Genomic DNA, 115343 nt, shown 5'->3' with positions numbered 1-115343 from the left:
CTCCGCCGCTCACAGAGGATTGTGAGCGGCGGCTTTTTTTGTGCATCATCGTATGAGAAAGTTGCCGATTCCAGCCCACCAGGATGATTGGTGAACGGACGTATACTCTGCGATGATCTGCAAGAAGATCATCGTGGGGAGAGCATAGAGATAAACCTTGTGGATACGGCGCTCCACGATCATGTCGCGAAGCACGCCCAAGAGAATCAAAGCATCTACCCCAGCGGGTGCGAAGACGTTGGGCAGACTAGGGATGCGTCCGAAAGCTGCTTCCGTGAGTGCGCATGTGGCGATCAGCATAAGGCGGCGATGAAAGTCCGGACGCTTGCGCCAGTAAATCGCCAAAGCAAATGGAACTGCAAAGCAGACCAGCTCCATTATTTCAACAAAAAGGAAAGATACGGTTGGGAATGGAAGCCGAAGCTGAACAGCCAATCTCAGCACGGCGGTTGACGTCGTATAGCCGAGGACGACGATGGCGACTGCGAAGCCAGCGCCTACCCAGCCCAGCGTGCGATGCAAGCGCACATTGTGCGAGCGTACAAGAGCAGATTGCAAGATGAAAAAAAGCAGCCACGCAGAGAAGACAAAAGAGTGCACGTAAACGACCTGCGGAGGCTTGATACGAGGATGGAGCAGATTTTGGTCGATGGTAAAGCTAAAGCCGTAGACAACAACGAACGTAATCAACAACGACATGAAGAGATAGAAGTAGCGTTCCAGGATGCTCGTTCGCTTTGTTGTCATACGCTCCTACAGCGCCTGGCTGGTCACCTGCTGTTAGTTGTGGATCCAAGACAATAGGCGGCAGCGACTGTTCGCTGAGAACAGGGATGCATGTATTTCGAAATACCATGGGCTGTTCTTTATTCCCGATGAGCGGATGCCCCGTCCGACAGAAATGCAAGACGTGGCCGCGTTTCACCTGTCGTACCCAAACGCCCCGGAAGCAAGTCCGCAATTCGCGCAACTGGGCCTTCGTCAACTCATACCGCCAGCTCCCCATCCACTCGTACCAACAAATACCATCCCGTTGCGGAAGTGGATATGCCGATACAACCTAAGAGAGTTTCTCACGGCTGAGCTGCTCGTTGCGCGCTTCGATCTCTGCGGAGGCCTCGGGCTTGATGCCGCGAAGGATCTCGAGGAGCTTCGCAGGTTCGAACGATTCGAGCTGATAGTCCGCGTCAGGACAGCCTTGGAATCCCGGAGCCGCAATCACGATGATTGGAATGGCTGGCTGGAGCTTCTTGATCTCACGAGCGACTTTGACACAGGAGACATCGTCCAGACCGCCATCCAGGACGACACCCGTGACTGCCGGAAAGCGGTTAAAGATCTCGAGCGCCTCCTGGCCGCTGTAGGCGGTGATGACGTTGAACTTCGCGGTCTCGATGACGAGTTTGCGAGTGGAGATGCTGCCGGGAAACTCTCGGTCGATTACGAGGAAGCAAGGCCTGATCATGCTCAGCATTAAACACCAAGACGGATGTTCTCCGCATGCAGAAGTACCCAACAGCGCTGAGGCTAGTTGCCGTTGGTGCGTTGGATGCGGTCCTTGTTCTCGCGGACAAGACGCAGGAAGTCCTGCTGGACGGGGCCTTCGTTGTGCGGGTTCCACGCGACCGACAGGCCCACGTGGAGGGTCTGGGGGATAAGCGGGCAGATGACCACGCCGGGGGTACGGAGGTGGCGAACGCCGGAGGGGACCAGGGCGACGCCCTCGCCGGATTCGACCAGCGTCAGCACGCCGGACCAGGTAGACGACGTGTTGACGATCTGTGGAGAGAAGCCTGCGGAGGAGCAGAGCGAGACGATGCTATCAAAGAGGATAGGCGTCATCTTGCGGTCGCAGAGAACGAACCGCTCCGCGATGAGCGAGGCGATGGGAACAGGAGAACCGGCGAGGGGATGGTTGCGAGGCAGCACGACGACGATGGGGTCGCGGTAGAGAAGTTCGGCGCGGAGGGTGCGGTCGAACGGAGACTCCAGCGGGCGGGTGAAGGCAATGTCGATCTTGCCTGAGATCAGGGCCTCCATCTGTTCGGCGGTATGCATCTCGTAGAGCGAGAGTTTGATGTCGGGATGAAGCTTGCGGTACTCGCGGATGATCCGTGCGAAGAAGCCTCCGGTGCCCCAGAGGAAGAAGCCGATGGCGAGGGTGCCGACCTGACCGAGGAGCGAGCGCTGGGTCATCTCGACGGCGCGGTCGGCGGCAAGGAGGGTCTTGCGGGCTTCGCTGAGGAAGAGCTGGCCCTGCGGAGTGAGGCGTGGCCGGCCGGCGGCGCGTTTGAGCAGGGCGCCTCCGATCTCGCGCTCAAGATCGGCGATCTGCTCGCTGATGGCGGACTGGGATACGTGAAGCTGGCGGCCAGCCTCGCTGAAGGTGCCGTGATCGGCGACCGCGCAGAAGTAGCGCAGATGTCTCAACTCCATGGGCGAATCTCCCGATATCAGGATATCGGTTTTTCCGATGGATATTCTCGGAAATAACTGTGAAACACATGCATAGCGAGAAATGTCTTACTCTATACACAGACTCCCACCGAGCGGAAGAGGCTTTATCGCATGTGGATTGTAAAAATAGCGCTGAGCCGGCCGTACACCTTCATCGTGCTGGCCATCCTGATCCTGATTGCGGCTCCTGTGGTGGTTCTCGGCACGCCGACGGATATCTTTCCGAATATCGATATTCCGGTGATCTCGATTGCGTGGTCCTACACGGGGCTGAACCCGGAGGAGCTGGAAGGTCGTCTGACGACGCCGTACGAAAAGTCCTTGACGGTGTTGGTGGACAACATCGAGCACATCGAGTCGACGACGATCTCCGGCCAGGTGGTGGTCAAGCTTTATCTGCAGCAGGGCGCGAGTCTGGACACAGCGAATGCGCAGGTAAGCGCCGCGTCGCAGTTTGAGCTGAGGAGTCTGCCGCCGGGTATTCTGCCGCCGCAGATCATCGACTTCAGCGCTTCGACCGTGCCTATTATTCAGCTTGGGTTGTCGGGCGAAGGCCTTACCGAGCAGCAGCTGAACGACTACGGCCTGAACTTTATCCGGACGCAGCTGATCACAGTTCCGGGCGCCGTGGTGCCCAACGTCTACGGCGGTAAACAGCGCTCGATCATGTTGAACATGGACCCGAAGCTGCTTCAGGCCAAGGGGCTTTCGCCGAACGACGTGCTGAATGCGATGTCCGCGCAGAATGTTGTTCTGCCGGGAGGCACGGCGAAGATCGGCGAGGATGAGTACGACATCCGCATCAACTCGTCGCCGATTACACTGGCCGGAATCAGCGACCTGCCGCTGCGGCAGGTGAACGGCACGACGATCTACATGCACGACGTCGCAACGGTGAGTGACGGCAGCATCCCGCAGACGAACGTGGTGCGGCAGGACGGACGCCGCGGCGTGATGATCACCATCCTCAAGTCCGGCAGAGCCTCGACGCTCTCGGTGGTCAGCGGCATTCGCTCCCTGCTTCCGCGCATTGCGCTGACCCTGCCGCCGCAGTTGAAGATAACGCCGATCGGCGATCAGTCGATCTTCGTGCGGTCGTCGATCACGGGGGTCATTCGCGAGGCGGTGATTGCAGCGATGCTGACCGGTCTGATGATTCTGCTGTTTCTGGGAAGCTGGCGGAGCACGATCATCATCGCGGTGTCGATCCCGCTGGCGATTCTTACCTCGATCATTGTGCTCGGCCTGATCGGCCAGACGATCAACATCATGACGCTGGGCGGACTGGCGCTGGCGGTCGGCATCCTGGTGGACGATGCGACGGTTGAGATTGAGAACGTCAATCGAAATCTCGAAGAGGGCAAGGAGCTGCTGCAGGCCATTCTCGACGGCGCACAACAGATCGCAGTCCCCGCGCTGGTGGCGACGCTCTGCATCTGCATCGTCTTCCTGCCGATGTTCTTTCTCTCCGGCGTCTCGCGCTATCTGTTCGTCCCACTGGCGGAGGCGGTCGTCTTCGCGATGCTTGCGTCGTACCTGCTCTCGCGCACACTGGTGCCAACCATGGCGCGCTATCTGCTGAAGCCGCACGATGCGCATGCAGTGCCTTCGCGCAACATCTTCGCGCGCTTCCAGCGCCGGTTCGAGTACTACTTCGAAAAGCTTCGCAGCGCGTATGAAAATCTGCTGGAGCACCTGGTCTCGGTGCGGACGATCTTCGTTCCAGTCTTCCTTCTGATCTGCCTCAGCGCATTTCTGCTGGTGCCGTTCCTGGGCCAGAACTTCTTCCCGAGCAGCGACACCGGCTCATTCATCCTGCACGTTCGCGCAAAGAGCGGCACACGCATTGAAGAGACGGCGAAGCTGTGCGATCTGGTGGAGCAGAACATTCGCAAGACGGTACCGCCGGATGAGATGGACAACATCCTGGACAACATCGGTCTGCCGTACAGCACGCTGAACCTGCAGCATGCGACCTCGGGCCTGATCGGTACGGGCGATGCGGACATCCTGGTCTCGATGAAGGAGAATCACCATCCGACGCCGGAGTACATTGCGTCGCTGCGCAAGAGCCTGCCGCGCGACTTCCCCGGGGTGATCTTCTACTTTCTGCCGTCGGATATTGTGACGCAGATCCTGAACTTCGGCCTTCCATCGCCGATCGATATTCAGTTTGAAGGCTCGGACATCGCGGGCAACCGCAAGGTCGTCAATACGATACTGGAGCAGCTCCATCATGTGCCCGGCCTGGTTGACCTGCGGGTTCAGCAGCCGGACGACTATCCGGTATTGACGGTAAACGTGGACCGCACCAAGGCAGCGCAGGGCGGATATACGATTCGCGATGTGGGAAGCAGCCTGCAGAACCTTCTCAGCGGAAGCTCGCAGCTGACGCCGATGTTCTTCCTGAACTACAAGAACGGCGTGAACTACAACATGGTCGCGCAGGCTCCGCAGTATGACATCGAGTCGCTGAACGATCTGCAAAATGTTCCGCTCTCTGCGCCGACAAGCAACCAGCCGGAGATTCTTGCCGATGTGGCGGACATCACGCGCAGCACGGAGATGCAGGTGGTGACACACTACAACATCCGCCGCACGCTCGATATCTACGGCGCGGTGCAGGGTACCGATCTGGGCAAGGTGAGCCGTGAGATCAACAAGATTGTCGCGGCGAACGAGAAGTCACTTCCGCGTGGAAGCTTCATCCATGTGCGTGGCCAGATCGATACGATGAATCACTCCTACTTCGGCTTGATCTCGGGCCTGGCTTTTTCCATCGTTCTGGTTTATCTGCTGGTCGTGGTGAACTTCCAATCGTGGCTGGACCCGTTCATCATCATCACGGCGCTGCCCGCGGCGCTGGCCGGTATTGTGCTGTTTTTGTTCGCGACCCGGACTACACTGAGCGTACCCGCACTGATGGGCGCAATTATGTGTATGGGCGTAGCTACGGCGAACAGTATTCTGGTGGTGTCATTTGCCAAAGAGCGGCTGCTGCACCACGGCGACGCGATCAAGGCAGCGGTTGAGGCAGGTGCAACGCGGTTCCGGCCAGTGTGCATGACGGCGCTGGCGATGATCATCGGCATGGTGCCGATGGCGCTGGGCGCGGGCGATGGCGGAGAGCAGAACGCTCCGCTGGGCCGCGCGGTCATCGGCGGATTGTCGGTGGCGACCGTGGCGACGCTGATCTTCGTTCCCGCGGTGTTCAGCCTGCTGCACGCACGGGGTACGAAGCCAAAGACCTCCGCGGAACCGGAAGCGAAGATGACTGCGGGCGCCTGAGGAGATTCGATGAGCACGGAACGGGCAAGACTGAAGGAGCAACTATGACGAGCGCAACGGAGACCACACCCGCGACCCAAGACGACAGGCTCACTCCGTCCGGCGAGTTTCCCGTGGAGGCTGTTCCGCCTCCACCGGAGCGGCCCGGCATCACCAGGGGCACATGGATCGGCATGGCCGTCGTTGCGGTCATCCTGGCTCTGGTCGTCTTCTTCGGCATCATGGCGCGGCACGGATCGGAGAGTACGCTGCAGAAGGACACGGCCATCGCGGCGATTCCGTCGGTGAATGTGATCTACCCGGCGCCTTCGACTCTGTCGTCCGACATCGCGCTGCCTGGCAACACGCAGGCGTTCACCGATACGCCGATCTACTCGCGTACCAGCGGCTACCTGAAGAACTGGTACTTCGATATCGGAGCGCACGTTCGCAAGGGCCAACTGATGGCTGTCATCGAGACGCCGGAGATCGACCAGCAGCTACAGGTGGCGCAGGCAGACCTGAAGAGCGCACAGGCGAATCTCGATCTGGCGAATACGACCTCGGCGCGGTATCAGAATCTGTTGAAGACGAACTCGGTATCGAAGCAGGAGACCGACGTGGCGATGAGCGATGCAGCGGCTAAGCAGGCCGCTGTGGACGCCTCGATGGCAGGCGTGCGCAGGCTGGAGCAGCTGCAGTCGTTCGAGAAGGTCTACGCGCCGTTCGACGGCATCGTGACGGCTCGCAATACCGACATTGGAGCGTTGATCTCTGCCGGACAAAACTCGACCCCGAAGGAGCTCTTTCATCTCGCGGCGATCGGCCAGATCAGGGTCTTCGTCTCGGTTCCAGAGGCGTACTCCGCTGCCGTGAAGATTGGCGGTAAGGCGATGCTCACGCTGGATGAGTATCCGGGCAAGACGTTTGAAGGCACCATCACGCGCAACGCAAACGCAATTGATCAGGCGACACGAACGCTGAACGTTGAAGTCGATATCGCCAATCCGAAGGGCGAGCTTATCCCCGGCGCATATGTCTTCGTACACTTCAAGCTGCCGGAGCAGGCAGTCAGCCTGATGATTCCGTCGAACACGCTGCTGTTCCGCGCGGAGGGTCTGCGGGTCGGCGTGGTCCGCAACGGCCGCGTGCAGCTTGTGCCTGTAAAGATCGGCAGAGACGCCGGCGCCAACGTGGAGATCTCCTCCGGCCTGACGACGAGCGATGCTGTGATCCTGAATCCGTCTGACTCGCTGGCCAGCGGGCAGGAGGTGCAGATCGCAAATCATATCGATGAGTCTGCGCGCCAGATGAAGAAGAAAGAGGGGGCGCAGTGAGGCGTCGTCTTGCAGCTTCGGCTGGTACGGCCGCGCTTCTGCTGAGCGGTTGCATGGTTGGACCGAAGTACGTGAAGCCCACGGCTCCGACGGCTCCCGGCTTCAAGGAGGCGTCTCCGGATGCTGCGAAAGAAGAAGCGAACTGGCATGTAGCCCAGCCTTCCGACGCAACCCAGCGCGGGGCCTGGTGGACGATCTTTGGCGATGCCGAACTGAACGTTCTTGAGCCGCAGATCGCCGCGAACAACCAGGACCTGAAGGCTGCGGATGCACGCTTCCGCGAGGCTCGGTCGTTGATTCGCTTCAACCGCGCTTCGTTGTATCCGACGGTCGGCGTCGCGCCGTTTGTCGGAGGGACTCGTGAGTCCTCCAACCGTCCGTACTTCAGTACATCGGTCACGAATGGAAACGGTGACTCCGATATTCAGTTGCCCGCGGACTTCAACTACGAGATCGATGTGTGGGGACGGGTCCGCCGCACCGTGAGTGCAGCACGCGAAGAGGCACAGGCCAGTGCGGGCGACCGGCAGACGGTTCTGCTGAGCCTGCAGGCGGAGCTTGCCACGGACTACTTCGAAGCACGCAGCGCGGACGCTGAAGAAAAGCTGTTGGACGATACCGTCGGGAGCTACGAAGAGGCCCTGAGGATCACGACCAATCGCTTCGAAGGCGGCGTCGCGAACAAATCGGATGTCGACCAGGCGAAGACGCAGCTTGAGGCAGCGAAGGTACAAGCGCACGACATCAACCTGCAGCGCGCCCAGTTCGAACATGCGATTGCGGTTCTGCTCGGTGTGCCGCCTGCGTCGTTTACGCTGGCGGGCGCACCACTCGCTGCGCAACCACCCAGGGTCCCGACAGGTCTTCCCTCGGAGCTGCTGGAGCGCCGTCCTGACATCGCTGCCGCAGAACGGCGCGTTGCAGAGGCGAACGACCGCATCGGCATTGCACGGGCTGCGTTTTATCCGACGATCTCGCTCAGTGGCGCCGTCGGCTTCGAAGGGTCCACCTTCACGAACCTCTTCAATCCGGCGAGCTTCCTCTGGTCGATTGGGCCTACGCTGTCACAGACCATCTTCGATGCGGGCCGTCGAGCCTCTGTCTCCGAGCAAGCCAACGCCAGCTACGACGAGACGGTTGCGAACTACCGGCAGACGACGCTGAATGCGTTTCAACAGGTAGAGGACAATCTGGTGGCGCTGCGCGTTCTGAACCAGGAGGCCGAGCATCAACATTTGGCCACGCAGGCAGCGGAGTCAGCCGAGCAGATCTTCAACAACCGCTACGTCGGCGGACTCGATAACTATCTGCAGGTCGTGACGGCGCAGACCACCGCGCTGGCTAACGAGCGGAACGATATCGACATCATGCGGCGCCAGATGGATGCGAGTGTTCTTCTGATCAAGGCCCTTGGCGGCGGTTGGAACGTTACGGATCTTCCGAAGCTTTAGTCCTGCCGGACGGGCCTCCTCCGCGGAGAGCGGCCATTCCATGGCTTCTTTTCTCTTTGCAAGAACGCGCGGCAGGTGCCCTCCCGTTGGTCGGGATTGCACCTCTCTTCGAGCTATTGGCCCGATGCCTGTAGCGGCAGGTAGAAGGAAAAGACAGACCCCTGCGAAGGCTGGCTGGTTACGCTGATCGAACCACCGTGCGCCTCGACGATCGCCTTAGCGATGGCCAGCCCCATCCCCGTACCCTGCACACGGTAACGCTGCCCCTGGCCGCGGTAGAACTTGTCGAAGATCATCATGCGCTCGAAGTCATCGACACCCGCTCCGCGATCCGCAACGCTGGTGACCAGTTGTCCGCGAGAGACCTCCGCGCTGATAAAGATCGGGCTTCCCTCCTCCGAATACTTCGCCGCATTCTCGAGCAGATGTTGCAGCACCTTCGCGATGCGTTCCATGTCCATCTGCACTGGCGGCAGCGAGTCGGGCAGTCGAAGCTCCACAGGATGCGCCTTCATCGCGGAGTGAACAGCCTCCAGCGCAATATCGACGGCCTCGCGCATGGAGTGCATGCGGAGATCGAGCTTGATCTCGTGCGCATCGAGCTCCGCCATCTCCATCGCCTGCCCCACGAGCCGGTCCAGCCGTGCAGCCTCCTCCTCGATCACCTCCATCATCTCCTCACGCTGCTCGACGTTCAGCAGCGGATCGGTACGAAGACTGGTGATCGCGGCGGTGATCGAGGTCAACGGCGTCCGCAACTCGTGCGCTACGGAGTCCAGCAGCGCATTGCGCAGACGTTCGCTCTCACGCGAAGCCTCCACCCGCGTCAGCGTCTCCACCGCGCCGGCCCGCTCAATAGCAATCGCAGCCAGTCCGCACACCGCATCGAGCGCTTCAGGCGAAGTCCCGGAGCCGGTGATGCCGACGGCGCCGATCGGGCGCGTTCCCAGCAAAATCGGCACCAGCGTTACGTCCCTGGCCTCGTCGTGGCTATGGTCTCGCGTAAACGCCGCGTCGCGAAGCTCTGTCGCCGTAACGTCCATGTAGTTGGGGCTGGAGCGATAGACGCGGTCCCGTTCGCGCAGGTAGACCGCGGCTCCGGCTAGCCCGAAGGTCGCGGCGATCATCTGCGGCAGCATGTTGAGCAGGTCGATGACGTTGCCCGTAACCAGCATCTGCTGGCTGAACTCGTATAGCTGCTCGGCCTCGCGCTGGCGGCTGTGGGAGATCTTCGCCTCGCGGCGCGCACGCTCTGCAAGCTGGCTGGCGACGATGCCCGTGACAAGGAATGCCAGCAGCGCAACCCAGTTGCGGCCGTCGCCAATGGTGAACGTAAGAACCGGCGGAAGGAAGAAGAAGTTGAACGCCGCCGCGGAGAGAATCGACAGATAGATGGAGTGGCGCAGGCCCCAGTTTGCGGCCACCAGCAGGATGCCGACCAGGAAGGTCAGCGCTACGGTAGTCTCGTTGACGTGCGGCCAACGGAAGTAGACGGCTACAATGACAGCGGCACTCGCCGTGGAGATACTGTAGCGGAAGAGACTATATCTGAGCTTTCGTTGCACGCACCTATCTTATCCTTATGGGCACACGCGACAATCCGATCCCCGCTGCAAAGAGTCCCGACGAGTGGCTTGAGAAAGTCGCGCCGGAGAAGACGCGAGGCACCTTCAAGCTCTTCCTCGGCTACGCGCCCGGCGTAGGCAAAACCTACAACATGCTGAGCGAGGCGATCCGCAGGCATCAGCGTGGAGAAGACATCGTCATCGGCGTGGTGGAGACTCACGGACGCCCGCGCACCGCGGAGCTGGCCGCGCAACTGGAGCAAATTCCCCGCCGCACCATCGACTACAAAGGCGTGCTCTTCGAGGAGATGGATCTCGATGGAATCCTCGCTCGCCGCCCGCAGATTGTGCTGATCGACGAACTCGCCCACACCAACATCGAAGGCAGCATCCATCGCAAACGCTACGAGGACGTGCTGGATGTCCTCGCCGCCAACATCGACGTGCTGGCGACGATGAACGTGCAGCACATCGAGAGCGTCGCCCCCACGGTGCAGAGCGTCACCGGCGTGCAGATTCGCGAGACCGTGCCCGACTGGCTGGTGCAGCGCGCCGACGAGATCGTGATGGCCGACCTGACCCCCGAGGCCCTGCAAACCCGCATGCGCCGCGGAGATATCTATGGAATAGCACGCGCCGAAAAAGCCCTCGCCAACTTCTTCCGCCGCGGAAACCTGATCGCCCTGCGCGAGCTTGCGCTGCAGCACGTGACTAAGGCCGTCGACCGCACGCTGACCGCCTACATGGACGCAAAGCGAATCGAGGCGCACTGGGCCGTGCGGGAGCGCGTCGCCGTCTGCATCAGCGCCAACAGCTCGTCGCAGATGCTGATCGCACGCGGCGCCCGTGTGGCCGAGGGAGTCGGCGGCGAACTCTTCATCGTCCACGTCGACACGGACGAAGACCTCTCGGAAGAAGAGAAAAAAACGCTCGCCGCGAATCTGCAGTTCGCACGCAATCTGGACGCGCAGGTCTTCGTCGTCAAAGGCAAGAGCATCGCCCACGCCGCCGCGAGCTTCGTCCGCGAGAAGCGCATCACCCATGTTGTCTTCGGGCGCACCGCGATCCACGGCATCAAAAAATATCTCTATTACTGGGCAATTCAGCACTTTTTGAAGGAATCCCCCAATGTGGATGTTCACATCGTCACGCAGCATCCGGAGCGCGAATGAAGCAGAATGAACTGGAGCACCACGCAAAGATTCTCATCGTCGACGACGAGGCGCAGATCACCCGCGTCCTTCGCACGGCGCTCTCCACGCAGGGCTACTCGCTGCAGGTCGCGGCCAACGGCGTCCTCGGCATGGAGGCTGTCCACGCGTGGAAGCCGGACCTTGTGATCACGGACGTCTCCATGCCGGAGATGAACGGCGTCGAGCTGTGCCGCGAGATCCGCGCAGTCTCCGACGTTCCCATCATCGTTCTCTCCGTCCGCAATCAGGAGGCGATGAAGATCGAAGCCCTGGACGCGGGTGCGGACGACTACGTCACCAAGCCGTTCAGCATTCAGGAGCTGCAGGCTCGCGTGCGCGCACAACTGCGGCGAAAGTACGCAGCGGCAGAGACGCAGCAGCAGGTCATGAGCCTCGGCGACTTCGTGATCGATATACCGCAGCATCGTGTCGCAGTGCGCGGCCAGGACGTCCACCTGACGCCGAAGCAGTTCGACCTGCTCGTCTGCTTGGCGCAGCATCCAGGTCAGGTCCTCACCCATCGCGCGCTCCTGCACGCCGTCTGGGGAACCAACGCCGATCAGCCCGAGTATCTGCGCGTCAACATCGGCCAGTTGCGCAAGAAGATCGAGTTGTCCGATGAGCCCGCCTACATCGTCACCGAGCCGTGGATCGGCTATCGCTTTCGCCCCACGGGCAACGACGACGCATAGACATCTTTATGTTTTCTTTATGCATTCCACATAGTTTCTTTATGTCGAAGAGCATTTCATAGGAGGATGCCCGCTCGAAGGAGAGCGGCGAACTCCTATTCATGCACAAAGTATCTGCTCTTCTTCTGACTCTGAATGCAGCCACGCTCTTATGGTTTACAACCTCGGCGCATGCGCAGGACCACGCTGCCGCTTCGCCAAGCGCGAACGCATCCGAATCCGCAGCCCACGCGTCTACCCCGGATGCACCGGCACCTGAAGCAGCGAAGCCTTTCTTCATCCGCTTCTCCGACGCCTACAAGGAAGACTGGCATCCAACGCTGCCCGCCGGTCCCGATCCTGTTCGCCGGGGCTTTGCCGCACCGCTCGACTCCCCTCCGTTTCCAAGCGGTGACTACAGCGTCGGCGGAACGCCCGTCATCGGCGCGCCCGATACCCAGACCTACTCCCTGATGCAGGCGATCAACCAGAACCGCAGCCGCATGAAGGTCTACGGGTGGTTGAACGGCGGCTTCGACGTCAGCACCTCCAACAAGGGCGACGGCGCCAACTCACCCGCCGCGTACTACTACAATCCAAACCGCATCATCCCCGACCAGGAGGTGCTCTTCGTCGAGCGCCTGCCCGATACCGTACAGACCGATCACGTCGACTACGGCTTTCGCTTCGCACAACTCTGGGGCCAGGACTATCGCTACACCACGGCCAAGGGCATCTTTTCGCAACAGCTTCTCGCGCGCAATCACGAGTACGGCTATGACCCGGTCATGTTCTACTTCGACCTCTACCTTCCGCACATCGCAAAGGGAATGAACATCCGCATGGGGCGCTACGTCTCGCTTCCCGATATCGAAGCGCAGCTCGCTCCGAACAACTACACCTACTCGCACTCGATTCTTTACACAATCGATCCATTCACGCAGACCGGCATCGTGGCCAGCATCAAGCTCTCCGATCACTGGCTCGTGCAGGCCGGCTTCTCCGGCGGCAACGACGTCGCCCCATGGACGAAAGATGTAAAGCCCACCGGCACCGCCTGCGTCGACTACACGTGGCATAAAGGCGGCGACGCGCTCTATACCTGCGCCAACTCCGTCAACAACGGCGAGTACGCCTACAACAACCTGCAGGGCTACTACGAGACCTGGTATCACAAGATCAACTCAACATGGCACACCGACACCGAGACCTGGTACATGTACGAGCGAGACGTGCCGAACATCGCGGGCAACGTCGCCAACCCGATCAAGCCTGAGATTGGCGCGAACGGAGCCTTCTGCTCCTTCGGCGAGAGGACCTGCTTCGCTCCCGAGGTCGCCGTCGTCAACTATGTGGAGAAGGAGTTCAATCACAAGAACTATCTCTCCATTCGCAACGAGTTCGTGGACGACATCAAGGGCCAGCGTACGGGCTACGCCACCAAATACTCCGAGCACCTCGTAGGCTTCGGCCATTGGATCGGCAGCACCGTTCTGTTTCGGCCGGAGATTCGACTGGAGCATTCGTACGATCTGGCGGCGTACGACCTTGGGACGAAAAAGACGCAGTTCATCGCAGCGGGCGACCTTACTTACCACTTTTAAAAGACATTGTCCTGCCGGACGGGCCGCTTGCTCAGCGGGAGGTCACTTCGTGATTTATATACCCCTTCGGGTGGTCCTCCCGTTGGTCGGCAGAATGATGATTCCGACCAACGGGAGGACCTATGTCGTTTGCTCGGGCGTGACAAGGTATACGAGTCACGAAGTGACCTCCCCGCGAGCAGCGGGCCCGTCCGGCAGGACATATCCTCTCTTGTGCTAAACCAAAGTCCGTGCTTTCATCGGGGTACAGAAAATCTCGTCGCCATTGCAGCGACCCGAGGAGCTTCGCATGAACTATCAGGTCTCACGCAACGGACAGATCTACGGCCCCTACACCCTCGAAGACCTCCGCCGCTACGTCGCCTCCGGAAACGTCCTGCCCACTGACATGGCCAAGAGCGAAGAGATGTCCGAATGGCTCCCCGTCGCACAGATCCTCGGCGCACCCGCAGCCTACGCACCGGCCGAAGCCTACGCAACACCCGCCGCCTATCCAGCGCCCTCAGGCACCACCTATCCCAACCCGCCCAATCTGAACTGGGGACTGGAGCTTCTGCTCGGCTTCTTCACCTGCACACTCTTCGTTGTGGCCTGGAACCTCGTCATTGCCAGCTGGGTGAACCGCGTGCAGCCCAACAGCAAGGCGCTGATCTACTACATCATCGCAACCGTGCTTGTGCTCGCAAACCTTGGCAGCTCCTGGACCGTCCTCATCGCCATAGGCCACCACCACGCCTACCACCGAAACATCCTCGGCACCCTCATCTCCATCGCCGCCTGGGTCATGCGCCTGATCGCCCGCTTCACCCTGCGAGAGAACCTGGAGCAGCACTTCAACGGCCCCGAACCCCTGGGCCTCCGCCTGAGCGCCGTCATGACCTTCTTCTTCGGCGGCATCTACTTTCAGTACAAACTCAACGAGATCAACCAAATCAAGCAGAGCCTGATGTACCGGAACGCAGCCCGTTGATCACCCGCAGCCGCCTCGCAGCAATCACGCGGGCGGCTGCACCCCCTGCTGCCGTAGCGCTCGCCGCCGCCGTTCTGTTGCGATACCCTCCGAACCAAAGCACCTTCTACCCCCGGTGCCCCTTCTACCAGTACCTCCACCTGCAATGCCCCGGCTGCGGAGCCACCCGCGCCATCGCCGCTCTCCTACGCGGACATCTGCGCGAAGCCCTGCACCTGAACGCCCTCATCACCCTCGCACTCCCCGTCGCCATCGTCTACACCCTCGCCCACTACCGCCGACTCCTCCAGCGCAAGCCAATCCAGTGGCCCGATCCGCCACCAGCTCTCCTCTACACCGCGATCACCCTCGCCGCCGTCTTCGCCATCCTTCGCAATCTGCCTCCTCGCTTGTTTTAGCGCACACGCAAACGCAAAACGGCCCCGGAATAACCCGGAGCCGTCATACGCTTGAACAACAAAACCTACGCCGCGTCGAAGTAAAGTCTTACGCTTCGACGGCCACAGGCTCAGTGATCGGGGTTGCAGAGCCGCCCTTCAGATCCGTTCCGCCGGGCTTGCGAATGTCGATGCCGCCCTTGAAGAACGCGCCATCCTCAATCGAGATGCGTGCCGCAATGACGTCGCCCGTAAGCGAGCCTTCGCTGCGAATATCCACGCGGTCGCTCGCCTGGCAGTTGCCCCGGACCTTGCCCAGAACCACAATCTCACGCGCAACGATGTTCGCCGCGACCTGTCCATTGCGGCCTACCGTCACACGATTCCCCGGCAGGTTGATCGCGCCTTCCACTTTGCCGTCGATGTACAACGACTCCGAGCCAGTCAGTTCGCCCTTGACGATCAGGGACTTGCCGATAGTTGCCTGTTCGCCGGTCGGCACCGCAGTCGCGCTGGTGCTTGAGCCGACGGTCGCAGGACGGGTTGGGCTCGCCTCAAAAGTCGTTACAGGCGTCGAAGGACGCACCGGTTCAGGAGTCGAGGGAGAGTTGCTTCCAGTCTGATTCGGTTTCCACATATTCTTTAATATCCTTTCGTGCTGCTTTCAGATGTTCCCGCCCGGGGCTGTCGCACGCGCCACCACAACGGCAGCACGCATTCTTTCCACGATACTACTCTGCAACCCATGCGAATCACCTTGTGTTCACAATCTATTCCACAGTTTTTGCACCTATTTGAATACCTGCGAATATCTTTCCCCCTTCGACGCATTTTCTTCCGCCAATCCTCCGTTTTCTTCCCCCTCAAAAGTGTTACGCCACCACGGACTTTGCCGCATAAAAAACCCTGTGCGTCGGATAGCATGGCATTGACCACAAAAATTCGCACGCGAAAGCTCCCCCATTGAGTTCGAGTCCGCCCCTGCCAAGTCCGCCCCCGCAACACCTGAGCCTGCAACGCCTGCACCTGCCACGCACCCTCCGTGTCCTGCTCCTCTTCTGCGCACTCGCCGCTCCCTCCGCCCTCCTCGCAGCCGTCCCCAAAGTCCACACCGTCACCCTCGGCCCCTTCCGCAAAGTCCCCTACACCCAGCCCGACGCCACCCCCGACACCAAAGCCGACGAGACCTCAACCTTAAAAATCCGCCCCCTCTTCGTCGATGACCGCCAGAAAGAGTGGACCACCGGCGAGATCCACGACATCACCGACCGCACCTTCACCGTCCGCCGCGCCCTCCGCCTCAACGACGCCCTCCCCAACGCCACCGAACCCCACTGGATCTGGCAGCCCGGCCCCTGGCTCTCCGTCGACCGCCTCACCGGCCACATCACCGCCCTCCACCTCCCCGACTTCGACGCCACCGTCTCCGATGTCGTCTGGTTCCGCGACTACGCCGCCTACTGCGGTACCGCCTCCACCGCCAAAGGCGGCCTCTACGCCGTCGTCGCCCAGCTCGGAGCACGCCGCCCCGTCGTCCAGAAACAGATCGGCAAGTGGCCCGACACCGACCACTTCATCCCCGTCTGCCAGCCCGCCCAGTGGCAGCGCCTGCCCATGCGCGTCACCCTCAAACCCACCGGCGGCGACCCCACCACCTACGACGTCGTAGGCTCGGCCTCCATCATCGAAGACGGCGACTCCTCCGACGACAACTAGCCCGCTCTAAAAAAACGCCGCAAACTTTTTGATATAGCATTCAGCATCAATCGGTTTCGCCGGCGCACCTGTTCCTCCACACCGCCGCGAAACCGCGCAGGAGCCTTCATTTGCTGAGTCTGTTCCAGGGCATTCGCCCCATCAAGCGAGCCAGCGCACTCCGCGACACCCTCGCCGGCATCGCCCTCGCCGCGATGAACATCCCCCAGACCCTCGGCTACACCCGCATCGCCGGCATGCCCATCGTCACCGGCCTCTACACCCTTCTATTCCCTCTCCTCGCCTTCGCGGCCTTCGGCTCCTCCCGCTACCTGGTCGTCTCAGCCGACTCCGCCACCGCCGCCATCCTCGCCGGCGGCCTCAACGGAATGGCGCCCGCCGCCAGCGCCCGTTACGTCGCACTCGCCGGACTCGTCGCCCTCCTCACCGCCCTCTTCCTCCTGCTCGCCCGGCTGCTCGAGCTCGGCTTCATCGCCGACTTCCTCTCCCAGACCGTCCTCGCAGGCTTCCTCACCGGCGTAGGCTTTCAGGTCGGCATCGCCGTCCTCGGCCAAACCCTCGGTATCCAGACCCACTCCCGCAAAACCCTCGTCGCACTCGCCGAAGTCTGCCGCGGACTCCGCACCATGCACCTCCCCACCCTGCTGGTCTCCGGCTCCGTCTTCGCCTTCGTACTCCTCCTGCGTAAGTTCGCCCCCCGCATCCCCGGAGGCCTCCTCGCCGTCGTCGGCTCCATCGCCGCCAGCGCCACATGGAACTTCGCCGGCCACGGCATCGTCATCATCGGCCCCGTCGCCGGCGGCCTGCCGCATCTCAGCTTCCCCGACGTCCACTGGGACGACATCCTCCCCCTCGTCTCCGTCGCCGCCTCCTGCGCCGTCATGATCCTCACCCAGAGCGCCGCCACCTCCCGCGTCTACGCCGAACGCCACCAGCAGACGCTCGACGAAGATCAGGACCTGCTCGGCCTCTCAGCCGCCAACGCCGTCGCCGCCCTCAGCGGAGCCTTCGTCGTCAACGGCAGCCCCACCCAGACCGCCATGGTCGAATCCGTAGGCGGCAGCAGCCAGCTCGCCCAGGTCTCCACCGCCGCCGTCGTTGCACTCGTCCTGCTCTTTCTCACCCGGCCCCTGCAGTACCTTCCGCAGTGCGTGCTGGGAGCCCTTGTCCTCCTCGTCGCCGTCCGTCTCATCAATCTGCGCAGCCTGGAAGCGATCCGCCGCGAGAGCCCCGCCGAGTTCGCCCTCGCCGTCATGACCGCCGTCGTCGTCGTCGCCGTAGGGGTAGAGCAGGGCATCGTCGTCGCCATGATCGTCTCGCTCCTCCGCATCGTGCAGCACAGCTACCACCCCCGCACCGGCGTCATGATGCTCGACGCCGACGGCACCTGGAAGCTCATCCCCACCGCTCCCCACACCGTCACCGAGCCCGGACTGGTCATGTACCGCTTCGGTGCCGCACTCTTCTACGCCAACGCCAGCCGCTTCGCCAAGGAGGTCCTCGAACTCACAGGCCAGGCACCCTCCGCTGTCCGCTGGCTCGTCGTCGACGCCGAGGCCATAACCCACCTTGATTACAGCGCCGCCCGCGTCGTTCTGGAGCTTCAGAAAAACCTGAAGTGTGCAGGCGTCGAGCTGGGATTCGCGAGGCTTCCCTGGGATACAAAGGAAGACTTCAACCGCCACCACGTCGCCGAGGTCATCCCGCCCGCGATGATCTTTGCGCGATTACATGACGCTCTTGATGCCTTCTCAAAGCTTCCTAAAGCTAATGTCCTGCCGGACGGGCCGCCTGCTCGGCGCGAGGTCACTTCGTGACGCGTATACCTTGCCGTGGCGCAACGAGCACCCTACTCCTCCCGCTGGTCGGAATCCAAAGCCGACCAACGGGAGGCCCACCCGAAGGCGTACAAAAGTCACGAAGTGACCACCCCACGTGCAGTGGGCCCGTCCGGCAGGACAAGCATCTGCCATGTCAAGCCCCCAAGCAACGAAAACCCGCGCCAGTCGCGGAGATTCACGTTGCGTACTAGTTACCGTCCACCCGCTAGAATAGAACTAGAGACAAAAAAGAAAGGCCCGGCGCACAAGCCGGGCCTTATCTCCTTTAGAAACAAATTTTTAGCCGTAACTCATCTCGAATGAAATATTTACAGACACCAAAATGCGCAAATATTTGCAAATAAACCACTTAGCAAGGGGTACCCCCAAGGGGAGGGGTACCCTGCCATCGCCTAATTCGACACCGAACCGGAGATATACGCCTCAAGGTGCTGAATAATCGACTCCTGCTCCGTGATCACCCAGTTCACCAGGTCGCCGATCGACACCATCCCAATGATCGCGCCGGCCTCCACCACCGGCAGATGCCGTATCCGGCTCCGCGTCATCAGGTGCATGCACTCACCCACCGTCTGGTGCTGTGTCACCGTGATCACAGGGCTGCTCATAATCTCCGAGACCGGCGTCTCCTTCGAGGACCGGCCCTGCAGGATCACCTTGCGGGCGTAGTCGCGTTCGGAGATGATGCCCAGCAACACGCCAGACTCCACCACAGGCAGCGCGCCCACCTGCTTCTCCGCCATCATCTCGATGGCCTGGTAGACGGACGCATCCGGTGCCGTGGACACAACCCGTCCACTCTTCTGCTTCAAAAGCATGCTGATGGTAGTGGCATATTCACTCATCAATCACCTCGGGCCTCGAATAGTACCGCCGGTATCTGGCATGGTCAAATGCAATCGCAGCGCGCCACAACCCGTCAGCAGTATCATCAACTTATGCAGACCTTCGACGCCCTCCTCCGCGAAGCCGAGATCGCCCACGGCCACCTCTGCGCTGGACAGATCCTCGGAGTCCGCATGGCCATGCTCGGCTGCGAACGCCTCGGCGTCCAGGACCCCAAGGGCGCCGACCGCAAGCGCCTCGTCACCTTCATCGAGATCGACCGCTGCGCCACCGACGCCATCGCCGTCGTCACCGGGTGCCGCCTCGGCAAACGCGCCATCAAGTTCCGCGACTGGGGAAAGATGGCCGCCACATTCGTAGATCTCACTGCGCACCTCGCACCGCACGGTGACACCCCGGTCTACAAAGCCCTCCGCATCGCCGCCCTCGAATCATCGAAGCAACGCGCCCGCGACCTCTTCCCCCACATCGAAAACAAGAACGAGCAACAGATGCTCGCCTACCGCGAACTACCGGACGAAGACCTCTTCAGCGAAGAGTGGGTCAGCGTTCCTATCCATCCCCGCGAGATGCCAGGCTACAAGTCCGCACGCATCACCTGCGAACAGTGCGGCGAAGGCATCAACTATGACCGCGAAGTGCGCCGCAACGGACAGATACTCTGCGCCGGTTGCGCCTCACCCGAGAGCCGCTACTACCAGCCGCTCACACCGGAAGAGAGCGGCACAAACAGCAAGGCCGGCGTGGAGACATCTCCGCAACCGGCCTGCGAACACTGCTAACACCGAACCGTGATCGCGTCAGCCGTCCTTACCAACGGCGGCGATAGTCATTGTGATACACCGGGCGATGCCATCCATAGTAGCCAGGCGCATAATAACCGGGCGCGTAGACACGCGGAGCATAGTAGCGAGGAGCGTAGCCATACGCATAGTGCGGATGACCGAATCCCACACCAACGACCACCTGGGCATCTGCCTTCGCCGGAGCGGCCAACGCAAACGCACCCGCCAGTAAGCCAACCGTTGCACCCTTCAGAATCATCGACTTCAAGTTTGCGATCTTCATAACGACCTCCTACCTACATCTCACTGAACCCCCGTTCCTAACCACGGTTGCGCGCAACTTTCTACCGCGACTGTGTTGCAGCCCGAACGTCGATACACGAAATATGCATCTCTTAGAACAAGCACCTGTAAGGATCCGATCTATGCCGCAACCTGTTATCACGCTCCTTCGCCACGCTCTGGATCTCAAGGCCGCAATGGCCGAATGTCTGGACGATCCGAAGCCAAAGCCCGTTCACCACCTTCGCTCCGCAACCCGCCGCATCGAGGCTGTCCTCGAACTCCTCACTGCAACTGCTGATCTGCCTCAAGCGCCGAAGCGGACGAAGCAGCTCAGGCAGGCAATCCGCAAGATCCGACGCGCCGCCGGAACAGTCCGCGACCTCGACGTCCACCGCGACATCCTCGCCCACTACAAGGCAGTCAACGACGCAACACAGCTCGACAAGGATCTCGCCCCCAAGCGAGAACGAGCCGCAACCAAACTGCAGCAGCGCATCCTCGACGACCAGCACGAGATCCGCCGCGCCCTTGAACGCCTCGAAACGACGCTGGCTCCCGCCGCCGATCTCAACCTCAGTGGCGCAGCTCTCGCCGACAACGCGCAGAGTTGGCTCGCTAACACCATCAAAGGCCTCGATCCTCACCACGACGACCAGCTCCACACCATCCGCAAGGCCTGCAAGACCGCCCGCTACATCGCAGAGATCGGCGGCGAGACCTCCAAGTCCGCAGCGAGAGTAGCCAAACGCCTGAACGAGATACAGCAGACCACCGGCGACTGGCACGACTACCTGCTCCTGCTCGACCGCGCAAACCGCCATCTGCCAGCCAACAGCCTGCTCATCGAGAAGATCCACCGGAAGACTGGCAAGCTGCGCCTACAGGCAGAATCGAAGGCCAACCGTCTAGCCACAGCCTGATCCATCCATCCTGCCGCGCCAGCCGCATTGGTGTACACTTATGCTCACCATGACGGTCTCCCGCCAACTTGCGACCTTGCACCTCATGTCCACCCGCTGTTGTTGTAGCTAGCTCTTCCTCCGCACCGCTCTCTTCCCAACCATTCGAGTCATAGCCACGCACTCGTCGTGCGTACCTTCCTCTCTTCCGGAGACCGCTCCATGTCCACTCCTCGCACCCGTCTTTCTACCGATACCTGGGCCGTCCTCCTGTCGCTCGCCCTCGCTCTCCTTGTCCGCGTCGGCCTGGTCAAGTCCGTTCCCTGGTAAGCAGCGCCGCCAGTACCCTAACGTCCGCACCAAGGAGATCTCCATGGCCACCCCAGTCGAACTACCCGACCTCCGCACCGAATATCCGCCCCACGCGCCCGGTCGTAGTCCTGCCGAACGTTCCACCATTCTCGGACTGCTCCCAGGCATCGCGCTGCTGGCCGTCGTCGGCTACGCCGGCAAGTTCGTCGAACACTTCATCAACACCTATGGCAAGACGCATCACCTCGTCTTACCAAATATCGAGTACGTTCTCTGGGCGATTCTCTTCGGCATCCTGATCTCCAATACCGTCGGTCTTCCGCACATCTTTCGCGCCGGCGTCGCGACGTACGAGTTCTGGCTCAAGGCCGGGATTATCCTGCTCGGCGCGCGCTTCATCCTAGGAGATATCCTCAAGCTCGGCGGCATCTCGCTCCTGCTCGTCTTCATCGCATTCGCCTTCTCGCTCACCTTCATGACGTGGCTTGGCCGCACCTTTCACCTAGGCCCACAGCTCACCACGCTTCTTGCGGTAGGTTCCAGCGTCTGCGGCGTCTCCGCCATCATCGCCACGCAAGGCGTTATCGACGCCGACGAAGAGGACTCTTCGACTGCGATTGCTGCGATTCTTGCGCTGGGAGCGATCTCACTCTTTACCTTCCCGCTGATCGGCCATGCCCTGCATATGAGCGACCGCGCCTACGGCCTGTGGGCTGGCCTGGCCGTGGACAACACCGCGGAGGCCACAGCCGCCGGCGCCCTCTACTCCGATGCCGCAGGCAAGTTCGCCGTGCTCGCCAAGACCTGCCGCAACGCCCTCATCGGCTTTGTCGTTCTGGCCTATGCGATTCAGTGGGCGCGCAAGGGCCTGGCCAGCCGCGCCGCTACTGCGCAGCTCGATAATAAGGCGGCGTTCCTATGGAAGAAGTTCCCCAAGTTCGTTCTCGGCTTCCTCTTCATCTCCTTGCTCGCTACGCTCGGCTCTTCGGCGAATCCTTCCCTCGCTGCCATCGGGTTCAACAAATCTCAACTCCTCGCTCTAGGGAATCTAAGCCGTTGGGCCTTCCTGCTCACCTTCGCCGGAGTCGGCCTTCGAACCAACCTGAAAGATCTCTTCAAACAGGGAGCACGGCCTTTCCTCGTCGGAGCCATCGGCGAGATAGCTATCGCTGCCATTACGCTGGCACTGGTGCTCGGAGTCGATCACTTCTACCATCTTTAGCGAACACGCATAGGAACATAGCAATCCATTCTTCACGGCGGGAAACGAAGTTGCGTGCGTATAACACTCCAACACACGTGCATTCATCGTCCGTCCTGCAAGTCAAGGTATCCTATGACTTGCAGGAACATCTGCAACAAAACACATGCGGATACTGATTGCTCATAATCGATATAAGCAGATTGGCGGGGAAGATCTCGTCGTCGCGACAGAGTCCGGGCTGCTCAACTCTCATGGCCACACGGTCGCTCGGCTCGACGTCGACAACGACCACATCCAGGGAGCACTGAGCCGCATCACCGCATCGTTCGGATCGATCTACTCTTCCGACGGTAAGCAGCGCATGCGCGAGGCGATCGAGCGAGCCAAGCCCGATGTCGTTCATGTTCACAACTTCTTTCCCACACTTTCGCCATCCGTCTTCGCCGCATGTGTCGAAGCTGGCGTTCCCGTGGTCCATACCCTGCATAACTTCAGGATTCTCTGCGCACGTGCGACGCTCTTTCGCGACGGCGGCGTGTGCGAAGAGTGCATCTCTAACCGGTCGTTTCTTCCGGGCGTTCGACACGCATGTTATCGATCCAGCCATCTTGGAAGCGCCGTTGCAGGGCTGGGCATGGCAGTTCACGACCGACTGGGTACCTGGTCGGACAAGATTGCGGCCTACATCTCCCTGACCTCATTCGCAGCCGATAAACTTGGCACCTTTCGCATTCCGCGCGAGAAGATCTTCGTCAAGCCGAACTCCACGGAAGACAGAGGTTTGGGAAGCGGAGATGGTGACTACGCTCTGTTCGCCGGCAGGCTCAATCAGGAGAAGGGCTTGCAGACGTTGATCGATGCCGACGCGGCTGGCACCCTGTGTATGGACATTGTGATTCTGGGCGATGGGCCCATGCGCGAGGAGGTACAGCGCGCCGCAGAGCGTCCAGGCAGTCGACTGATCTACAAGGGATTCATGCCGCATGACCAGATACTGGACTTCATGCGCAGTGCGCGGGTTCTGATCATGCCGTCGATCTGGTATGAAGGGGGGCTGCCGCTGGTCGTCATCGAAGCCTTCTCGCTTGGTTTGCCGGTGATTGGAGCGGACCTTGGGAACGTGGCGGCCATCATCAAGCCGGGCGAAACCGGACTACTGTACCCGCCCGCAGACCACCAGGCTCTCGCGTCTGCGCTCGCATGGTTTATGGAGAACCCCGCAGCGGTGCGGCAGATGCGCGAAAATGCACGTGAACACTATCTTGCAACCCATACCCCCGAGAAGAACTACCAGCGACTGGTTGAGATCTATCAGATGGCGATAGACGGCGCAGTTGGAAGCTCGTGATTACATTAATCTCGCTGGTTTAATGAGTCCCAAGATCAATAAGAATCGATTATCAACCACAATTTGATCGGACGAGAAGCGCGTTGAACTATATGAACTCTGACTCCCGCATCTACGTCGCAGGTCACAATGGTCTTGTAGGCTCGGCCATCGTTCGCGCGTTAAAGCGACATGGTTTCAGCAATTTAATATTTCGGTCGCGAGACGAACTCGATCTCCTCGACACACTTGCCGTCCGTCGCTTTTTTGCAGCAGAGCAGCCTGCGTTTGTCATCCTTGCAGCGGCCAAAGTAGGCGGCATCATGGCCAACAATACCTATCCGGCCGACTTCATCCGCGACAATCTCATCATCCAAACCAACGTCATCGAAGCCAGTAAAGACGCATACGTGAAGCGTCTTCTCTTTCTCGGCTCCAGCTGCATCTACCCTAAACTCTGTCCTCAGCCAATCAAAGAGCAGTACCTCCTGACTGGGCCGCTCGAACCCACCAACCGCCCGTACGCCATCGCGAAAATTGCAGGCATCGAGATGTGCTGGAGCTATAACCGCCAGTACGGAACCAAATATTTAGCGGCGATGCCGACGAACCTCTATGGGCCTGGCGACAACTTCGATCCGACGACCTCTCACGTGCTTCCGGCTCTCATTCGCAAGACTGCAGAAGCCATCAGTAATGGCAAAGATGAGATCACAGTCTGGGGCACAGGGACACCGCGCCGCGAGCTTCTCTACTCCGACGATCTTGCAGAAGCCTGCATCTTCCTCTTGAATCTCGACGAAGCCCGATTCGACACGCTTCTACTCGAAGATGCTCCCCCACTGATCAACATAGGGACCGGCGAAGATGTCACCGTTCGCGAACTGGCCGAGACCGTGGCCCGCGTCCTTGGTTTTCAAGGGCGACTTGCCTTTGATGCCAGCAAGCCCGATGGCACTCCACGTAAACTTATGGATGTCACTCGTCTCCACACTCTCGGCTGGAAACATACCACTGGTCTCGAGGACGGAATTCAACGCACCTGGGCAGCCATTCGCGATCAGTTTACGGCCACACGTGCATAGCTACACCGCTCATGAAAGCGCCCGCCTATGATAGCCTCCAGCAAGGGGTTGCAGTCGCCTGTCGCCTCACTTTACCGATGCCTGTGACTCTCCTAAAATTTAGCGCGCTGCTCTCTCTATCATCTTTCCTTCTGACACCAACAGGGAAGTTTTGCTCTGCTCAAAGCATCGCTCCGAATACAGCCAGCAGTGAGTCAACGGCAAGCTCGACCTCGTTACCTGACGCGCCCGTACCTCAGAACGACACAACGCCCACAACTGCAGGTCCGGCCACAAAGCCGGAAGAGATCACTCTCGCTGGCACTCCGCGACGCCTGTTGGCGGATCAAAAGGCGATCTGGACCAGCCCGCTTCACATACGTCCAATGGATGCAGAGTGGCTTCTTCCTCTCTCCGCGGCGACAGGCGTTCTCATCGGCAGCGATCACCATACGATGACGTCGCTAATTAATATCAACGCTGCTGATCAGAAACACTTCAGCACTCTCTCCGATGCTGGCGTCGGTGCTCTAGGTGTGCTTCCCGCAGGCATGTACCTGTGGAGCCTTAGTCACGATGCACCGCAAGCCCATGAGGCCAGCCTGCTAACCGGCGAAGCGTTGGCCGACAGCCTTGCCGTCAACCAGGTCTTCAAGCTCGTCGCGCGCCGTGACCGACCCACAGTCGACGACGCCCAGGGGCACTTCTTTAGTTCGAGTTTCTCAAACTCCTCATTTCCATCCGACCACGCCACCGCAGCCTGGGCCATGGCTTCGGTGCTTGGCGACGAGTATCCGGGCTGGCTCTCCCGAACAGCTGTCTACGGACTGGCCGCCGGCGTAAGTGTCAGCCGCGTGCTCGCCGAGCAGCACTTCCCCTCGGATGTCCTGGTAGGCAGCGCAACAGGCTGGCTTATCGGGCACTTCGTATATCGCGCGCATCACAACTTCAGTCTGAATCCCTTCGATTCCACACCCATGCCCGGAGACTATGGCGCGCCCCGCACTCCTCGCGCACAGCCGCCGAGCGTGCACTATCCTCCCGACCCGATCGCACATCGTCCGCCACGGCTCTTCGATGAGGACACAGATCCGGATTCCATCGGATCGACCAACGTCCCTATGGATAGCTGGATCTACCCAGCGTTGGAGCGACTTGCAGCGATGGGCTTCATTCCAGGCCAGAGCTCCTCGATCCGCCCGTGGACTCGTCAGGAGTGCTTAAGGCAACTCAAGGTGGCGGAGGATCTGGTGAGCATGCCAGAGAACTTCAGCCCAAGTGAGCGCAACGAGGCCAATCGTCTCATCACAGACCTTCACAACGAGTTGGAGACCGAACCAAACTACTACGAATCTTTGAGCCTCGAGTCCGCTTACGCGCGTTACGGAACGATCGCGGGCCCTGCCCTGGCAGACAGTTTTCACTTCGGCCAGACGTGGTGGAACGACTTCGGCCGGCCTCTTGGAAGAGGAAGCAGCGCGATCGCCGGATTTTCTTACCGCGCCCACTATGGGCGGCTATTTCTGTATGACCGCCAGGAAGTCCAACACGGACCAGGCAATCCAGCTGAGTCACCCGAGCAAAATCAACTTATTAATACTTTGGATCAGTTTGCTCCTGATGGCGACGGTGACCCTACCATCGAACCTGTCCCTGCAAGATCTGCCTTTAACCAACAGACCCCCATCGAACTATATGCTGGTGTCGCATTTGAGGGAAACGCACTGTCTATTGGCAAGCAAGAACTTTATTGGGGACCTACTACGATGGGCCCGCTCGCCTTCTCCAGTAATGCAGAACCAACCTACAACTTGCGCTTTGACGCAACACGTCCTCATCCTTTACCCTTTCTACCGTCGCTTGGCACTTATCGTTTCGATATTGTTCTAGGAAAGCTATCGGGTCACTCCTATCCCGCCAGACCTTGGTTTAATGGCCAAAAGATTGACTTCAACTTTGGAGACAATTTAGAAGTTAGTTTCACTCGTTGGTCGATATTTTGGGGCGTAGGACACCCCATCACCTTTCATAGTTTCAGAACTAATATATTTAGTTTCGATTCCACCGGAAGTGGTCTGTACGGAACTCGTAACGATCCAGGCGACAGGAAGAGCAATTTCGACTTCAGCTACCGACTACCATTTCTGAGCCGTCTCGTTACTCTTTACGCAGACGCGTACTCCGATGATGACCCAAGCCCGATCGATGCACCGCGCCGCGCCGCCTGGAACCCAGGGATATACTTTGCACGCCTGCCATTCCTTCCGCATATGGATTTACGTGTGGAAGCCGTTAGCTCTGAAGGTCTTTTTAAAGACTTCGGCGGCCAACATTTTTTCGACAACAACCAATATATCGATGGAAATACCAATAAGGGATTCATGCTCGGCAACGCTATCGGTCGTGACGCCCGGGCCATCGAAGGCAGAACCGGATATTGGGTTTCTGCTCGCACGCGATTTGAAGCAGGCTATCGTCAGAACAAGGGAGGAACCTTGTTCCTGCCCGGAGGCGGCACGATTACAGATGGCTTTGTAAACGGTACCTATGCCATCAATCGTCACTGGCAGGCTCAGATGTTTACGCAATACGAGCGCTTCCTGATTCCCTCGTACATGGCAGGCTCACAACACAACACAAGCGGATGGCTGCAAATTACCTGGAATCCGAAGTTACACCTTCACCGCTGATGCTATAGAGTCGCCTTCGCTTCGAAGTGCCCGAGATCTATTGGCGTCGTCCTAGTTCCAGAAGTGATGATGCATGCTCAACCTGCGTTTCCAGTTCAAGCTCAACCTGCTCTCAATTCTTCCCAGCTTATAACCTGTCAGCTTCAGCGCAGTACGGACAAGTGCTGAAGGGATCAGCCACCAATACTTTGGCCAGAGATAACTCAACTCCGATCGCACAAAGCGACCACCTTCCCCGCCTGCCCCTCCAAACTCCTTAAGCAGCCAACTCTCGCGCGAGTGCAAGACCCCGATATCGAAGTAGCGTTTGAACTCCTGCTTCCAGCTATAGTTATGTGAATGGAAAGCTTGGGCCTCCGCTACGTAAGCAATCTTCCTCCCCGACAGTAGAAGCCTGGCGGCCACAACTGTGTCCTCTCCGAAGATCACATCCTTGGGAAAACCACTAACGGCAGACAAAGCTTCACGGCGATAAGCTGCTAAAGAATTCGAGATGAAGATAGATTTGAACCCTAGATGCGCTCGGCTCTCCAGCGTTCGAATACTTGAATGTTGAGGGTAGTTAAAGAGGCGGGCGTGTGCCTCAATAGGCGTTGCACCGAGGCGGGGAAGTTGACGTCCGAAGGCGGCGGCAACTTCAGGATCAGCAAAGGCTCCCAGTAGGTTGCTAATAGCATTTGGATCAGCCAATATCGCATCCTGAGTCAAGTAGATGAGTATTTCGGCATCTGACACGAAGTCCGCAGCTAGCTGCCGTGTTGCACCATGGTTGAACTCTTTCCTCGCAATTCGAAGTACCTTAAAATCTGCTGCGCTAGCTAGGTTCGCTGTCTCATCTGTCGATTCCGAATCCACGACAAGCACAAACTCCGAGCAGGCATTCGCTAGGAGTGCTGGCTCGAAGAGCGTCCAGTCACTGGCAGCATTAAGCGTGGGAACAATGATCGCATATTTCATAGAGATTGGTAGTCAGATAGATGCCTCACGACAAAGATGATGCAAGCAAGCTATAAATAACTTCGTTTCGTGAAGCAATATAAGTTTCTAGGCGGAAGATGTAAGAGACGAATTTTATTCGGCTAGATCCTCGCGGCTTCCGCACCTCACCTATACTCCTGATGACGGAAGCCGCGCTTCATATTTGCGTAATCGACCTTGATTCTTTCCTCAGCATATGTCGTCCTAGAAGACGACGTTGGCAGCGGCAATCGCGATTCCGAACTGCCCAACGATCTGTGCCAAATCTACGATAAGCCGCAACGATTTACCCTTTTCAAGGTTAAGCGGAACGACGATCGTATCGCCAGGAAAAAGCCGTAGTGACTCGAAGCCATTGCCGCGCAGAGTAGAACTATATTGCTTACTGATAACAGCTCCACTCGCGCGAATGACATAAGCGCGATTCTTATCGGCATCACGATTTACTCCACCCGCAATGCGGAGATAACCACCGAGGCGCCTGGTCGGATCATAGACAAACGAGTTCTGATTGTAGACCGCGCCGTCCACGCTGACCGTAGAAGGAACACGAGGCACAATGAACTGATCCCCATCTTCAAGCGGTAGATCTGGAAGCTGTGAAATATCGTGGCTATCGGCGTCTAACTGGAGCACGATTCGTCCCGTAGCCCGCGTCTGGCGAAGGCTGTTGATCACAGCCTGATCCTGCTGCGATGCCGCCGCAGCTGCGGCACTATCCTGCGCACTGATTGCACTATTTGCATTGTTGATCGCGCTCGTACTCGCCTGCAGCGCAATCTGATCGACATATTGGTTCAGACGCTGCTGTTGGACACGACGGGTCGACTCACGAGTAAACTCTGAACCATAAAGATAGGCGTCGGGAGTAAAACCACCCGCTCGTTGCACCAGCTGTCGCAGGGTCTCACCAGGCTGCACGCTATAAATACCTGCGGAGAGAAACTCTCCTTCCAGCCGGACAAACCGCGTCCGTTGCGCCTGCGGTACACGAATGTCGGCCTTGGAAAAGATCGTGACAACATCGCCTGGCAGCAGCTCAAGATTCTGCGAGGCATCCCCCTCAAGAACAAGCTTTCCAAGATTGAATGGCAGGAGAGAGGTCGTAAGATTTGCCTTGCTCTGGCGTTCAATCACGGCATAGGTCCAGTCGATGTCTGGCTCGCTCAACTTGACGTCATTCCGAGGCTTGAACTGCCCAGCCGATGAGTTTGAGACCGTTGAACCCAAACTCGCGCTCGCCGAACTCATCTGATTCGAGTTAGAGGTATACGCATTTGGTATTGCGCCATTCGGAAGCTGGTTATTATTTAGCGAACTCGTCGCATTCAAGTTGTTGTTGTTGTTTGTATTGCTGTTGTTTGTATTGTTCTGGTTCGACGGATAGCGGCCGTAGAGGTCACCGTAAGGATTGGCAGGCTCCCCAAGCTTTGTACAATCCAGGCCGCCATCCGTCTGGGGTACGCCCTCGTCAGCTGGATTCTGTAGCCCATTATTAGAGATTCCTTCGGTGCTAACGAAAGGATACCCGACGAGATTCCGATCTCTCGTCGAAGAGTAGCGCCAGATCGGGTACATGCCTTCGTCGCCGGCAGCAATACCAAACCGAAGATCAGGAATTCCGTAAGGCGTTACGGGAAGACACGTCGGAATATAGGTCAACATGGGCTGCCCCAGCTGACTCCGCTTCAACCAGTAATCCCGTGTGATCAGCGCATCTTTATCGGGTATCAGGTCGCGAACACGCATACCCGGCTTCCACGTGTAGCGGCCAGGATTAGCCACGTTTCCGCGAAGCGTGATCGCATCCTTGTACTGACTAACGACTGCGACCAACTCCAGCAGGTCGCCATCCTGCAATATGGTGGACCTTCCCTGCGCATCTAGAGGCACTTCGACCATGCTGCGCATACGGCGCTCGTCGACACGCTCGAGTCGAACCCGCTCACCCGAAGCCACGCTCGTCAGCCCCGCAGCAAGCTCCAGCACATCGCCTACACTAGTGCTGTTTGCGGACTTCAACTCATAGATCGCCGGCACATTCACACTTCCCGCCACGGCAACCTGTGGCCCAACGGGAGGAATGTAGATCACATCTCCAGGCAATAGCTGCATGTCATTCGACTTGTCGCCATGCTCGAGAAGCGCATACAGATCGTAGTCGAGGATGACCTTACCTGCGCGCTTCAACTGGATATGCCGCATACTGCCCTGCGGGGTCGGTCCACCCGTCGCGAACAGAGCATTGGTCAGCGTGCTGAGCGAGCTGATCGTAAAGACACCAGGCTGCCTAGCCTGCCCCACCACGAAGACCTGAATCGATCGCAGTTGCCCCATATTTACATTGAGGTCGAAGTTGCGAAAGACCCTACCAACCTGAGACTTCAAATAATCTTGCAACTGCGCGAAGGGAAGTCCAGCGACATGGACCGTTCCCACCTGAGGAATGTGGATTCCCCCGTCGCGATCCACCGTATAGCGACTATTCAACGTCACCTGGCCCCATATCTGGATCAGCAGTTCGTCACCTGGGCCGATCACGTAGTCAGGGGTTACAGGCACCATGTTCAGCGGCGCAAAGGTCGACGGCGGATTTCGAAACAGATTTGCCCCATAGATCGGAAGCAGCTTCCCGGTTGAATTCGCAACCATCTGCTGAAATTCGGTTGGCGAATCCAGCGGCAGGTGAAGCAGCTGATTCACGTTCTGCTGATTCCGCGGGTTGATGCTGTTGCCGTTGTTGTCGTTCTGATTATCAGATTGCCCGGGGATGACCACGCCTTGCGGAATCCCCGATTGCGTCTGGTTCGTCGGCGAGAGGCTACGCATCTGATCGGCGCTCTGATCCGTGGAGGATGACTGGCAGCCTGGGTCGGTTGGACTGCAGGATGACTGTTGGCCCCCAGTATTTCCAAGTGCCTGACCGAATTGCGAGAACTGCGCATGTAACACGCCGGCCCCAAGCACAGTGAACAGAACCACAGATCCAAACCTAAAAAATCTACCGGCGCAACCAAACTGCATCTGCTGTAATCCTCGCAAAACCGTCTTACCTTTCAATCCATCCAACCGCAAGCGCGCCACAATGGACAAAGCTCAAGCGCAATCTTTGCCTGCACAATTGGGATATTTCTGTTGAAATCACTGCCTTCAGCATACCCGAATGTGCCCACGAAACGGGAAAGAAGTAACGCCCAAGCGACCCTGCGGAGCCACCTTCACACGAGGAACATGCACCTCCACGAACGAGGCTGAGGTCTCCTATTGCTCTCTCTGCGAGGTCTCAACAGCCTGCGCCACGCGCAACATGGTCCCTTCATCGAAGTGCCTTCCCATCACCTGTACACCGATCGGCAGCCCATCCCTGGTCTCACCGCAAGGCACCGACACGCCGCAGATTCCGGCAAGGCTGGCAGCGACCGAATAGATGTCTTCCAGGTACATCTTCACCGGATCGTCCGTCTTCTCACCCAGCTTGAACGCAGGCGTAGGAGTCACCGGCGCTACCAAAACATCCACCTCGGAAAACGCAGCCAGAAAATCCCTCGTCAGCAGCGTTCTCACCTGCTGCGCCTTGCGATAGTACGCATCGTAGTAGCCCGCGCTCAGGGCATATGTGCCCAACAGAATCCGCCGCTTTACCTCAGCGCCAAATCCGACGTCTCGCGTCTTCCGGAACATCTCTGAGAGTGTCTTCGCCTCCTCCGCTCTCAATCCAAATCTCACGCCGTCGAACCGTGACAGGTTCGAAGAGGCCTCGGCTGTGGCCAGCACGTAGTAGGTCGGAATAGCGTACTTCGTATGCGGTAAACTAACCGGCTTTACCACGCAACCAGCCGTCTTCAGACCAGCAAGCGCACCATCGATCGCAGCACGAATCTCCGGGTCCAGCCCCTCGCCAAAGTACTCCTCCGGAACCCCAACTCTGAGCCCCTCAACCGGCTTCGACAGCGCACCCACATAGTCATCGACTGGCCGGTCCGAGGAGGTAGCATCCATAACATCCTTGCCTGCTATCACCTGCAATACAGTCGCAGCATCCTTCACATTCTTTGTGAACGGCCCCACGCGATCCAGCGACGACGCAAATGCGATCAATCCATAACGGCTAACACGCCCATAGGTCGGAAGTACGCCAACCACCCCACAAAAAGCCGCAGGCTGACGAATCGATCCACCCGTATCCGTTCCCAGCGTCGCCACGGCAAAGTCTGCTGCCACCGCAGCCGCTGATCCACCACTGGATCCGCCCGGCACCCGATCCAAAGCCTTTGGATTCAGCACAGGGCCATAAGCCGAGTTCTCGTTCGACGAACCCATCGCAAACTCGTCACAGTTCAGCTTTCCCAACAGGACCGCCCCGGCCGTCTCCAGCTTCGTCACCACGGTAGCGTCGTACGGAGGCCGATAGCCCTTTAGAATCAGTGAGCCGGCTGTAGCTGGAGCGCCTCGCATCGCAAGAACGTCCTTGATCCCTACCGGAACACCCGCCAGAGCCGGTAGCGTCTCGCCCCTGACAGCCATCTCGTCAATCTGCGTCGCCCGTGCCATAGCGCGGTCACGACTCAGCGCCAGATAGCTGTTGATCTTCCCGTCCTCGCGGGCGATACGATCATAGTGCAGCTCCGCGAGTACAGTAGCTTTTGTCTCGCCCGAAGCTACCGCCTGACGCACGGCATCGATGCTCAAACTCTCTATCTCCAAATCCTTTAAACTCACCGTTCAATCACCTTTGGGACCTTGAAGAATCGTCCATCCGTATCGGGAGCAGAGGCCATCACCTGCACCCGATCCAGCGAGGGACGCACTTCGTCCAGACGCAGCATCTCGCCACGGTCATGCGCCACACCACCCAGCATCTCGCCGACCTGCGCCATTGCCGGTACGCCCTCGGTATCAAGCTCATTCAACTGGGCGATATGGCCAAGAATGGCATTCAGATCCCGCTGCATACGCGGCTCTTCCTCGGCAGTCAGCTCCAGATTCGCCAACTCCGCGACACGCCGCACATCCTCCAGGCTTACGCCGGTCTCTTCCCTCATTGCCTACTATTCCTCTTCAACTCAAAGTGTATCTCGGTTACCTTTACCTTTGCGATTCGCGCCATCTCGCCCGCGAGTTGCCCCCGCATACTCATAAGCTGACGCAGCCACGCTTCGTCCGCTACCTGGATCCGCACCACCCCATTCTCATATCCGACTACGGCCCCGCGCTCTGCCATCGATCTGCCACAGGCGACGGGCCATGCCGCAGCCAACCTATCCAGGTCCTGAAGCGTATGAAGGCTGCTCCCAAGCGACTCTCTCAATAAATCCCGCATTCCCTGCAAAACCATCAGCGGGTCTCCGTCTAGGTCGTCACGATGTATTTGATCCGGTGTGCCAGACGATTCTACCGCCCGATCTACCAGCTCTGTCGGGTGTTCCTCACGAACGTTCCCATCATTGCTAGAATGCGCCGTCCTGATTCAATACTGTGGAAAATGTCTTTAGAAGGATCACAATGTCCCGCATCAGCGACCATCGCTTCACGTATTCGCAGTCCATGGCCACACGCGCCTCGTAAGTCACCGTGCTTCGTCCGGAGACCTGCCACAGGCCGGTCAATCCAGGCTTTACCCTGCAGTAGCAATCGAAACAGTCGCCGTACTTTTCTACCTCTGCTGCCACAATAGGCCGCGGCCCTACCAGGCTCATCTGACCGACGAGCACATTCCAAAGCTGAGGCAGCTCGTCCAGGCTGTAACGCCGCAGAAAAAGACCAAGCGGGGTGATTCTCGGATCCTGGCGAAGTTTATGACTCTTATTCCATTCGGCGCGCGCATCCGGATGCCTAGCCAGATACTCTTCCAGCACCTCAGCCGAGTCCACACACATCGTCCGGAACTTCCACATCGAAAAAAACGCTCCACCCTTACGAATACGCCGATGCGAGTAGAGCACCGGACCAGGCGAATTCAGCTTGATGATCGCCGCAATCAAACCAAGTACAAGCAGAATCACAGGCATTGAAATCAATACAAGCAGGACGTCACAGCACCGTTTGACCACCCTGTACCGAAGATACTCTGACGGAATATCGGTTGATCGTCTCGCTCCCTCGAGCGATCGGACTGCTGATTCCTGGTACGAATAAGAACCTTCAATAGCCGCTGACCGCGACTGGGGAGATTGATATTCAGCCTGCATTCGAATCCTGTATCTGTCCGACCCGCTTGTGAGCATCTTCTGCAGCACACCAGTCGTACGGGTTACTCCTGCATTCCTAAGTGTTGCGGCAACAAATTAGATCCGCCTCCCACAGCTTGTTCAGCTGGGTATACGTCCGCGCTTCCAGTTCCATTCGCCACTTCAGACCATCGGATGATCTCTTTTTGACCTGATTTGTACCAAGCCGACAACTGGAAAACGTGGAGCTTTCGTGCGACATCATCATTCTACCCGACTGCGTTTCAAAAGTTGAAGTTACGGGATACCTATTCGCCTTTCCTTCGTCCCACATCGGAACTTGCAACAACCGAAGGTCGTAACCAGTTAAACTCGTGAGATGCAGATTCTGGATACCTCCCTACGTGATGTTAAGCTTATTCAACCCAAACGCTATGGAGATAGTCGCGGTTGGTTCGCAGAAGTATTCAGTAAGTCAATCTTTTCTGCCGCGGGGCTTCCAACACAGTTTGTCCAGGACAACCAGTCCTTCTCCGTAAAAGGAGTGCTGCGCGGCCTCCACTACCAGCTTGGCCAGCCCCAAGGTAAACTCGTCCGCGTCCTCTCTGGCCATATCTGGGACGTCGCCGTTGACCTTCGTCGTAACTCACCAGACTTCGGCAGATGGGCCGGATTCGATCTTAGAGCGCAATCCCTAGAGGACGATCTTCAACTCCTCTGGATACCCGAAGGATTTGCGCACGGTTTCCTTGTCCTCTCGGACACCGCCGAAGTCCTGTATAAAACGACCAACCCCTACTATCCACAGGGCGAGCGCTCTATCATCTGGAACGATCCCACCCTCAATATCGCTTGGCCCCTGGAAGCACTCAGCGGAGCGTCTCCGTCCATCAGCGCCAAAGACGCCGTAGGCAAAGCCTTCTCCGACGCCGACCTTCCGCCGGTCGAATAGTCCGGGGCTCAAAAGATTAGTTCGTAGCGATCAGACACCGCATACGGAGGACGCCTAGCGACCGTCCTCCGTATGCGGTGCGATCTATCGCGTCGCGCCTAACGGATAGACGAACTACCCGCGCTCAACCAGCCACTGCTCCACCTCGGCCAAGGATTGAACTGGAAGGTACTCTCCGCTACACCCAGCGGTCTCGGTGCCGCTGATCAGAAAAGCCTGCCGCAGGCCCGCAGAGTTCGCCGCCGCAACGTCCGAACAGCGGTCACCTACCATCACACTCGCAGTCAGTTCCACCCCGAACTCCCGGGCGCCGCGCCTCAACATTCCAGTCCCCGGCTTCCTGTCCTCGTGCTCGCGCCTGTACTCCCCAACACCATGCTCCGGGTGGAACGGACAAAAATATACCGCGTCCAGGAGCACTCCTTCGGCCAGCAACTGCTGTCGCATGAACTCCGTAAGCAGGTGAAAATCCGACTCGGTGTAGTACCCTCGAGCGATTCCCGCCTGATTGGTCACCACAATCAGCCGATAACCAAGGCGAGCCGCCGTCCTGCAGAGCGAGAAGATTCCAGCGACAAACCTCACCTCCTCGGCCCGATGCAGATACCCTACCTCTTCATTCACCACGCCGTCGCGATCGAGAAACAGGGCTCTTCCGCTCATAGCTCCGTCAAGACCTCTCGCAGTGAGTCCTTCCAGGGCATCATCGTCCACCCAAACCGCTCTCTCAACTTGCCGCAGTTCAATCGCGAGTTCGCCGGTCTCTTCGCCGGCGTAGGATACTCGGCTGTCGTTATGCCTTCGATCTCTGCGAATCGCACTCCCGGCTCTTTCGTCCCCTGCAGTCGCACGGCCTCTTCCGCAAATCCACACCAGGTTGTCTCGCCGCTGCCAGTAGCGTGATAAACCCCACCCAGACTGGAGACAACCTCACTCAGTTCAGCCGTCTGTGCCGCGAGCTCAGACTGTCCAATCACTCGTGCAGTCATCCTGGCAAGGTCCCTGCTCCACGTCGGAGCGCCATGCTGATCGGCTACGATCCGCACCGTCTCGCGCTCCCTCGCAAGCTTCAAAATCGTCAGCAAAAAATTCTTCCCTCGCGCGCCATACACCCAGCTCGTCCGGAAGATCATGTGCGCGGCCCCGGATTCACCCAGCGCTCTCTCGCCCGCGAGCTTACTCGCCCCATAAACACCCATCGGCCCAGTAGAGTCCGACTCCGTGTATGGAGTCGCCCCCGATCCGTCGAAGACATAGTCCGTGGAAAAGTGAATAACTCCCGCACCAAGCAGTCGCGCTTCTTCCCCAATCACCTTCACGGCCTCGGCGTTGATCGCATACGCAATATCCTGCTCGCTCTCTGCCTTATCCACCGCCGTGTACGCTCCGGGATTCACAATCCACCGCGGCCTCACCGCACGAATCGTCTCACGTACCGAAGCCGCGTCGGCAAGGTTCATCGTCGTTCTCGCCGGAGCGACGACCTCACCGAGCGGCTCCAGGATCCGCAACAACTCACCGCCCACTTGGCCCGTGCCCCCGGTCAGAAGTATCCGCGCAGCCTCAGGCAGCCTGCCCTGCTCCATCAATACACCTTCTCTTCCAGTAGACGCAGCAGATACTGTCCATACGTGCTCTTCGCGATCTTCGCCGCCAGCGTCTTCAGTTGGTCGGCATTGATGTATCCCAAACGAAACACAATCTCCTCCGGACACGCAACCTTCAAGCCCTGCCTCTTCTCAAGCGTATGGATGAAGGTCGACGCCTCCAGCAGCGAGTCATGGGTCCCGGTATCGAGCCACGCGATGCCGCGCCCAAGAACCTTCGTCCGCAACTGTCCCCGCTCCAGATACCAGCGGTTCACATCGGTAATCTCCAGCTCGCCGCGCGGCGAAGGCTTCAGCCCCTCGGCCACACTTACTACCTGCGCGTCGTAGAAATAAATCCCCGTCACCGCATAGCGCGACTTCGGCTTCACCGGCTTCTCTTCGATCGAGATCGCCCGCCGTTCCGCATCGAACTCGACCACTCCGTAACGCTCCGGATCGAGCACCGGATAGGCGAATACAGTCGCGCCCGGCCCACCCTCAGCCGCCTCCCGCAGCGTCTTCGCAAAGTCATGTCCATAGAAGATGTTGTCGCCCAGCACCAGGCAGCATCCCTCGCCTGCCAAAAATTCCTTGCCAATCAAAAACGCCTGCGCAAGTCCATCTGGCTTTGGCTGCACCGCGTACTGCAGCGAGATACCCCACTGTTTCCCGTCGCCCAGCAGCTGCTCGAAGCGTGGAGTATCCTCCGGCGTCGAGATCACCAGGACCTCACGTACTCCCGCAAGCAAAAGCGCCGAGAGTGGGTAGTAGATCATCGGCTTGTCGTACACCGGCAATAACTGTTTCGATACAGACTGAGTAACCGGGTGCAGCCTTGTTCCCGATCCTCCCGCAAGAATAATTCCCTTCACCGCGAACCCTCCCCTGCAGCGATCGTTGTCCGTTCCTCAGCCGCATCTTCGCCGCCGCGGCCGCCATAGTTCTGTTTAACCCACTGCTGATACGCGCCGCTCGTCACGCTCTCCACCCACGCCGCATTCGCGAGATACCACTCCACGGTCTTTCGCAGCCCCGTCTCGAAGCTCTCCTCTGCGTGCCAGCCGAGCTCTCCTTCGAGCTTTCGTGCATCGATCGCATATCGCCGATCATGCCCCGGCCTATCCGTCACATACTTCACCAGCTGCACATGCGGCTTGAACTTCGACTCCGGCACCAATTCGTCGAGCAGCTCACATAGCGTCGTCACCACTTCGAGATTGCTCCGCTGATTTCCGCCGCCGACGTTGTAGGTTTCACCGACCCGCCCACTCTGCAGCACGACACGTAGTGCGCTGGCATGGTCCCCTACATACAGCCAGTCCCTAATCTGTTGTCCATCGCCATACACCGGAAGCGCCTTGCCCTGCAGCGCATTCGCAATCATCAGTGGAATCAGCTTCTCGGGAAACTGGTATGGCCCGTAGTTATTCGAGCAGTTCGTGATAATCGCAGGCAATCCATACGTATGAACCCAGGCTCGCACAAGATGGTCCGACGACGCCTTCGACGCCGCATACGGCGAGTTCGGCGCATACGGCGTATCTTCGTGGAACGCCGGTGCCTCAGGCGTCAACGTGCCATAGACCTCATCGGTGGACACATGCAGGAACCGGAAGCTCTCACGTTGCGAGCCCTCGAGCGTCCCATAGTATGCCCGCGCCGCCTGCAGCAGGATAAAGGTGCCATCGATATTCGTGCGCAGAAATGCCTCCGGTCCGACGATCGACCGATCGACGTGGCTCTCCGCAGCAAAGTGCACGATAGCCCTTGGCTTATGCTCCTGCAGCAGCTTCGCCACCAGCTCCGCATCGCAGATATCTCCATGCACAAACGTGTAGGCCGGACTGTGTTGCACGGAGGCCAGATTCTCCGGATTGCCCGCATAGGTCAGTTTGTCCAGATTCACTACCGGACCACCGCCAGCCGCGAGCCAGTCCAGCACGAAGTTGCTGCCGATAAATCCAGCACCGCCCGTGACGAGAATCGAACCCAAACCGTTACCCGCAATCTTGTCGTTATGATCGGATCTCACGCCGCTAATCTCCTCCCACAGGTCACTTAGAGACCCTGTCTAAGCTAAATACTATCGAACTCGCTCAAAGTGTGAAGGCAGCCACGGACGAATCAGACGAGACAGATGGCGTTCCACACCAAGGCCGGGAAGCACTTCTCAAGGTTTACGCGAGAAAAAGGACTCTTTTAGATACTTATTAATATTTGCGAGAGAGCATTGCACATGCCTCGCGAAGCGGGCAGGCAACTGCGGCCCTCCTCAGCTGCTCCAATAGAACTTAGGACCAGAGAGGTAACTTCATGTCGAAAGACGAGCAGTCGAAGCAGACAAACTACCAACCGCAGCCACAAAACTCCGGCCACGGCGCCGAACCGTCAGGACCAAAGGGCGATAACCCCGCCACCGCAGGTCCGGGCCCCACGAAAGTCAAATCACACACTCCTGAAAACAGCCGTGGGCATATCAACCCCTCTGCACCGGAAGACGCAAACACGACTCCGGGCACGACAGGCGAGAAGTAAAGCACGTTGCCGTCCTCGGCTCATGATCTTCCCTATCCACCCTTTGCTGGCCCGCTTTCGAGATAAGCTTATGCTCGAACATGCCGCGACCAACTCCATCCGCGAAGCTTCTTCGATCTGCTTTGCTCCGAGGGATAATCGTACTTTGCGCTCTGCTGGCTGTATCTCACTGTGCCCATGCGCTTGATCCGCATAAGGGGCTCGAAGAATATCGCAGGCAGTCTTGGCAGATCGACAACGGCCTGCCGCAAAACACAGTCCACGCCGTCCTGCAAAGCAAAGACGGTTTTCTCTGGATAGCGACTGAAGGCGGTCTCGTTCGTTTCGACGGCTTCGACTTCCGCGTCTTCGATCCATCCAACACACCCGAGTTCCACAGCAGCTTCGTCAACAACCTGATGGAAGATCACGCCGGTGCGCTGTGGATCGGCACCTCTGATGGCCTGCTGCGCCTCAGCGACGGCAGGTTCAGAGCGTTTTCAATTGCCGACGGATTACCTTCAAACGTTATCACCGCCGTCTATCAGCAAAAGAGCGGAAGACTGATCGTCGTTACCGCCAGCGGACTGGCGATCAAAGCGGGAGACCACTTTCAGGAGATCGGCGGGACCACAGCTCTCTCTAACGCAGAGAACGTGATCATCCTCCCCGAAGACGCTCGCGAAACCCTCTGGGCCGCTGGAGGCCAGCAACTGTACTCGATCGCATCCCATGCAACCTCTGCAAGCCCTGCCATCCCGTCCCATGCAGGCGTAATCCAGGCACTCGCCTCCGGCCCCGGCGGCGAGATATGGATAGGCGGCACCGATGGACTGGAGTGCCTGCGAGACGCCCAACCGTGCACTGGCGCAGACGGAACCGGAAGACTCAACCCCGCACTCGCCTCGCACAACATCACCACTCTGTTGCTGTCGAAACAGACAAATACCTCTGGACAGATGTGGATCGGCACAACCTCTGGCCTCGCGCTCTTCAGCCACGGAGAGATAAGACAGATCGGCGCGAAGCAAGGCCTGGCAGGCGCCAACATCCAGAAACTCTTCGAGGATCGATCCGGCGCACTCTGGGTGGTTTATCGCGGAGGCCTGGCAAGAATCTTCGCCGATCAGGTTGAGATTGCGCCGGCACAGACAAATCTCCACGGCATTCTATCCGTCTCCGAAGACAACGACGGCAGCATGTGGTTCGGTAGCGAAACCGCGGGAGTCGCGGTACTACGCGATCAGCCTTTCTCTTCCATCGCATCCCAGGAAGGCCTCTCATCCGACTACGTCCGCACTGTCTTTCAAGATCACTCTGGCACCATCTGGATAGGGACGAACAGTGGCGGACTGAACAAACTCTCAGCCGGAAAGATCTCGACGCTCCATACGACATCCGGACTCTCCAGCAACGTCGTGCTCGCCCTCGCTGAAACAGGAGGCGATCTCTGGGTCGGAACCCCGGATGGACTGACCCGAATCCGCGACGGACATCTGCAACAGTTCACCTCAGCCGACGGAATGGCGGACAACTTCGTTCGTTCCCTCTTCGCCGACACGGACGGATCGCTCTGGATCGGCACACGCAACGGCCTGTCCCATCTCAGCGGCGGTGTATTTCACTCCTACTCCACTCTCGATGGTCTCGGCAGCGACGTCATCGGCAGCGTCCTGCGCTCACGTTCCGGCGAGCTCTGGGTAGGCACGCTTGCAGGTCTAAGTCGCCTCTCCGGGAATCGGTTCGAAAACTTCACAACGCGCAACGGACTCGGCGGCGATGCTGTGACCGCCCTTTTCGAAGATGATCGCGGTTCACTCTGGATCGGAACCAACGGCACTGGCCTCACACGGCTTCGCGACGGGCGCTTCACAACGTTCCCTGCATCGAAGACAGGTCTGCCCGAGACGATCTACGGACTCCTCGAAGATACAAGCGGAAATCTCTGGATGGGTTCGCAAAAGGGCGTCTACCGTGTTTCAGTCTCCGCACTGAATGCGTATGTCGACAACAACTCCCTTGAAATCCCCCTCGTCAGCTATGGCGTAGCCGACGGCATGAGGATCAGCGAGTGCAGCAGCGGAGGCCACCCGTCCGCGTGGCGCATGCACGACGGAACCCTCTGGTTCGCCACGCTGAGAGGCGTCTCATGGATAAACCCTCAAAGCCACTCAGAAGATATTCAACCTCCACAGATCGCCATCGAACAGGTAACGCTCGATGACCGCCCCATAGATCTCACAACCTCTGAGATCGTCGTTCCGCCAGGCGGCGAGCGCATCACGATCCACTACGCCGGCCTAAGCCTTCTGGCTCCACAGAAAGTTCGTTACCGGTACCGCCTCCAGGGCTTCGATCGCGGCTGGGTCGATGCCGGTGCTGGCCGGACCGCCTACTACACCAACGTCCCACCTGGCCGATACAGCTTCACCGTCATGGCATCGAGCGCCAGAGGTCTCTGGAGCATCCAGCCAGCAAGCCTCAACCTTCGAGTACAACCGCGCTTCTTCCAGACGATCTGGTTCTACCTCCTGGTAGCGGCATCTTTGATCGGATTCGGCTATGCGCTCTACCGTGTGAGAGTTCACTACGTTGAAGCGAGATATCAAGCCGTCATGGCAGAGCGAGGTCGCCTCGCCCGCGAAGTACACGACACGCTCGCACAAGGCTATGTCGGCATATCTATCCAACTCGAGATCATCTCGCGCCTGATGCAGAGCTCTCAAAGCGCCGCGCTCGATCAGTTGAATCAAACCAGAGACCTCGTACGCAGCAGCCTCGCAGAGGCCCGCAGCTCCATCTGGGACCTGCGCTCTCAAGGAGAAGACGCCGCGACCCTCCCCTCACGCATCGCTGCCGCGGCCAGAGCCAAAGAACATCACGGCGGACCAGCCATCACGTTTCAGGTCCACGGAACGTACAGACCTCTCCAGCGCACGATAGAAGACCAGATACTTCGCATCGCCCAGGAGGCGATCAGCAACTCCGTGCGACATGCCAACGCAAGCCAGATCGGAGTTACTCTTACCTATGACGCAAAGAGCCTCCAACTGCGCGTCGCCGACGACGGTAGCGGCTTCGACCAGCCACCGGAGTCCTTCGCCGCACACGGCCACTTCGGACTGCAGGGAATGCAGGAGCGCGCGGCGGCGATCGGTACTATCCTTCATATCGATGCCCAGTCCGGTCGAGGCACCGAGATAACACTGAGAGTGAATGTGCACAAAGAGACTGCAAGAGGAGATATCGATTGAGCGACACGATTCGCATCCTGATCGTCGAAGATCATCATGTGGTGCGCAAGGGATTCGTTGCCCTGCTACAGATGCTCGATGGCGTGCAGATCGTCGCCGAAGCAAGCGATGGCCTACAGGCCATATCCCTCTTTCGCGAACACCGGCCGGACATCACCTTGATGGATCTGCGCTTGCCCGGCATGGGCGGCGTCGATGCGATCAAAGCGATCCGGCAGGAGTTTCCAGAGTCGCGCATCATCGTGCTCACCACCTTCGACGGAGACGAGGACATCTATCGCGCCCTGCAAGCCGGAGCTCACGGCTACATGCTCAAAGGAATGGACGCGGAAGATCTCACCCGTGCCATCCACATCGTCCATAGTGGCAAGTCCTACATACCCGCCGAGGTCGCAGGAAGGCTTGCCGAGCGTTTCTCTGGGTCGGAGTTGACCGAACGCGAGACCGACGTACTCAAGCTGATCGTGCGCGGCAACAGCAATAAGGAGATCGGCACGAAACTGTTCATCTCCGAGGCTACGGTAAAGACACACATCAACAATCTGCTCAGCAAACTGGGAGTAAGCGACCGCACCCAGGCCGCCACCACCGCCCTGCAGAGAGGGATCGTTCATCTTGACTAACCGCCGGATCAAACCCAAAGCCGACAGCAAAACCAGTCACAGAGCTATCTATCTCACAGCCCTCATGCTGAGCCTTTCGCTCTTCTGTCTCCCGTACGTCCACGGTCAAACCGAGCACACCTCCCAGTGGCGATCCGCGACCGACAAAGAACTTGCCTCGATCATCCCCGACCGCGCACCCGTAATCGCAGAACACATTGAAACCGAACTCCGCACCGCCTCCGGAATAACCGACGGAAAAGGCCACTACATCGCCGGAGTCGTATTGATCACCGCGGGCTACTCCGCCAACGGAAGATACTCAAACTTTCTTCTTACTCAGGTGCCCCTAAAAATCGGCAGCACCACCCTTCCCGAAGGACACTATCTCCTCGGCTGGACACGCGGCGAAGATGAGTTGAAGGTCATCATCTCATCCGCCTTAACCGGCAAGCCCCTGGTGAACGTATCCGCGGTGCCAGCCACCACAATCCGAGGCGTTCAATCCATCCACATCTGGCCCCCCTCAGATCACTCCGTCATCCAATTAGGACGATTCGCGATCCCTTACAGCATCCCGTAGCACCAATCCGAGAGGTATCGCCCTGATTAAAAAAGGACGCCCCTTCTCAGGGGCGCTTGGAGGTGTGGCTACTTCCGAAGATACGGCCAACTCCCATAAAAACCATGCACCCCAGGGTGGATATCTCCTCCATCTTTAGGTGGACGTTGGATGGACATCGTTCTACGAATACTTCATCCTTTAGGGATTTATCGCAGTAGCAATGCGACGCCGACAGCAAACGACGTATTCAAATCGCGTCCTAGGGACCATCGAGATCAAGCGTATAGAGATTACCCGTGCTCGTTCGTGATCGCACGATCGGGATGTTGTCGAACGTCAGACCACAGAAGAAGTAGTCTTCTGTGTCCCCTCCGCTGAAATCCGACAGATTCGCAATCTGCTCCAGTCGTCCGTCGGGGATCGACACCCGATAGATAGGCTGCATATCCGCCGAAGACGCGTGAAAGAAGATAGCCTTACTGTCTGTGGCCCACACCGGATCCGCAACCGTCGTATCTGCGATTGTTTTCCAGGTCTGAGTCGCGACATGAAAGAGGAGAAGTTTACGCTGGTCAAGAGAGATCGCCGCTATATATTGACCATCCGGCGACCAGCGTGGACTGAAGAGCCCCTCTGATCCTGGAACGATACTTTGGGCATGCGTTCGGAGGTCAAGTATCTGCAGTGCCCTGAGCCCATCTTCCTTGCCCATGATGTCAGGAACACGTCCGAACACGATCTCTTGTCCATCCGCTGACCAGGAGGGATCCGCCGCGTTTCGGCTCTCCCTAAGTAGCCTCTGCGGGGAGCCGCCATCTGCATCGACTAGATAGATCTGCCATGCTTTGCCAGGCTCCCGAGCCATCAGAGCGAGTTTCTTTCCGTCGGGCGACCAGCGGCCCAGGAAGACCTGCATGGAGTCCGGTGTGACCTGAATTAGTTCGGTCCCGTCCGACTTCGCCCTCCATTGCCGGCCCTGGGCATCGGTCCAGGTCACCCACTGGTGGTCGCGCGCGTACTCAACTCGGTTCGCCTCCGCAAGGAATCCAGACGCTGGCACAAACTCACGCCGTGCCGCGTCGTAACGCTGAAGCAACGACTGCGTCTCAACACCGAGAAAATAGATTCGATGCCCGATCCGCGAGGTTACCGGCCCGGCGAAGCTTAGCGGCCCATTGGTCACACGCGTCGGATTGACAGCGCTCTTTCCATCCAACCGCCAAAGATCGCTGCTCCCGCCCCGGTCCGACTGAAAGACAAAATACTTGCCGTCTCCAGTCCAGATTCCACAACACTCCGAAGAAGGCTTCGTCAAGTTGCTCAGAATCGGGCGCGCCGATCGTCCGTCTCTCTCCGCCTCCCACAGTCCTAGCGTGTGGTCTACAGGATCCATCAGCGTAAATCGCAGAAGCTTACCGTTAGGTGACCAGCGCAGCCAGAACGCGCGGCCCGGCAAGATCGCAAACGGAGTTGAGACTCCATCTTCCAGCCGATCTACGGTCAACTGATTACCCGCAGCATAAAGAATGCTCTTGCCATCGGGCATCCAGGTCGCATCGTGAGCCACTACATTGGCCAATCGAAGCGCGCTCCCACCCCCTACCGGCACCGTCCACAACGGCTGCTCAGACTCCGGAGACAAGTGATTGCGCAAAAGCAACGTGGATCCGTCCGGGGAGAGGTCGCCGAGCATGGGCGACGAGATCTCGCTGGGCAACGGCAGCTTCTGCACCGCACCCGTATGCACATCCACCTGCGCGAGAACCGATCTGCCGCCAGAGATCACTGGAATAAATATCCGCAACCCATCCGTAACGGATGCAGGTAAGCTCTCCATCGCCGGAATGCCTGGTGCTATCCGTCCGGTGCGGGTCAGCCGATCAATCCTCGGCAGCGGACTTGGCCTCCGCGATCCGGCATAGAAACCACCCGTTCCTGCCAAAGCCCCAGCTGCGCAGATCACAGCGATCCAGGGTCCGGCCTTCCATCGCGAATAGGTCGCCACCGGGGTGAGCGTCGCGGAACGAATGGATGCTGCACCAACATCATTGGACGGCGCTGCAATCAATACCGTCACGTCAGGCGTCGAAGTGTGCGCTAACTCGCCAGAATCTTCTACTGCAGGCGCCGCCTCGCGTACGACTACCGGCGCAATAAACCTGTAGCCACGCTTTGCCAGCGTTTCGACAAACCTTGGGTTGTCTGCCGTATCCCCCAGCGCATCCCTGATCTTATTAATAGCTGTGCCCAAAGAGTGATCGAAGTCGACGACCGTATCCGGCCCCCACAACCTCAACTGCAGCTCTTCCCGGCTTACAACCTCACCGGGTCTCTCGAGAAGAAGGGTAAGCACCTTAAACGGCTGGCTCTGCAGCTTGATTCGCCGTCCGGCCTTCCAGAGTTCACCCGTCTGCAAGTCTGCTTCATAGACCCCAAATCCAACTTTCGATCCGATATCTATGCGAGATGACATGACTAAAAACCTTAGATTAAGACTCTAACACGTGACGCTATCGTCAGTTAGCTGTTGATAAGCAATGAAATCTTTTATGGAATGAGTCATTTAGCTGTTGAAGAAAATATGGCGCAAAAAAGATCTTAAAGCGATGGCGATGATGATCTGCATATTGCCAAGGTCTTTCTCGCGCCCTGAAACCGCCGACACCGTTGGCATTCAAGTCGCACTTCTGGAGGCTCCACAATGAAAACCGCCATCACACGACGCGTATCTAATATCGTCGGAAAGATTTTACCGATCCTGATCTGCCTATTGGTCCTTTCCGGCCGCAGCTTGCTTGCGCAGACCGATACAGGTCGCGTTACTGGTATCGTCACCGATCCCACCGGCGCGGTCGTTCCCGGCACCACGCTTAAGCTCACCAACACCGACACCGGGGCAATTCAGACCATCACCAACGGCAGCGACGGCAACTTCACCTTCTCCGCAGTTCCCCGCGGCAACTATCGCGTAAATGCCAGCCACACCGGTTTCAAAAGTCTTGACCAGACCTTCACCCTGGAGGTCTCTCAGGTTCAGACCGTCGAATTCAAACTCCCCATCGGCACCTCGAATGAGACCATCGAGGTTGACGACGCCGCCCCGGTCGTTGATCTGGCCACCTCCGCCACAGGAGCCGTCATTCAAGGCAAGCAGGTTACCGATCTCCCGCTCAACCAGCGCAACTTCACCACTCTCGCCAATCTCATCCCCGGCGTTACCCGCGGCGCATTCAGCTCTGACGCCAGCGGCCGCAACGGCAACGTAGAAACCTTCCGCTACTCCGACTCGGGTGGTGGCGCACTCTCCGTCAACGGCCTCCGTCAGCAGTCCAACAACTTCCTCCTCGATGGTGTTGACAATAACGAGTCCCTCGTAAACTCCATCGTCTTCTTCACTCCTCCGGAGGCCATTCAGGAGTTCCGCGTCACCACCTCCGTCGCCCCGGCAGAGTTCGGCCGTGCCGGCGGAGCCATCCTGCAGAACTCCGTCAAATCAGGCACGAACAGCATCCACGGATCTGCCTTTGGCTACTTCCGCGACCAGATCTTTGACGCCAACCCCCTATACTTCAATCCTGGAAATCCCGCTCCCGCCTTTCAACGCAAGCAGTTCGGCTTTGCCGCCGGCGCACCCATCTGGAAGGATCGAATCTTTATCTTCGGCGACTACCAGGCCTTCCGCCAGAAACAGCCTAAGGATACCGGCTTCTACAGCGTCCCCACAGCCCTCATGCGTCAGGGAAACTTCTCTGAGCTTCTCGGCCAGAACGTCACCACCAACCCCGCAAACTTCGCAGAGACCGGATGCCCCACTCCGCCTGCTGGCACGGCCAACGTCGTCGGTGCCATCTACGACCCCACCACCTGCCAGCCCTTCAATGGGAACATCATCCCGGCTAACCGCATCAACTCTGCCGGACTGAACTATCTCAACGCCTTCAATCTCCCTAGTCGCTCCGGCATCATCAACAACTTCTTCGCCGTCCGTAAGTCCATCCAAAACTACAACGACTTCGACGTTCGCCTCGACTATCGCATCTCTCAAAAAGACTCCATCTTTGTCCGCTACAGCTACGGCCAGGATGTCCTGAACGTTAACAGCCTCTTCACCAACCTGCCTGCGGGATTCGCCTCCGGTGGCAACGTTAACCATCCGCGAGGCGGAGCGGCCGGTTACACCCATATCTTTACGCCGAATCTGATCAATGAATTTCGCTTCGGCTACATACGTCCGGAGTTCGCCTACATCAACCCCGACCAAAACATCCCCGTCTCGGCCAATCTTGGCATCGTCAATGCCAACCGTAACTCGCTCTTAGGTGGCGGCGCTCTGATCGGTGGAAGCAATAGTCAGATTGAGTACACCGGTGACGGTGGTCCCTACTCGGTACCCGAAAAGACCTTTCAGTACCTCGACAGTCTCACGTTGATTCACGGGAAACATACCTTCAAGACCGGCGCAAATATCATCAGCCGAGAGGTTGACTTTTTCCAGGGCAACGACTCCAAGGGCTACTTCGTCCTCGGCGGCGTCAACTTCCCTAACACCGGACGATTCACAGGGTACGAGACCTCCGAGATCCTCGCCGGCTTCTCCGACTACGAGATCGGAGCTGCAAGCACCTTCTTCAAAACCTTCAACTATGAGACCGGATACTTCTTCCAGGACGATTGGAAGGTCAGTCGCCGCCTCACTCTCAACCTTGGCGTCCGCTACGATCTCTATACCTATCCCCACGAGCAGAACAACAATCAGGCGAACTACGATCTCTCCACCGGAACCCTGCAGGTAGCCGGCATCAATGGAAACTCTCGCTCGCTCATCAACACGGACAAGAACAACATAGCCCCGCGCATCGGCTTTGCCTACGATCTCTACGGCAACGGCAAAACTTCGCTCCGCGGCGGCTACGGCATCTTTTACTTCCTCGATCGCGGCGGCGTCGGCAATCAACTCTCCAACCAGCCCGGCTTCAACGGTATAAACCAGTACACTGCGGCCAACGGCTACCGCATTACCTTCACCGGCCAAAGCCCGACCACTCCGAACAATGCCGCTACGGCCACCGCGGCGCTTCCTATCCCTGCCTTTGGACCAGGCGCCGTCAATTCAGTTGATCTCGCCAACTCTTCGCTTATCGCCGTTCCAAAGAACAACCAGAACGGAGCCGTCTCTCAATACAACCTCCAGATTCAGCAACAGCTCGACCACGCAACCTCATTGAGCATCGCCTACGTTGGCAATAAATCAGACCATCTCATGACCTGGTTCAATGCAAACTCTCCCATCCTCAACGGCACCGGCGCTGGACTCTATACAAACCGAGGAACAATCACCGAAGGCCTCGCTGGCGGTACGTCCAAGTACGACGGCCTGCAGATCTACCTCGACCGTCATGTCAACTCAAGCCTGCTTGCAACCGTCGCATACACCTGGTCTCACACACGCGACGACTCCAACGGCGCTTTCAACACAGGGACGTCTACCTCCGGCGCTCGTATCTTCATCACTGGAGCAGGACCCGACCTGCGAGCTAACTACGGCAACTCCGACCAGGACCAACACAACGTCTTCGTCGCCAGCGCCGTCTACTCGCTTCCCTTCGGCCGAGGCAAGATGTTCGGCACCCACATGAACCGCGCGTTCGATGAGCTAGTCGGAGGCTGGCAACTCAACACCATCGTCACCCTCGACAGCGGTACGCCCATCGACTTCGACTCGCCCCCCGGCAGCGATGGCCCCGATAATCGGCCCGATCTCATCAGCTTCCAGAAGGTCCCTCGCCAGCTCCTCGGTGGTACTTCAAACGCCAACAACCGCACCTTCTTTTCAGGCGTCTTCGCGACTCCTCCCGTCAACTCTTTCGGAGTCTCTACCCGTCCCGGCGACCTGGGCCGCAACTTCTTCTCAGGCCCGGGATTCAAGACGGTCGATCTGGGCCTCTTCAAAGGCTTTCACATCACCGAACGGGTTAACGCAGAGTTCCGCGCTCAAGCCTACAACCTCCTCAATACACCACAATTTAGCAATCCGGATACGAAGATCACCGACGGCTTCAACATACCGGGCACGAACGAGTGGAGCACCTCCGGGCAGACTACAAACGGCTTCGGCAGTATCAATAGCATTCGGCTCAACACCGAACGCCAGCTTGAGCTAGCCGCCCACGTCAACTTCTAAATTATTCCAACCAGGCGGCGCCATCGAGCCCTCTCTTTGGTGCCGCTGCTGCTCATCTACCCATACCAAATCCCTGACATCTTGTTCATCTTGAGGAACGATTCATGCGCCGCTTTTTTCCCGTCTTCGCATTGACCATCTCGGCACTTGCCCAGTCTCCTCAAATCGAAAAGGTCGACCCTCCAAACTGGTGGGCCTCTATGCCCGCACCGATGCTCCTGGTCAAAGGAGACAGTCTCAAAGGTTCCCGTTTCTCCCTCAGCGACACCGCGCTGCACATCGCTAAGACCGTCATCGCTGAAAACGGTCATTACGCACAGCTCTGGCTCACGTCGTCACCGGCTAAAACTGAGACGGTCCAGATCATCGCCCGTTCGTCAGCCGGCCGAGCCTCTGCCTCCTATACCTTCGCGCCTCGTCGCAAGCCGTCCGATGGATTCGCCGGATTCTCTTCGAAAGACGTCATGTACCTCATCATGATTGATCGCTTCGCCGATGGAGACCCGACCAACGACGGCCCCGATCACGAAGCCGATCTCGCTAAACCGCGCGGCTGGCATGGCGGCGACCTGCGCGGCATCCTCCAACACCTCGACTATCTGCAACAACTTGGCATCACCACCCTTTGGATCACGCCCGTCTATCAAAATCACGGCGGCCAGAGCTATCACGGCTATGGCGCCACCGACCTGTACTCGGTCGACGAACACTTCGGCTCCCTCAACGACCTCAAGGACCTCGCCTCCGCGCTCCACGCCCGCCACATGAAGCTCGTCCTCGACATCGTGCCCAACCACATCGGTCCAAATCACCCATGGGTCCTAGGCAGTCCTGACCCCACCTGGTTTCACGGCACCCTCGAGCATCACACCATCGCCCAAGGCGACTTCGCTCCTCTTACCGATCCACATGCGCCCTGGCGCGACCAGATCAACGTCACACAAGGATGGTTCGCCAATACCCTCCCCGATCTCAATCAGGAAGATCCAGCCGTCGCACGATATCTCATCCAGAACGCCGCCTGGTGGACAGAACAGGCAGGCTTGGACGGCCTACGCATCGATACTTTCCCCTACGTCGCACGCCCCTTCTGGCAGAGCTTTCACGCCCAACTCCATGCCCTCTATCCGCACCTCACCACCGTCGGCGAGGTCTTCAACAGTGACCCAACAATCACCTCGACCTTCGCGGGCGGCGTCACCCGCACTGGCGTCGACACCGGCCTCTACACACCCTTTGACTTCCCCACCTACTTCGCCCTTCGCGATGTCTTCCTCAAAGACGCGCCCATCTCCAAACTCGCCGACGTCCTCCGCCTAGACAATCTGTATCCGCATCCCGAGCGACTCATTCCCTTCCTCGGCAACCACGACACCACTCGCTTTCTCAACGATCCCGCCATCACACCCCACACCTTGGAGCTCGCCTTCACTATCCTCACCACCATGCGCGGCATGCCGCAGATCTACTCTGGCGACGAGATCGCCATGCGAGGCGGCGAAGATCCAGACAATCGCCACGACTTCCCCGGCGGCTTCGCCCCCACGCCAAACGATGCCTTCAGTGCACATGGCCGCTCACCCGAACAACAGTATGTCTTCACATCACTTCAGACCCTCCTTACTCTTCGCCGCTCTCACCCAGCCCTTCAGGAAGGAACCGAACAGCTGCTCCACGCTGATCGCAACGTCCTCGTCTATGTCCGCACACTCTCCACGTCTACTCACGCAAACCAGCGCATCCTGATCGCCGTCAACAAAGGCAGCGAAGCATCAGACATAATCATTCCAACCGACGCAACAGACCTACAGGACGCTCACCAAAGCGACATCCTCTTAGGAGCTCCCAACGCCATCTCTTTAGCCACCGACACTCTTACCATCCACCTCGCCCCCAGCACAGCATCCATCAGCGAACTCAAGTAAACGCCGTTATCACCGGGATAAAATGCTTTGAGGAAAAGTTCCGGAGAGTGGACTATCTATTTTGGAATGGCCACAAATCACCATCAGGTGAGCGCGCATTAGCATATTCTTAGTAAGTTCCGCGATAGCACAGAATCGTTGAAATGACTGAGGTGTTTTCAACACCTCAGCTCAGGGCGTCACAGGAATTTTCTGGCTTCGTGCTCCACTCGCTGAGCCACACAGCCTTGATCTACCTCGCCGGGGAAGCGATGGCCGATGCGTTTACAATGATGAAGTCGGTCTGACACTCCAGCTTAACGATATTTCAGCGGTTCGTTCATGCCTCAGCTGAAACAGGATGGTTTGCCTTTGATTGACTGGAGGTACTCAGCGTTCTGCGCTTGAATTTCCAAAGGGCCAATAGTAGCTTGCGGTTTTAGGTATAGGAAGAAATTCATCTCCTCGATCTACCTCAGTAACTACTGAAACAAGGAAGGGCCTGTAGCTCAACGGTTAGAGCAGGGGACTCATAATCCCTTGGTTGGGGGTTCAAATCCCTCCGGGCCCACCAAAACTCATTCGAGTAAACTATTTAAATTCAAATAGATAGATGAGTATTCTGAAGATTTCGAATTTTCGATTCAGCTAAAGTCAACTGTGCTTTTGCCAAAAGGTACAATTTCGGTACAGTGCGATATACCGATATATGTACCGAGAGGGCAAATGGCGACAATAGTTAAGACCACTTCTGGCACATGGAAAGCTGTCATCCGCAAGACCGGCTGGCCTACTGCGGCTAAGACATTTCGAACTAAGCGGGATGCTGAGGATTGGTCGCGACGTACCGAGGATGAAATGGTGCGTGGGGCCTACATCCAACGGGCAGCAGCGGACCGCATGACGTTAGCTGATGCGCTGAAACGGTATCTCAAAGAGGTTACGCCCACAAAGCGACCATCCTCTCAGGATCCCGAGCACCGCAGGGCGGCGATCCTGATCAAGCATCTAGGGAAGTATTCGCTTGCGGCGCTCACGCCAGAGATTATCGCCCAATTTCGCGATGTTCGCCTTGCGGGAAATGATCGCAAGGACGAGAATGGAAGACCCATCCCGCGTGCAAACAATACTGTAAGGCTTGAGCTTGCTCTCCTTGGGCACCTCTTTACTGTAGCCATTAAAGAATGGAGCATTGGCCTACCATTCAGCCCAGTAACCAATATTCGAAGACCTGCACCAGGGGCGGGGCGCAACCGCCGCTTATCCTCGGATGAGGAGAGGCGCTTGCTGAATGCTGTCGACCAGCACTCCAATCCCATTTTGCGTTGGATCGTGCGCATAGCGCTCGAGACAGGCATGCGCTCATCTGAAATTCTAACCTTACGTCGAATCCAAGTGGACATCAAACGACGTATCGTGCGATTGCTTGAAACCAAAAACACGTCGCCGCGTACTGTACCTCTCACAACCACTGCAACAGAACTCTTCCGTGAAGCATTGAATCATCCCGTCCGCCCGATCGACACTGACCTTATCTTTTTTGGCGAACCGGGGAGGGATGGTAAACGCAGACCATACCAGTTTAATCCGATCTGGCGCAACATTAAACACAGCCTGGGCCTGGCCGATGTGCGGTTCCATGATTTACGCCACGAAGCTGTTAGTCGTTTCGTAGAAGCGGGATTCTCTGATCAAGAGGTGTCAGCGATCAGTGGCCACAAATCTATGCAGATGCTCAAACGTTACACTCACCTACGAGCTGAAGACTTGGTGTCGCGAATCGATGAAGTTTCACGACGGCGCGCTTTCAAGGCTTAATGTATCGAAAGGGACGAATTTTCGATGACGAGCAATTTTTGACTGTTGCTTGATGCTGCTGATAAAAACCCAGATTTTAGAAAGCATAGGAGTTTTGCTTGGGTAATCTAGATCGGAGGAAAAATGAGCACTTCCGTATCGAGACCTTGATACTATCTCGGAACAAGGCTTATAGCGGATCACAGAACTTCTGTACGTATTTTGAAATCAGATGTGAGAATCTTGGGTTCATCGTCAAGCGCCCAGTAATGTTTATTTACAGATCTGGGTTCCTTTTTGCTGCTCTCATATCAAAGCGGTATGCTTTGGGAATTTCTTCGAAGCTTCTTGACTTGATCATTTTAGAGACTGCCTGTCGTGAAATCCCAAATCGCCGCGCTATTTCTGATTGGCTTAAGCCCGCCTCCAGATAAATAATCAGTTCCTTCTTTCTATCCGTAATTTTCGAGTCGACGAACACACGTGCAGCATGTCGAGCATCGTGCTCGCTAATTCTAAAGAAGTCCGGATCCTTCATGTTGCAAGTCATCTTCTGATTGATCAGCCGACGTACGGCAGCAGATCGAACGTCAAGCTGTTCATCTCCGAATGAGTCCAGATCTTGTGCTACTTTTGCTGCGAATATCGTCGCAGGCATGAGATCCTTGCTCGGTCTTGGCAGCGAGTGCCGAGAGTGTGCCCGTGAAAGGCGAACTACCTCCTCTTCAAACTTTTTCCGGTGCCGTACTGCTACCCGATAAGCTGAATTCCAAGTGCCATCGTGATTCATCGGTCGATGACGCTTACAGAATCTTCCACTCAGTCCCGACTTGGATTCATTTTTTCTAACCTTTGATCCCTGAAGAGATTCTTCTAATTCAGTCAAGGTACCGCAGAAGACGCAGGTCTCACGCCAGCCTTTGCGTCGTTTACTCAGTTCTCCAGCGCTTCTCTCTAGTGGCTTTTTATTTTCACAGTCAGCCGTCAGCCTCAAGAGCGTGTCTAACGTGTCAGAGAGTACGTAGCAGTGCGGGGTAGGCAAATCATTGAATGAGTAGACAGTCCTGTGGAGATCTTTCACATTTTGCCCAAGGTAGAAGAACCCCCTTTTTCCTGCGGGACGCTTGAATTCGAAGTCCAAACAAAAAAGTGTTCCGCTTGCGTGAATTGGGAGAGAGGCGACATAGTTTCGCCATGCTGGCTCGATAATCTCCTGTACTAAGTTGCCCAGTCGCTTCCTTCCGCCGCCGTCAGAATAAGAAATCCATCGAGACTGAAAAATTGCTATCGCAGCCCTGATCTGTGGAGCACAGTCTGGCCATACTTCAATATCCCACTCTTCTTGCATGTCAACCATAATGACCAAAGATCCCCCTAAGCACAAGGGCATGAAATGACTAATCTCTCAATGGAAGTCACCTAATAATTAAGGTAAATTGCCGATGACTGTTGAAGAAGCATTGATAAATCGTTTCGGACCTCTCCTAAGTCTTTCTCAACTTGCAGCCATCCTTAATCGCTCGCCCGAAGGGCTGCGAATCAGTCTTCGCGCTTCTAGCGATTGGGTACAAAGGGTCAACGCTACAAAACTACGTTTAGGAAGGCGACTTTATTTCCGGACATCTGATATTGCCGAAATTCTTGCCGCGACTGAGGTCCCGCAATGATCCGGCTAACGATCTCTAACCAACGCGGCGGTGTGGGAAAAACTACGACAGCTGTAACTCTTGCTCGCAGCTTTGCAAACCGGGGTCTTCGCGTTCTGTTGGTCGACGCCGATTCGCAAGGCTCTGTCGCTGCCGTCCTGGGGCTTAGACCTAACGCATTTCTGAACGATTTCCTTATACGTCGGCTCGCGATAAGGGAGTGCCTGGTATCCGTTTGCAGTGGCGTCGACGTTATTTGCGGAAATCGCTACACGACAGAAGCAGAAGCAATCACTATGAATCTTCCCTTCCGAGAGTTTGTCTTCAAGCACATGCTCAGCGAACACGAGAAAAACTATGATGCCGTGCTGATTGATGTGGCACCGTCAATCAGTCTTTTTCAGACCTGTGCCATGGTGTATTCGCAGCAAGTCCTTGTTCCGGTCGATATGGACATTCTGAGCGTCCAGGGCGCCACGGCAAGTATCCAAGCGGGAGAGATGCTAAACGGGATGCTCGCAGGCGGACTAAACGTTCGCGTAGCCGGTCTCCTTCCCGTAAAACTTGACCGGCGACTCGCTATCACAGATACCGTGCTTAATACCCTGGCAGCAATTTCTGAACGGAGAGGGGTGCCCGTCTACGCAGGCATCAGAACGGACCAGGCTGTTGTAAAGTCCGCGAGAAGCCGTCAATTTCTTGCCGACTACGATCCAAAATCAAAAGCGTTAGAGGACTACGAACTGCTCACAGGTCAACTGCTGCAACAATTCTCTGGTTCGGAGGTCGCTGGCATTGATGCGCGCACGGAGTAACCCACTCGATCTTCTGGATTGGGAAGAATTGGAGCAAGCGCCAAACACGCTTGGTGCATTCTCATTCCTGAACACGCCGAGAGAGGTCATTGATATTGACGCCCATCGACCTGGCAGTTTCGCTAGTAATCGCGACAAAACATCCACCGTTGACAAAACGACCACCGTGAATGCTCCTCAACTGGAAAGAATTCGTCGATATCGAATTCATAAGTGTCATCTCGCACAAGATGCGCATTCTCATGGTGAGAATCAGCTCTATCTTGCCCTATGGGGAAGCGCTCACACTGAAACCGCAGAAACAAGGATTGTGACAGTCGGCTGGGACCGGATGGCTCGAAAGGCGAGAATGAGCGACAAAGCCGCAAAAAGGAATTTGATTCAGCTTATGAGTAAGCTCGCGGTCGAACTCATCGCGCCAGAAGATAGCAGCGCTCGACAAGGCCGCACCTACCGGATCTACTCCTTCAAGGCGACTATTGAGAGACGCAATCGCGCAGGTTTGAACTATGTAATAAGAGATAAGGGTGTGCGTTTTGTGATGAACCCGGATCAGATAGAGGAACTGACCCTTGATCACAAAACGTCCACGGTAGACAAACTATCCACCGTCGACATAACGACCACCGGAACGGTGGACAAAACATCCGGGGATACGATGGACAAAACGTACACCCCTTTAGGAAGTTCTTTAGGAAAAGAATTAGGAACAACGTCGTCGACGCAAGATGAAGTGTCGCAAATCGTGCAGGCTCTATCACGATATGTCCTAACAGACGACGAAGCAGCTAGGCTTCTAATCCGTAATTGCCGCGAGATGTGCCCTGATGCCCAAATCGAAGAGATCGTCATCATAATCTCTGAAAAAGCTCTTCCGATAGTGCGTAATCGCGCTATCAAGAATCCTATGGGAATGCTGCTGACGGCCATCCCGCGCTGCTTTGAAAGCGCTAGCATCGCAGCGCTACGAAGGCAGATCGCCGTGGAAACCGAGTGCATACGGAAGCGAGAGGAAGATGCACAACGACAGCAGGAAGAGATGCAGCGATGGCTCTCCCGCAATTAATCCAGCTCAACTGTGGGGATCAGCCCTTCCGCAAATCGACGTAGATTCCATTAGGCCGGCGCTTCGAACATTAACCTGTCAATGAAGCATTAGCCACATCTACCGCAGAATGCGAAGAGTCTGTAGTACTTCGAATAGCTTTCTCGGCTAGGTTTTACATAAGCTTCGCCTTGCGACGCGCATTGCATAGGGATAACAGTCGCATTTCAATCGACTGTCGGATCTGCACGAGGTCCAGATAGAGGGGTAGCGTTCCAATGAGTATTGAACAAATTTCCGCAGTCGAGAACCTGATTCAGATTGGTTTTACTCCAAGGGAGGCCGACTTTCTCTATCTGGTCGGTACTCACAGCGGTGTCTTCACGGCGCGCCAATATCGCACTTTCGGGGGACTTGCGACGAGGGGAGGCACGCAGCAGCAGTTGCTCGATAAGCTGGACAAATACCAGTTCATCATACGCATTGCTCTGACCCAGCAACATCAGATCATTCATCTTTCCCACAAGGCGTTCTATCGGGCTATTTTGACTGAAGACAGTCGACTTCGACGCGGCATGTCAGCCAGTCTCATGCGCCAACGGTTGCACTACATGGACTATATTGCTCTAAACCCGGATGCACGCTATCTCACTACAGAAGCCCAAAAGATTGAGTATCTAACACAGCAGTTCGGTCTCTCCGATGCAATTCTTCCACGCCAGGTATACAGAGCAAAGGACGCAGCGAATGGTTCTAGCGTACGGTTCTTTCCCGAGCGTTACCCGATGTTCATCACAGAAGCGGAAGGATATGCAGGACTCGGCATCGTCTACGGAGAAGACCCAGCCAATCGCTTCGCCTCGTTCCGTCGGTTTGTTTTAGCAAATCGGGATCTTTTCTCGCAGATTCCCTCGCTAAATTTTACCTATGTGAGTACATCGTCAGGACGCGCTAGTCTCGCCTGTGCGCTTCTCAGATCACTTTTCGGCGGTCCGGATTCCGTTCATAACGAGGATATGAAGCACTACTTTCGATTGCGTCAGATGTACGAAAACAATGCCTTAGGCTCCTTTACGGACGCCGACTACGCATTCTGGACGCGCAATCATAAGCAGTACAGTGCGCTCAATTATGAGCCCCTGTTCGCCGAGTTTTGTGGACAAACCTCTCTCTCTGACAGTTCTCTTGTGGTCAAGAAGCGCATGTTTTCTTTTTGTCATTTCATCCCATCTACGACGCTTCGTGAAGGCTTTGAGGCGGAACGGTGACACGCATCGAGTGTTCGGGGGTAGCGTTCGGAGTTACGGCGAATACGCGTAGATAATGTCAATGACTCAAAAGACTTTCATCGATCTGCGCGCTCTTCGACGCTTCTTTTTATACATGGCAAAATACCGGAACGACCCCCGCAAATGCTGTGCATTTGCGCCACGTTGTGGGCTCCGGGGTCGTTCCGCTGCGCTACTCGATCGGGCAAGTCCCGGTATTGTGTCCGACTCTGTACCAGAGCGGAACCTTACTCGGACTTGTCCCTCAGTCGGGAGCGTTCCGGTATTTGTCTCATCTTCGTGCTATTGTTGGACCTGAGACAGGTCTAGCAGTCCACCACACCCGTTCGACACAAGCGATTCATTGCTCTCATTCATCGATCGTATGGCTCCAGAGAACATTACGGGGCGCAAAGCTTCCTACTTCTTTGTCCTGTACGCGTTCTGCTCTTTACTCGCGAACTCATCTCGGATCATGTGCCCGCTTCGGTCTTCCCAACACCGTCGATGCGGATGACTAGGGGCTTCATGTTCGCATAGTGTTTGGCTGCCGCGTCCGTCGCGGTAATAGACGCAAGGATTGTGAAACCGAGCACAAGAGAAAGAACTTTGAGAAAGTTGTTGGTAAAACAGTGAGGTCGCTCGCTGTCCCCAGTAGTATGCGTGTGCACTGATGCCATGCAACTCGACAATTACATTCAAGCCAACGACGAAATCAGAGTGGTATACCGCTCGCCAATGATTGACTCATTCATTGGGATTATCCTGCTTCAGACAACACCCGGAGACGATTGCTGTGTTCTCCGGCAGATGCAGAGTCGCCCGGTCGAACGTGACGAGTGTCAGACCCTCGTTGATCGCAAGGCCCATCAGGAAAACATCGGTGATTAGTTTGTGGCCGTGGAGACATTTGAATAAGGGCGCAGTCGGCGTGCGCCAGTCGCCAGAAATAGGCTGATAGTGATGGCCGGGGTGCTCTTTTAGCGAGTGAGCATCAAGGATGCTTACTCCATGCTCATGCCGCCTGTCTTTGGACGCGTAAGAAACCGCAGAACTCCGGCCTCGGTGAACAGGCAGAGCGCCCACTGCAAACCGGATGCGCCAAACCATTCCGTCATCAAATGGTTATGAACCTGGATTCGTCGAGCATTCATATCCGGCAGATGCACCCGAGCTTTAGTCAAGATCATCCTCCGAAAGTTCGTTGACCATCTCGGCGTGACCACTTGGCTCGTCTTTGTCTTCACAAGCAAGCCAAGATGATTCGTTCTTAGCATTGTCGATGGAGGCTCCGGTGATTGTTCAGCCCGCCGCAGCAGCTCGTTAATCGCAGCTCCGAGCGGGATTCCTTTCGCCCACGCGCCGTCTGTCTATACGGCGAGAACCGGACGGTTACGCGGAAAGCAGATGTCCGCGATCCTCACTCTGAAATTGGAAGAGTCTCTATTTGTTTCCCCTAATGCTCCTCACTGGTCTGCAAGCGATCCGTCCTCTGGTACTTGATGAGTCCCAATTTATCCGCCCACGCGAGGGGCAACTTTACCGTCAGCCGGGGAAGTCCATTTCCAGACAACTCGACCGACGTGTGGGCCTCAAACTGAAAACCTTCGAACTCCAGGTAGACGTTCCCCTCATCAAACACGTCGTCATATAGATGAAACCCTTGGCCGCTCTCTTTGTCGTATTCGAATCTTCGCGTTGCTTTGGTACTCACGGCTCACCTCATTTGTCTAATAAAGTGCGTTGTGCAATCGATTCACTAGGATAAGAAGAACGCTCCAATGACTTTACCTCGAACAATATACTGATACTCCAACTATTGATATATCAATAGTTTAGCAGCTCAAGCGTTAGTGACCTTCTAATATAAAAACCCAATGAACGATCACGACGAAAGACGTTTTGCATATTACGCCGCTCTCTTTGATGGGAAGGGAACAATTGGTATGCGTCCACAGCCGGGGGCGCGCTCGGACAGCCGATGGCAATATGTTTGCAGACTACGCATTGAAATGGCGGATCGCGGGACGATCTATCGTTTGGCAAGCACAATGGGAGCAGGGCACATAGCCGCCGCTCCCAAACGACAAAACCGACAGCAAATGTGGGTATGGGAAACCGCCGCGCGAAAGTCTGTAATGAGCATACTTCTTCGATTGAAGTCTTATCTCCAAATCAAGTCCCTGCAGGCAGATCTAGTTCTTGATTACCTGCAGGCCTCGAGCCTTACGGGAAAGCAACAGGACCACATATATATGGCGGTTGCCGACCTTAAGCTCAAAAAGCCAAAGAATTCGTGTAACCAACACGGAAAGTGCGAATTATGGCGAGATATTTTGCGCAGACGTTCTCCAAAATGGTTTCTAAGGACGAAAGGGAATGATGCCAACGTCGTACTAAGTACTCTCCACTCTCAAAGTCGCATCCTTTTGTACCTAAAAATCCTAATAGAATTGGGAGGTCGGAGGATATCGAGGGAAACCATGTCAACTCGTATAACGACCATTTCCGAAGCGGAAAGTGCTCAGCGGCGGAGCGCAGTTGAGACCGCGAATGCTTCGCTACGAATCTCGGGGTTTGGGACGCCGGCGCGTCTGGATGCTCTGAACGAAGAATATATAGCTGGCCGCATAGACGAAGATGTGTTGCAGAGTACCGTGCTCGGCTGGTATGGAATAAAAGGATGACGTGTTGGTCTGCCCGGCTTAATTTGTACCAGTTGCAATCATAGAGACTGGACAAATGAAGGGCCTGAAAAATCTGTACCAGTTAGAGGGTTAGTTTTCGGCCTGTTTTTGTTTCAGTCAGATCGCGCTTAAGCGCGATCTGACTGGCGAACTCTGCAGGCGTCCTATCGGCCAGGGCCCTGTGAGGACGACTCACATTATATTCCCACCTCCATTGATCGATGATGTGCTTTGCTTCGGGTAGAGTTTGGAACCAGTTGGTGTCCAGACACTCTGCCCGGAAGGTCCCGTTGAACGATTCGCAGAAGGCGTTCTCGGTCGGCGTGCCGGGACGAGAGAAGTCGATCTTCACTCCGTTGCGGTATGCCCACATATCCATCATCTGACCGGTGAACTCGCTACCATTGTCACAGAACAACATTTTCGGAGCGCCGCGTTCCTGTTTCAGCCGGTTGAGAACTCGCACTACATCTTCTCCTCTCAGACTCTGACCCGCTTCGATGGCCATGCTCTCACGCGTATAGATGTCGACGACCGTCAGCGAACGGAAGCGTCTTCCGTCGCAGAGTTGATCGGAGACGAAATCCATCGCCCACACCTGGTTTGGGCCGGTGGGCTTGAACCGCTCTTGCCGATGCACGGCTGCACGCCGTCGTCCTGCCGGCCGTTTACGTAGTCCCAGCCCTTCTTCCTTGTACAGCCGATACACCAGGTCCTTGCCAACCTGCCAGCCCTCGCGGTTCAGCAGAATACGGATCATGCGGTAGCCATAGCGCACCCGGGTCTGCGCGATCTCCCTGATGCGCATACGCAATTCCAGCCACTGCTCCTGCCTGCCCTCGTAGCGATGCGTCGCCCGTGCCAGTTCCAGAACACAGCAGGCGTGGCGTTCGCTCACCCGATAGCTCTGTTCCAGATACGTCACCAACGGACGCCGTCGTGAGGGCTTTATAACTTTTTTCGCAGCACATCCTGCAGCATCGTCTTGTCCAGAGTCAACTCAGCCACCAGCTGCTTCAGCCGCGTGTTCTCGTCGCGAAGCTGTTTGATCCGGCGAACCTGGCCCACTTCCAAACCAGCGTACTTCGCCTTCCAGCGATAGTACGTCTGCTCGGTGATCCCAACCTTACGGATCAACTCCGCGATCGGAACGCCCACCTCAGCCTGCTTCAACACAGATACGATCTGCTCCACTGAAAACTTCTTCTTCATCGACAAAATCCTCCGCCCACTCAAGAGCTGGTTTTGCCGAAATACTAACTCTCAACCTGGTCTAGTTCCAGCCAGGCCCATCATTCCAATACATGACCACAGGCTGGGCCGGATTCCCTGATTGTCAAGGAACTGGGTTGTTAGCAGCATCGGGGCCCATAACGACAGAATCCTAACACGGGCTTCGTGTTGAGTCCCATAAAGAGGGTTACGGGTCTCGATCTATAGTTTGTGCTTGACTGGGGAGCATAAGACGGTGCTTGATGACACCAACTGAAAGCACCGTCGTATGACACAGAAACGCACGCATTTCTTCATCCCTGAAGAACTACTCGCCGAGATGGACAAAGTTGCCGGCAAAGGAAACGCAACAATCTTGTCGTGGAAATCGTCGACCATGAAATCAAACGTCGCAGGTTGATGCAGATCCTCAGTGACGACACGCCCGCTTGGAGTGCATTCGCATCACTCGAGAACAAAAACTTTCTAACTCTTCGACTACTCTTTAGAATTTTCATCGTGGCTCTTCTCACGTGGCTTGACGGTCGATCGAACCACCATGATATTGTTCAGGATGTCGAACCAGAAAGGTGCCCCAAGGGAAACGGCTAAAGCCGTGAGAAGCCATGCGAGCAACAGATTAGGAGCATGATCTGCGGTCCAATCGCCATGATGCCAACCAAGTGGTACCCCGATGTTGTTGACATCACTGAGGGACGTCTTGGCGGCAGCAATTCTAATCCTGAATCGACATGCCTTGATTGACCTGAGGCTCCTTCGCGGAATCGGCAATGGCGACAATGGAGCTGCGTAAGGTTGAATCCTGGGAGAGTTGCTTGACGATGTGAATGGTGTCGGCGTTGATCGCGATGGCAACCACAAGTCCGATGGCGAAGAGCATCCACTGCATTTTATACTTAGGATAAGTAAAAATTTGATTTGATATGAGAAAAGACAGAAGAGAATTCCTACATAACACGACGCGAATGGCGGCTGGCGTGATGTTGTTTCCCAATAGTTTTAAGGTAAACCGGAAGATGGACACTCACTTCGGCCCATTCAGAGCGGTTAGTACCACATATTATGTGGATACCGCGGGGAGCAACCAAAATAGTGGCACATCAATTTCAGAACCCTGGGAAAACTTTAAAAACATCAACGCAAAAACCTTCATCCCGGGAGACTCTGTTCTGCTCAAGCGCGGTTGTATCTGGAATCAGGAACTGAAGATCAACGGTGCCGGAAGTCCCAAACAATTCATTACTGTCGCCGCATATGGGGTGGGCGCTAGGCCGAAGATACAGCGGGACGGTAAGCCTACAGATAGGTGCATGCGGCTCAACAACGCGTCTTACATCCAAATATCAGGCATTGAGGTCAGCAACGGCGGCGCGGGCATCGTGCTTTTTTACGATCATTCCTACAACAACCGATCCGTTTATCTTGATGACATCGTGGCGCACGACTTCATGGGATTACCCCCTGAAGGGCAGACGGATCGCGTAACTTGGTCATATGGGATAGGTGTGACGGGTGTAGAGAACACGCCCAACAACGAGACTCGCGTCTTGTCCGACCTCAAGATCACAAATACGGAGGTCTACAACACCGGTGCAGGAATTGCCCTTGACTGGGGCAATCACTTCTGCGCTGACGGGAGCCTTGCACTCAACAATAAGTTCGGTGATGTCTATATGGAACACTTGAACTTGCATGACAATACTGTTGACCCTGTATCTTTTGCCAGTCTCTTCATCACAAGTGTCACTGGATGCACGATAAGAAATTCCACAATCGATAAAGGTTGCAAATACGCCACGACAGGCACTGCTGCATTGCAGATCATGTACTCAAAAAATGTAACTGTGGAAAAAGTAACGATAAAGAACACACCGTTCAACCCCTGCCCAGATAACTCCGCAATCGACTTCGAATGTCGAAACGAGAACGTATTGGTTGACGGTTGTAGCTTCGAAAATAATGCCGGACCGGCAATCGAGCTCTTGGCTACCCCAAACAACGCCGATCCCTACACGCGTAATTTTGTAATTAGGAACAACACCTTTATAGGGAATAATTGGGCTCGCAAATTAGGGCCGTATCAAATCCTAGTTCCCGACTGGCAACACGGTAATTGCCCAACTGGAAAGATATCTAACAATAAATACAGCAACGCGCCAAACACGCAGTTTCTTGGCGGAGACGGTAACACGACTCAGATCGAATTGAGTGGCAACAAGAATATCGGGCAGCCCGAATCAGAAGCAACAACGATCAAATTGTGGAAATTCGACTCCGAAGGAGACCTCAAAGGTTGGCGAATTGGAAACGGGTTACGCAGACTTCATGCTAGCAGCGGCCGTCTCGAAGGAGAGATAAATGGCGCTGATCCCAGTATTTTGTCGTCTGAAGATTTAGGGATATCGATCTTTGCGAAAATATTCGTCAGGATTGTGATGAAAAATGCGACCAAAGCAGCGTTCGGACAAATCTACTTCATTACGAATGCCGACATGATCTGGAACGAGGACAAGCATCGAGATTTCTGGTTGCATTCAGAGGAAGCAGGTTACAAGACATATGATCTAGATATGTCTCTAGTGGCGGGGTGGAACGGTATCTTAAAAATGTTGCGGGTCGATCCGGAGCAGGGTGTCTCGAAAGGGGCGTTCAGCATCGATACAATCGAAATTCTTAGAGGTTAGTGTACTGCATGGCAGGAATGCTCGCCAGCTCCCCATGTCAATATCAAAGCCTCAGCGGCTTCCGCTCTCCGGCACCTACCCTTCTTATAGCGGTCATCCTTTCACCGTCAACGGCGATGAAAGATGATCGCGCTAGATCCTTACGGAGCAGCCATTGCCACCCTCAATCCGTCATACTCATTGCGTCAGCGAAGTACGTCTGTTCCGATCTCACCGTTTTTGCACTCGTGTTTAGTCATATTCCGCTCGCCATAGCCACTTTAATCTGCCGCAGCAGGTTCACTACCTTCTCCGCTCGATACCTTGCCTCGTACCGTGTGCTCTCCTCGTGCGAGTGTGTCTCTTAGTCACTCGTACAAGACAAGTCCGGTACTCCACGCACAGGAGGCAACTTACTTCATCTCAACTGTTAGCCTTACTTATCAAAGCTTCTTGAGACGCCAAACCCTGTTCCGCATCGCAATCTGCCTCACCTACAACTTTCCTAAGCTCTGGTCGATAAGACAGCTTTTATTTTCTACACACAAGCCAACTCTGAACCGGGTTGAGCAAGAAGTCGATGTTTGTGAACCCAGCTTCGCGGGCCACTCCCTCCATAAACTCTTTGGTGTAAGCGACCGCAGCCTCTGGATATTTGAGGTTTTCGACGTATGCGTCACCAATTTTGTGCTCAAAATTCCACCGGCCGCCACGTTCTATGCTATCTAAACAAAAGAACGTCATGCACATGACCCCGTCCTCCCGAAGCACCTTGAACGATTCGGAGGTATAGTTTACGAGTTCAGGAACCAAGAGATGAGTATAGAGAGAGGTGGAATATATAAAATCCTTACTTGCCATCTCTCCAAAAAAGAACTTTATAGCTTCAGAAGATGTATCCGAAGTATAAGTAGCGCTTTTATGGGTAGAAGCTAAGAACGCAAACTTGTCTTTCGGAAAGTGTTCACTACACCATTGAAGTAATTCTTTATCAATATCTATACCAAGGTAGGTTCCGGTAAACCAGTCATTCCGCAGTGGGTGCGCAATGCGCCCACAGCCGCAGCCTATCTCTACGACATCGGAGTCGGGTCTAACATAACCTTTAGTTAACCAACGCACCCAGTATTGCATTCCTAGCCATAGATGGTAGGGCTGGTTAAAGAGGAGTTTGTTGTTGACGCCGACACGTACCCGCATGTGATTAGGCGGAAGTTCTCGATATTCCGAGAAAAATAGGTTAGGTATTCCTGAGATTGCATCTCCTACAATTTTAAAAAGTGGATTGTAGCTAAGATGAGCTGCGGAAGGGACAACCTTACGTACGAGTCGATCAAAACTACCCATTCAAAAATGTTTCCTTTCTGGGTTCTAGGGGCTTGTGTGCTGTAAGCTGGGTGCTCTGGTACGCCATCCAGCGCAGATTTTCCGCTATTTGAAATTCAAGCCTTTAATCGAATATAAACCCTAAAGACCGTATCCACCATGTCAGCATCATGAATGGTCGACTGCGCTCAAGAGGAGGTGCTCCAAGGTAGCCAGGCATTCGATGAGGCCTGCCATCAATCCGGCTTGAGGTGTCGTCGTCCGTCCCGAAGGTCAAACAAAACGAAGGATCGTCACGCAACGTCTTCGCCCCCTTATAGAGGATCAAAACGCAGCCACTGTTGGACTTCCCAACGCCCTTCAGAGCAGAGGATCCACCGATCGATCTCTGCGGAGTCATCGAGTTCCTTGATCGTCCAAGGATTACGGGGTCCTGGAAACCAGGTCGTTGCGCTGTGTGTCTTCGAAGCGGCCTTGATGAGGCGTTCCATCTCCCCATGGGGATCGGCATAGATATGGGCATGAGTTTCGACGACGATCAGCGAATCCTTTAAGAAGGCAAAAAGTTTTTCGGTAAGTAGCGTGAATTCCGCACCTTCAATATCTATAAGCAACATTGTCTCTTTCGAGTTGATCTTATTGAGCGCGGAGCATATCGTCAAAGTGGTCCGATGCAGTGCCGAGGATCGTTATCTTGTCCGAAACGCCGTTTCAGCAGCCAATCGAGCGATGGCCGCGCGGCACTCAGGCATGGATTCGAAAGCCACGGAGCGGTCGACTTTGCCACTATGAAGAAGACGGACCGCGTAATATCCGTCTGCAGCACCGACATCCACAACACTCAGAAGCGAGCAGAAGCCCCCCGCGAGGTTCTCCATAACTTCCTGCTCGTATAGGCCGAGAATCATGCCCCCTGCTCCGGTCGGCTCAAGTGAGGATTGTCCAACCAGCGCATCCCGACAAAAGGGCCATACTGAACAATACCGCCACACTGTGTGAAGATTTTCCATTACAAGCGACGGCGGTAAAGGCCGACAACACCGCGAAAGTTGATGTGACGCCTAAGGTTTTTTGCGACACGTCTTAAGCAAGACGGGTCCTCGATGCGAACAGCAATCTTTTCATTCTAACTCTAACGATAAAAGGATAATGTAAATTGTTCGCGGCCTTGTCACGCAACTCTATCACCGGGAACTGTACTGACCAGATGGGCCTCCAACTAACAAAACACCACGATCAGTGCCAAACCGCCAAAATAGCTGGAATGGGTTGCAGTAAAAGGCACATCAATGTTTTTCTGAATCTCGGCAATTCCAACAAAATAATCCCACACTCTACTAAGCTAACCCCTGAGCCAGTGCAGAAAGGCTCGCCCTTAACTGAAGTCGCCCCATAGGGGGCGGTTATAATCTGCAATGTTCATGAGGAATCTTTTCTATATCTACGTTGTCATGTTGATTCTTCTCCCCACAGGGAGCGTCTTCGGCGTCAATATCAAGATGCTTGTCTTCCTGCCGCTTTTCTTTGGAGCCGCGAGACTAGCGACTCGCGAAGAAAAGGCCTTGAATGCCGTGAGTTGGAGCCTATTCATATTCTCCGCATTCTTCGCATGGGCCTTCTTACTCCTGTTTCAGCCCTTCAACGATCCCGCAATGGCTTTCTCTCAGCTCAAAGACGTAATCACAACGCTTGCAGGGTGCTGGATTATTAGGCAATTTGTCGGTTCTGAGGAGAATGAGAAGTTCATCAGGGTCTGCATCTTTGCAGTCGCTTTCGCCGGTTTCCTAAAGGTCTTCATCTTCGGCTATGCATTCGTGGCTGGTATACCTGTGAGCACGATTGTTGAGGGAATATCGAAGCAGTTCGGCGTAACCTTGATGTCCCTCGATCTTGGAGATGTTGGTGGAAGAATCTCCTTCGTTTCGGATACTCTTCTGCCGAGCTGCATTTTTGCTTTGCTATGCCTGCGAACCCGGCTAGGCATTACGGCATTCCAGGCTTCCGTTGCTCTAATCCTCTTGCTTATTTCTGACCTCTCCACTTTCGCCAGATTTACCTGGGGGTTTACAGTCGTCGCAATTGCACTGGCCTTTCTGGTGGGACAGAAGGACAGGATGCATAAATGGGTCATCGCCGCCTGTGTAGCGATGGTTGGATATTTCAGTCAAACCATCTTTGCGATTATAGCGTTCCGATTCTCAGCGGATCTTGTCTCTTCATCCGACGATGTGCGCATCTGGCAGATTAAAGCCCTGAAAGAATTCTTTTGGGATGCTCCATTCTTCGGCAACGGTCTGGGAAGTCATCCCCTCAACCTGATCCGAGCGGAAAAAACTCCCTATTTGTACGAGGTGGAAATCATGGCCGTAGCAGGCCAGGTGGGACTTATTGGCTTAGTACTGTTTTTGGTGATTCTGTTCAACTACTACCGCAAGTCATTTAATTTCAGCAATAACACACGATATCAACTCGCGGTGCTGATTCTACTTCTTTGCTCCCTCGCGAATGGTTTCTTCAATCCGTCCTTGCTATTTTCAGCAGCCGCCGTAAACTTCGGTATGCTCTTCGTGCTCGCCTCTTTAAATCCGAAACCGGTGTGGAGTGCGGATTTGTAGACTTCCAGAGTCTGTTGGGCTGCCTTAGGCCAGGTAAACTTGGCGGCCTGATGCAAGGAGGCTTCGCGGAGGGCTGCTCGAAGTGTCTGATCATTCAGGAGCCGGTCTAGGGCTGTCGCTATCTCCTCGGTATTGTGGGGATCTACCATCAGTGCTGCTGTTCCGGCTACCTCGGGCAACGAGGAAACATTGCTGGTGACTGTGGGCGTCCCGCAGGCAAGAGCCTCCAGGACTGGTATTCCAAATCCCTCATAAAGTGAAGGGTAAGCAAACACGGCGGCAGCGGCGAGCAGGGTAGGCTTATCTTGTTCGTCAACAAAGCCTGTGAAGAGCACTCGAGACTCAAGGTTAAGACGGCGAACCCTCTCGAATATCTCATCGTAGAGCCACCCCTTCATACCTGCGAGCACAAGACTGGTGTGGGGATTGCTTGCAGCGATCGTGGCGAATGCGTTTACGAGTCTCAATAAATTCTTTCGTGGCTCGATCGTGCCGACAAACAGAATGAAATTCCCGGGCAGTGAATATTTAGAAAGTAGATCCGCAATAAGCGTGGGACTTGCAGAAGGAACAAACAAATCGCTTTTGCCATGATAGATAACAGAAGTGAATCCGCGAGGTTGTCCCAAGATTTCTAGATAATCACTTTCTGCCGAACGAGACACAAAGATCAGGCTGTCTACCCACCGTGCGGATGCCTCGATAAAGCGCCGAAAGATGAAGGTCTTCAGAGGGACATGCACTTCCGGCATGGAAAAGAAGGTCATGTCGTGGATGGTGACCACGGTTTTAGATGTGAATGAGATGAGTGGAAATGAGTAATGCAAGGAGTGCACCACATCAATCCGATGCCGCCACAGGAGGAAGGGCAGAATCATTTGCTCAAGAAGTACGAATCGAAGAGGAAGTATTCGGAAGATCTTCGCTGGCGCCCAGATCATTGTTACGTTTGAATGGTGGCTATAATCCAAATCTTCATCGTCGCTCAGAGCCAGAATAAACAGGTGCGCATCGCGTTTAGCACGCACCAACTCCCGAATTAAATTCTCCGCATAAACGCCGACGCCGGCTCTTTTCCGGGCAATCACTGTTGCGTTGATTAGTACGTTCATAGGCTCATTACACGGGTATAACTATGTCGCAATTACAACTCCCTTTTAGCGATCCTAAGGTATACGTCTTTCCGGGAGTCCGGCTCGAGAGTTAGACCACCCCCTCCAAGCTTCGATCCTTCTTCGGCGTGATGTGAAGAGTCGTCGTTTCATCTCACTAAGAGTTACCGACAGATATTGAGATTTCTCGGGATTGAAAGAATCCTTGAAAGCTCTCCCCGTAAGACGAACGATACGCTCAAGCCTAGCTAGGGATCCAAGTTTCATATCCCAAAAGGCGCACTCATCCAGCAGCCCCGCCCGATAACGTTCAACACTCATTCTCTTCTCTTTACGTAGGAGAGCGAGCTCATGGTGAACGATCACATCTCCGGCGATAAACACCTTCTTTCCGCTGTTTGCGAGTTTATGAAACATGTTGAGATCGCTGATATCGAGTGGAAAGAATGGATCGTAGCCGCCAATCTGGCATAGGGTAACCACGCGTAAGGTCGAAGCCGAGTTGACCGCGTAGGTCGGACACGAGGCTGTACGAATGAAGTCGGTAGCGTACCAGCGAGGTAATGCTCCCCATACCAATCTAAACGGGGAGAGAGAATGCCCGTCTCCAACGACCTTCGGAACGATTGCTCCGACTTCATGGTGCGCCGCTTGCTCTAACGCAATCTCGCTAATTCGTTCGAGAAAGTTTATGGGAAGCGACGTATCTTGATCCAGGGTCAATAGCCAATCGTAGCCCTCCATCTCGGCTATCTTGAGGGCTGAGTTATACGCTTGCGCCAAACCCGGATTGTGTGGGGCCGCCTGGTATCGGACATTTTCGGGAAGATCTCCTGCGTCCTGCCCCCCGGGTGTGTTGTCCTGAATGAGAACTGCAAGCTTCAACTTCGAGCTTGCAGCTTGCTGTGCCGCAGCAAGCAAGGTGAGTAGGCTCGAGGATGCACCGGGGCGGATCTTAAAAACAACGATCACTGCAAGCAGCTTAATTTCCGGTTGAATAGCGTCGCTTATCGATTCTTGCATCAGACCTTCAGTCCACTTGGTTCTCGGTGTGGTCTCATATCACTTGACCCCGAGATGGTTCGGGCTATCCTACCAACGTAACCGTACAGCATCCCGCAGGCGATCAAGCTTGATCGCCGACTCTGGAATTTGGCGCATACGATCGAGGGCCGCGCGCAGATAAACCCAAAGGCAGGCACAGCAAAACCCAAGAACCGCGCTTCCTATCGTCAGGAGCAGGCGGGACGGACCGGATTTTTTATCTGGTGGTACCGCCCGATCTACCACCTGAATAATTGGCGCAGACTTCGCTTCATCAATGCGGGCTGCTTCGTATTGTCGTGAGAGTAGCTCGAAGAGGGTGTCGTGATACTTTACTTCGCGTAGTTTTCGCGCGTACTCCAGGCTTCCTTCGGGAACCTTTCCCGCCGGAATCTCTGTGTCACCGGGCACCATTTTCTTCTGATCGTCTTGCTGCTTACTTAATTGCTGGTGCAGTGCATCGATCTCGCGTTGTATAGAGTAGATGTTGGGATTCTGATCCGTGGCATAGGCACGCATCGCCTGCAATTCTACCGAGAGACTGGAAATCTGTGCCTCGGTCTGTGCGATACTGCGGATCGCCATCTCTGCCTGACCCGATACCGTGATCAAGCCGGTCTTTTCTTCCGTTTTCTTGAGATCGTCTTCTGCCGCGGTGAGTGCGCTTCTTTCCTCCGTCAATTGCCGATCGAAGAAGAGACGCCGTTGACTGGCTTCAGTGATTGCGAGCACCGAATTCATGGAGTACAGCTCATCGACATAGGCATTCGCAAGGTCACTCGCGCGCTGGGGATCGTGGTCCTCGACGCTAATGGTGATCAAACCGTTTTTCGCAACTTCGAAGATCGCATGCTTGGCCAATTTTTTGCGTGTGTCTTCCGACCTCTTCAATTTCCAGAGCGACTGCAGTTGGAATTTGGTAATTAGATGGTCAGCGATCGTTCGGCTTTGCAGAATTCCTACGTACATATCCGCGGGGTTTTTGAGCAAATTGCTTGCGCCGCCTCCGAAGGAGGCCAGAGCACCTAGCTGCCCAGCCAGCATGGAAGCGGTCGATTGTGGAGTCTGCGGCGGGAGGATGATTGCTACGGCGGTAAAGCTAGGCTTCATGGCGAAGCTGATCAATGTCCCAACAAGCAGAGCGATCAGGGTGACGGCAATTATCCGGCGACGGTCCCTCGCCAAAACGAGCAGCATGTCGAGAGCCGGTGTTACCTGTCTACCTTCCTCCGCAGCTTGTTCAAAGGCGGTTTGTGGTGGGTGAAGGGTGGCCATTCTTGCTATGATAACTCATCAATGAAGACCTCGGACTTCTAGGCTAAGCCTTGCTGGGATATGCTTTTAGCTGGTGGAGTTCTCCCTCGATCAACGTTCGGACCACATCCGTCATCCCGTATGTGCGTGGAGTGCCGGGCTTGCTCTGTACCAGTGACTAAGAGACACGCTGGAACAGCATATGACAAGAGGTATCAGGCGGAGCAGGCTGGGAACCTGCGACGGATTGAAGTGGCTGTGGCGAACGGGGTGACGACAGCAGGCGGACAAGGACGCTTAGATCGTGGAGTAGAAGTACTTTCGTTGGCGCGAGGATATGTAGGGTTGTAGATGGATAAGGCGAAGCGGCCGAACGAGCTTGAGCAGGGGAGTGCGAAGCTGAAGCGGTTGGTCGCTGAGTTGAGTCTGGGCAACTTGATGTTTAAGGACATCGCGTCGAGAAACAGGTCACTGCCGCGGCTCCAGGGAATCATGTCACAGTCAACGAACTTGATCTGATTATTCAATGAGGCACGACCTTCATCGCGGGTTAGCAGATTTGAAATGAGATCCCGATCCGCTTTGCTTTCGTCGAGTGAAATATTGTGGTTACGCCGAGCGTAGAGCCAACGGCTCGGACTCATTCTCCGTTCGAGTAGCAGCGCAATTACGTAAGGGCACTTGAGGACCTGTTCGCTTCTATGCCAGCAACCCTTTCGCCCGATCATTGGTTCAGAGTTGCATCCGAGCTATAACGATTTGTGATCAAAAATCTCACAGCATCCTTCCTCATTTGCTATACTATTCCGAGAGTAGATTTGGGGCATTATTCAACCTAGATGTAAACACGAAAAAAGCGGGTGCGCGGCAACGCGGAAATCGAATGACAACCGGGATCAGTCAGGCCAATGCAATCACAGTTGTAATCCAAACCTTCAATCGCCTGCCGATCTTGCGGCTATGTCTGCAGTATCTTGAAGCACAGACCGTGACGGATTTCGATGTTATCGTAGTCAACGATGGATCGACTGACGGTACGGAGGAAGCCCTGATAGAGATCCAGAAGTGCTCCCCTCTCCGTCTGCGGATTTTAAGCCAACAGAATGCTGGACCCGCTCGTGGCAGAAACTTTGCGATTGGGAACGCAACGACTAATCTCTGCCTGCTAATCGGTGACGACATTCTGGCAAGTCCCGGGCTTTTGGAAGCTCATCTGCGATTTCATCGTGAGAACCCAAACCGTGCAGCAGTGGGGCTTGGCTGGACAAAATGGGACCAACTGCACCAGGATGTAACCCCCTTTATGCAGTGGTATGAAGAAATACAGTTTGACTACGGACGCCTTACCTTCGGACTCGATCCCACCTGGCACCACTTTTACACCAGTAATCTATCCTTCAAGACAGATCTCGTTCGGACTAATCCATTCGACGAACGTTTCAAGCGCGCGGCTTGGGAGGATATAGAGCTGGGATATCGACTTATCACGGAAGACAAGGCTCATCTAACATTTCTCAGAGAAGCCCTCGCCACGCATGTGCACCCAACGACCTTCCTGCAAGCAGTCAAGCGAATGCAAACACTTGGCAGCTCAGAGCATCAGTTCCATCAAATCTGGCCAGCAGCACGAAACAACTTGGCAACGGATACCAAAACAAAGATCTGTGCTTTCCTGGCCATACATCCGCTTCTGCTCGAAAGTCTTACCTTGACAGTCGATCGCCTGTCAAGGTTTCTGAGACCAGGCAAATTACATGCCGCAGTACTACGCAGTCATCAGCTGCGCAGATACTTGGAATCGCACCCCTGAAGGAGCTCGCTGACGCTACGCTAGCTGGATACTTTTTCATTGATCCCATTGCATCGACATCATTCCTGCTTGCATCTGGAATGACTGTATTCGAGGAATCCATTACACTGAATTCTTGCTACGCCTCGGCGAACGCTTACACCAGCTGAATCTTTGCTAGGTGACTGGAGACGATAGGAATCAGATGAAGGTACCGGATGATAACGAACCATTACTACGCCACATAATCTCCGAATCCTCCAGTGTCTCTTTTGAGGAGGAGTCGGGCTCATTAACTGTCTTATTACAGATTCTGAAGAGTCGCCGGCGGCTGATTTTTAGAACATCTCTCTTGACTTTTCTAATGGTCACAATCTTCGCCTTTGTTCTACCCCCTATCTTTAGTGCGATAGCTTCCTCTATCCCGCCAGATGCTAACAATTTCTCACGTGCAGGAGCGCTCGGGGGACAGCTATCAGCTCTGAGAATGGGCAGTTTTCTTGGCTCCAAAAGTCAGGAGATTTTTATGTTGGCATTCTGAAAAGTCACACCATAGACGACAAACTGATACAGCGCTTCGAATCTTATGCAGGTTTATAAGCTGAAAAAGGAAAGTCTCGCGAAGAAGAAGGTCCGTCCAAAACTACATTTGATGTTGGGACAAAAGACCCATTGAGAACTGAGGCCAATCTGTGAGTATGAGCATGCGATTTTCAGTCGCTATGTGTACTTTCAACGGACAGAAGCACATTGGCGAACAGCTGGAAAGTTTGAGCCGCCAGCAATTACTTCCAAGTGAACTCGTTCTCTGTGACGATGGTTCGACAGATAACACGTTGAGCATCGCAGAGGCCTTTGCAAGACAAAGCCCCTTCCCAGTAAAGATAGTCCGTAACCCGGATAATCTTGGTCACAGTCGAAATTTTGCCAAGGCCATCAATCTTTGCTCAGACGAACTGATCGCGCTGAGCGATCAGGACGATGTCTGGTATCCCGAAAAACTCGCTCGGCTTGCTGAGCTCTTTTGCAGCGGTGGTGTTTCTGTCGCAGGCGTCTTTTCGAATGGAGACCTGATCGACGAAGCATCACAGCCGCTTGCGGGAGACCTCTGGGGAAGCTTTGTCTTCGACGTCACCGATCAGCGCCGGTTTCGTTCAGGAGACGCCGTTGACGTACTACTGCGTAGGAATGTCGTGACGGGCATGACCTTCGCTTTCCGCAGCTCGTATCGCGAACAGCTCACCAGCATGCCGGTGAGCTGGAATCACGATGCGTGGCTAGCCCTAATGCTGGCAACGCGAGCCCAATTGATCGCCTGCCCCAAGCACTTGGTAGCGTATCGCCTGCATGGTAACCAGCAGATCGGCGTACCGATCACTTCCAAGGAGAAGCTTCGGTATATTCGGAATCATGGGCTTGCTGCCTACGTTCAACATTCACGTGATCGCAACATGAAGGAATATGCAGGGTACGCCGTTCAGTTCGATGACCTAGAGGCCGTACTCGCGAAGGAAACTATCTCGATCGACAGAGAATTATTGTGTAAAGTGCGCGCGAAAGCCGCCCATGCCCATCGCGGCATTGAGAATCTGTCGCTCAGCAGAATCCAGCGCTGGCCTAAAATTTTAGGCGATCTGGAAGGCTACAAGCAATACTCCCCGACCGGAAGGAACGCAGTGCTGCGAGACCTGCTTCTCTGAAAACGATCATAAAGACCGCTTTGCCGCACTCCGCCCAACCCCAGCATCCTGGCAATCACCGTTCTCTACAAAAAGCTGCCTCGCGAATCCCCTAAAGGCCACATCGCAGGAACGCGATTGTCTCTCGATCCCCTCACAAAAGACCGCTACTATCCAACAACTAGCGAATGTGGTGAAGAAGACCTTTGCCTCAGCAAAAGACACGGTGATATCTGCACCCTAGATCTGTGCGATTAAGATCCACAGAAGCAGAACCGCCGGTAACTCGAAGAGTAACGCCACATTCCAAGAAGCTGTGCGCCTGCTAGCCAAGAACTTCTGCACCGAGAAGATAACAACAGTACGAACAAATTACTTTTACCTTGATGCCGAGTATGGAGCCGCTAGGTAGTAGAACCAACAGATATAAATAAACGTAGAAGAGAGGTGCGAAGCTGTTTGAGGAGCTGTTCCAGAGAGAAGGCCCTGTTATCAGCTCGCAGTGCCCTTTCAGCCGTGCTCAAACTATACCAACGCCGTCGAGGGACCATCGGACGCTTTGTTCCTTTGAGCTCGCAAGAATCCGTAGATCGCCACGTACGAATGCGAGGCAAGGTAACAGAAACTGGAAGCAAAGTTAAACATCACTGCGCTTCTCGTATCCCGAACCCCGAAGATCACCGTGAAACCGATCTGAACCACAAGAAGGAGGGCAATCTCCGCAATCGTGCCTCGCCAGAAGACCCACTTGCGCGAACGGTTCATGATCCAGATCAAGCCGGCAATGTAGTTGATGCAAGCCGTAAGAACAACCCACCCGATCAACCCGCTTAGCGTGCTGTATCTTGGTCCCAGGAGCCACAAAAAAGCGGAGGGAGCGACAAGAGCAAGTAAAACCAGGGCAACACAGCCCACGATCGCAAGAGCCGTCAGCTTGAAGTAGGTAATAAGAAGTTTGTTGCTTGGCAGGCGGGCCACAAAGGGTTCGACCAGGACAATGTTGAATGTCATGAGCAGGTTAAAGATCAATCCGAGGCGCGCCAGCGCAGCGACTTCAGCGATACTGACGGTGTTGCCGAAGATGCTGATGAGAAACAGCGAGACTTGCCCATGGAAAGCCCCCAGAATGATCGCGGGAGAGGCAGGAAGCATATAATGGCGGATTTCTCTCCTGATGAAAGGATCGTCGTTCTCCGGCCATGCAAGATATTGGCGGCTCTTCTTTCCGAGGAAGTGTCCATTAGCCGTGATGTTCAATGCGCTTAGCCCTGCGGCCGTCCACGCATTGAGTCCGCCTAAAAAGGCTAACACGACGTAGACCACGAGCCTGCCAGCAGCGGAGATCGTCTGAGGAAAGTAATACTCGTGCAGCTGCCTGTGCAGAAATAGAGGCGCTGAATAGTAAGAGAGGGGACCACTTGAGTAAAGCGCGATCAACACAGAAACGAGCAATATGGCCTGAACAGACCATGGCCAGTGCTGTCTGTGCGTCATGATAAGGAAAACAATCGCCGCCAGAGGGCATAAAATCCAGAATGCAGAATCTCGAAGAGACTTTGCTCCTCGCACATATCTGCCGACCACAGCCGGATCAAGAGATCGCCTGCCAACTAAGGGAATGATCGTGCCGGCACATCCCAAGTCCATCAGGACAGAGGTAGTTGCCTGAAACCCGGAAGCCAATCCATACTTTGCATAGTCGCTCACACTGAGAGCCCGTATCAGGAACAACCCTATGACGATGTTAATTCCTTGCAGCGCTCCTTGACCAAGAAAAAAGCTAAAGATTAATCCTAAAATGCGGCGACCCCGCGATTTATTCTGCGATTCTGTGTGTTCCTTCAAAGCTACGTTGCCTCCGCCCAAAACACCGAATCGCTCTTATCATAAGTATCGTCCCGTAGGTTCTTTATCCGATACGGTATTCGTACCGTCGCTGCTCTGAAGTGTAGTTAGGAGAGCCGATCTTGGCCGACACCATTTTCGTTATTGCCAAGCTTGTGCAGTACGAAAATCTGGCGGTAAAAAGGTGCAGTATCGACTTTTCGCAGCAGAGTTTCTAAAAGAGACGGTACTATTCGCATTCCTATCGTCGAAGCTCGAATGAATATGCCGGACATTTCTCTTCGCATCAACCACGAATGAAACGCAATACTCTCGTTGCCTTGTTGCTGTACCTCCCAACCTTCCACCTTCGCGAAAATATGCGCTTCTGGAAACTGTGCTTCCATGTGTTCTGTCAGCCACGGTGGAGGCGTCCGATCCGCCGCCAAGTACGTCTGAAGCAGCGCGCGATCCGATTCCCATGCCAACTTGCCACATGGAAACCCAAATATCACAAGCTTGCGAGCGACCCGCAGTGCCTCAGCAATGACCGTTGTTCGCAAGTCAGGCGGAACATGCTCGAGAACATCTGAAGCAAGAACAACATCAAACTGCTTGTCCTCGAGTGGTAACTGCGCAGCCGATGCTACCAATGGAGTCATCGGCCAAAGCGGCTCGGACGGAAAAGCGATGTCACACCCAACAAAGGGCACCTTCCGGAATCGCCCGAGACCAGTTGGCCCAGACCCTATCTCCAACACGGATCCGTTCTCGAATAAGTCGTGAGCTCTCAGGATTCGCACAATCGGATAGTATCTGGCCGCCCAATTTAGCATTCAGAATCCTTGGTACACGAGTTGCTGCTGGTAAGCATTTTTTTCCTCCATAGAATTGCGCGGCGCGTTTGGCAGCCTTAAACTTGGTTGATTTGACTTGATTATATAACTCGCCGAATCGCAAAGAGAGCCTTCTCCTAAGAAAGGACGAAGGGGCATTCGCGACTGCCGCATGTATGACAGTGGCAGTCGCATGTTTTGTCATCGAATGCAATAATCCTCAGAAGAACGATCTACTCGGCGACGTTCTGGATTTGTCATTGTGATCTAAGCTCAGCAGGGTAACCTTTAGCCACGCAGCGGTTAACAAGGAATCCGACTATACATGATGGAAAAACTAGACGAAATTTTTTGAGTGATCAGCGCACGTCGCTCTTGACTTAGCAGCATTCTCAACTAAGCTAAGCGGCGAGAGCGGAACGGACATCATCTCTCACCAGGCCACCAAGTCGGCGGGGCAGATTATGTAGAACACCACTGGAGACAATGACGATAGCGGCGTATCGGATTTGGAGCCATGGGGGATTTCACGAACATCAACTCGTCTACTCTCGAGCCGGCCATTCGATCGTTCTTAGACGCAAATTGCGTCGGGCGCGACGCAAATTGCGTCGGGCGCGACGCAAGGAAGCATTGCAGTTAGATATTCTGCAAATGCAGCAGAAATATAGCGCAATCAACCGTCACCCGCGGTACAGCATAGGTACACTCATCAGCTTTTATTGTTTGCGGCAAATCACCTTAAATTACGGTCGCTCAATTACTTAGGCATATGCTCGATTACGCCTGCATTTTGTTTATTTCCATAGACTTACAGCGTTGCGACCAAACTCATAATCCCTTTGTAGGATTTCAATCCCTCTGGATCTAGCACCATCCATCTTCCGAGCACTCTGCCCTCGCCAACCATTCAATTCGATAGCCCTCACATCCCCGGTCTCCGAGTGCCTATGCCTCGAGGCTGTTCTCTAATACTCCAGCTCATGCGGCGAGTAAGTAAGCGTCCCATCCTTCCGCTCATACCAGAGAAACAGCTTCTTCGAGCTATTATTCACCCGCACCGCGATCACAATCCCCGTCCCATCCTTCTTCGAAATATCCACATGGTGCGACGTAATCGGACCCCAGTCACTCGCCGTCGTCCAGTCTTCGGTAAACCGCTTCAGCGTGTAGTCATACTTCTGCGGATGCTGCTGCCACTCCGGGTCGTTCATCCAGATCCCGTAGGCCTTCGGATAATCCTTCTCCTGCAGCGTAGTGAGAAACCGGTCGATCCTGTGCTCCACCGGCAGATTCGAAAAGAACCACCCATGCCCCAGCAGAAACCCGCCCACCCCGATCACCACGGACAACAAAATCAGAACCCCAGCGCCAATCAGCAGATTGCGGTTTCGAGTCTCACGGCGGCCATCGTACTCCGGTGCATTCAACAGCGTCATCGTCTTCATCCTCAACTATCAAATGTATTAGACACCGGAGCCACCCGAATCGGATGCTATCTGGAACCTTCGCCGCCCTGCCCTAGCCACGGCCGCATCTGGCGCAGATGGTGTTCCATGTGCGCAACATAATCCTCGATCAAAAATCCCAGCGTCAACGTCTGCCCCGCGACCATGCCGCTCTTCCCCAACCCGCCCTTTTCGATATGCCGAACCGTCCACGCCACATGCTCGTTCAGCGCGAACCACAGCGCCAGCACCTCGGCCCAATCGCGCTCCGCATAGTGCTGCAGCCCCACCCATGCCTCCTGCTCGTACCCCGGCAGGCTCTGTCCCGGCTCAATCTGCAACCGCACAATCCGCCCCAGATTATTCACCGCCGAATCGATCAGATGCCCGATCACCTGCTTTGCGCTCCACTTCCCCTCACGCTCCGGCACGCTCGCCTCTGCTTCAGACACCGTCACCAGCCACGGCATCGCCTCCCGAAGCACCCCCGCCAGCCGCTCGCCAAGCTCCTCCGGCTCCAGCCGCGCCACCTCCGTCTCCCGCGCATACATCACCATCCAAACGCCTCCCGATACAGGTCGAACTCCACCCCAGATGGCAGCAAGTATACCGACACCACATCGAACCGCACCGGAATCTCACCCCGCAGCTTCTCCGGAAATCCCTTCAGATAAGCCCGCGCCATCCGCCGCAGCATATCCTGCTTCTCCCGGTCCACCGCGAACTCCGCAGGAACCCCATCCCTCCTGCTCCGCGCCTTCACCTCCACAAAGCACAGCCACTCCCCGTCCCACCCCACCAGGTCGATATCGCCCCACAACTTCGCACTCTTCCATCGCCTCGCCACCACCGTGTAGCCCATCCTGCGCAGATAAAACAGCGCCTCCCGCTCACCCTCTTCGCCCGTTTCGAGATGGTCAGGCCCACTCCGCCCGCGCCCCAACCGCCTCGCCAGAGATCCAACTCCCCGCACAGCCCAGCCCTGCATATCGATCACAGCGTACCCACCGCCCACTCTGTCATATTATGATTCCATCCACTACCAGATAGCATACGTCTGCTGCACAAACAGGCTGATCAAACGGAGCACTCCTCCGTCAGCACCAGCATCCAGCACCGGGCCCCGAAATACCGAGGTTCTACCCATGACGAACGCTTCAAAAGCAGCACTCTCCATCCTTGCCGCCTGCCTCATCTTCGCAACACAAACTGCCCCCAAGCCCGCGTCTGCCCAGTCTCAATCACAGTCTCCATCCGCTCCACCCGCCCAGGCCGCTCCACCGCCGCAAACCCCCGCCAGCGCAACCGTCGACACCACCGCCACCGACCAGCCCGAAACACCTGACGACGAACTCGACACCCCAGCCCTCGCGCTTGACGTCTCCCACACCTCGCCCCTCATCCAGAAGCTCTACCAGTCCACCCGCGAGACCAAAGAGCAGCCCATCCTCGACCGCCTCACCGAAGCCAAACAACTCATCGCCAGCGGCGCCGACCTCAAAGCCACCGATCAATACGGCCGCACCGCCCTCCACTGGACCGTCTTCGGCTCCAGCTACAACACCAAACCCAAGATCATCGTCTCCTACGAAGAGGTCGCAGACCAGCTCATCCAGCGCGGCGTCGACATCAACCACGAAGACATCTACAACGACACCGCCCTCGACTACCTCCTCTACTCACCCAACTTCGAGATCCAGACCCTTCTCATCGAGAACGGAGCCACCAGCGGCTTTCTCACCGCCTTCTTCCACTTCTTCAATCAGGAAAACGGCGACATGCCCCACACCATCGCCGCCAGCGTAGCCCAGTCCCGGCAGGCCGATCTCGCCCCCGGCCAGACCCTCAGCGTCCGCCTCGCTGGCCCCGTCTACAGCGAACACTCCCGCACCGGCGACCCCGTCGAAGCCACCGTCACCTACCCGCTCTGCAAAGGCGGAGAGAACATCGCCTGCAAAGACGGCGACCTCGTCCTCGCCCCCGGAACCAAAGTCCAGGCCACCGTCCTCTTCGCTCAGAAGGCCCCAGACAAATACTCCCGCCCCCGCCTCGTGCTCGACTTCTCCAACATCATCCACGCAGACGGAACCCGCTCCCCGCTCTACGCCCGTGTCATCGATGTCGACAACGCACGCGAGACCGTCCGCAATAACGAGATCATCGGCATCGTCCAGCCCCACGCAAACACAAAGATGTCACTCACCCTCGCCGGCCTCGGCATGGTCAACCCCATCGCCGGATACACCATCAAGGGCATCTCCGCCGTCTATGGCCTCTCTATCCGTCGCGAGATCCTCTTCCCCGCCGGCACCGATCTGCAGATCCAGGTCGTCCGTCCCTCCATGCTGAAGTCGAAAGACACATGGTCCGGCTGGCCCGTCGTCCCGGTCGACGCAAAGCTCAAGACCATCGTCGCCGCAGCGCCCATCCGCGTGCACACCAAAGACAACAAGCTATCCGACCTCACCAACCTCATGTTTATCGGCTCGCAGCAACAACTCCTCGCCGCCTTTCAGGAGTCCGGCTGGTTCGAAGCCGACGGTCTCAACATGACCTCCGCCATGAAATCAGTTCAGGCGACCATCCGCGGAACCGGCTACACCCAGGCGCCCGTATCGCTGCTCATGATCGACGGAAAGGCCCCCGACTTCGTCTTCCAGAAGTCTCTCGACACCTTCGCCAAACGCCATCACATCCGCGTCTGGAAGCTGCCCGAGACCTACCAGGGCCGCGACGTCTGGATCGGAGCCGCCACCCACGATATCGCCATCTCCACCTCTCGCGGCGCAACCAAGTGGTCTCACCGCATCGATCCACACATCGACCGCGAGCGCGAGTGGATCGAGACCGACATGCTCTACTCCGGCACCGCATCCTCCTACGCTCTCGTGGACCGCCCGCACGTCCCCAAGAAGGCAGCCAATGCCACCGGCGACGAAGTCGTCACGGATGGCCAGCTATCCATCGTCGAACTCGGCCAGACCAAACCGAACCTCCTCAACGCATCCGCACCCCTCCTCCAAACCCGCTAACGAAAGAATCCGCCGCTCAACAGCAACCACCACGCATGTAGCATGAACACACAGACTCGGCCCCGTCGAGTCTGTGTGTCGTGCGGTCCTCTCTCCACCGCCCGATCCAACTGGGAGATCCAATGAACGTCATCCTCTTCGGCGCCACCGGCATGGTCGGCCAGGGCGTCTTACGCGAGTGCCTCCTCGACCCCACCGTCCAGCAGGTCCTCTCCATCGTCCGCAAACCCACCGGCCAGCAGCACCCCAAACTCCGCGAGCTCGCCCACGCCGACTTCTTCGACTACTCCGACATCGAATCCCAACTCACCGGCTTCGACGCCTGCCTCTTCTCACTCGGCGTCAGCTCCGCCGGTATGGCCGAGCCCCAGTACACCCACCTCACCTACGACCTCACCCTCGCCGCCGCCACCACCCTCGCAAAGCTCAACCCCGACATGACCTTCGTCTACGTCTCCGGCGCCGGTACCGACAGCACCGAACATGGCCGCGCCATGTGGGCCCGCGTCAAAGGCAAGACCGAAAACGACCTCCTCAAACTCCCCTTCAAGGCCGCCTACATGCTCCGCCCCGGCTTCATCCAGCCGCTCCACGGCATCCGCTCGAAGACGCGCCTCTACCAGACCTTCTACACCCTGCTCAACCCCATCATGCCCCTATTGAAGTCCGTATTCCCCAAGTACATCAACACCACCGAACAGGTAGGCCGCGCCATGCTCCGCGTAGCCCGCGACGGCTACCCAAAGCCCATCCTCGAAACCCCAGACATCAATACCTTTTAGCCCTACCCACACCTAGCCCAACTCAGTACGTACCCAACGTCACCCTCAACACCTGCGGCACCGAAGTAAAGTTCAGCCCCCAGTCCGTCTGATCCCCATTCCATATCCGAATCGCGTTCCACTTCCCATCCGTATAAGTCCCCTCCTCCACCTTCAAAAACTGCCTCTGCGCAGAAGAGTCCGCAGGCGTAAAGTCCACCCGCGAGTGCAGTCCCGTCACCAAAAACTCATCCGGCCCAAGCTGTGCCACCATCGCCCCGCCATCCGCCGGAGTATTCCCCTCCGGCGTCTTCCCCGACCTCACCAGCCCATACGACACCGTCGCGCTCCACCCTCCAAAGCTCAGCGTCTGGCTATGATTGTCCGGGTCCTCCGCCACCGCCTGAAGCTTCCCCTCAAAGTTCAGCTCCGCCACCTCACGCTGCATCGGCTCAAACAGACGATCCACCACCGCAAACGGAGCGATCGTCTTCTCATCGTTCCGCGTAGCCCCAGCCGGCTCATTCACGTAAGCAGTCGCATCCATGCCAAACGGCGAGAACCCAATCGCCCCTCGTCCCAGCGCCGCAAAGAAGTAACGCGCATACGCCGCACTGCTGCCCGTCTCCGGAACAAACAACGCATTATCCGGCCGCCCATAAAGCTCCAGCACCTTCGTATATCGCGCATAGTCCGGCAGATAGATATCCGGAGCGATCACATCAATCGCCGGAGCAGCAGCCTTCCATATCGGCAGCACATCATCCGTCGGCCCTCCATTGTCATACGTCCCCGCCGCCCCCGGATGAATCGGATCGCGCAGCGCCGCATTCACATACATCGGCAGCGCATACTCCGCCCTCCCCGCCTCCGCCACCTGGTTCACAAAGTTCGCAATCGACCACGCATAAAAAAACGCATCCGCATCCGTTCCAAACACCTGCGTCCACGTCCCCGCAGGCTTATGCAGCGCCTTCAGTACCCGCTCCGGCACCGCCCCGTGGAACAGCTTGTCAGCCTTCGGCGAAAAATCCCGCACGCTTCCATACGATCCCGTCTCATTCTCCACCTGCACCATCAGCACCGTATGCTGCGGGTCAGCCGCCTTCAACTCCCGCATCATGTGCGCAAACGCCGTACGATCCGCATCCAGCACCGTCTGCGAGTGCGGAGACAACGAATCCACCCTCCTCCCCTGCGCGTTCACCACATGCGGCACATTCGTCTCATCCCGCTTCAGAAACTCCGGCACATAGTGCCCGCTGCCATTCTTGTACGTCCCAAACCACAGCAGCACCAGATGCACATGATGCTCCCGTGCCTGGTCCAGCAGCATATGCAGCATCGACGCGTCGTACTTCCCCCGCTCCGGCTCAAACTGCTCCCAGTAGATCGGAGCCTCCAGCGTATTGATGCCCAGCGCCTCCACCGTCGGCCACACCTTCGGCAGCATCGCCGGCCACGCGCTGGAGTTGTTCATCTGCGCCCCAACCATCAAATAAGGCTTGCCATCGACAAGCAGCGCATGACGCCCGTCCTTCTCCACCAGCCGCGGCAGCGAACGGTCGCCCCCACCCTGAGCATCGACGAACTTCGGACCGACCAGCACGGCCACACAAACAGCAACGGACAGCGAGCGAATAAGGAGGTTGCGCACGGCCCAAGTATCCACCATTCCCCGCCAAAACGAAACGCCGCCGTTCTTTTCGCAACATTCACATCCGTCCCGAGGCGTACTCAAAAAGTCAACCCATTGCTTCCATCGCTCGACCCTGCGATACTTAACCGTGCCCATCCTGCACAAATTTCAAAACCATATAAAGAGGTCGCGGACATGTCTGCAAAGTACATCTTCGTAACTGGCGGAGTCGTGTCTTCCCTCGGCAAAGGTCTCGCCGCCGCCTCCATCGGCTGCCTCCTGGAAGCCCGCGGTATCAAGGTCAATCTCATGAAGTTTGACCCCTACCTCAACGTCGACCCCGGCACCATGTCGCCCTTCCAGCACGGCGAGGTCTTCGTCACCGACGACGGCGCCGAAACCGACCTCGATCTCGGCCACTACGAGCGCTTCACCCACGCCCGCCTCACCCGCGACAACAACCTCACCACCGGCCGCATCTACGAGCAGATCATCACCAAGGAGCGTCGCGGCGACTACCTCGGCAAGACCGTCCAGGTCATCCCCCACGTCACCAACGAGATCAAAAACGCCATGCGCAAGGTCGCCGCGGACTGCGACGTCGCCATCGTCGAGATCGGCGGCACCGTAGGCGACATCGAATCCCTCCCCTTCCTCGAAGCCATTCGCCAGATGCGCCAGGACCTCGGCCGCGACAACACCTGCTTCGTCCACGTCACCCTCATCCCCTGGATCGCCGCCGCGCAGGAGCTCAAGACCAAGCCCACCCAGCACTCCGTCAAGGAGATGCTCTCCATCGGCATCCAGCCCGACATCCTCCTCTGCCGCTCCGACCGCCCAGTTCCCCGCGAGATGCGCCAGAAGATCGCTCTCTTCTGCAACGTCGAAGAGCCCGCCGTCATCGCCGCCCGCGACGTCTCCAGCATCTACGAGGTCCCCCTCAACTTCGCCGCCGAAGGCGTAGACACCCTCACCCTCAAGTACCTCCGCATCGACGCCAAGGCACCCGACCTCTCCAAGTGGCAGGACATCGTCCACCGCGCCTACAACCCCCGCGACGAAGTCTCCATCGCCATCGTCGGCAAGTACGTCGAGTACGAAGACAGCTACAAGTCCCTCAAGGAAGCCCTCGTCCACGGCGCCCTCGCCCACAACCTCAAGCTCAAAGTCACCTGGCTCGAAGCCGAAGGCCTCGAAACCAAAGACCAGGACGGCCACCCCAACGCCGACTACCGCGAACAGCTCGCCGGCTTCGACGGCATCCTCGTCCCCGGCGGCTTCGGCAAGCGCGGCATCGAAGGTATGCTCAACTCCATCCGCTACGCCCGCGAAGAGGCCGTCCCCTACTTCGGCATCTGCCTCGGCATGCAGACCGCCTGCATCGAGTACGCACGCAACGTCTGCGGCCTCAAAGGCGCAAACTCCGGCGAGTTCGACCCCGCCACCCCCTACCGCATCATCTACAAGCTCCGCGAACTCACCGGCGTCGAAGAGATGGGCGGCACCATGCGCCTCGGAGCCTGGGACTGTGTCATGGCCCCCGACTCCCTCGCCGCCCAGGCTTACGGCACCACCGAGATCTCAGAACGTCACCGTCACCGTTACGAATTCAACCGCGAGTACGAGGCCATCCTCACCGGCGCAGGCCTCCGCCTCACCGGCACCACCCCCGACGCCACCTACGTCGAGATCGTCGAGATCCCCACCCACCCCTTCTTCCTCGGCTGCCAGTTCCACCCCGAGTTCAAATCCAAGCCACTAGAGCCGCACCCGCTCTTCCGCGACTTCATCGCCGCCAGCTACCAGAACCGCATCGCCACCCGCCAGGAGATCACCGCAGAATCCAGCATGGAAGCCATCTAGCCCGTATCGACATCTAGCCTGAGCGGAAGTGATGGATGAATAGAAGTGTCATCCTGAGCACCTGTGATGGATTGTTATAGAAGCGTCATCCTGAGCGGAGCCTCTCGCAGTCCATCGTGAGAGGCGCAGTCGAAGGACCTGCAATATGCTCAACGCGCCAATACTCTCTCCTTATCTCGCACCAGCTCCGCATCGTTCTATAGGCCTATACCGCCTAGCCGTAACTCCCACGGCCCGACGCAACCGTCCACCCTCTGCAAACCCGAATAATCCCATCCAGCCCACGCTCCCCCAACAGCGCAGCATCGCACTCCTTCACCCACCCCACCCCCACCTTGTAAACTCAACCCAACCTATGCGCCTCTTCCAGCACGCCGCTCTCCTCTGCCTCTGCACCTCTGCCATCGCCCAAACCACTCCGCCCCCCACCGACCCCGGCATCCGCACCCTCGATCAGGTCATGCACGGCATCTCCAGCGGAGCACCCGCCTCCGCCATCTGGAGCCCCGACAGCAAGCGCCTCACCTACCTCGCCGGCGATACCGACGCCAACGGCAAGCCCGGCGACATCATCCAGATCGACCCCGACACCGGCAAAGCCTCCGTCCTCGCCTCCGCCGAACAGCTCAGCAAACTCTCCGCCGACGCCGTCAACGAGAAGGACAAAGACCACCGCGCCCGCTACTCCATGTCCGACTACCTCTGGGCGCCCGACTCCAAACATCTCCTCCTCGACAACGGCGGCAAGCTCTGGCTCTACGACATCGCCGCCGCCAACGGCACCCTCGTCGTCGATACCAAATCCGGCTCCGGCGACGATCCCAAGTTCTCCCCCGACGCCCACTTCGTCTCCTACCTCCGCAACCACAACCTCTACGTCCACCCCGTCGCCAACGGCAACGAGACCGCCCTCACCAACACCAACCCCGACACCCTCCTCAACGGAGAAGTCGACTGGGTCTACCTCGAAGAGCTCGACGTCCGCAGCAACTACTTCTGGTCGCCCGACTCCAAATCCATCGCCTACCTCCAGGCCGACGAAGCCAAAGTCCCCACCTACCCCATCACCGACTTCATCCCCACCCACCCCACCATCGACAACCAGCGCTACCCCCAGCCCGGCGACCCCAACCCCAACGTCCGCGTCGGCATCGTTCCCGTCAAAGGCGGCAAGACCCGCTTCATCGACCTACCCTTCAGCGCCGGCAACGACTACATCCCCCGCTTCGGCTGGGTCGACCCCAACACCGTCTTCATCCAGGTCCTCACCCGCAGCCACCAGCACCTCAACATCTACTTCGCCGACGTCCACTCCGGCAAGACCCGCCTCGTCGCCTCCGACAACGACCCAAAGTTCCTTGACTTCAGCACCGACCTCAACATCCTCCCCCACGGCCGCTTCCTCCTCCAAAGCTGGCGCGACGGCCACAACCACATCTACCTCTACTCCTTCGACGAACACCATCCCCTCGCCGCCGACGCCACCCTCACCCGCCAGCTCACCCAGGGCGACTACGAGGTCGAATCCCTCATCGTCGAACCCAACACCGAGACCATCTTCTACACCGCCACCGTCGAAGGCGATCCCACCAAAAAGACCTTCTGGTCCATCCAGCCCGACGGCACCGGCAAACAAAAACTCACGCCGGACTTCGGCACCTTCTTCACCCAGGTCTCCCCCGACGGAGCCCACTTCAACCTCTACGCCAGCGACCGCTCCGCACCGCCAAGCGTCAGCATCTGCACCGTCGCCAAATCCTGCATCTCCCTCTGGAAGTCAAAGCCCCTTCCCCCCGCCACCGGCGTCACCAGCAGCATCGTCACCGTCACCGCCGCCGACGGCAAGACCAAACTCTACGGCACCCTCACCCTCCCCGCCTCCACCACCGCCGCCTCCGTCCCACTCATCCTCAACCCCTACGCTGGACCCACACCCAACAGCGGCATCGTCGACACCTGGGGCAGCCCCTCCTTCGACGAGATCCTCGCCCAGCACGGCTTCGCAGTCCTCGACGTAGACAGCCGCGGCTCCGGCGGACGTGGCCGCGACTTCGTCCAGGCCGCCTACCGCAACTTCGGCCCCATCCAGTTCTCCGACCAGCTCGCCGCCCTCGATCAGATCCTCGCCCGCTACCCGCAGCTCGACCCCAAACGCCTCGGCTGGTGGGGTTGGAGCTGGGGCGGCAGCTTCACCCTCTACGCCATGACCCACAGCGACCGCTTCCGTGCCGGCGTCGCCGTAGCCCCCGTCACCGACTGGCGCAACTACGACTCCATCTACACCGAGCGCTTCCTCGGCCTGCCCTCTGAAAACGCCGACGCCTACAAAGAAGACGCACCCGTCACCAGCGCCGCCAAACTCAAAGGCCGTCTCCTCATCGCCCACGGCACCGGAGACGACAACGTCCACCTCGCCAACACCATCCAGTTCATCCAACCCCTCATAGACGCCGGAATCCCCTACGACCTCCAGCTCTTCCCGCGCAAGACCCACTCCATCGCCGGCCCCACCGCCCGCAACGAACTCTTCAACCGCATCCTCTGGCAGTTCGACACCTACCTCAAACCCCAAGCCCCCTAGCAAAGACCCGTTGGCCGCACAAACACATCAAGCGACCAACGGGAGCCCACCCAAAGGGGTATACAAGTCACGAAGTGACCTCCCGCCGAGCAGGCGGCCCGTCCGGCAGGACAAATCTTTCGCACTAAAAATCTTTCACACTAAGAGCTAAGCATCGAAGTCAGATGCGTAAGCTTTAGCAGCTCCTGCAGCCGCTTCGAGAGATTCACAAACTCCAGCGTGCAGAACCCCGCCGAAACCGCCGAGACCTTCAGTCCCACCAGCGTCCCCAGTCCCATGCTGTCCACATAGCTCACATCCGTCAGGTCGACAAGGATGTGGCCTCCATCCTTGATAAGCGGCTTCACCGTATCTTTCAACTGATCGCCCGTCTGGTTCACCACATGTCCATGACAGATCACGCGAGTCACCTTGCCGCCAGCCCCATCCTCCGACTTCTCTACCTCGCAATGAAACGTATGCGTCCCTACCGACATGCCAATCTCCTTTGTTTGTAACCGATTGCGCAAGCCTACGATTCACACCCCACATCACTGCATTAAAATCTCATGATTTTCCCCACAAACCGACACCCCGCGGAAAACTCCGCTCGCCCAATCAAGACCGCCGCACGAACCACCACCCCATCGAACTCAACCTCCACTCAGGGATAGCAACCCGGTATGTCATCATGGAACACACACCGGAGCTGCCGGTCAGGCATCCAACCCACTATGACTACGCAATACAGCTCGGGCCGCGGCTCCTCCGGAACCCTCCTCGCCGTCCTGCTCTCGCTCATCCTCGGAGCCGTAGCTCTCGGCGTCTTCATCCGCCACGCCACCACCGGCCTCCTCGGACGCGTCTCCACCGCCATCACCGGACGCACCACCACCTTCGACACCTCCGTTCCCGCCGTCGTCCAGCGCATCCAGCGCCTCAACCGCCTCGAGACCGTCGTCTACTCCATCGACACCGTCGTCGAAGGCGCCAAGTCCAGCCCCGTCCTTCCCGACCTCCTCGCAGGCGACCGTCTTCTTCTCGTCGTCCACGGCCAGTCCATCGCCGGCATCGACCTCGCCCAGCTCAAACCCGAAGATGTCCGCATCGACAGCAAGAACGGCGTCTCGTCCATCCACGTCACCCTCCCCGCCTCCCAGCTCTTCATCACCACGCTGGACAACCAGCACACCCGCGTCTACGCCCGCAGCACCGGCCTCCTCGTCCCCGTCGATCAGAACCTCGAGTCCGACACCCGCGCCAAAGCTGAGCAGCAGCTCCAGCAGTCGGCCCTCGCCGACGGCATCCTCGACACCGCCCGCAAGAACGCCCGCGCCACCGTCACCACCCTCCTCTACAGCCTCGGCTTCCAGCAGGTCGACGTCTCTTAAAGATCATGTCCTGCCGGACGGGCCGCCTGCTCAGCGGGAGGTCACTTCGTGACGCGTATACCTGTCGCGCCCGCGCCAGCCGTGTAAGTCCTCCCGCTGGTCGGAATCATCTTCGTGCCGACCAACGGGAGGCCCACCCGAAGGGGTATACAAGTCACGAAGTGACCTCCCGCCGAGCAGGCGGCCCGTCCGGCGGGACAGAGTCTTTCCCCTCTTTGCAACCTTCCCCCACGCTTAGCGTCCAATCAACGATGGCACAAAAGCACCACTCCCATCTCATCCGAACCTGCGCTATCATCCAACTATGAAGTTCCGCTCCAAGCCCCGGCCCTTCGAATACACCAAAGCCGAGGAGATCCCTGCCACCGCACCGCTGCCCTTCCCGCGTCTCACCCAAGACGACGACGAAGAAGAAGACTCCACCCTCATCAAGACCATCGGCTGGATCTCCGCCAGCCTCGGAGCCGTAGCAGTCGGCCTCTTCATCGGCCGCGAGATCCGCCAGCGCTACAAGTTCAACCGCCGCACCCCCTACGACCTCTACGCCCACTCCGGCGACGAGCAGGACATCGACTTCGGCCTCGGCACCTAGCCAGGTATCCACATATAGCCTGAGCTTCAGTGCTGGATTGATATAGAAAGCGTCATCCTGAGCGAAGCCTCTCACAGTTTCATCGCGAGAGGCGTAGTCGAAGGACCTGCCATACCCTCAACGTCCCAATACTCTCTCCTTACCTCGCACCACATCCAGCCCAGCTCAGCATCGTGCGCTATGCCGATAACACCTAACACCCGCCCCGCTCATTTACGATAGTCACGATGACTAAACTAGCCTTCCTCTTCCCCGGCCAGGGCTCACAGTCCGTAGGTATGGGCCGCGACCTCTACGACAACTTCCCCACCGCCCGCCTGGTCTTCGAAGAGGCCGACGAAGCCCTTGGCTTCCCCCTCTCCAAACTCATCTTCGAAGGCCCCGAGGAAGATCTCAAGCTCACCGAGCACACCCAGCCCGCCATCCTCACCGTCTCCGTCGCCGCCGCCCGCGTATTGGCGGAAAAAGGTATCACTCCCGCCATCACCGCCGGCCACTCCCTCGGCGAGTACTCCGCCCACGTCGTCGCCGGCACCCTCACCTTCGCCGACGCCGTCCGCACCGTACGCTCCCGCGGCCGCTACATGCAGCAAGCCGTCCCCACCGGAGAAGGCGCCATGGCCGCCATCCTCGGCCTCTCCGCCGAACTCATCGACGAGGTCTGCTCCCAGGTCACCGACCAACTCACCCCACTCCCCACGATGTCCGACGCCAAAACCTTCAACGCAAATCTCGCCGTCGTCTCTCCCGCCAACCTCAACTCCCCCGACCAAACCGTCATCTCCGGAGCCGCCGGAGCCGTTCATCTCGCCGCGGACCTCTGCAAAGCCGCCGGAGCCAAGCGCACCGTCATGCTCCAGGTCAGCGCCCCCTTCCACTGCGCCCTCATGCAGCCCGCCCGGGACGCCCTCACCAAAGACCTCGAATCCATCGCCTTCCACGACCCCGCCTTCCCCGTCGCCTGCAACGTCGACGCCCGCCTCCTCACCCGCGCCCCCGACTCCCGCGAATGCCTCATCCGCCAGGTCACCGGAGCCGTCCGCTGGGTCGAATGCATCAACCTCCTCATCGCCCAAGGCACCACCCACTTCATCGAAGTCGGCCCCGGCAAAGTCCTCTCCGGCCTCATGCGCCAGATCGACCGCACCCAAAAAGCCCTCAACGTAGAAGACTCCGCCTCCCTCGAAAAAACCCTCACCACCCTCACCACCACCTAACCACCCACCACATCTCCGTCACAACTGTAACCAACATCGTTACATTTTCAGTTGCTTGCAGTTGCAGTTGTTTGCCCTCTTGTTTGTCATTCCGAGCGAAGCGGAGGAATCTGCTGTCGCACTTGCCGTTGTCATACAACCACAGCCAAGCCTCAGAAACCCTCAGCCACCCCAAAGCCTCGGCAGCGCCCCATCCCTACCCCCAACCGGATCCAACGCCGGAAACTTAACCCCCCGCATCCTCTCCAACACCTCCGGACCAGCAGCACTCCTGCAGATATCCCAATGCTCCCCCGGCGGATAAGCCCCCACCACCAAAAAGTCATCCGAAGCCTTCACCCGGCAGTGCCCCGTCCCACACGGAAGCACCACAACATCCCCCGCCCGCACCGTAACCCCATGCCCACCCTCACCCCCAAGCACAAGCTCAGCGTGCCCCGCAGCAAACCCCAAAACCTCATGCGCGGTCGAGTGGTAGTGATGAAAGTCATACACCCCATTCCTCCACTGCGGAGGCCACCCGTTCCTCACAAACAGATCCTCCATCCTCCTCGCCAGATCCGGATCACCCTGAAACACCCCCCGATACAGCAGTACAGGAAGAACGTTATTCGGCATCCACCCATTAGGACTCAAATGCAGCTGCTCCGGCGCACCATCACCCGTCCCCGCAAAAGACCTGGCAGCAGCGGCAGCAAGAACCCCAGCAGCAAATCGACGGCGATCAATAGACCCACTAGACCCACTCATAACCCTTGGATGCACCACCACAACGATTCGGTAGCAACCAAAAGCCTTCGCAAACAAACCCGACAACGACGAAACAAACCATCCGCATTCCCTCCCTCGCCCCTCTGGTGTACTGTCACACTGACACCAAAAAACCACCCGAGACACTCCCATGCTCGACGACCACGAAACCCGCCCCTCCCAAGCCCCACGCCTGACCCGAGCCACCACCACCTTCCTCGAACGCATCGACCCTGCCGCCCACCGCCGCATCAAAGGCCTCCGCCTCGTCACCGCCTACGCCATCGCCGTCGCCCTCGGCGCCCTCCAGGGACGCTCCCACCCCCTCGCCGGCGGAGCCTCCCTCGGCTCCCTCGCCGGAGGCTTCGCCCTCTGGGCCTGCGTCTCCGAAGGCCGCACCAAGCGCACCGCCTCCGCCCGCGATCTCGTCCTCCTCGCCATCGCCGCCACCCTCGGCGCGGTCAGCATGATCGCCCTCGCCCCCATCCTCACCGGTCGCGGCCACCCCGGCCCCGAACTCACCCTCGTCACCGGAGCCTTCCTCGTCGGCTTCCTCAAACGCTTCGGCATCCTCGGCGCCGGCATCGGCTCCCAGATCTACATCGGACAACTCCTCGCCTACGGAGCCCTCCTCACCCGCAGCGACCTCCCCATGGTCGCCGTCGCTGGACTCATCGGAGCCATCGCCGCCATCCTCCCCCTCATCCTCGACCGCCCCGCACCCTTACCCACACCCTCTCCAGCAGCCGAAGACCGCATCCCCGCCCAGGAGTTCCGCATGGGCCTCCAGGCCGCCGCCGCAGCCCTCGTCATCGTCTTTCTCAACGACACCCTCCACCTCAGAGAGTCCGCCTGGGCCATCACCGCCTGCACCTACGTCATCGCCAACTCCACCACCGGCACCGCCAACCGCGTACGCCGCCGCATCCTCGGCACCGCCGTCGGCGTCCCCCTCGGACTCCTCTGCCTTCCCCTCGTCATCCACCTCCCCTGGCTCGGCTGGATCGCCGCCGCCCTCGCCATGATCATCTACGCCATGGCCCTCCCCGAGCGGTACGACATCGCCTGCGCCACCTTCGCCTTCACCCTCGTCGTCACCCTCTTCCTCAAGGGCGAAACCTCCATCTCCGTCCTCGCATCCCGCGCCTGGGAGACCCTCATAGGAGGCGCGCTCGGCCTCGCCACCGCCACCCTCATCCTCCCCCTGCGCGCAAAACAGAAACCTTAAACCAAAATCCAAGCGACCAACGGGAGCCGCGACCCAAAGGGGACACACAAGTCACGAAGTGACCTCCCGCCGAGCAGGCGGCCCGGCCGGCAGGCCACCCGCAGTAAACTCAACTAAGAGACAGAAGCAGCCGCGAAACACCACCAACTCACCACCAAGCACCACGAACCAACCGCGAGGAAACCATGCAGGTCAACGACGCCGTAGAAAACTTCACCCTCCAGAACCAGGACGGCCACACCATCAACCTCACCGACTTCAAGGACAAGCCCGTCGTCCTCTTCTTCTACCCTCGCGCCGACACCCCCGGCTGCACCATCGAGTCCTGCGGCTTCCGCGACGCCTTCGAGAAGTTCCAGAAGGCCGGCATCGTCGTCCTCGGCATCTCCCGCGACACCGTCAAGGACCAGAAGAAGTTCAAAGACAAGTACGACCTCCCCTACGACCTCCTCGCCGACCCCGACATGGAGCTCATCAACCGCTACGACCTCGTCAAGCCGAAGAACATGTACGGCAAGCTCGTCAAGGGCGTCAAACGCACCACCTACCTCATCAGCCCCGACACCGGCAAAGGCCAGCGCCTCCTCCACATCTTCGAAGAGGTCAAACCCGAAGGCCACGCCGAAGAGGTCCTCGCCCTCCTCAAACAAAAGCAGTAACAAATCACCGCCAAAAGCAGGTAGTGAAGCAAGTAGTGTCTGACGCGTTTGCTTATGAGATAGCCAAAGCTACCTAGCCAGTATCGACATATAGCCTGAGCGTAACTGATGGATTGACATAGAAGTTGTCATCCTGAGCGGAGCCTCTCGCAGTCTCACCGCGAGAGGCGCAGTCGAAGGACCTGCCATACCCTCAACGTCCCAATACTCTCTCCTTATCTCGCACCACATCCGAGACAGCTCCGCATCCCTCTACAGGAGGTCGATGCATCTAGGGGCCACTCTAATGCTTTTGCTTCTGAGGTATCCCAAGGCTTTAGCCTTGGGTCTCTCGGCCTCGCTAAAGAATGGGGGCTTTAGCCCCTGGGGTATGCCTTCCTGTCCTCTGCCAACGAGCCCAAAGCACAGCAAATCGATTCGCCACAAACGCCTGTCAAGCCCTCGTTCGCCATAACCCATTCAAAACCATCAAGATAGCCCTTGCGCAGCAGTTTCCCTCCAGAAGCTATACTGGATACAGACTAGAAAAAGCTCCGGCACCCACCGGAGCTTTTCTCATTGCAAACAGCACCAAAATCCGTAACCCTTTTCGATGGACATATTTAGACGTAACCCATTTGTTTAGAAATATTTAGCGACACCACATTTCGCAAACCATTGCATCAAAATGATTTAGCATGGGGTACCCCCAGGGGAGGGGGTACCCCATGCGCAGGGGAAAGGACGCCATGCCGCAGACCGCCACCACCATAGCCGCAGCCTCCCTCCTCGCCGCCGCCTCCACCCTCACCTACGCCGCCCTCTCGGCCCAGTCCCAGCTCTTCGGCAAAGTCCTCATCGCCGGCCCCAACCCCAACGAGATCGCCCTCACCTACGACGACGGCCCCAACGACGTCGCCACCGAGCGCCTCCTCGAAGTCCTCGCCCGCCACAACACCCGCGCCACCTTCTTCCTCATCGGCCGCTACGTCCGCCAGCGCCCCCAGATCACCCGCGCCATCGCCGCCGCCGGACACCTCATCGGCAACCACACCATGACCCACCCCTGGCTCGCCTGGCAGTCCGCCTCCCGCATCCGCCAGGAGCTCAGCGACTGCAACGCCCTCCTCGAAGACACCCTCGGCGTCCCCGTCCGCTACCTGCGCCCACCCCACGGCGCCCGCAGCCCCCTGGCCCTCCGCATCGCCCGCGAGCTCGGCCTCACCCCCGTCAACTGGAACATCCTCCCCGGCGACTGGAAGCCCATCGACGCCACCGAGATCGCCTCCAGAACCATGCAGAAGATCGCTCACAACCAGCGGCGAAACCGTGCCTCCAACATCGTCCTCCACGACGGCGGCCACACCTCCCTCGGCCAGCCCCGCCTCCCCACCGTCGAGGCCACCAACCTCCTCCTCACCCACTACGCCGCCCTCCCCGCAATAAAATTTGTCACCCCCGAGCGTTGGCTCGAATCAGATCTCCAAACAGCCAAAACTCCGGTACCATAGGCGAACCGCCCATGAGCACAGCCTCTACCAACCCGGCCCCAGCCGAGTCGACTCCAAAAACCGTCCTCGACCCCGAGCTGCCCGAACCGCTCTCCATGGGGGCAGTTCTGCGCATCTCCATGATGCGCCGCCTCTGGTACGCGCAGGTCATCTCCGTCTTCGGAGACTTCCTCGCCCTCTTCGCCGTCATCAACGTCCTCACCTTCAAGCTCCACGGCAACGCCCAGCAGATCACCGGCGTCCAGATCGCCTACATGCTGCCCATCGCCGTCCTCGGCATCATGGCCGGAGTCTTCGTCGACCGCTGGCCCCTCAAGACCACCATGGTCTCCAGCGACTCCATCCGCGCCGCCCTCGTCCTCCTGCTCATCTTCGCCAACCGCACCTGGCACTTTTACGCCGTCCTCGCGGCCATCAGCATCATCTCCAGCTTCTTCGGCCCTGCCCAGGGTGTCGCCATCCGCTCCGCCGTCCCCCTCCACGGCCTCCGCTCCGCCAACGCGCTCATGCAGCAGGTCATGTTCGGCATGCGCATCATCGGACCCGCCATCGCCGGCCTCATGGTCTCCTATCTCGGCTCTATGAGCTGCTATCTCTTCGACTCCGCCAGCTTCGTCGGCTCCGCCCTGCTCATCGCCTCCGTCCCCTTCCTCAAGCCCGCAGCCCCGGCACCCCATCCCGCAACACCCTCCGACCCCAACAGCGAAGGCCACTCCGCGCTCGGAAAGATCTGGCTCGACATGAAGCAGGGAATCAACTTCATCCTGCACCACGCCGCCCTGCTCTTCGTCATCCTCGCCATGGCCGCCGGAATGTTCGTCCTCGGCTGCTTCGGCCCGCTCATCGCCATCTACGTCCGCGACTCGCTCCACGGCTCCACCAAGGCCTTCAGCGTCGCCTCCGCGATGATCGGTCTCGGTATGCTCGTCGGCATCAACGGCCTCAACACCCTCGGCAAGAAGCTCAAGAACACCCTGCTCGTCTACTCCGGCCTCTGCGGCATCGCCATCGGCCTCGTCATCCTGACCGCCCTGCCCCATCTCTGGTCCACCATCCTCGGTGACTTCATCATCGGCTTCGCCGTGGCAGGCATCATCATCCCGTCGCAGACACTCTTCCAGCAGGAGACCCCTCCCGCCCTCATGGGACGAGTCGGTTCTACCTTCATGTCCATCATCTTCACCGCGCAGATCTCCGGCCTCATCCTCAGCGGCATCCTCGCCGAACACATCGGCGTCCGCCACGTCTTCGCGTTCTGCGCCGTCGTGCTCGTCGTCCTCATGGGCGCAGGAAAAATCTGGATGGAGCCCAAAGGCACCCCCGCAGCCGCCTAAACCCGCAGCGCGCTCCGGGCCGCCTCCAGCACCATGCCGATCTCAGCCTCGCCATGCGCGGTCGAGACAAAAGCCGCCTCAAACTGGCTCGGCGGAAGCCAGACACCCGCATCGAGCATCGCGCGGTGAAATCTGCCGAACGCCGCCGTATCCGAAGTCGCCGCCGAAGCAAAGTCGGTGACAACTTGCGGTGTAAAGAACCAGGTGAACATCGAACCCACGCGGTTCACCGTCAGCGGAACACCCGCCTCGCGCGCAACCATCGCGACGCCTTCAGCGATCCTCGCCGTAGTCGTCTCAAGGCCGCCGTAGACCGCCTCCTCATGGTCGAGAAGGTGCTGAAGAGTCGCAATCCCCGCCGCCATCGCCAGCGGATTCCCACTCAGCGTCCCCGCCTGGTACACCGGCCCCAGCGGAGCAAGAAATTCCATAACATCCGCCCGCCCACCGAACGCTCCGCAGGGCAAACCGCCGCCGATGATCTTACCCAGCGTCGTAAGATCCGGGGTCACGCCGTAGACCTGCTGCGCGCCGCCCAGCGACAGGCGGAAGCCAGTCATCACCTCGTCAAGGATCAGGAGCGAGCCATACTCAGCCGTGATCTCACGGAGCCCTTGCAGGTAACCGGCAGCGGGCGCAATCGTCCCCGCATTGCCCACCACAGGCTCCACAATGACGCAGGCGATCTCAGCACCCCGCGCAGCGAATACCGTTCTAACCGCCTCTAGATCGTTGAACGGCAGCGCCAGGGTGTGCATCGCCGTCTCCACCGGCACCCCGGCCGACCCAGGAATACCCAGCGTAGCCACCCCACTCCCAGCCTTCACCAACATGGCATCGGAGTGTCCGTGATAGCAGCCTTCGAACTTGACCACAAAATTTCTCCCCGTGAACCCCCTGGCCAAGCGCACAGCCGACATACAAGCCTCGGTGCCGGAGCTGACAAACCTCAGCTTCTCGACCGAGGGAAAGCATCGGGTGACAAGTTCGGCCAGATCGGCCTCCGCCGCGGTAGACGCGCCGAAGCTCGCACCCTTGGCCGCGGCCTGCTGAATCGCCTCGACTACCGGCGGAAAGGCGTGCCCAAGGATCATGGGACCCCACGATCCGAAGAAGTCGAGGTAGCGGTTTCCGTCGGCATCGTGGAGATAGGCACCTTCGGCGCGGGTCACGAAGGGTGGGTCGCCACCCACAGCGCGGAACGCACGCACCGGCGAGTCAACGCCTCCGGGAAGAAATCTTTCAGCGCGAAGCTGTAACTGACGCGAGCGGGTAAGGTTCCGTGACATAGTGCCAGTATAAGAGGCTCCTGCCGGACGGGCCGCCTACTCAGCGGGAGGTCATTTCGCGACGCGTATACCGGTCACGCAGCCATCGACAGCAAAGGTCCTCCCGCTGGTCGGAATCATCCTCCGCCGAGCATCGCGAGGCCCCAAGAAGTCAGCCCCACCAAGCCCGGTACAAAAGTCACGAAGCGACCTCCCGCTGAGTAGGCGGCCCGTCCGGCAGGACAAGCGCTTTTTAACAGCTTCAGGGAGGATTATCATAGAGACTGCAGCGCAGTTTCCCATACCGTACATCTTTCGTTCGACGAATAACGGTCGTTTTACGAGGCTTTGAACCTCTTACTGCTAGACTTAAATTCTTCATTTGATGCACTACTTTATGGAGCACGACCTTGCCGGATGAGACCTCCCCCATGCCCGATTCCACCGCCACCCACAACGGAACCGCATCGCAGCCAAAATCCACGGAGCCTTTAGCAGCCGCACCCGACGGTTCCTTTCGCGCCGTTGCGGAAAGCAAGGCAGCCGGACTGAGACAGGCCACCACCAGGACTACGGAAAGCAAGGCCGCGGCGACCAGGACTACAGGCAAGAAACAGTCCGGCGATTCCAACGCCCCAGCGAAAAAGCCCATCAGCTATGCTGACGCAGGTGTGGACATCAGCAGCGGCGACCGCAGCAAACAGCGGATCAAAATGCTTGCACGCAAGACATTTAACAAACAGGTGCTCTCGGAGATTGGCGGGTTTGGCGGCCTGTTTGCGCTCGACCTCGAAAAGTTTCCCAATCCCGTGCTGGTCTCGAGCGCGGATGGTGTAGGGACGAAGCTGAAGGTTGCATTCGATCTTGGCATTCACCACACAGTTGGACAGGACCTTGTAAACCACTGCGTAAACGACATCGCCGTGCAAGGCGCTACGCCGTTGTTCTTTCTAGACTACCTGGCTTCGGGAAAGCTAGAAGACATGGTCATCGAGACCGTTGTGCAAGGCATCAGCGAAGCCTGCAGAGCCAACGGCTGCGCACTAATCGGTGGCGAGACCGCACAGATGCCAGGCTTCTACGCCGACGGAGAGTACGATCTTGCAGGCACGATCATCGGCGCGGTGAGCCGCGAAAAGATTATTACGGGCGAACACATCCAGATTGGCGATGTGCTGGTGGGACTACCTTCGAACGGTCTGCATACCAACGGCTACTCGCTTGCGCGCAAGCTTCTGTTCGAGGTCGCGAAGTACGGTCCGGATCAGTACATAAACGAGTTGAAAGACAAGACCGGCGCGGCTCTGATGCGTACACACCGAAGCTACCTCTCCGTAATCAAGAAGCTGACCGGGGCCGAGGTCGTTAGCGGCATGGCACATATTACCGGGGGAGGAATTACGGAGAATCTGCCGCGCATTCTCCCCAAGGGCATGGGAGCCGTGGTCGACCTTGCAAGCTGGACCGTACCGCCGCTATTTGAACACCTGCAGCATCTGGGAAACGTCGAGGAGGAGGAGATGCTTCGAACGTTCAACATGGGGATCGGACTGATCGCAGTCATTCCAGCCGAGAAGATCAAGAAGGCCAAGGCGATTCTGAATCGCGCGAATGAGCGCCACTGCATTATCGGGCGTGTGACGCGCGGGGAACGTAAAGTCGTCTACAACTAGACGCTGAGAGAGACTCGTCTCCAGGATTGGAGGCGAGTCATAAGTCTGCCGACTCACCTAAAATCGTTAGAGAGGAATTATCTATGAAACGCCTGGGCATCCTCCTCTCTGGCAGAGGCTCGAACTTTCTCGCTATTGCAAAAGCTATTCAGGAACGCCGGCTGCAAGGCGCGGAGATTGCGGTTGTGCTCTCAAATCTTGAGGACGCTCCGGGGCTGACGGTCGCGCGTGAGCTTCATCTGCCTGCGTTTTCGGTTCCTTCCGCCGGACGGAAGCGTGCTGACCACGATGCCGAGATGATCGCGCGACTACATCAGCATAAGGTCGACCTGGTCTGCCTCGCAGGGTACATGCGGATCATCTCGCCAGGATTTGTCGCAGCGTTTCCGAATCGCATCCTCAACGTACATCCTTCGCTGCTTCCGGCGTTTCCGGGATTAGACGCGCAGGCGCAGGCGTTGAACTACGGTGCGAAGGTGGCAGGCTGCACGGTGCACTTCGTCGATGAGGCGGTGGACCACGGTGTGATCATTCTGCAGAAGACCGTACCGGTTCACGACGACGACACCGACGACTCGCTCTCGGCACGCATTCTTGAACAAGAGCATCTGGCTTATCCGGAGGCGATTGCGCGAGTATTGAGCGAAATGTATGAGGTGAGGGAACGACGGTATATCCACCGAAGCTTGGACACTACGTCAATCTAACTAAAGCGGCCAAGTCTCTCACGGAGGCTAGGTCTCGTGGCCGGTCTGGTCCTGTTGGGTCGTAGCGTCGTCAAGCTTCACTTTGAGGTCCATCCGCTTGCGGCCTCGGAAGATGCTAATGGTGACCTCATCGCCGGCACGGTGGGAGGTCATGACAGCAGAGAGATCCTGCGCATTGGTGATCTCCTGACCGTCCATCGCTACGATCAGATCGCCACCGAGCATGACGGGAATATTGCCTTGGTAAGCACGCTGCGTGCCGCCCTTGAGGCCAGCCTTCTCCGCGGCGCCGCCAGGAAGGACACGCTGAACCAGGATGCCGTAGTCTGCCGGAAGACCGATCTGTTCGGCGATGTCCGGGCCTATGGGCAGGGGAACGATGTCGAGCGAAGGGCGGCGTACCCGGCCGTACTTGGCGAAGTCGGCGATGACGGCCTTGGCGGTATTAATCGGAATCGCAAACCCGATGCCGGAGGACTGGTCGGCCCCGTTGGAAGCGATGAGGGTGGTAATGCCGATGACCTCGCCGCGCGAGTTGAGTAGCGGCCCCCCGGAGTTGCCGGGGTTAACACTGGCGTCGGTTTGGATCGCGTCTTCGATGGGATTGCCTTGCGGACCGCGGATAGAACGGATCGCTGAGATGATGCCGCGCGTCATCGTGCCGGATAGGCCGAAGGGATTTCCAATAGCGTAGACTCGCTGGCCCACGATGAGGCTCTGCGACTCAGCGAGTGTGGCCGGCTCGAGGTTGGGCGCATTCGCAATCTGGAGCAAGGCCAGGTCGTGGCCCTTGTCGACGCCGACCACGGTGGCCTTGTACTTGTGTTTGTCGTAGAGCGTGACCTCGACCCGCTGGGCGTTATCGATGACGTGATTGTTGGTGAGGATGTGGCCCTGCTTGTCGAGGATGAAGCCTGATCCCTGTCCCTGCTGAGGCACCGGCCCGTAGAAGAAGTCGAAGGCAACCGCGGTGGAGGTGATGTTCACAACGGAAGGTAGAGCTTTCTTATAGACGGCGATGTTCTGTTGTTCTTCGGTATCGTAGGCTGGCGCGGCGTGGGCCTCGGTCAGCTCAAAGCTCCCCAGCGGACCAGTGACCGCAGCGGTACTGGCGTTTGGCCCCGCCGGCACCGCTGCACGATGCAGCCAGGGCACAATCGCGCCTGTCGACCCCACATGGGTGGTGAGATAGTAGAAGCCGGAGAGGAGAAGCACAACAAGCAGAACTGGACGCAGTTTCATCGTAGTCACAACCTGATCTCAAATTGCAGGTCGCAGCCTGCATACACTATCGATTGTATCTAGCTGGGTAGAGTTTGGTCTGCTTATTGGGTCTGCCCGTTGGCCAGCGCCTGCAGGATCGGCCATAGCCGGTCAACCTGCCACTCCAGTTCGGTCAAGGAGCCGCCGTTGGTCAGGACGTAGTCGCACATGGACGCCTTCCGCTCGTCGGGGATCTGGCGTGCAAGCCGCCGCAGCGCTTCAGCCTCGAGCTCGGCTCGGCGCTCAGCAGTGATGGGCTCGCCTGGCATCGTAGAGCGAGCCACAAAACGCGCAATCTTCGACTCCTCCGACGCCGTGACGAGAACGATTCGGTCAAACCGGCTATGCCAGAGTCTTCGGTTCGACGGCTGCTGCAAATCGACACCAGCGCCAGCATCGACGTTGGGGCGGGTGCTGGCCTCGCTGTAATTGGTCTCGAAGATCAACGCCGACTCCACAATGACCACCGCATTAGGATCAGCCCGGAAGATCACCTCAATCAACTCCATCTGACGTGCAATGGCAGCCGGATGCACGATCGCATTCAGATCTTCGACCCTGCCGTCCTCGAAGGCGATTCGCGCCAAAGCCGTACGGTCGAGCCTGCCGTCAGCCAGCACGACTCCGATGCCAAAGCGAGCGACGATCGCACAATATACCTGCTGTCCGGGCTCCATCAACTCACGCCCGATCACATCAGCCTGCAGGACCTGGGCCCCGAGCGCCGCAAACATCTTTGCTGCGGTCGACTTTCCGCTTCCGAGACCGCCAGTAAGTCCAACGCGCAGCATACAGGTTAGTGTTTCCCTAAAGAGATGCCGCGCCGCAGCTTAGCCGCTGTCACCGTGTTCTGCATCAGCATCGCGATGGTGAGCGCGCCCACTCCGCCCGGAACAGGAGTATATGCCCCGGAGAGGGCAAACGCTGCCGGGTGAATGTCTCCGACGACAACCGAGCCGCGCTTGGCGAAGGTTGCCGCACGACCTGCATCGCCGGGAAAGTAGTCTTCCACCTCGGCGGCATCGGTCACCCGATTGATGCCGACATCGATCAGGGTCGCTCCCGGCTTTACCATCTCCGCAGTGACAAAACCAGGCCGTCCAATTGCGGCGACAAGCAGATCGGCCTCCCGCGTGAACTTTGCCAGGTCAGCGGTCTTGCTGTGGCAGATTGTGACTGTTGCCGATGCATTCAGAAGCATCATCGCCGCGGGCTTGCCTACGATGTCCGACCTCCCCACAACGACAGCGTTTTGACCCGCGACCGGCAAACCGCTGCGACGCAGGATCTCCATAATGCCTGCGGGCGTACAGGGAGCGAGCCCGGGCTGTCCGCTCTGAAGACGTCCTGCGTTGACGGGATGAAATCCATCGACGTCTTTGTCCGGAGATACCGCCTCCAGCAAGCGCTTCGTGTCGACATGTTTCGGCAGCGGTAGCTGAATCAAAATGCCGTCGATATCTTCACGTGCATTCAACTCCGCCACCAGCGCCAGCATCTCGTCAGTCGTAATGCTCTCGGGCGGTGTGATCATCTCGCTGAAGATGCCCAGTTCCCCGCAGGTCTTTACCTTGCTGCGAACATAGATCTGCGAGGCCGGCACCTCGCCGACAAGGATTACGGCCAGACCGGGAGTGATTCCACGAGCGGCAAGCTCTTGGACTTCAACTGCGACCTCAGCCTTGATCTGCCCAGCAATCGCAATACCATCTAAAACAAGTGGAGTTATATTCATCTCTTCCATGGTATCGCGCTCTCAGTTCCCACTGTCACCTGTGATCGATAAGATAGAGGAATGAGTGTAAAACAACCGAAGGAGGAGGATCTGCATTGGCTTGTCTGCCCCGTCTGCCAACAAGATCTACAGCTTGAGGCCAGTGGGATACGCTGCCTGGGCTGCGGGCGCTGCTATCCCGTCGTCGATGGCATTCCCGTCCTTCTAGCGAATCGAGCAACCTAATTTTCCCAAACTGAAACTTCTCGCGGCAAATGTCCGTAACTTTATCAAACGACGCAACTCAGAGACGTGAATTAGGGTCCCATTAGAATAAGGAACTCCTTCAATCCGTCTCTCACGTCTAATGAGTGGGCGGTGACATACGCATTTACACCGGGAGAACGGGCAATGACGAAGGAAAAGAAGATCCACATCGAACAGTTTGCCGAAGCCGACCTCACCGGTCTGCGCGAAGATCTGTTGAAGTCCGGACTTGACTCCTGGCAAGCCGCGGATCTGATCAGCAGCTTTCTCGCCGCGCGGGGCTATGGGGTGTCAACGCAGGACGCTCGTAAAGCAGCCTTCCACATGGAGGCAATCGGGTGTTCGCTGCGGTGCTTACAGGAAGAACTCGAAAAGATCGCGCAGTTCATGTAGAGATCGCATTTGCTACGCCCGCATAAAATGTTGTTTGATGTGACGCCCTCAAATTTAGCTCTCAATAGCGAATGCCTCTTACTTTTATGTAGCCTATAAAGATGAGCGCCTCTTCAGGTCCGTGGGGGACATCACTCCGTCGCACTCTGGTCTTCCTTCTATCGGCTGGCTTTGCCTCTTCTCTGTACGGGCAGAGTACGATACCGACCTCACCGAATAGCGAAGCCCAATCCGCAGCACAGACCACACAGACTGGCAGCAAAAATGTCCAGAATTCTGTACCAGCGAGAACGACTCCAGATGCAGGAAAAAATGGAGAACAGGGCGGCGGTAGTAAGACCGCCAGCGGAACGCCACTCCCCATGCCCGCTACAGCACCCGCCGCTCCTCCACCTGGCCCAACCAATCGTCCACGAATCGGCCTCGCCCTGGGTGGCGGCGGCGCGCTGGCCATGACGGAGATCGGTGTACTCGAGTGGTTTGAAGATCATCACATCCCTGTCGATATGATCGCAGGCACGAGTATGGGTGGTCTTGTCGGCGCACTCTACGCAACGGGAAAGTCCATCGATGAACTTAAGTCTGCCACCACGGATGAGGTCTTCAATAACGTCTTCAGCTTTAGGACGGCGTACAAGAGCCGCAGCTTTCGCCGGCGCGAAGATGCCCGGGAGTTGCCGAACGGCCTGACCATCGGACTGAAGCACGGCGTCTCGCTTCGCAACAGCGTACTCATCGACCAGGGTCTGAACGCATTTCTCGATCGCGAGTTTCTTCGCTACGACGACCGCACCGACTTCAACAAACTTCCCATCCCCTTTCGCTGCCTGTCTACGGACCTGAACGAAGCTCGCACGGTAACGTTTGCCCGTGGCTCCATTCCAGACGCTGTACGCGCGTCCGTCTCTCTGCCTGGCATCTTTCAGCCCTTTGAATTGAGTGGTCACGAGTTCGTCGACGGTGCCGTACTTGAGAATCTTCCGACACAGACAGTCCACGCGATGCAAGCAGATGTTGTCCTCGCGGTCAGCGTCCCTCTAAAGCCAGTGGGCAAAGGGGACCTTGACTCCATCCTCGGCGTGCTACAGCGCAGCTTCGCCGTTGCTATCGAAGGCAATGAACGTGCTTCACGGAAACTTGCTAACGTGGTCATCGAACCAGACATCTCCGGCTTCAACGACACGGACTACCTGAAGTCGAAGGAGCTGGCTGCACGCGGTTACGAGGCCGCAGAAAAGCAGAAAGAAGCACTGCTGAAGTACGCATTGAGTGAAACTCAGTGGTCGGACTACCTTGTGCAGCGCGCGGGACGACGGCCTGGACCACCGGGAAATCTTCTACGTGTTCGCGTCAAGGCGCCCAACACAAGTGTCACGCGTGCAGTCGAACGGGAGTTCATGCCGCTTGTGAACCATCCGGTCGATACGAAGGCGATCGAGTCGCTGCTCGACGATATCCGCAGCGATGGCCGCTACGAAGCCGACTACACCATCGGCTATGAGCGCCCCGATGCATCATCATCTATCTCGGAACGTCCAATCGTGCTTGTAACGGTTACAGATAAGAAGACAGGCCCGCCCTTCCTCATCACCGGTGCGAACGTCGAAGCACAGGCGGGGGGCACAAGCCGTGCGACCGCCGAGGGCATCTTCCTCTACCAGGACCTGGGAGGCTACGGCTCCGAGCTTCGCGCCAATATCAAAGTCGGCTTCCTGACCCAGCTGGACGGTGAATACTACCGCAAGCTGTTCGACACGAAAGGCCCTGCAGGAGCCGTCTTCCTCGCTCCACACGGCGGCATCCTGCGTCAGCCGTTCTATATCTATCAGGATCAGCACAGGCTCTCCGAACGCCTTCTGCAGAGCGCAGGCGGCGGTGTAGATATCGGCTGGAGCAATCAACGCAGCCAGGAACTCCGCGCCGGATGGGAGAGTGACAACATCCGCTGGCAAACTCAGGTCGGCTCAGACAATGAAGCCGATGTCTTTGGTCAGATGCAGCGCGGACATATTCGCTACACCTTTGACAACCAGGACCGTGCGTTGATTCCACACTACGGTATTCGCTGGACGACCGACGCCGGATATCTTTACAGCGCCGTTGCAAGCCCGAATGCGCCGCAGATCACAACACGCGTCAGCTTCTCACATGAGATCGGCAAAGAGGTCTTCGTCATGGTGGCTGAGGGCGGAACAATGTTCAACCGCGACGTCGCTCAACCGTTTCGTTTTACTCTCGGCGGTCCTCTTAGGCTTTCGGCCAGCGCGTTCGACGAGTATCGAGGTACCGATTACTTTTTGCTCTCGCCGGCTTTGTTACGACGAATCGCACAGCTACCCGCTCCCCTGGGCCAGAGCATCTATATTGGCGCGGCATACGAGGCCGGACAGATACGCGCACCAAATGCGCTCACGATTACACGCCAGGATGTCGTCTTCGGTTTAGTTGCCGAAACTCCGCTCGGTGTTATTACACTGACGCCTGCCATCGGCGACGACGGACATCGCAAGTTCATCTTCACACTGGGCAAGCTTTTCTAAAGTTCAGAGCAAAAAAAGCAGGCGATCGCCAGTAAGCGATCGCCTGCTTTATCACCTGCTTTGATTTACAAGTGCGGCGCCCAACCCTTCTCATACTCACGCCCCCACATCTTCATCGCTTCGGAGTCCTTCTGGATCTTCCCGTCCGCTGTATCAAGCTGCAACTCACGGTTCACCTCCCACGCGATGTTTGAGAGCTGAAGCATCGTGACAGCCACATTGCCGATTTCAATGGGAGCGTGAAGCTTCTCTCCCTTCTGGATGCCCGCGATGAAGTTCGCAAAGTGAGCGTCGGTCATGGAGTCACGGCCAAGAAGATCGGTCGACGAGGTCGCCTTACCCGTCTTAAACTCATCCGTCTTATTGCCCTTCAGATCATAGACCTCGTAGCCATCCCGATCTATAAGTATAGTGCCGGTGGTGCCCATGATGGTCGAGCCGCGATCGCGGTTGTAATACTTCATGCCGTTGCAGCACTTGCCCTCCCACGAGATCAGCTTGTCCTCATACTCGAAGCTGGTGACCAGCGTGTCGTAGAACTGCCAGTCGTCCTTGAACTGATACCTTCCTCCCGAAGATGAAATACTGTGCGGATAGTCGACACCAAGCGCCCACCTGCAGACATCCACCTCGTGAGTACCATTGTTGAGCGCCTCCCCGGTGCCGTAGATCTTAAACCAGTGCCAGTTGTACGGCTGAACGTTGTCTTTATAGGCTCTGCGCGGAGCGGGCCCCTGCCACAGATCCCAGTCGAGCTGCGGCGGTACCGGCGCTTCTTTCCCGATCCCGATGGACTTTCTTACATTGCTGTACCAGGCCTTCGCGAAGTAGGCGCGGCCGACCAGACCATTGTGGATCTTGTCGACGATCTCGATCGTGTGCGGCGACGAACGCTGTTGAGTGCCCATCTGCACCAGCTTGCCATACTTCTGCTGAGCCTGTATCAGAAGCGCGCCCTCCGCGGGATTGTGACTGCAAGGCTTTTCGACGTATACATGTTTGCCCGCCTGCAGCCCGGCGATAGCCATCGGAGTATGCCAGTGATCGGGCGTCGCAATCGTGATGGCATCGATCTCTTTCAGCCGAAGAATGTTGCGAAAATCCTTATCCGTGGCAGGAGCTTCACCCATCTCCTGCTGGGTATTAGCAGCGAATTTTTTCAGAGTGTTGCTGTCGACATCGCATACATGCGAGATGCGAGCGTTAGCCTTGTTTGCCTTGAGCCCTGAAAGATGAGCATAGGCTCGCGAGTTCAGACCAATCACCGCGAAGTTAATTCGATCGTTGGAGCCGAGGATCTGTGCGTAGCTCTTTGCGGTTGTCCCCACAGCCATCCCAGCTGCTCCTACTGCCAGTGTGTCGAGAAACTTTCGTCGGGTAATCATCTTCTCTCCTTGGAAAACAAAGAATGCGAAACAGCGAGTATGTGTCGTTTACTTCAAGTGAGACTGCAAGCATCCAGAGGTGTACTCAAATGGACGAAGGCGGAAGCTGAAAAGTTTTTTTTGGTAAATCGCGAATCAAATAGTCTCCGCATACGATCGTCTAAAGCGTGCCTGAATCTTGTAGCGCCTTCCTCATCCCAGCCCAGCTGATACGGCTGGACTCCTCACTGCTCCCTGCGCCGCGCCAGTGGGTCTCGAGACTGACAGCATCACAGTAGCCTACTTTTTCCAGCGCACGAAACTGCGCGACCCAATCGATGATACCTATATCCACCGGCGACCATTCAACCTTGCCGCTGGCGTTTTTCACAGCATTCTTGACGTGGCAGTGGCAGATGCGCCGCTTCGGAAGCAGATCCCAGCCTCCGGGGAAGGCATCCATCTCGCCGCGCATCACGGCATTGCCCGGATCCCAGTTCATCGCAAAGTGAGGAGACGGCACGGCCGAGAGCGTTCGCGCGGCCTCTCGCGCTGTTGCGGTGTTGCACTCGAATTCATTTTCTATGACCAGGAGGATGCCCTGCTTCCCGCACTCGTCCGCGGCTTCCTGCAGCTTTGCATCGATCGCCACGCGATAAGGAGCTACATCATCCAATCGCCAGAAGTCGAAGCAGCGCACCTTGTCAGTTTTGAACTGTTTAGCCAGAACGACGCTTCGCATCAGAACCTCGTCCTGGTGCTTCAGAATCGCATCACCGCTGAGAGCATCGTTCTTCGGGCCGTACTGGGACTTCGGTGCCCCAGGCCAGTGAGCTTTGAAGAGTGGACTTGCGATATCCGTGACTCGCAAACCATACTTCGAAAGTATCTTCTGCGCTTCAGCGATCTCTGCTTCGGTCAGATCCTGAAGGCTCTTATTCCACATACCGCGCAGCTCAACCCATTGAAGCCCAAACTCGTTGGCTGCGACAGAACATGCATGGTCGAAGTCCTGCGAGATCTCGTCAGTAATAACAGCCACATTGAAAGGAGATTTAGATTCCGCGGCCATACCGAAGAGCGGCTGTGCCGCACACATCGTGGCCGTTGTTGCAGCTGCTGCGAGAAAGCTTCGTCTGGAGATAGACTGCATCTTTTTCAATCCTAATCAGCGAGCGGGCTGGCACGCCGTTATCGCTCTGCGCGATCTGCAAGATACCGAATCCTGGGAACTTCTCTCAGTAAACTAAATTTCAACACGGATAAATTATTGTTTGAAGATCGAACGAACTCTATCAGTGGCGGCAGAAGTTAGTCAACTGACCGCCTCGAATGTATGCATAACACTGATGCATCTCAGTAGTGGGTGATTAGCGAATTCAATTTCAAGATCCAAAGCAATCACCGGACGATACGGATAACATAGATGGCAGGCAGCTTTATATCAGCGTAGCCGAGAGGAAGACAGAATGAGTGTGGCTCAGGTACTAATTGACGGCGCATGGCGGATGGCCGATGTAGAAGCAACCTTCCACGCGGAAAATCCGGCGACCGGTCAGACCCTGCCAACCGCTTTTCCCATCAGCCGATGGGCCGATTGCGATCAAGCGCTCGCCGCTGCCGCCAAAGCTGCCGTCGAACTTCGTTCGATCGAGCCTTCACGCATCGCCGCTTTTCTTGAAGCCTATGCGCGCAACATTGAATCTGCCGCCGACGCCATCATTCAGGCTGCATCCGAAGAGACGGCGCTCCCTGTTACCCCACGCCTGAAAGACGTCGAGCTTCCACGCACGACGAATCAGCTCCGTCAGGCGGCCGCTGCTGTTCGTGAAGAATCATGGCGCCGTCCTACCCTCGACCTCGAGAAAAATATTCGTTCCTGCTTCGCTGCCATCGGCCCAGTGATCGTCTTCGGCCCTAACAATTTTCCGTTTGCATTCAATGGCGTTAGTGGCGGCGACTTTGCCGCTGCCATCGCCGCGGGAAATCCCGTCATCGCCAAGGCTCACCCTCTGCACCCTAATACCACTCGCCTGCTGGCCGAGCAAGCCCTCAAAGCAGTCGAAGAGACTGGCCTTCCGTCCGGCACCGTCCAAATGATCTATAACGTCAGCAACGAGAATGGCCTCAAGCTGGTCAGCGATCCGCGCGTAGGAGCGATAGGCTTCACTGGCAGCCGCCACGCCGGTCTGCATCTGCGCCGCGCCGCCGAAGACGCCGGCAAGCCAATCTATCTTGAGATGTCGAGTATCAATCCCATCATCATCCTTCCTGGAGCACTCGCCGAACGCGGAGAGCAACTGGCCCAGGAGCTCGTCGATAGTTGCCTCGCGGGCGCAGGTCAGTTCTGCACAAGCCCCAACTTGATACTTGTCTTCGAGACTCCACAGACAGAGCCATTCCTCAGCCAGATCGCAAAAGTCTTTAGTGAGCGTTCCATTCAGCCTCTGCTCTCCGCAGCCGGCCGCAACCAGTTACACAAGGGAGTAACCGCACTCACAAAGGCCGGTGCGCTCCTGGTCACCGGAGGAGCCTTCGCGCCAGGCGAAGGCTATCGCTACGCCAACACTCTTCTACGAGCCACCGCAGCCCAGTTTCTCGCCGCACCCCGCGAGTTGCAGCTTGAGATATTCGGCAATGCCACCCTTGCCATCACCATCACAAGCCAGAATCAACTTGAAGCCATCCTGCGGCTGCTCGAAGGAAACCTGACCGGCAGCATCTACTCCGCAAAGTCAGGCTCCGACGATGCATCCTATCGCGTGATTGAACCTCTACTTCGCGCAAAGGTAGGTCGACTCCTGAATGACAAGATGCCGACCGGAGTGGCAGTCAGTCCTGCAATGAATCACGGCGGACCCTACCCCTCCACCTCGCACCCCGGCTTCACCTCTGTCGGCATCCCTGCGTCGATTGCGCGCTTCTCCATGCTGCAATGCTATGACGCAGTTCGCCAGGAACGTCTACCGGCAATACTTCAAGACACAATCCGCAATCCCAACACATGGCGATCTATCGATGGGGCCTGGGTCAAAGGCTGACCGAGCAGCCCGCCATTTTTATTTCGATGCCGTAAGCCGGTCGAGATCCAGGTTCAGCAGCAGCACATTGACGCGAGGCTCGCCAAGAAATCCTAGCTGGCGCCCTTCTGTATGTTGACTGACCAGCTTGCGAACTGCATCCTCCGAAAGATGACGCTCATGAGCCACACGCTCGACCTGAAACTCCGCAGCCGCCGGACTAATATCCGGATCAAGTCCCGACGCCGAGGCAGTCACCAGATCGATTGGGATAGTCGTATTAGGATGCTCCGGCTGCAGCCCCGCAACATCTCCGGCAACGCGATCAATCAGCTTCTTGCTTGTGGGCGCATAGTTCGAACCGCCAGAGTTGGAGGCGTCATATCCATTACCCGCGGCTGACGGACGTGAGCGAAAATATCCCGCCGCGGTAAATGGCTGCCCGATGATGCGAGACCCGATCAACTGTCCGTTCTGCTCAATCAGTTGGCCGTTCGCTTTGTCATGAAATAGAACTTGCGCAAGGCCAGTCACGACGAACGGATAGACAAGCCCAAAGATAACAGTAGTGACAACGGTATAAAGCAAGGCGGTAATGAGATTGCGGCGCATAAAAAATCCTCTACGACAGATGAATACTGGTAATGATGAGGTCGATCAGCTTGATCCCAACAAACGGCGCAATCAGACCACCTACTCCATACAGAAGGAGGTTGCGGCGTAGAAGAGCCTCGGCCGACATGGCCTTGTACCCCACGCCACGCAGCGCCAGCGGGATAAGCCCGACGATGATCAACGCGTTGAAGATCACCGCTGAAAGAATTGCAGACTGCGGCGTCTTCAGGTGCATGATGTTGAGCGTGTTCAGCACGGGAAATGTCGCTGCAAACATGGCCGGAATAATCGCGAAGTACTTCGCGACGTCGTTCGCGATGGAGAACGTGGTTAGCGCGCCACGCGTCATCAGAAGCTGCTTGCCGATCTCAACGATCTCAATCAACTTGGTCGGATTCGAATCGAGATCGACCATGTTGCCCGCTTCTTTCGCCGCCTGCGTTCCCGTGTTCATCGCGACACCTACGTCGGCCTGCGCCAGCGCGGGTGCGTCGTTCGTACCATCGCCCGTCATCGCGACCAGCTTGCCCTCGGCCTGCTCACGACGGATCAAATCCATCTTGTCCTTGGGCTTTGCCTCAGCAAGAAAGTCGTCGACGCCGGCCTCGCGTGCAATCGCCGCTGCAGTCAGAGGATTATCGCCCGTAATCATGATTGTGCGAATACCCATCGAGCGAAGCTGCGCAAACCGTTCGCGCATCCCGCCCTTCACAATATCCTTCAGATGAATCACGCCTAGGGCCTGACGATTCTCAGCGACCACCAGCGGCGTTCCTCCACTCCGTGCAACCGTCTCGACCGCAGCCCGAACCTCATCAGGAAGACTTCCGCCGTTCTCCTTTAAAAACGCGGCAATTGCATCGGTCGAGCCCTTGCGAATAATACGTCCATCGAGGTTCACACCCGACATACGCGTCACCGCGCTGAACGGAACGAACTCCGCCTGCAACTCGCTCAACTCACGGCCACGCAGACCATACATCTCTTTCGCCAGCACGACGATGCTGCGCCCCTCGGGAGTCTCATCAGGCAGCGATGAAAGTTGCGCCGCATCGGCGAGCTGATCTTTGCTCACGCCAGGAGCGGGGATAAACTCAGATGCCTGGCGATTGCCCAGCGTAATCGTTCCCGTCTTATCCAGCAGCAGGGTATTCACATCGCCCGCAGCTTCCACTGCGCGACCCGACATGGCGAGCACGTTATGCTGCACCAGCCGGTCCATTCCGGCAATGCCAATCGCCGAGAGCAGTCCACCGATCGTCGTTGGAATCAAGCACACCAGCAGTGATATGAGTACAAACACAGACTGCGGCGCGTGAGAATAGATCGCAATCGGCTGCAGCGTGACGACGGCC

Annotated in this window: 91 protein-coding genes and 1 tRNA gene; 48 read left to right on the top strand and 44 right to left on the bottom strand. The window is 57.2% G+C overall.

Annotated elements, in window-relative coordinates; translation table 11 throughout:
- Window positions 1–45: 45 nt before the first annotated feature.
- The 3 genes from GSQ82_RS15755 to GSQ82_RS15745 all read right to left on the bottom strand — a co-directional run bounded on the left by GSQ82_RS15755 (window position 46) and on the right by GSQ82_RS15745 (window position 2436).
- Window positions 46–747 (bottom strand): hypothetical protein, encoded by a 702-nt coding sequence (locus tag GSQ82_RS15755; protein ID WP_158793154.1) that lies wholly within the window; start codon window positions 745–747, stop codon window positions 46–48.
- A gap of 313 nt (window positions 748–1060) precedes the next feature.
- Window positions 1061–1474 (bottom strand): response regulator, encoded by a 414-nt coding sequence (locus GSQ82_RS15750; RefSeq protein ID WP_158793153.1) that lies wholly within the window; start codon window positions 1472–1474, stop codon window positions 1061–1063.
- A gap of 53 nt (window positions 1475–1527) precedes the next feature.
- Window positions 1528–2436 carry a LysR family transcriptional regulator gene (locus tag GSQ82_RS15745; protein WP_158793152.1) on the bottom strand — a complete coding sequence of 303 codons (909 nt, stop codon included), beginning with the start codon at window positions 2434–2436 and terminating at the stop codon, window positions 1528–1530.
- Between the two features lie 132 nt (window positions 2437–2568).
- On the opposite strand from GSQ82_RS15745, the gene GSQ82_RS15740 reads away from it, so the two are divergent.
- From GSQ82_RS15740 to GSQ82_RS15730, 3 genes are read left to right on the top strand one after another with little or no spacing between them, the layout of a single operon-like run.
- Window positions 2569–5745, top strand: a complete 3177-nt coding sequence (locus GSQ82_RS15740; protein WP_158793151.1) for an efflux RND transporter permease subunit — start codon at window positions 2569–2571, stop codon at window positions 5743–5745.
- Window positions 5746–5789: 44 nt separating this feature from the next.
- A complete protein-coding gene (locus GSQ82_RS15735) occupies window positions 5790–7061 on the top strand; it encodes an efflux RND transporter periplasmic adaptor subunit (protein ID WP_158793150.1) in 1272 nt (423 codons plus the stop codon).
- Window positions 7058–8512 carry an efflux transporter outer membrane subunit gene (locus GSQ82_RS15730; protein ID WP_254061676.1) on the top strand — a complete coding sequence of 485 codons (1455 nt, stop codon included), beginning with the start codon at window positions 7058–7060 and terminating at the stop codon, window positions 8510–8512. The genes GSQ82_RS15735 and GSQ82_RS15730 overlap by 4 nt, the downstream gene beginning before the upstream one ends.
- Before the next feature lie 113 nt (window positions 8513–8625).
- Here GSQ82_RS15730 and GSQ82_RS15725 read toward each other — a convergent pair whose 3' ends face one another.
- Window positions 8626–10077, bottom strand: coding sequence for a DUF4118 domain-containing protein (locus GSQ82_RS15725; RefSeq protein ID WP_158793149.1), 1452 nt, complete (start codon window positions 10075–10077; stop codon window positions 8626–8628).
- Window positions 10078–10094: 17 nt separating this feature from the next.
- On the opposite strand from GSQ82_RS15725, the gene GSQ82_RS15720 reads away from it, so the two are divergent.
- From GSQ82_RS15720 to GSQ82_RS15700, 5 genes are all read left to right on the top strand, one after another.
- The gene (locus GSQ82_RS15720; protein ID WP_158793148.1) at window positions 10095–11249 is read left to right on the top strand and encodes a histidine kinase; all 1155 of its coding nucleotides are present in this window, start codon (window positions 10095–10097) and stop codon (window positions 11247–11249) included.
- A complete protein-coding gene (locus tag GSQ82_RS15715) occupies window positions 11246–11962 on the top strand; it encodes a response regulator transcription factor (protein ID WP_158793147.1) in 717 nt (238 codons plus the stop codon). Before GSQ82_RS15720 ends, GSQ82_RS15715 begins: the two co-directional genes overlap by 4 nt.
- A gap of 101 nt (window positions 11963–12063) precedes the next feature.
- Window positions 12064–13545, top strand: coding sequence for an outer membrane beta-barrel protein (locus GSQ82_RS15710; protein WP_158793146.1), 1482 nt, complete (start codon window positions 12064–12066; stop codon window positions 13543–13545).
- Window positions 13546–13834: 289 nt separating this feature from the next.
- Entirely contained in the window at window positions 13835–14515 is a 681-nt protein-coding gene (locus tag GSQ82_RS15705; RefSeq protein ID WP_158793145.1) for a DUF4339 domain-containing protein, read from the top strand.
- On the top strand, window positions 14512–14913 hold the full coding sequence (locus tag GSQ82_RS15700; protein ID WP_216847098.1) for a DUF2752 domain-containing protein: 402 nt from the start codon (window positions 14512–14514) through the stop codon (window positions 14911–14913). The genes GSQ82_RS15705 and GSQ82_RS15700 overlap by 4 nt, the downstream gene beginning before the upstream one ends.
- An 88-nt stretch (window positions 14914–15001) precedes the next feature.
- Here GSQ82_RS15700 and GSQ82_RS15695 read toward each other — a convergent pair whose 3' ends face one another.
- The gene (locus tag GSQ82_RS15695; protein ID WP_158793144.1) at window positions 15002–15529 is read right to left on the bottom strand and encodes a polymer-forming cytoskeletal protein; all 528 of its coding nucleotides are present in this window, start codon (window positions 15527–15529) and stop codon (window positions 15002–15004) included.
- A gap of 326 nt (window positions 15530–15855) precedes the next feature.
- Here GSQ82_RS15695 and GSQ82_RS15690 point away from each other — a divergent pair, with 326 nt between their 5' ends.
- Together GSQ82_RS15690 and GSQ82_RS15685 are read left to right on the top strand one after the other, a co-directional pair.
- Window positions 15856–16608, top strand: coding sequence for a hypothetical protein (locus GSQ82_RS15690; protein WP_254061675.1), 753 nt, complete (start codon window positions 15856–15858; stop codon window positions 16606–16608).
- 110 nt (window positions 16609–16718) lie between these two features.
- Window positions 16719–18425, top strand: a complete 1707-nt coding sequence (locus GSQ82_RS15685; RefSeq protein WP_158793143.1) for a SulP family inorganic anion transporter — start codon at window positions 16719–16721, stop codon at window positions 18423–18425.
- A gap of 416 nt (window positions 18426–18841) precedes the next feature.
- On the opposite strand, the gene GSQ82_RS15680 is transcribed toward GSQ82_RS15685, so the two are convergent.
- A complete protein-coding gene (locus tag GSQ82_RS15680; protein WP_158793142.1) occupies window positions 18842–19294 on the bottom strand; it encodes a CBS domain-containing protein in 453 nt (150 codons plus the stop codon).
- Window positions 19295–19342: 48 nt separating this feature from the next.
- On the opposite strand from GSQ82_RS15680, the gene GSQ82_RS15675 reads away from it, so the two are divergent.
- Entirely contained in the window at window positions 19343–20077 is a 735-nt protein-coding gene (locus GSQ82_RS15675) for an FmdE family protein (protein WP_371417214.1), read from the top strand.
- A gap of 28 nt (window positions 20078–20105) precedes the next feature.
- Here GSQ82_RS15675 and GSQ82_RS15670 read toward each other — a convergent pair whose 3' ends face one another.
- A complete protein-coding gene (locus GSQ82_RS15670; protein WP_216847097.1) occupies window positions 20106–20363 on the bottom strand; it encodes a hypothetical protein in 258 nt (85 codons plus the stop codon).
- 142 nt (window positions 20364–20505) lie between these two features.
- Between GSQ82_RS15670 and GSQ82_RS15665 the strand changes: the two genes are divergently transcribed.
- The 5 genes from GSQ82_RS15665 (at window position 20506) to GSQ82_RS15645 (ending at window position 27861) form a co-directional block, all read left to right on the top strand.
- On the top strand, window positions 20506–21285 hold the full coding sequence (locus GSQ82_RS15665) for a CHAD domain-containing protein (RefSeq protein WP_158793141.1): 780 nt from the start codon (window positions 20506–20508) through the stop codon (window positions 21283–21285).
- 352 nt (window positions 21286–21637) lie between these two features.
- Window positions 21638–22798 carry a YeiH family protein gene (locus GSQ82_RS15660; protein ID WP_158793140.1) on the top strand — a complete coding sequence of 387 codons (1161 nt, stop codon included), beginning with the start codon at window positions 21638–21640 and terminating at the stop codon, window positions 22796–22798.
- Between the two features lie 145 nt (window positions 22799–22943).
- Window positions 22944–24128 (top strand): glycosyltransferase family 4 protein, encoded by a 1185-nt coding sequence (locus GSQ82_RS15655; RefSeq protein ID WP_158793139.1) that lies wholly within the window; start codon window positions 22944–22946, stop codon window positions 24126–24128.
- 92 nt (window positions 24129–24220) lie between these two features.
- Window positions 24221–25192 (top strand): GDP-L-fucose synthase, encoded by a 972-nt coding sequence (locus GSQ82_RS15650; protein ID WP_158793138.1) that lies wholly within the window; start codon window positions 24221–24223, stop codon window positions 25190–25192.
- Between the two features lie 11 nt (window positions 25193–25203).
- Window positions 25204–27861: a capsule assembly Wzi family protein gene (locus tag GSQ82_RS15645; protein ID WP_158793137.1), complete on the top strand. Its 2658-nt coding sequence runs from the start codon at window positions 25204–25206 to the stop codon at window positions 27859–27861.
- A 51-nt stretch (window positions 27862–27912) separates the two neighbouring features.
- On the opposite strand, the gene GSQ82_RS15640 is transcribed toward GSQ82_RS15645, so the two are convergent.
- From GSQ82_RS15640 to GSQ82_RS15615, 6 genes are all read right to left on the bottom strand, one after another.
- Entirely contained in the window at window positions 27913–28818 is a 906-nt protein-coding gene (locus tag GSQ82_RS15640) for a glycosyltransferase family 2 protein (protein WP_158793136.1), read from the bottom strand.
- Window positions 28819–29043: 225 nt separating this feature from the next.
- A complete protein-coding gene (locus GSQ82_RS15635; RefSeq protein ID WP_158793135.1) occupies window positions 29044–31668 on the bottom strand; it encodes an SLBB domain-containing protein in 2625 nt (874 codons plus the stop codon).
- Between the two features lie 432 nt (window positions 31669–32100).
- Window positions 32101–33543: an Asp-tRNA(Asn)/Glu-tRNA(Gln) amidotransferase subunit GatA gene (gene gatA, locus GSQ82_RS15630; protein ID WP_158793725.1), complete on the bottom strand. Its 1443-nt coding sequence runs from the start codon at window positions 33541–33543 to the stop codon at window positions 32101–32103.
- 11 nt (window positions 33544–33554) lie between these two features.
- A complete protein-coding gene (gene gatC, locus GSQ82_RS15625; RefSeq protein WP_158793134.1) occupies window positions 33555–33881 on the bottom strand; it encodes an Asp-tRNA(Asn)/Glu-tRNA(Gln) amidotransferase subunit GatC in 327 nt (108 codons plus the stop codon).
- Complete coding sequence (locus GSQ82_RS15620) at window positions 33878–34174, bottom strand: DciA family protein (RefSeq protein WP_158793133.1); 297 nt, start codon at window positions 34172–34174, stop codon at window positions 33878–33880. Before GSQ82_RS15620 ends, gatC begins: the two co-directional genes overlap by 4 nt.
- 112 nt (window positions 34175–34286) lie before the next feature.
- The gene (locus tag GSQ82_RS15615; RefSeq protein WP_158793132.1) at window positions 34287–35027 is read right to left on the bottom strand and encodes a sugar transferase; all 741 of its coding nucleotides are present in this window, start codon (window positions 35025–35027) and stop codon (window positions 34287–34289) included.
- A 358-nt stretch (window positions 35028–35385) separates the two neighbouring features.
- On the opposite strand from GSQ82_RS15615, the gene rfbC reads away from it, so the two are divergent.
- A complete protein-coding gene (rfbC, locus tag GSQ82_RS15610) occupies window positions 35386–35958 on the top strand; it encodes a dTDP-4-dehydrorhamnose 3,5-epimerase (protein WP_158793131.1) in 573 nt (190 codons plus the stop codon).
- 114 nt (window positions 35959–36072) lie between these two features.
- On the opposite strand, the gene GSQ82_RS15605 is transcribed toward rfbC, so the two are convergent.
- Genes GSQ82_RS15605 through rfbB form a run of 4 tightly spaced genes read right to left on the bottom strand, consistent with a single transcriptional unit; the run spans window position 36073 to window position 39579 of the window.
- A complete protein-coding gene (locus tag GSQ82_RS15605; protein ID WP_158793130.1) occupies window positions 36073–36621 on the bottom strand; it encodes a D-glycero-beta-D-manno-heptose 1,7-bisphosphate 7-phosphatase in 549 nt (182 codons plus the stop codon).
- Entirely contained in the window at window positions 36618–37544 is a 927-nt protein-coding gene (gene rfbD, locus GSQ82_RS15600) for a dTDP-4-dehydrorhamnose reductase (RefSeq protein WP_158793129.1), read from the bottom strand. The genes GSQ82_RS15605 and rfbD overlap by 4 nt, the downstream gene beginning before the upstream one ends.
- Entirely contained in the window at window positions 37544–38419 is an 876-nt protein-coding gene (gene rfbA / locus GSQ82_RS15595; protein WP_158793128.1) for a glucose-1-phosphate thymidylyltransferase RfbA, read from the bottom strand. Before rfbA ends, rfbD begins: the two co-directional genes overlap by 1 nt.
- Window positions 38416–39579 carry a dTDP-glucose 4,6-dehydratase gene (rfbB, locus tag GSQ82_RS15590; RefSeq protein ID WP_371417213.1) on the bottom strand — a complete coding sequence of 388 codons (1164 nt, stop codon included), beginning with the start codon at window positions 39577–39579 and terminating at the stop codon, window positions 38416–38418. Before rfbB ends, rfbA begins: the two co-directional genes overlap by 4 nt.
- Window positions 39580–39860: 281 nt before the next feature.
- Here rfbB and GSQ82_RS15585 point away from each other — a divergent pair, with 281 nt between their 5' ends.
- From GSQ82_RS15585 to GSQ82_RS15570, 4 genes are all read left to right on the top strand, one after another.
- Window positions 39861–40082, top strand: a complete 222-nt coding sequence (locus GSQ82_RS15585) for a hypothetical protein (RefSeq protein WP_158793127.1) — start codon at window positions 39861–39863, stop codon at window positions 40080–40082.
- 122 nt (window positions 40083–40204) lie between these two features.
- Complete coding sequence (locus GSQ82_RS15580) at window positions 40205–43315, top strand: two-component regulator propeller domain-containing protein (protein ID WP_158793126.1); 3111 nt, start codon at window positions 40205–40207, stop codon at window positions 43313–43315.
- Window positions 43312–43938, top strand: coding sequence for a response regulator transcription factor (locus tag GSQ82_RS15575; RefSeq protein WP_158793125.1), 627 nt, complete (start codon window positions 43312–43314; stop codon window positions 43936–43938). Before GSQ82_RS15580 ends, GSQ82_RS15575 begins: the two co-directional genes overlap by 4 nt.
- Entirely contained in the window at window positions 43931–44500 is a 570-nt protein-coding gene (locus GSQ82_RS15570; RefSeq protein WP_254061673.1) for a hypothetical protein, read from the top strand. The genes GSQ82_RS15575 and GSQ82_RS15570 overlap by 8 nt, the downstream gene beginning before the upstream one ends.
- Window positions 44501–44741: 241 nt before the next feature.
- Here GSQ82_RS15570 and GSQ82_RS15565 read toward each other — a convergent pair whose 3' ends face one another.
- Window positions 44742–46955 (bottom strand): winged helix-turn-helix domain-containing protein, encoded by a 2214-nt coding sequence (locus tag GSQ82_RS15565; protein WP_158793124.1) that lies wholly within the window; start codon window positions 46953–46955, stop codon window positions 44742–44744.
- A 228-nt stretch (window positions 46956–47183) separates the two neighbouring features.
- Here GSQ82_RS15565 and GSQ82_RS15560 point away from each other — a divergent pair, with 228 nt between their 5' ends.
- From GSQ82_RS15560 to GSQ82_RS15545, 4 genes are all read left to right on the top strand, one after another.
- Window positions 47184–50663, top strand: coding sequence for a TonB-dependent receptor (locus tag GSQ82_RS15560; protein ID WP_158793123.1), 3480 nt, complete (start codon window positions 47184–47186; stop codon window positions 50661–50663).
- A 104-nt stretch (window positions 50664–50767) separates the two neighbouring features.
- The gene (locus tag GSQ82_RS15555; protein WP_158793122.1) at window positions 50768–52588 is read left to right on the top strand and encodes an alpha-amylase family glycosyl hydrolase; all 1821 of its coding nucleotides are present in this window, start codon (window positions 50768–50770) and stop codon (window positions 52586–52588) included.
- A gap of 477 nt (window positions 52589–53065) precedes the next feature.
- A tRNA-Ile gene (locus tag GSQ82_RS15550) sits at window positions 53066–53141 on the top strand.
- A 152-nt stretch (window positions 53142–53293) separates the two neighbouring features.
- Window positions 53294–54385: a site-specific integrase gene (locus GSQ82_RS15545; RefSeq protein WP_158793121.1), complete on the top strand. Its 1092-nt coding sequence runs from the start codon at window positions 53294–53296 to the stop codon at window positions 54383–54385.
- Window positions 54386–54641: 256 nt separating this feature from the next.
- Here GSQ82_RS15545 and GSQ82_RS15540 read toward each other — a convergent pair whose 3' ends face one another.
- On the bottom strand, window positions 54642–55721 hold the full coding sequence (locus tag GSQ82_RS15540) for a helix-turn-helix domain-containing protein (protein WP_158793120.1): 1080 nt from the start codon (window positions 55719–55721) through the stop codon (window positions 54642–54644).
- Window positions 55722–56027: 306 nt separating this feature from the next.
- On the opposite strand from GSQ82_RS15540, the gene GSQ82_RS15535 reads away from it, so the two are divergent.
- The 3 genes from GSQ82_RS15535 (at window position 56028) to GSQ82_RS15525 (ending at window position 59138) form a co-directional block, all read left to right on the top strand.
- On the top strand, window positions 56028–56825 hold the full coding sequence (locus GSQ82_RS15535; RefSeq protein ID WP_158793119.1) for a ParA family protein: 798 nt from the start codon (window positions 56028–56030) through the stop codon (window positions 56823–56825).
- A complete protein-coding gene (locus GSQ82_RS15530) occupies window positions 56809–57891 on the top strand; it encodes a hypothetical protein (RefSeq protein ID WP_158793118.1) in 1083 nt (360 codons plus the stop codon). The genes GSQ82_RS15535 and GSQ82_RS15530 overlap by 17 nt, the downstream gene beginning before the upstream one ends.
- 257 nt (window positions 57892–58148) lie before the next feature.
- The gene (locus GSQ82_RS15525) at window positions 58149–59138 is read left to right on the top strand and encodes a hypothetical protein (RefSeq protein ID WP_158793117.1); all 990 of its coding nucleotides are present in this window, start codon (window positions 58149–58151) and stop codon (window positions 59136–59138) included.
- Window positions 59139–60142: 1004 nt separating this feature from the next.
- On the opposite strand, the gene GSQ82_RS15520 is transcribed toward GSQ82_RS15525, so the two are convergent.
- The 4 genes from GSQ82_RS15520 to GSQ82_RS15505 all read right to left on the bottom strand — a co-directional run bounded on the left by GSQ82_RS15520 (window position 60143) and on the right by GSQ82_RS15505 (window position 63947).
- Window positions 60143–60322 carry a hypothetical protein gene (locus GSQ82_RS15520; RefSeq protein WP_158793116.1) on the bottom strand — a complete coding sequence of 60 codons (180 nt, stop codon included), beginning with the start codon at window positions 60320–60322 and terminating at the stop codon, window positions 60143–60145.
- Between the two features lie 272 nt (window positions 60323–60594).
- On the bottom strand, window positions 60595–60852 hold the full coding sequence (locus GSQ82_RS15515; protein ID WP_158793115.1) for a hypothetical protein: 258 nt from the start codon (window positions 60850–60852) through the stop codon (window positions 60595–60597).
- 1055 nt (window positions 60853–61907) lie between these two features.
- A protein-coding gene (locus GSQ82_RS15510; protein ID WP_254061672.1) for an IS3 family transposase occupies window positions 61908–63037 on the bottom strand; the annotation gives its coding sequence in 2 pieces (ribosomal slippage) (window positions 61908–62788 and window positions 62788–63037; 1131 coding nt in all).
- Window positions 63038–63773: 736 nt separating this feature from the next.
- Window positions 63774–63947, bottom strand: coding sequence for a hypothetical protein (locus GSQ82_RS15505; RefSeq protein WP_158793113.1), 174 nt, complete (start codon window positions 63945–63947; stop codon window positions 63774–63776).
- A 34-nt stretch (window positions 63948–63981) separates the two neighbouring features.
- Between GSQ82_RS15505 and GSQ82_RS15500 the strand changes: the two genes are divergently transcribed.
- On the top strand, window positions 63982–65742 hold the full coding sequence (locus GSQ82_RS15500) for a right-handed parallel beta-helix repeat-containing protein (protein WP_158793112.1): 1761 nt from the start codon (window positions 63982–63984) through the stop codon (window positions 65740–65742).
- A 510-nt stretch (window positions 65743–66252) separates the two neighbouring features.
- On the opposite strand, the gene GSQ82_RS15495 is transcribed toward GSQ82_RS15500, so the two are convergent.
- The 5 genes from GSQ82_RS15495 to GSQ82_RS15475 form a co-directional block, all read right to left on the bottom strand.
- A complete protein-coding gene (locus GSQ82_RS15495) occupies window positions 66253–67068 on the bottom strand; it encodes a class I SAM-dependent methyltransferase (RefSeq protein WP_158793111.1) in 816 nt (271 codons plus the stop codon).
- Between the two features lie 293 nt (window positions 67069–67361).
- Window positions 67362–67664, bottom strand: coding sequence for an FkbM family methyltransferase (locus GSQ82_RS15490; protein WP_158793110.1), 303 nt, complete (start codon window positions 67662–67664; stop codon window positions 67362–67364).
- A gap of 1847 nt (window positions 67665–69511) precedes the next feature.
- Window positions 69512–70774: a glycosyltransferase family 1 protein gene (locus tag GSQ82_RS15485; protein WP_158793109.1), complete on the bottom strand. Its 1263-nt coding sequence runs from the start codon at window positions 70772–70774 to the stop codon at window positions 69512–69514.
- A gap of 54 nt (window positions 70775–70828) precedes the next feature.
- Complete coding sequence (locus GSQ82_RS15480; RefSeq protein ID WP_158793108.1) at window positions 70829–71797, bottom strand: glycosyltransferase; 969 nt, start codon at window positions 71795–71797, stop codon at window positions 70829–70831.
- 69 nt (window positions 71798–71866) lie between these two features.
- Window positions 71867–73093: a Wzz/FepE/Etk N-terminal domain-containing protein gene (locus tag GSQ82_RS15475; protein ID WP_158793107.1), complete on the bottom strand. Its 1227-nt coding sequence runs from the start codon at window positions 73091–73093 to the stop codon at window positions 71867–71869.
- Window positions 73094–73955: 862 nt separating this feature from the next.
- Between GSQ82_RS15475 and GSQ82_RS15470 the strand changes: the two genes are divergently transcribed.
- Together GSQ82_RS15470 and GSQ82_RS15465 are read left to right on the top strand one after the other, a co-directional pair.
- Window positions 73956–74882: a glycosyltransferase family 2 protein gene (locus GSQ82_RS15470; protein WP_158793106.1), complete on the top strand. Its 927-nt coding sequence runs from the start codon at window positions 73956–73958 to the stop codon at window positions 74880–74882.
- A 683-nt stretch (window positions 74883–75565) separates the two neighbouring features.
- The gene (locus GSQ82_RS15465; protein ID WP_254061671.1) at window positions 75566–76561 is read left to right on the top strand and encodes a glycosyltransferase; all 996 of its coding nucleotides are present in this window, start codon (window positions 75566–75568) and stop codon (window positions 76559–76561) included.
- Between the two features lie 504 nt (window positions 76562–77065).
- Here the strand turns inward: GSQ82_RS15465 and GSQ82_RS15460 are convergent.
- The 5 genes from GSQ82_RS15460 to GSQ82_RS15440 all read right to left on the bottom strand — a co-directional run bounded on the left by GSQ82_RS15460 (window position 77066) and on the right by GSQ82_RS15440 (window position 81636).
- Complete coding sequence (locus GSQ82_RS15460; RefSeq protein ID WP_158793104.1) at window positions 77066–78385, bottom strand: lipopolysaccharide biosynthesis protein; 1320 nt, start codon at window positions 78383–78385, stop codon at window positions 77066–77068.
- A gap of 107 nt (window positions 78386–78492) precedes the next feature.
- Window positions 78493–79026 carry a class I SAM-dependent methyltransferase gene (locus GSQ82_RS15455; RefSeq protein WP_158793103.1) on the bottom strand — a complete coding sequence of 178 codons (534 nt, stop codon included), beginning with the start codon at window positions 79024–79026 and terminating at the stop codon, window positions 78493–78495.
- A gap of 1142 nt (window positions 79027–80168) precedes the next feature.
- Complete coding sequence (locus GSQ82_RS15450; RefSeq protein ID WP_158793102.1) at window positions 80169–80639, bottom strand: hypothetical protein; 471 nt, start codon at window positions 80637–80639, stop codon at window positions 80169–80171.
- 56 nt (window positions 80640–80695) lie between these two features.
- Window positions 80696–81205, bottom strand: coding sequence for a DinB family protein (locus GSQ82_RS15445; protein ID WP_158793101.1), 510 nt, complete (start codon window positions 81203–81205; stop codon window positions 80696–80698).
- Window positions 81199–81636 carry a YraN family protein gene (locus GSQ82_RS15440; RefSeq protein WP_158793722.1) on the bottom strand — a complete coding sequence of 146 codons (438 nt, stop codon included), beginning with the start codon at window positions 81634–81636 and terminating at the stop codon, window positions 81199–81201. The genes GSQ82_RS15445 and GSQ82_RS15440 overlap by 7 nt, the downstream gene beginning before the upstream one ends.
- Window positions 81637–81793: 157 nt before the next feature.
- Between GSQ82_RS15440 and GSQ82_RS15435 the strand changes: the two genes are divergently transcribed.
- Window positions 81794–83680: an LssY C-terminal domain-containing protein gene (locus GSQ82_RS15435; RefSeq protein WP_158793100.1), complete on the top strand. Its 1887-nt coding sequence runs from the start codon at window positions 81794–81796 to the stop codon at window positions 83678–83680.
- A gap of 122 nt (window positions 83681–83802) precedes the next feature.
- Window positions 83803–84462 (top strand): NAD(P)H-binding protein, encoded by a 660-nt coding sequence (locus GSQ82_RS15430; protein ID WP_158793099.1) that lies wholly within the window; start codon window positions 83803–83805, stop codon window positions 84460–84462.
- Window positions 84463–84484: 22 nt separating this feature from the next.
- On the opposite strand, the gene GSQ82_RS15425 is transcribed toward GSQ82_RS15430, so the two are convergent.
- On the bottom strand, window positions 84485–86098 hold the full coding sequence (locus tag GSQ82_RS15425) for a DUF5597 domain-containing protein (RefSeq protein ID WP_216847096.1): 1614 nt from the start codon (window positions 86096–86098) through the stop codon (window positions 84485–84487).
- A 177-nt stretch (window positions 86099–86275) separates the two neighbouring features.
- On the opposite strand from GSQ82_RS15425, the gene GSQ82_RS15420 reads away from it, so the two are divergent.
- Window positions 86276–87943: a CTP synthase gene (locus GSQ82_RS15420; RefSeq protein ID WP_158793098.1), complete on the top strand. Its 1668-nt coding sequence runs from the start codon at window positions 86276–86278 to the stop codon at window positions 87941–87943.
- A gap of 145 nt (window positions 87944–88088) precedes the next feature.
- Complete coding sequence (locus tag GSQ82_RS15415) at window positions 88089–90524, top strand: DPP IV N-terminal domain-containing protein (protein ID WP_158793097.1); 2436 nt, start codon at window positions 88089–88091, stop codon at window positions 90522–90524.
- A gap of 140 nt (window positions 90525–90664) precedes the next feature.
- Here GSQ82_RS15415 and GSQ82_RS15410 read toward each other — a convergent pair whose 3' ends face one another.
- Complete coding sequence (locus GSQ82_RS15410) at window positions 90665–91000, bottom strand: STAS domain-containing protein (RefSeq protein ID WP_158793096.1); 336 nt, start codon at window positions 90998–91000, stop codon at window positions 90665–90667.
- Between the two features lie 237 nt (window positions 91001–91237).
- Here GSQ82_RS15410 and GSQ82_RS15405 point away from each other — a divergent pair, with 237 nt between their 5' ends.
- The 3 genes from GSQ82_RS15405 (at window position 91238) to fabD (ending at window position 93703) form a co-directional block, all read left to right on the top strand.
- Complete coding sequence (locus GSQ82_RS15405; RefSeq protein WP_158793095.1) at window positions 91238–91894, top strand: DUF4230 domain-containing protein; 657 nt, start codon at window positions 91238–91240, stop codon at window positions 91892–91894.
- Window positions 91895–92198: 304 nt separating this feature from the next.
- Complete coding sequence (locus GSQ82_RS24760) at window positions 92199–92486, top strand: hypothetical protein (RefSeq protein ID WP_216847095.1); 288 nt, start codon at window positions 92199–92201, stop codon at window positions 92484–92486.
- A gap of 227 nt (window positions 92487–92713) precedes the next feature.
- The gene (fabD, locus tag GSQ82_RS15395) at window positions 92714–93703 is read left to right on the top strand and encodes an ACP S-malonyltransferase (RefSeq protein WP_158793094.1); all 990 of its coding nucleotides are present in this window, start codon (window positions 92714–92716) and stop codon (window positions 93701–93703) included.
- Between the two features lie 162 nt (window positions 93704–93865).
- Here the strand turns inward: fabD and GSQ82_RS15390 are convergent, their stop codons facing one another.
- Entirely contained in the window at window positions 93866–94453 is a 588-nt protein-coding gene (locus tag GSQ82_RS15390; protein ID WP_158793093.1) for a cupin, read from the bottom strand.
- Window positions 94454–94604: 151 nt separating this feature from the next.
- Here GSQ82_RS15390 and GSQ82_RS15385 point away from each other — a divergent pair, with 151 nt between their 5' ends.
- The 4 genes from GSQ82_RS15385 to GSQ82_RS15370 all read left to right on the top strand — a co-directional run bounded on the left by GSQ82_RS15385 (window position 94605) and on the right by GSQ82_RS15370 (window position 99164).
- Window positions 94605–95681, top strand: a complete 1077-nt coding sequence (locus GSQ82_RS15385; protein ID WP_158793092.1) for an FUSC family protein — start codon at window positions 94605–94607, stop codon at window positions 95679–95681.
- Between the two features lie 185 nt (window positions 95682–95866).
- Window positions 95867–96340: a peroxiredoxin gene (locus tag GSQ82_RS15380; protein WP_158793091.1), complete on the top strand. Its 474-nt coding sequence runs from the start codon at window positions 95867–95869 to the stop codon at window positions 96338–96340.
- A gap of 707 nt (window positions 96341–97047) precedes the next feature.
- Window positions 97048–97830, top strand: a complete 783-nt coding sequence (locus GSQ82_RS15375; RefSeq protein WP_256370089.1) for a polysaccharide deacetylase family protein — start codon at window positions 97048–97050, stop codon at window positions 97828–97830.
- Between the two features lie 11 nt (window positions 97831–97841).
- Window positions 97842–99164 (top strand): MFS transporter, encoded by a 1323-nt coding sequence (locus GSQ82_RS15370; RefSeq protein WP_158793090.1) that lies wholly within the window; start codon window positions 97842–97844, stop codon window positions 99162–99164.
- Here GSQ82_RS15370 and hemL read toward each other — a convergent pair.
- Complete coding sequence (hemL, locus tag GSQ82_RS15365; protein ID WP_158793089.1) at window positions 99161–100453, bottom strand: glutamate-1-semialdehyde 2,1-aminomutase; 1293 nt, start codon at window positions 100451–100453, stop codon at window positions 99161–99163. The two genes, GSQ82_RS15370 and hemL, sit on opposite strands and share 4 nt — an antisense overlap.
- A gap of 410 nt (window positions 100454–100863) precedes the next feature.
- On the opposite strand from hemL, the gene purM reads away from it, so the two are divergent.
- Both purM and purN read left to right on the top strand, forming a co-directional pair.
- Entirely contained in the window at window positions 100864–102105 is a 1242-nt protein-coding gene (gene purM, locus GSQ82_RS15360; RefSeq protein WP_254061670.1) for a phosphoribosylformylglycinamidine cyclo-ligase, read from the top strand.
- An 83-nt stretch (window positions 102106–102188) separates the two neighbouring features.
- On the top strand, window positions 102189–102812 hold the full coding sequence (purN, locus tag GSQ82_RS15355; protein WP_158793088.1) for a phosphoribosylglycinamide formyltransferase: 624 nt from the start codon (window positions 102189–102191) through the stop codon (window positions 102810–102812).
- Window positions 102813–102839: 27 nt separating this feature from the next.
- Here the strand turns inward: purN and GSQ82_RS15350 are convergent, their stop codons facing one another.
- From GSQ82_RS15350 to GSQ82_RS15340, 3 genes are all read right to left on the bottom strand, one after another.
- Window positions 102840–104054: a S1C family serine protease gene (locus tag GSQ82_RS15350; protein WP_158793718.1), complete on the bottom strand. Its 1215-nt coding sequence runs from the start codon at window positions 104052–104054 to the stop codon at window positions 102840–102842.
- 83 nt (window positions 104055–104137) lie between these two features.
- Complete coding sequence (gene coaE, locus GSQ82_RS15345) at window positions 104138–104866, bottom strand: dephospho-CoA kinase (protein WP_158793087.1); 729 nt, start codon at window positions 104864–104866, stop codon at window positions 104138–104140.
- A gap of 5 nt (window positions 104867–104871) precedes the next feature.
- A complete protein-coding gene (locus GSQ82_RS15340; RefSeq protein WP_371417212.1) occupies window positions 104872–105810 on the bottom strand; it encodes a bifunctional 5,10-methylenetetrahydrofolate dehydrogenase/5,10-methenyltetrahydrofolate cyclohydrolase in 939 nt (312 codons plus the stop codon).
- A gap of 60 nt (window positions 105811–105870) precedes the next feature.
- Here GSQ82_RS15340 and GSQ82_RS24755 point away from each other — a divergent pair, with 60 nt between their 5' ends.
- From GSQ82_RS24755 to GSQ82_RS15330, 3 genes are all read left to right on the top strand, one after another.
- The gene (locus GSQ82_RS24755) at window positions 105871–106035 is read left to right on the top strand and encodes a Trm112 family protein (protein WP_216847094.1); all 165 of its coding nucleotides are present in this window, start codon (window positions 105871–105873) and stop codon (window positions 106033–106035) included.
- Window positions 106036–106200: 165 nt separating this feature from the next.
- A complete protein-coding gene (locus tag GSQ82_RS15335; RefSeq protein ID WP_158793085.1) occupies window positions 106201–106449 on the top strand; it encodes a hypothetical protein in 249 nt (82 codons plus the stop codon).
- A gap of 362 nt (window positions 106450–106811) precedes the next feature.
- On the top strand, window positions 106812–108989 hold the full coding sequence (locus tag GSQ82_RS15330; RefSeq protein WP_158793084.1) for a patatin-like phospholipase family protein: 2178 nt from the start codon (window positions 106812–106814) through the stop codon (window positions 108987–108989).
- Between the two features lie 65 nt (window positions 108990–109054).
- Here the strand turns inward: GSQ82_RS15330 and GSQ82_RS15325 are convergent, their stop codons facing one another.
- Together GSQ82_RS15325 and GSQ82_RS15320 are read right to left on the bottom strand one after the other, a co-directional pair.
- On the bottom strand, window positions 109055–110374 hold the full coding sequence (locus tag GSQ82_RS15325; RefSeq protein WP_158793083.1) for a Gfo/Idh/MocA family protein: 1320 nt from the start codon (window positions 110372–110374) through the stop codon (window positions 109055–109057).
- 160 nt (window positions 110375–110534) lie between these two features.
- Complete coding sequence (locus tag GSQ82_RS15320; RefSeq protein WP_158793082.1) at window positions 110535–111506, bottom strand: sugar phosphate isomerase/epimerase; 972 nt, start codon at window positions 111504–111506, stop codon at window positions 110535–110537.
- 316 nt (window positions 111507–111822) lie between these two features.
- Between GSQ82_RS15320 and GSQ82_RS15315 the strand changes: the two genes are divergently transcribed.
- On the top strand, window positions 111823–113394 hold the full coding sequence (locus GSQ82_RS15315; RefSeq protein WP_158793081.1) for an aldehyde dehydrogenase (NADP(+)): 1572 nt from the start codon (window positions 111823–111825) through the stop codon (window positions 113392–113394).
- Between the two features lie 18 nt (window positions 113395–113412).
- Here GSQ82_RS15315 and kdpC read toward each other — a convergent pair whose 3' ends face one another.
- On the bottom strand, window positions 113413–113985 hold the full coding sequence (gene kdpC / locus GSQ82_RS15310) for a potassium-transporting ATPase subunit KdpC (RefSeq protein WP_158793080.1): 573 nt from the start codon (window positions 113983–113985) through the stop codon (window positions 113413–113415).
- A 10-nt stretch (window positions 113986–113995) separates the two neighbouring features.
- A partial coding sequence (kdpB, locus tag GSQ82_RS15305) for a potassium-transporting ATPase subunit KdpB (RefSeq protein WP_158793079.1) occupies window positions 113996–115343 on the bottom strand: 1348 nt, incomplete at its 5' end.

Source organism: Granulicella sp. L60, assembly GCF_009765825.1.
Classification (GTDB): Bacteria; Acidobacteriota; Terriglobia; order Terriglobales; family Acidobacteriaceae; genus Edaphobacter.
The sequence above is the reverse complement of the archived record's forward strand: the minus strand, read 5'-3'. Positions and strand labels throughout refer to the sequence as shown.

Coding starts and splice junctions, on each gene's coding strand:
- GSQ82_RS15755 (WP_158793154.1), bottom strand. CDS start 747: ATGACAACAAAGCGAACGAGCATCCTGGAACGCTACTTCTATCTCTTC.
- GSQ82_RS15750 (WP_158793153.1), bottom strand. CDS start 1,474: ATGCTGAGCATGATCAGGCCTTGCTTCCTCGTAATCGACCGAGAGTTT.
- GSQ82_RS15745 (WP_158793152.1), bottom strand. CDS start 2,436: ATGGAGTTGAGACATCTGCGCTACTTCTGCGCGGTCGCCGATCACGGC.
- GSQ82_RS15740 (WP_158793151.1), top strand. CDS start 2,569: ATGTGGATTGTAAAAATAGCGCTGAGCCGGCCGTACACCTTCATCGTG.
- GSQ82_RS15735 (WP_158793150.1), top strand. CDS start 5,790: ATGACGAGCGCAACGGAGACCACACCCGCGACCCAAGACGACAGGCTC.
- GSQ82_RS15720 (WP_158793148.1), top strand. CDS start 10,095: ATGGGCACACGCGACAATCCGATCCCCGCTGCAAAGAGTCCCGACGAG.
- GSQ82_RS15715 (WP_158793147.1), top strand. CDS start 11,246: ATGAAGCAGAATGAACTGGAGCACCACGCAAAGATTCTCATCGTCGAC.
- GSQ82_RS15710 (WP_158793146.1), top strand. CDS start 12,064: ATGCACAAAGTATCTGCTCTTCTTCTGACTCTGAATGCAGCCACGCTC.
- GSQ82_RS15705 (WP_158793145.1), top strand. CDS start 13,835: ATGAACTATCAGGTCTCACGCAACGGACAGATCTACGGCCCCTACACC.
- GSQ82_RS15695 (WP_158793144.1), bottom strand. CDS start 15,529: ATGTGGAAACCGAATCAGACTGGAAGCAACTCTCCCTCGACTCCTGAA.
- GSQ82_RS15680 (WP_158793142.1), bottom strand. CDS start 19,294: ATGAGTGAATATGCCACTACCATCAGCATGCTTTTGAAGCAGAAGAGT.
- GSQ82_RS15675 (WP_371417214.1), top strand. CDS start 19,343: ATGCAATCGCAGCGCGCCACAACCCGTCAGCAGTATCATCAACTTATG.
- GSQ82_RS15670 (WP_216847097.1), bottom strand. CDS start 20,363: ATGAAGATCGCAAACTTGAAGTCGATGATTCTGAAGGGTGCAACGGTT.
- GSQ82_RS15665 (WP_158793141.1), top strand. CDS start 20,506: ATGCCGCAACCTGTTATCACGCTCCTTCGCCACGCTCTGGATCTCAAG.
- GSQ82_RS15660 (WP_158793140.1), top strand. CDS start 21,638: ATGGCCACCCCAGTCGAACTACCCGACCTCCGCACCGAATATCCGCCC.
- GSQ82_RS15655 (WP_158793139.1), top strand. CDS start 22,944: ATGCGGATACTGATTGCTCATAATCGATATAAGCAGATTGGCGGGGAA.
- GSQ82_RS15650 (WP_158793138.1), top strand. CDS start 24,221: ATGAACTCTGACTCCCGCATCTACGTCGCAGGTCACAATGGTCTTGTA.
- GSQ82_RS15645 (WP_158793137.1), top strand. CDS start 25,204: ATGAAAGCGCCCGCCTATGATAGCCTCCAGCAAGGGGTTGCAGTCGCC.
- GSQ82_RS15640 (WP_158793136.1), bottom strand. CDS start 28,818: ATGAAATATGCGATCATTGTTCCCACGCTTAATGCTGCCAGTGACTGG.
- GSQ82_RS15635 (WP_158793135.1), bottom strand. CDS start 31,668: ATGCGTAGCCTCTCGCCGACGAACCAGACGCAATCGGGGATTCCGCAA.
- gatC (WP_158793134.1), bottom strand. CDS start 33,881: ATGAGGGAAGAGACCGGCGTAAGCCTGGAGGATGTGCGGCGTGTCGCG.
- GSQ82_RS15620 (WP_158793133.1), bottom strand. CDS start 34,174: ATGGTTTTGCAGGGAATGCGGGATTTATTGAGAGAGTCGCTTGGGAGC.
- GSQ82_RS15615 (WP_158793132.1), bottom strand. CDS start 35,027: ATGCAGGCTGAATATCAATCTCCCCAGTCGCGGTCAGCGGCTATTGAA.
- rfbC (WP_158793131.1), top strand. CDS start 35,386: ATGCAGATTCTGGATACCTCCCTACGTGATGTTAAGCTTATTCAACCC.
- GSQ82_RS15605 (WP_158793130.1), bottom strand. CDS start 36,621: ATGAGCGGAAGAGCCCTGTTTCTCGATCGCGACGGCGTGGTGAATGAA.
- rfbD (WP_158793129.1), bottom strand. CDS start 37,544: ATGGAGCAGGGCAGGCTGCCTGAGGCTGCGCGGATACTTCTGACCGGG.
- GSQ82_RS15585 (WP_158793127.1), top strand. CDS start 39,861: ATGTCGAAAGACGAGCAGTCGAAGCAGACAAACTACCAACCGCAGCCA.
- GSQ82_RS15565 (WP_158793124.1), bottom strand. CDS start 46,955: ATGTCATCTCGCATAGATATCGGATCGAAAGTTGGATTTGGGGTCTAT.
- GSQ82_RS15560 (WP_158793123.1), top strand. CDS start 47,184: ATGAAAACCGCCATCACACGACGCGTATCTAATATCGTCGGAAAGATT.
- GSQ82_RS15555 (WP_158793122.1), top strand. CDS start 50,768: ATGCGCCGCTTTTTTCCCGTCTTCGCATTGACCATCTCGGCACTTGCC.
- GSQ82_RS15545 (WP_158793121.1), top strand. CDS start 53,294: ATGGCGACAATAGTTAAGACCACTTCTGGCACATGGAAAGCTGTCATC.
- GSQ82_RS15540 (WP_158793120.1), bottom strand. CDS start 55,721: ATGGTTGACATGCAAGAAGAGTGGGATATTGAAGTATGGCCAGACTGT.
- GSQ82_RS15535 (WP_158793119.1), top strand. CDS start 56,028: ATGATCCGGCTAACGATCTCTAACCAACGCGGCGGTGTGGGAAAAACT.
- GSQ82_RS15530 (WP_158793118.1), top strand. CDS start 56,809: ATGCGCGCACGGAGTAACCCACTCGATCTTCTGGATTGGGAAGAATTG.
- GSQ82_RS15525 (WP_158793117.1), top strand. CDS start 58,149: ATGAGTATTGAACAAATTTCCGCAGTCGAGAACCTGATTCAGATTGGT.
- GSQ82_RS15505 (WP_158793113.1), bottom strand. CDS start 63,947: ATGCAGTGGATGCTCTTCGCCATCGGACTTGTGGTTGCCATCGCGATC.
- GSQ82_RS15500 (WP_158793112.1), top strand. CDS start 63,982: ATGAGAAAAGACAGAAGAGAATTCCTACATAACACGACGCGAATGGCG.
- GSQ82_RS15495 (WP_158793111.1), bottom strand. CDS start 67,068: ATGGGTAGTTTTGATCGACTCGTACGTAAGGTTGTCCCTTCCGCAGCT.
- GSQ82_RS15490 (WP_158793110.1), bottom strand. CDS start 67,664: ATGTTGCTTATAGATATTGAAGGTGCGGAATTCACGCTACTTACCGAA.
- GSQ82_RS15485 (WP_158793109.1), bottom strand. CDS start 70,774: ATGAACGTACTAATCAACGCAACAGTGATTGCCCGGAAAAGAGCCGGC.
- GSQ82_RS15480 (WP_158793108.1), bottom strand. CDS start 71,797: ATGCAAGAATCGATAAGCGACGCTATTCAACCGGAAATTAAGCTGCTT.
- GSQ82_RS15475 (WP_158793107.1), bottom strand. CDS start 73,093: ATGGCCACCCTTCACCCACCACAAACCGCCTTTGAACAAGCTGCGGAG.
- GSQ82_RS15470 (WP_158793106.1), top strand. CDS start 73,956: ATGACAACCGGGATCAGTCAGGCCAATGCAATCACAGTTGTAATCCAA.
- GSQ82_RS15465 (WP_254061671.1), top strand. CDS start 75,566: ATGCGATTTTCAGTCGCTATGTGTACTTTCAACGGACAGAAGCACATT.
- GSQ82_RS15455 (WP_158793103.1), bottom strand. CDS start 79,026: ATGACTCCATTGGTAGCATCGGCTGCGCAGTTACCACTCGAGGACAAG.
- GSQ82_RS15450 (WP_158793102.1), bottom strand. CDS start 80,639: ATGACGCTGTTGAATGCACCGGAGTACGATGGCCGCCGTGAGACTCGA.
- GSQ82_RS15445 (WP_158793101.1), bottom strand. CDS start 81,205: ATGGTGATGTATGCGCGGGAGACGGAGGTGGCGCGGCTGGAGCCGGAG.
- GSQ82_RS15440 (WP_158793722.1), bottom strand. CDS start 81,636: ATGCAGGGCTGGGCTGTGCGGGGAGTTGGATCTCTGGCGAGGCGGTTG.
- GSQ82_RS15435 (WP_158793100.1), top strand. CDS start 81,794: ATGACGAACGCTTCAAAAGCAGCACTCTCCATCCTTGCCGCCTGCCTC.
- GSQ82_RS15430 (WP_158793099.1), top strand. CDS start 83,803: ATGAACGTCATCCTCTTCGGCGCCACCGGCATGGTCGGCCAGGGCGTC.
- GSQ82_RS15420 (WP_158793098.1), top strand. CDS start 86,276: ATGTCTGCAAAGTACATCTTCGTAACTGGCGGAGTCGTGTCTTCCCTC.
- GSQ82_RS15415 (WP_158793097.1), top strand. CDS start 88,089: ATGCTCAACGCGCCAATACTCTCTCCTTATCTCGCACCAGCTCCGCAT.
- GSQ82_RS15410 (WP_158793096.1), bottom strand. CDS start 91,000: ATGTCGGTAGGGACGCATACGTTTCATTGCGAGGTAGAGAAGTCGGAG.
- GSQ82_RS15405 (WP_158793095.1), top strand. CDS start 91,238: ATGACTACGCAATACAGCTCGGGCCGCGGCTCCTCCGGAACCCTCCTC.
- GSQ82_RS24760 (WP_216847095.1), top strand. CDS start 92,199: ATGAAGTTCCGCTCCAAGCCCCGGCCCTTCGAATACACCAAAGCCGAG.
- fabD (WP_158793094.1), top strand. CDS start 92,714: ATGACTAAACTAGCCTTCCTCTTCCCCGGCCAGGGCTCACAGTCCGTA.
- GSQ82_RS15390 (WP_158793093.1), bottom strand. CDS start 94,453: ATGAGTGGGTCTAGTGGGTCTATTGATCGCCGTCGATTTGCTGCTGGG.
- GSQ82_RS15385 (WP_158793092.1), top strand. CDS start 94,605: ATGCTCGACGACCACGAAACCCGCCCCTCCCAAGCCCCACGCCTGACC.
- GSQ82_RS15380 (WP_158793091.1), top strand. CDS start 95,867: ATGCAGGTCAACGACGCCGTAGAAAACTTCACCCTCCAGAACCAGGAC.
- GSQ82_RS15375 (WP_256370089.1), top strand. CDS start 97,048: ATGCGCAGGGGAAAGGACGCCATGCCGCAGACCGCCACCACCATAGCC.
- GSQ82_RS15370 (WP_158793090.1), top strand. CDS start 97,842: ATGAGCACAGCCTCTACCAACCCGGCCCCAGCCGAGTCGACTCCAAAA.
- hemL (WP_158793089.1), bottom strand. CDS start 100,453: ATGTCACGGAACCTTACCCGCTCGCGTCAGTTACAGCTTCGCGCTGAA.
- purM (WP_254061670.1), top strand. CDS start 100,864: ATGCCCGATTCCACCGCCACCCACAACGGAACCGCATCGCAGCCAAAA.
- purN (WP_158793088.1), top strand. CDS start 102,189: ATGAAACGCCTGGGCATCCTCCTCTCTGGCAGAGGCTCGAACTTTCTC.
- GSQ82_RS15350 (WP_158793718.1), bottom strand. CDS start 104,054: ATGAAACTGCGTCCAGTTCTGCTTGTTGTGCTTCTCCTCTCCGGCTTC.
- coaE (WP_158793087.1), bottom strand. CDS start 104,866: ATGCTGCGCGTTGGACTTACTGGCGGTCTCGGAAGCGGAAAGTCGACC.
- GSQ82_RS15340 (WP_371417212.1), bottom strand. CDS start 105,810: ATGAATATAACTCCACTTGTTTTAGATGGTATTGCGATTGCTGGGCAG.
- GSQ82_RS24755 (WP_216847094.1), top strand. CDS start 105,871: ATGAGTGTAAAACAACCGAAGGAGGAGGATCTGCATTGGCTTGTCTGC.
- GSQ82_RS15335 (WP_158793085.1), top strand. CDS start 106,201: ATGACGAAGGAAAAGAAGATCCACATCGAACAGTTTGCCGAAGCCGAC.
- GSQ82_RS15330 (WP_158793084.1), top strand. CDS start 106,812: ATGCCCGCTACAGCACCCGCCGCTCCTCCACCTGGCCCAACCAATCGT.
- GSQ82_RS15325 (WP_158793083.1), bottom strand. CDS start 110,374: ATGATTACCCGACGAAAGTTTCTCGACACACTGGCAGTAGGAGCAGCT.
- GSQ82_RS15320 (WP_158793082.1), bottom strand. CDS start 111,506: ATGCAGTCTATCTCCAGACGAAGCTTTCTCGCAGCAGCTGCAACAACG.
- GSQ82_RS15315 (WP_158793081.1), top strand. CDS start 111,823: ATGAGTGTGGCTCAGGTACTAATTGACGGCGCATGGCGGATGGCCGAT.
- kdpC (WP_158793080.1), bottom strand. CDS start 113,985: ATGCGCCGCAATCTCATTACCGCCTTGCTTTATACCGTTGTCACTACT.